The 111,473-nt window shown below is 51.5% G+C and carries 121 protein-coding genes, 7 tRNA genes and 5 pseudogenes (1 of these 133 running past the window's edge); 76 read left to right on the top strand and 57 right to left on the bottom strand.

The window, feature by feature from the left end; translation table 11 throughout:
- Nucleotides 1-1,337, top strand: the end of a protein-coding gene (locus tag AAIR21_RS01455) for a flavocytochrome c (RefSeq protein ID WP_183516177.1). 1,444 nt of this gene lie to the left of the window's left edge; only the last 1,337 of its 2,781 coding nucleotides appear in the window; the start codon falls outside the window, past its left edge; its stop codon occupies nt 1,335-1,337.
- Between the two features lie 65 nt (nt 1,338-1,402).
- On the top strand, nt 1,403-2,365 hold the full coding sequence (locus AAIR21_RS01450; RefSeq protein WP_063924789.1) for an FAD:protein FMN transferase: 963 nt from the start codon (nt 1,403-1,405) through the stop codon (nt 2,363-2,365).
- On the opposite strand, the gene dcuR is transcribed toward AAIR21_RS01450, so the two are convergent.
- A complete protein-coding gene (gene dcuR / locus AAIR21_RS01445) occupies nt 2,346-3,065 on the bottom strand; it encodes a two-component system response regulator DcuR (protein WP_059306562.1) in 720 nt (239 codons plus the stop codon). The two genes, AAIR21_RS01450 and dcuR, sit on opposite strands and share 20 nt — an antisense overlap.
- The gene (locus tag AAIR21_RS01440; protein ID WP_183516178.1) at nt 3,062-4,678 is read right to left on the bottom strand and encodes a sensor histidine kinase; all 1,617 of its coding nucleotides are present in this window, start codon (nt 4,676-4,678) and stop codon (nt 3,062-3,064) included. Before AAIR21_RS01440 ends, dcuR begins: the two co-directional genes overlap by 4 nt.
- 164 nt (nt 4,679-4,842) lie before the next feature.
- Here AAIR21_RS01440 and AAIR21_RS01435 point away from each other — a divergent pair, with 164 nt between their 5' ends.
- A complete protein-coding gene (locus AAIR21_RS01435; RefSeq protein WP_020883324.1) occupies nt 4,843-5,706 on the top strand; it encodes an N-acetylmuramic acid 6-phosphate etherase in 864 nt (287 codons plus the stop codon).
- Nucleotides 5,707-5,763: 57 nt separating this feature from the next.
- Here AAIR21_RS01435 and ompC read toward each other — a convergent pair whose 3' ends face one another.
- Nucleotides 5,764-6,930, bottom strand: a complete 1,167-nt coding sequence (gene ompC, locus AAIR21_RS01430) for a porin OmpC (RefSeq protein WP_183516179.1) — start codon at nt 6,928-6,930, stop codon at nt 5,764-5,766.
- A gap of 352 nt (nt 6,931-7,282) precedes the next feature.
- On the opposite strand from ompC, the gene AAIR21_RS01425 reads away from it, so the two are divergent.
- The 3 genes from AAIR21_RS01425 to AAIR21_RS01415 all read left to right on the top strand — a co-directional run bounded on the left by AAIR21_RS01425 (nt 7,283) and on the right by AAIR21_RS01415 (nt 9,933).
- On the top strand, nt 7,283-7,984 hold the full coding sequence (locus AAIR21_RS01425) for a phosphohydrolase (protein WP_183516641.1): 702 nt from the start codon (nt 7,283-7,285) through the stop codon (nt 7,982-7,984).
- A gap of 61 nt (nt 7,985-8,045) precedes the next feature.
- Entirely contained in the window at nt 8,046-9,461 is a 1,416-nt protein-coding gene (locus AAIR21_RS01420) for a DNA cytosine methyltransferase (RefSeq protein WP_050737016.1), read from the top strand.
- On the top strand, nt 9,442-9,933 hold the full coding sequence (locus tag AAIR21_RS01415) for a very short patch repair endonuclease (RefSeq protein WP_050737015.1): 492 nt from the start codon (nt 9,442-9,444) through the stop codon (nt 9,931-9,933). Before AAIR21_RS01420 ends, AAIR21_RS01415 begins: the two co-directional genes overlap by 20 nt.
- On the opposite strand, the gene yedA is transcribed toward AAIR21_RS01415, so the two are convergent.
- A complete protein-coding gene (yedA, locus tag AAIR21_RS01410; RefSeq protein ID WP_020883329.1) occupies nt 9,905-10,819 on the bottom strand; it encodes a drug/metabolite exporter YedA in 915 nt (304 codons plus the stop codon). The two genes, AAIR21_RS01415 and yedA, sit on opposite strands and share 29 nt — an antisense overlap.
- 178 nt (nt 10,820-10,997) lie before the next feature.
- On the opposite strand from yedA, the gene AAIR21_RS01405 reads away from it, so the two are divergent.
- From AAIR21_RS01405 to dgcQ, 3 genes are all read left to right on the top strand, one after another.
- Nucleotides 10,998-11,909 carry a DUF808 domain-containing protein gene (locus tag AAIR21_RS01405; protein WP_020883330.1) on the top strand — a complete coding sequence of 304 codons (912 nt, stop codon included), beginning with the start codon at nt 10,998-11,000 and terminating at the stop codon, nt 11,907-11,909.
- A gap of 78 nt (nt 11,910-11,987) precedes the next feature.
- Nucleotides 11,988-12,170, top strand: a complete 183-nt coding sequence (locus AAIR21_RS01400) for a YodC family protein (protein ID WP_014170745.1) — start codon at nt 11,988-11,990, stop codon at nt 12,168-12,170.
- Nucleotides 12,171-12,243: 73 nt separating this feature from the next.
- The gene (gene dgcQ, locus AAIR21_RS01395) at nt 12,244-13,944 is read left to right on the top strand and encodes a cellulose biosynthesis regulator diguanylate cyclase DgcQ (protein WP_025203799.1); all 1,701 of its coding nucleotides are present in this window, start codon (nt 12,244-12,246) and stop codon (nt 13,942-13,944) included.
- Here dgcQ and AAIR21_RS01390 read toward each other — a convergent pair.
- Both AAIR21_RS01390 and yodD read right to left on the bottom strand, forming a co-directional pair.
- Entirely contained in the window at nt 13,929-14,729 is an 801-nt protein-coding gene (locus AAIR21_RS01390) for a mannosyl-3-phosphoglycerate phosphatase-related protein (RefSeq protein WP_020883332.1), read from the bottom strand. The two genes, dgcQ and AAIR21_RS01390, sit on opposite strands and share 16 nt — an antisense overlap.
- Nucleotides 14,730-15,031: 302 nt before the next feature.
- Nucleotides 15,032-15,259: a YodD family peroxide/acid resistance protein gene (yodD, locus tag AAIR21_RS01385; protein WP_008500310.1), complete on the bottom strand. Its 228-nt coding sequence runs from the start codon at nt 15,257-15,259 to the stop codon at nt 15,032-15,034.
- 129 nt (nt 15,260-15,388) lie between these two features.
- Here yodD and dsrB point away from each other — a divergent pair, with 129 nt between their 5' ends.
- Nucleotides 15,389-15,577 carry a protein DsrB gene (dsrB, locus tag AAIR21_RS01380; protein WP_020883333.1) on the top strand — a complete coding sequence of 63 codons (189 nt, stop codon included), beginning with the start codon at nt 15,389-15,391 and terminating at the stop codon, nt 15,575-15,577.
- 104 nt (nt 15,578-15,681) lie between these two features.
- On the opposite strand, the gene rcsA is transcribed toward dsrB, so the two are convergent.
- From rcsA to fliF, 14 genes and pseudogenes are all read right to left on the bottom strand, one after another.
- Nucleotides 15,682-16,305, bottom strand: coding sequence for a transcriptional regulator RcsA (gene rcsA / locus AAIR21_RS01375; RefSeq protein WP_008500313.1), 624 nt, complete (start codon nt 16,303-16,305; stop codon nt 15,682-15,684).
- A 278-nt stretch (nt 16,306-16,583) separates the two neighbouring features.
- Nucleotides 16,584-17,385, bottom strand: a pseudogene (fliR, locus tag AAIR21_RS01370) (flagellar biosynthetic protein FliR).
- Nucleotides 17,386-17,392: 7 nt separating this feature from the next.
- Entirely contained in the window at nt 17,393-17,662 is a 270-nt protein-coding gene (gene fliQ / locus AAIR21_RS01365) for a flagellar biosynthesis protein FliQ (RefSeq protein ID WP_008500315.1), read from the bottom strand.
- A gap of 9 nt (nt 17,663-17,671) precedes the next feature.
- A complete protein-coding gene (fliP, locus tag AAIR21_RS01360) occupies nt 17,672-18,409 on the bottom strand; it encodes a flagellar type III secretion system pore protein FliP (protein ID WP_008500316.1) in 738 nt (245 codons plus the stop codon).
- A complete protein-coding gene (fliO, locus tag AAIR21_RS01355) occupies nt 18,409-18,783 on the bottom strand; it encodes a flagellar biosynthetic protein FliO (RefSeq protein WP_025203802.1) in 375 nt (124 codons plus the stop codon). The genes fliP and fliO overlap by 1 nt, the downstream gene beginning before the upstream one ends.
- 2 nt (nt 18,784-18,785) lie before the next feature.
- On the bottom strand, nt 18,786-19,199 hold the full coding sequence (gene fliN / locus AAIR21_RS01350) for a flagellar motor switch protein FliN (RefSeq protein ID WP_014170738.1): 414 nt from the start codon (nt 19,197-19,199) through the stop codon (nt 18,786-18,788).
- The gene (gene fliM, locus AAIR21_RS01345; protein WP_014170737.1) at nt 19,196-20,200 is read right to left on the bottom strand and encodes a flagellar motor switch protein FliM; all 1,005 of its coding nucleotides are present in this window, start codon (nt 20,198-20,200) and stop codon (nt 19,196-19,198) included. Before fliM ends, fliN begins: the two co-directional genes overlap by 4 nt.
- A 4-nt stretch (nt 20,201-20,204) precedes the next feature.
- Nucleotides 20,205-20,675: a flagellar basal body-associated protein FliL gene (gene fliL / locus AAIR21_RS01340; protein ID WP_020883336.1), complete on the bottom strand. Its 471-nt coding sequence runs from the start codon at nt 20,673-20,675 to the stop codon at nt 20,205-20,207.
- Nucleotides 20,676-20,781: 106 nt separating this feature from the next.
- Entirely contained in the window at nt 20,782-22,020 is a 1,239-nt protein-coding gene (fliK, locus tag AAIR21_RS01335; RefSeq protein WP_183516181.1) for a flagellar hook length control protein FliK, read from the bottom strand.
- Nucleotides 22,017-22,460: a flagellar export protein FliJ gene (gene fliJ / locus AAIR21_RS01330; protein WP_014170734.1), complete on the bottom strand. Its 444-nt coding sequence runs from the start codon at nt 22,458-22,460 to the stop codon at nt 22,017-22,019. The genes fliK and fliJ overlap by 4 nt, the downstream gene beginning before the upstream one ends.
- Nucleotides 22,461-22,481: 21 nt before the next feature.
- On the bottom strand, nt 22,482-23,852 hold the full coding sequence (fliI, locus tag AAIR21_RS01325; protein WP_032680683.1) for a flagellar protein export ATPase FliI: 1,371 nt from the start codon (nt 23,850-23,852) through the stop codon (nt 22,482-22,484).
- Nucleotides 23,852-24,559 (bottom strand): flagellar assembly protein FliH, encoded by a 708-nt coding sequence (gene fliH, locus AAIR21_RS01320; protein ID WP_032678466.1) that lies wholly within the window; start codon nt 24,557-24,559, stop codon nt 23,852-23,854. Before fliH ends, fliI begins: the two co-directional genes overlap by 1 nt.
- Nucleotides 24,552-25,550, bottom strand: a complete 999-nt coding sequence (gene fliG / locus AAIR21_RS01315) for a flagellar motor switch protein FliG (RefSeq protein WP_014170730.1) — start codon at nt 25,548-25,550, stop codon at nt 24,552-24,554. The genes fliH and fliG overlap by 8 nt, the downstream gene beginning before the upstream one ends.
- Nucleotides 25,543-27,222, bottom strand: a complete 1,680-nt coding sequence (fliF, locus tag AAIR21_RS01310) for a flagellar basal-body MS-ring/collar protein FliF (protein ID WP_014170729.1) — start codon at nt 27,220-27,222, stop codon at nt 25,543-25,545. The genes fliG and fliF overlap by 8 nt, the downstream gene beginning before the upstream one ends.
- A gap of 228 nt (nt 27,223-27,450) precedes the next feature.
- On the opposite strand from fliF, the gene fliE reads away from it, so the two are divergent.
- Together fliE and yedD are read left to right on the top strand one after the other, a co-directional pair.
- Nucleotides 27,451-27,762 carry a flagellar hook-basal body complex protein FliE gene (gene fliE / locus AAIR21_RS01305; protein ID WP_014170728.1) on the top strand — a complete coding sequence of 104 codons (312 nt, stop codon included), beginning with the start codon at nt 27,451-27,453 and terminating at the stop codon, nt 27,760-27,762.
- 74 nt (nt 27,763-27,836) lie between these two features.
- Nucleotides 27,837-28,250 (top strand): lipoprotein YedD, encoded by a 414-nt coding sequence (gene yedD / locus AAIR21_RS01300; RefSeq protein ID WP_020883340.1) that lies wholly within the window; start codon nt 27,837-27,839, stop codon nt 28,248-28,250.
- Nucleotides 28,251-28,314: 64 nt separating this feature from the next.
- Here the strand turns inward: yedD and amyA are convergent, their stop codons facing one another.
- The 4 genes from amyA to fliD form a co-directional block, all read right to left on the bottom strand.
- Nucleotides 28,315-29,802: an alpha-amylase gene (amyA, locus tag AAIR21_RS01295; RefSeq protein ID WP_113656023.1), complete on the bottom strand. Its 1,488-nt coding sequence runs from the start codon at nt 29,800-29,802 to the stop codon at nt 28,315-28,317.
- A 64-nt stretch (nt 29,803-29,866) separates the two neighbouring features.
- Nucleotides 29,867-30,229, bottom strand: a complete 363-nt coding sequence (gene fliT, locus AAIR21_RS01290) for a flagella biosynthesis regulatory protein FliT (RefSeq protein ID WP_014170725.1) — start codon at nt 30,227-30,229, stop codon at nt 29,867-29,869.
- 5 nt (nt 30,230-30,234) lie between these two features.
- Nucleotides 30,235-30,639, bottom strand: coding sequence for a flagellar export chaperone FliS (gene fliS / locus AAIR21_RS01285; protein WP_113656022.1), 405 nt, complete (start codon nt 30,637-30,639; stop codon nt 30,235-30,237).
- A 13-nt stretch (nt 30,640-30,652) separates the two neighbouring features.
- A complete protein-coding gene (fliD, locus tag AAIR21_RS01280) occupies nt 30,653-32,071 on the bottom strand; it encodes a flagellar filament capping protein FliD (protein WP_020883342.1) in 1,419 nt (472 codons plus the stop codon).
- 365 nt (nt 32,072-32,436) lie between these two features.
- Here fliD and AAIR21_RS01275 point away from each other — a divergent pair, with 365 nt between their 5' ends.
- From AAIR21_RS01275 to AAIR21_RS01265, 3 genes are all read left to right on the top strand, one after another.
- Nucleotides 32,437-33,273: a flagellin gene (locus AAIR21_RS01275; protein WP_063215596.1), complete on the top strand. Its 837-nt coding sequence runs from the start codon at nt 32,437-32,439 to the stop codon at nt 33,271-33,273.
- Between the two features lie 203 nt (nt 33,274-33,476).
- Nucleotides 33,477-34,871, top strand: a complete 1,395-nt coding sequence (locus tag AAIR21_RS01270; RefSeq protein WP_063215598.1) for a hypothetical protein — start codon at nt 33,477-33,479, stop codon at nt 34,869-34,871.
- A 42-nt stretch (nt 34,872-34,913) separates the two neighbouring features.
- A complete protein-coding gene (locus tag AAIR21_RS01265; RefSeq protein WP_238159445.1) occupies nt 34,914-38,270 on the top strand; it encodes a bifunctional class I SAM-dependent methyltransferase/glycosyltransferase in 3,357 nt (1,118 codons plus the stop codon).
- Between the two features lie 84 nt (nt 38,271-38,354).
- On the opposite strand, the gene AAIR21_RS01260 is transcribed toward AAIR21_RS01265, so the two are convergent.
- Nucleotides 38,355-39,179, bottom strand: a complete 825-nt coding sequence (locus AAIR21_RS01260; RefSeq protein WP_238159444.1) for a methyltransferase domain-containing protein — start codon at nt 39,177-39,179, stop codon at nt 38,355-38,357.
- A gap of 256 nt (nt 39,180-39,435) precedes the next feature.
- On the opposite strand from AAIR21_RS01260, the gene AAIR21_RS01255 reads away from it, so the two are divergent.
- Nucleotides 39,436-40,575 carry a DegT/DnrJ/EryC1/StrS family aminotransferase gene (locus AAIR21_RS01255; RefSeq protein WP_063215604.1) on the top strand — a complete coding sequence of 380 codons (1,140 nt, stop codon included), beginning with the start codon at nt 39,436-39,438 and terminating at the stop codon, nt 40,573-40,575.
- A 35-nt stretch (nt 40,576-40,610) separates the two neighbouring features.
- On the opposite strand, the gene AAIR21_RS01250 is transcribed toward AAIR21_RS01255, so the two are convergent.
- The 10 genes from AAIR21_RS01250 to AAIR21_RS01205 all read right to left on the bottom strand — a co-directional run bounded on the left by AAIR21_RS01250 (nt 40,611) and on the right by AAIR21_RS01205 (nt 49,678).
- On the bottom strand, nt 40,611-41,741 hold the full coding sequence (locus AAIR21_RS01250) for an FkbM family methyltransferase (protein WP_063934422.1): 1,131 nt from the start codon (nt 41,739-41,741) through the stop codon (nt 40,611-40,613).
- Nucleotides 41,722-42,969: an acyl-CoA reductase gene (locus AAIR21_RS01245; protein ID WP_113656020.1), complete on the bottom strand. Its 1,248-nt coding sequence runs from the start codon at nt 42,967-42,969 to the stop codon at nt 41,722-41,724. The genes AAIR21_RS01250 and AAIR21_RS01245 overlap by 20 nt, the downstream gene beginning before the upstream one ends.
- Complete coding sequence (locus tag AAIR21_RS01240; RefSeq protein ID WP_063215612.1) at nt 42,953-44,038, bottom strand: acyl-protein synthetase; 1,086 nt, start codon at nt 44,036-44,038, stop codon at nt 42,953-42,955. Before AAIR21_RS01240 ends, AAIR21_RS01245 begins: the two co-directional genes overlap by 17 nt.
- Complete coding sequence (locus AAIR21_RS01235; protein WP_063215613.1) at nt 44,022-45,401, bottom strand: AMP-binding protein; 1,380 nt, start codon at nt 45,399-45,401, stop codon at nt 44,022-44,024. Before AAIR21_RS01235 ends, AAIR21_RS01240 begins: the two co-directional genes overlap by 17 nt.
- A 3-nt stretch (nt 45,402-45,404) precedes the next feature.
- Nucleotides 45,405-46,367, bottom strand: coding sequence for a transketolase family protein (locus AAIR21_RS01230; protein ID WP_063934424.1), 963 nt, complete (start codon nt 46,365-46,367; stop codon nt 45,405-45,407).
- Nucleotides 46,360-47,187 (bottom strand): transketolase, encoded by an 828-nt coding sequence (locus tag AAIR21_RS01225; protein WP_113656019.1) that lies wholly within the window; start codon nt 47,185-47,187, stop codon nt 46,360-46,362. The genes AAIR21_RS01230 and AAIR21_RS01225 overlap by 8 nt, the downstream gene beginning before the upstream one ends.
- The gene (locus AAIR21_RS01220) at nt 47,184-47,927 is read right to left on the bottom strand and encodes an SDR family NAD(P)-dependent oxidoreductase (protein ID WP_063215616.1); all 744 of its coding nucleotides are present in this window, start codon (nt 47,925-47,927) and stop codon (nt 47,184-47,186) included. Before AAIR21_RS01220 ends, AAIR21_RS01225 begins: the two co-directional genes overlap by 4 nt.
- A gap of 11 nt (nt 47,928-47,938) precedes the next feature.
- Nucleotides 47,939-48,682 (bottom strand): SDR family NAD(P)-dependent oxidoreductase, encoded by a 744-nt coding sequence (locus tag AAIR21_RS01215; protein ID WP_181240724.1) that lies wholly within the window; start codon nt 48,680-48,682, stop codon nt 47,939-47,941.
- 3 nt (nt 48,683-48,685) lie between these two features.
- Entirely contained in the window at nt 48,686-48,928 is a 243-nt protein-coding gene (locus tag AAIR21_RS01210) for a hypothetical protein (RefSeq protein ID WP_063215618.1), read from the bottom strand.
- A 105-nt stretch (nt 48,929-49,033) separates the two neighbouring features.
- Nucleotides 49,034-49,678 (bottom strand): acetyltransferase, encoded by a 645-nt coding sequence (locus tag AAIR21_RS01205; RefSeq protein WP_063215619.1) that lies wholly within the window; start codon nt 49,676-49,678, stop codon nt 49,034-49,036.
- Nucleotides 49,679-50,135: 457 nt separating this feature from the next.
- On the opposite strand from AAIR21_RS01205, the gene AAIR21_RS01200 reads away from it, so the two are divergent.
- The 7 genes from AAIR21_RS01200 (at nt 50,136) to sdiA (ending at nt 55,824) form a co-directional block, all read left to right on the top strand.
- Nucleotides 50,136-50,855 (top strand): RNA polymerase sigma factor FliA, encoded by a 720-nt coding sequence (locus AAIR21_RS01200; RefSeq protein ID WP_014170714.1) that lies wholly within the window; start codon nt 50,136-50,138, stop codon nt 50,853-50,855.
- A gap of 54 nt (nt 50,856-50,909) precedes the next feature.
- Nucleotides 50,910-51,461, top strand: a complete 552-nt coding sequence (gene fliZ, locus AAIR21_RS01195; protein ID WP_008500339.1) for a flagella biosynthesis regulatory protein FliZ — start codon at nt 50,910-50,912, stop codon at nt 51,459-51,461.
- Between the two features lie 86 nt (nt 51,462-51,547).
- Nucleotides 51,548-52,348 (top strand): cystine ABC transporter substrate-binding protein, encoded by an 801-nt coding sequence (gene tcyJ, locus AAIR21_RS01190; protein ID WP_183516182.1) that lies wholly within the window; start codon nt 51,548-51,550, stop codon nt 52,346-52,348.
- Nucleotides 52,349-52,455: 107 nt separating this feature from the next.
- Nucleotides 52,456-53,442: a D-cysteine desulfhydrase gene (gene dcyD, locus AAIR21_RS01185; protein WP_020883351.1), complete on the top strand. Its 987-nt coding sequence runs from the start codon at nt 52,456-52,458 to the stop codon at nt 53,440-53,442.
- 20 nt (nt 53,443-53,462) lie between these two features.
- On the top strand, nt 53,463-54,131 hold the full coding sequence (tcyL, locus tag AAIR21_RS01180) for a cystine ABC transporter permease (protein WP_014170710.1): 669 nt from the start codon (nt 53,463-53,465) through the stop codon (nt 54,129-54,131).
- Nucleotides 54,128-54,880, top strand: coding sequence for an L-cystine ABC transporter ATP-binding protein TcyN (gene tcyN / locus AAIR21_RS01175; RefSeq protein ID WP_014170709.1), 753 nt, complete (start codon nt 54,128-54,130; stop codon nt 54,878-54,880). Before tcyL ends, tcyN begins: the two co-directional genes overlap by 4 nt.
- A 221-nt stretch (nt 54,881-55,101) precedes the next feature.
- Complete coding sequence (gene sdiA / locus AAIR21_RS01170) at nt 55,102-55,824, top strand: transcriptional regulator SdiA (protein ID WP_014170708.1); 723 nt, start codon at nt 55,102-55,104, stop codon at nt 55,822-55,824.
- Nucleotides 55,825-55,890: 66 nt separating this feature from the next.
- Here sdiA and AAIR21_RS01165 read toward each other — a convergent pair whose 3' ends face one another.
- Both AAIR21_RS01165 and AAIR21_RS01160 read right to left on the bottom strand, forming a co-directional pair.
- Nucleotides 55,891-56,115: a DUF2594 family protein gene (locus tag AAIR21_RS01165; protein WP_003859644.1), complete on the bottom strand. Its 225-nt coding sequence runs from the start codon at nt 56,113-56,115 to the stop codon at nt 55,891-55,893.
- Nucleotides 56,102-56,182, bottom strand: coding sequence for a hypothetical protein (locus AAIR21_RS01160; RefSeq protein WP_418251707.1), 81 nt, complete (start codon nt 56,180-56,182; stop codon nt 56,102-56,104). Before AAIR21_RS01160 ends, AAIR21_RS01165 begins: the two co-directional genes overlap by 14 nt.
- Before the next feature lie 399 nt (nt 56,183-56,581).
- On the opposite strand from AAIR21_RS01160, the gene uvrY reads away from it, so the two are divergent.
- The 6 genes from uvrY to AAIR21_RS01130 all read left to right on the top strand — a co-directional run bounded on the left by uvrY (nt 56,582) and on the right by AAIR21_RS01130 (nt 60,118).
- Nucleotides 56,582-57,238 carry a UvrY/SirA/GacA family response regulator transcription factor gene (gene uvrY, locus AAIR21_RS01155; protein WP_013096026.1) on the top strand — a complete coding sequence of 219 codons (657 nt, stop codon included), beginning with the start codon at nt 56,582-56,584 and terminating at the stop codon, nt 57,236-57,238.
- The gene (gene uvrC, locus AAIR21_RS01150) at nt 57,235-59,067 is read left to right on the top strand and encodes an excinuclease ABC subunit UvrC (protein WP_014170707.1); all 1,833 of its coding nucleotides are present in this window, start codon (nt 57,235-57,237) and stop codon (nt 59,065-59,067) included. Before uvrY ends, uvrC begins: the two co-directional genes overlap by 4 nt.
- Before the next feature lie 56 nt (nt 59,068-59,123).
- Entirely contained in the window at nt 59,124-59,672 is a 549-nt protein-coding gene (gene pgsA, locus AAIR21_RS01145) for a CDP-diacylglycerol--glycerol-3-phosphate 3-phosphatidyltransferase (RefSeq protein WP_014170706.1), read from the top strand.
- Nucleotides 59,673-59,824: 152 nt separating this feature from the next.
- A tRNA-Gly gene (locus tag AAIR21_RS01140) sits at nt 59,825-59,900 on the top strand.
- Between the two features lie 46 nt (nt 59,901-59,946).
- Nucleotides 59,947-60,020, top strand: a tRNA-Cys gene (locus tag AAIR21_RS01135).
- An 11-nt stretch (nt 60,021-60,031) separates the two neighbouring features.
- Nucleotides 60,032-60,118: transfer RNA gene (locus tag AAIR21_RS01130), tRNA-Leu, on the top strand.
- A gap of 151 nt (nt 60,119-60,269) precedes the next feature.
- Here AAIR21_RS01130 and AAIR21_RS01125 read toward each other — a convergent pair.
- Entirely contained in the window at nt 60,270-61,307 is a 1,038-nt protein-coding gene (locus tag AAIR21_RS01125) for a tyrosine-type recombinase/integrase (protein WP_434679650.1), read from the bottom strand.
- A 140-nt stretch (nt 61,308-61,447) separates the two neighbouring features.
- On the opposite strand from AAIR21_RS01125, the gene AAIR21_RS01120 reads away from it, so the two are divergent.
- From AAIR21_RS01120 to AAIR21_RS01020, 21 genes and pseudogenes are all read left to right on the top strand, one after another.
- A complete protein-coding gene (locus tag AAIR21_RS01120) occupies nt 61,448-62,182 on the top strand; it encodes a DNA-methyltransferase (RefSeq protein WP_434679648.1) in 735 nt (244 codons plus the stop codon).
- Nucleotides 62,179-62,577, top strand: coding sequence for a hypothetical protein (locus AAIR21_RS01115; RefSeq protein WP_434679645.1), 399 nt, complete (start codon nt 62,179-62,181; stop codon nt 62,575-62,577). The genes AAIR21_RS01120 and AAIR21_RS01115 overlap by 4 nt, the downstream gene beginning before the upstream one ends.
- Nucleotides 62,574-62,790 (top strand): annotated as a pseudogene (locus AAIR21_RS01110) (DUF551 domain-containing protein); the annotation flags it as partial. The gene AAIR21_RS01115 and the pseudogene AAIR21_RS01110, both read left to right, overlap by 4 nt.
- A 283-nt stretch (nt 62,791-63,073) precedes the next feature.
- A complete protein-coding gene (locus AAIR21_RS01105; RefSeq protein ID WP_434679643.1) occupies nt 63,074-63,493 on the top strand; it encodes a hypothetical protein in 420 nt (139 codons plus the stop codon).
- Nucleotides 63,490-63,831 carry a hypothetical protein gene (locus AAIR21_RS01100; RefSeq protein WP_434679640.1) on the top strand — a complete coding sequence of 114 codons (342 nt, stop codon included), beginning with the start codon at nt 63,490-63,492 and terminating at the stop codon, nt 63,829-63,831. The genes AAIR21_RS01105 and AAIR21_RS01100 overlap by 4 nt, the downstream gene beginning before the upstream one ends.
- Nucleotides 63,821-64,216, top strand: coding sequence for a hypothetical protein (locus AAIR21_RS01095; RefSeq protein ID WP_434679637.1), 396 nt, complete (start codon nt 63,821-63,823; stop codon nt 64,214-64,216). Before AAIR21_RS01100 ends, AAIR21_RS01095 begins: the two co-directional genes overlap by 11 nt.
- A gap of 163 nt (nt 64,217-64,379) precedes the next feature.
- The gene (locus tag AAIR21_RS01090) at nt 64,380-64,796 is read left to right on the top strand and encodes a type II toxin-antitoxin system RelE/ParE family toxin (RefSeq protein ID WP_052955244.1); all 417 of its coding nucleotides are present in this window, start codon (nt 64,380-64,382) and stop codon (nt 64,794-64,796) included.
- Between the two features lie 81 nt (nt 64,797-64,877).
- Nucleotides 64,878-65,198, top strand: coding sequence for a helix-turn-helix domain-containing protein (locus AAIR21_RS01085; RefSeq protein ID WP_052955243.1), 321 nt, complete (start codon nt 64,878-64,880; stop codon nt 65,196-65,198).
- Nucleotides 65,199-65,853: 655 nt separating this feature from the next.
- Nucleotides 65,854-66,027: a hypothetical protein gene (locus tag AAIR21_RS01080; protein ID WP_434679634.1), complete on the top strand. Its 174-nt coding sequence runs from the start codon at nt 65,854-65,856 to the stop codon at nt 66,025-66,027.
- 149 nt (nt 66,028-66,176) lie between these two features.
- Nucleotides 66,177-66,479, top strand: coding sequence for a Ref family recombination enhancement nuclease (locus AAIR21_RS01075; RefSeq protein ID WP_422701891.1), 303 nt, complete (start codon nt 66,177-66,179; stop codon nt 66,477-66,479).
- A complete protein-coding gene (locus AAIR21_RS01070) occupies nt 66,476-66,733 on the top strand; it encodes a hypothetical protein (RefSeq protein ID WP_422701890.1) in 258 nt (85 codons plus the stop codon). Before AAIR21_RS01075 ends, AAIR21_RS01070 begins: the two co-directional genes overlap by 4 nt.
- Nucleotides 66,730-67,332 (top strand): hypothetical protein, encoded by a 603-nt coding sequence (locus AAIR21_RS01065; RefSeq protein ID WP_422701889.1) that lies wholly within the window; start codon nt 66,730-66,732, stop codon nt 67,330-67,332. The genes AAIR21_RS01070 and AAIR21_RS01065 overlap by 4 nt, the downstream gene beginning before the upstream one ends.
- A 135-nt stretch (nt 67,333-67,467) precedes the next feature.
- Nucleotides 67,468-67,584, top strand: coding sequence for an ash family protein (locus tag AAIR21_RS01060; protein WP_422701888.1), 117 nt, complete (start codon nt 67,468-67,470; stop codon nt 67,582-67,584).
- 16 nt (nt 67,585-67,600) lie between these two features.
- Nucleotides 67,601-68,209, top strand: a complete 609-nt coding sequence (locus AAIR21_RS01055; protein ID WP_422701886.1) for a Rha family transcriptional regulator — start codon at nt 67,601-67,603, stop codon at nt 68,207-68,209.
- 61 nt (nt 68,210-68,270) lie between these two features.
- Nucleotides 68,271-68,543 (top strand): type II toxin-antitoxin system RelB/DinJ family antitoxin, encoded by a 273-nt coding sequence (locus AAIR21_RS01050; protein WP_422701884.1) that lies wholly within the window; start codon nt 68,271-68,273, stop codon nt 68,541-68,543.
- Complete coding sequence (locus AAIR21_RS01045) at nt 68,530-68,835, top strand: type II toxin-antitoxin system YafQ family toxin (RefSeq protein ID WP_422701883.1); 306 nt, start codon at nt 68,530-68,532, stop codon at nt 68,833-68,835. The genes AAIR21_RS01050 and AAIR21_RS01045 overlap by 14 nt, the downstream gene beginning before the upstream one ends.
- A gap of 566 nt (nt 68,836-69,401) precedes the next feature.
- Nucleotides 69,402-69,477 (top strand) — tRNA-Thr (locus AAIR21_RS01040).
- Between the two features lie 214 nt (nt 69,478-69,691).
- Nucleotides 69,692-69,768 (top strand) — tRNA-Ile (locus AAIR21_RS01035).
- Between the two features lie 2 nt (nt 69,769-69,770).
- Nucleotides 69,771-69,847, top strand: a tRNA-Arg gene (locus AAIR21_RS01030).
- Nucleotides 69,848-69,949: 102 nt separating this feature from the next.
- A tRNA-Gly gene (locus AAIR21_RS01025) sits at nt 69,950-70,024 on the top strand.
- A 262-nt stretch (nt 70,025-70,286) separates the two neighbouring features.
- Entirely contained in the window at nt 70,287-70,649 is a 363-nt protein-coding gene (locus AAIR21_RS01020) for a hypothetical protein (RefSeq protein ID WP_434679628.1), read from the top strand.
- A gap of 86 nt (nt 70,650-70,735) precedes the next feature.
- Here the strand turns inward: AAIR21_RS01020 and AAIR21_RS01015 are convergent, their stop codons facing one another.
- Nucleotides 70,736-70,978, bottom strand: a complete 243-nt coding sequence (locus tag AAIR21_RS01015; RefSeq protein WP_434679625.1) for a hypothetical protein — start codon at nt 70,976-70,978, stop codon at nt 70,736-70,738.
- A gap of 252 nt (nt 70,979-71,230) precedes the next feature.
- On the opposite strand from AAIR21_RS01015, the gene AAIR21_RS01010 reads away from it, so the two are divergent.
- The 12 genes and pseudogenes from AAIR21_RS01010 to AAIR21_RS00955 all read left to right on the top strand — a co-directional run bounded on the left by AAIR21_RS01010 (nt 71,231) and on the right by AAIR21_RS00955 (nt 81,587).
- On the top strand, nt 71,231-71,833 hold the full coding sequence (locus AAIR21_RS01010; protein WP_047356315.1) for a hypothetical protein: 603 nt from the start codon (nt 71,231-71,233) through the stop codon (nt 71,831-71,833).
- Nucleotides 71,830-72,036, top strand: a complete 207-nt coding sequence (locus AAIR21_RS01005) for a hypothetical protein (RefSeq protein WP_047356316.1) — start codon at nt 71,830-71,832, stop codon at nt 72,034-72,036. The genes AAIR21_RS01010 and AAIR21_RS01005 overlap by 4 nt, the downstream gene beginning before the upstream one ends.
- Before the next feature lie 43 nt (nt 72,037-72,079).
- The gene (locus AAIR21_RS01000; protein ID WP_047356317.1) at nt 72,080-72,301 is read left to right on the top strand and encodes a hypothetical protein; all 222 of its coding nucleotides are present in this window, start codon (nt 72,080-72,082) and stop codon (nt 72,299-72,301) included.
- Nucleotides 72,301-72,486 (top strand): hypothetical protein, encoded by a 186-nt coding sequence (locus tag AAIR21_RS00995; protein WP_025204810.1) that lies wholly within the window; start codon nt 72,301-72,303, stop codon nt 72,484-72,486. The genes AAIR21_RS01000 and AAIR21_RS00995 overlap by 1 nt, the downstream gene beginning before the upstream one ends.
- Nucleotides 72,483-72,728: a hypothetical protein gene (locus AAIR21_RS00990; RefSeq protein WP_434679620.1), complete on the top strand. Its 246-nt coding sequence runs from the start codon at nt 72,483-72,485 to the stop codon at nt 72,726-72,728. Before AAIR21_RS00995 ends, AAIR21_RS00990 begins: the two co-directional genes overlap by 4 nt.
- Nucleotides 72,729-72,979: 251 nt before the next feature.
- Nucleotides 72,980-73,525, top strand: coding sequence for a terminase small subunit (locus tag AAIR21_RS00985; RefSeq protein WP_434679819.1), 546 nt, complete (start codon nt 72,980-72,982; stop codon nt 73,523-73,525).
- Nucleotides 73,500-74,360 (top strand): annotated as a pseudogene (locus AAIR21_RS00980) (phage terminase large subunit family protein); the annotation flags it as partial. The gene AAIR21_RS00985 and the pseudogene AAIR21_RS00980, both read left to right, overlap by 26 nt.
- Nucleotides 74,341-74,502 (top strand): annotated as a pseudogene (locus AAIR21_RS00975) (NlpC/P60 family protein); the annotation flags it as partial. The pseudogenes AAIR21_RS00980 and AAIR21_RS00975, both read left to right, overlap by 20 nt.
- A complete protein-coding gene (locus tag AAIR21_RS00970) occupies nt 74,499-75,116 on the top strand; it encodes a tail assembly protein (RefSeq protein WP_434679816.1) in 618 nt (205 codons plus the stop codon). The pseudogene AAIR21_RS00975 and the gene AAIR21_RS00970, both read left to right, overlap by 4 nt.
- Before the next feature lie 59 nt (nt 75,117-75,175).
- Complete coding sequence (locus AAIR21_RS00965) at nt 75,176-78,730, top strand: host specificity protein J (protein WP_434679617.1); 3,555 nt, start codon at nt 75,176-75,178, stop codon at nt 78,728-78,730.
- Nucleotides 78,731-78,775: 45 nt separating this feature from the next.
- Entirely contained in the window at nt 78,776-81,175 is a 2,400-nt protein-coding gene (locus AAIR21_RS00960; RefSeq protein ID WP_434679614.1) for a pyocin knob domain-containing protein, read from the top strand.
- A 1-nt stretch (nt 81,176) separates the two neighbouring features.
- On the top strand, nt 81,177-81,587 hold the full coding sequence (locus AAIR21_RS00955; RefSeq protein WP_434679611.1) for a tail fiber assembly protein: 411 nt from the start codon (nt 81,177-81,179) through the stop codon (nt 81,585-81,587).
- Nucleotides 81,588-81,648: 61 nt separating this feature from the next.
- Here AAIR21_RS00955 and AAIR21_RS00950 read toward each other — a convergent pair whose 3' ends face one another.
- Both AAIR21_RS00950 and AAIR21_RS00945 read right to left on the bottom strand, forming a co-directional pair.
- A complete protein-coding gene (locus AAIR21_RS00950) occupies nt 81,649-82,743 on the bottom strand; it encodes a glycosyltransferase family 9 protein (protein WP_434679608.1) in 1,095 nt (364 codons plus the stop codon).
- A 630-nt stretch (nt 82,744-83,373) separates the two neighbouring features.
- Nucleotides 83,374-83,682, bottom strand: coding sequence for a hypothetical protein (locus AAIR21_RS00945; RefSeq protein WP_434679605.1), 309 nt, complete (start codon nt 83,680-83,682; stop codon nt 83,374-83,376).
- 470 nt (nt 83,683-84,152) lie between these two features.
- Here AAIR21_RS00945 and AAIR21_RS00940 point away from each other — a divergent pair.
- Nucleotides 84,153-84,290 (top strand): annotated as a pseudogene (locus AAIR21_RS00940) (hypothetical protein); the annotation flags it as partial.
- Nucleotides 84,291-84,969: 679 nt separating this feature from the next.
- On the opposite strand, the gene fucO reads toward AAIR21_RS00940, so the two are convergent.
- A complete protein-coding gene (gene fucO, locus AAIR21_RS00935; protein WP_183516183.1) occupies nt 84,970-86,118 on the bottom strand; it encodes a lactaldehyde reductase in 1,149 nt (382 codons plus the stop codon).
- A gap of 27 nt (nt 86,119-86,145) precedes the next feature.
- Entirely contained in the window at nt 86,146-86,793 is a 648-nt protein-coding gene (gene fucA / locus AAIR21_RS00930; RefSeq protein ID WP_020883353.1) for an L-fuculose-phosphate aldolase, read from the bottom strand.
- 542 nt (nt 86,794-87,335) lie between these two features.
- Between fucA and fucP the strand changes: the two genes are divergently transcribed.
- From fucP to fucR, 5 genes are all read left to right on the top strand, one after another.
- Nucleotides 87,336-88,646, top strand: coding sequence for an L-fucose:H+ symporter permease (gene fucP / locus AAIR21_RS00925; protein WP_044867021.1), 1,311 nt, complete (start codon nt 87,336-87,338; stop codon nt 88,644-88,646).
- A gap of 30 nt (nt 88,647-88,676) precedes the next feature.
- Nucleotides 88,677-90,452 carry an L-fucose isomerase gene (gene fucI / locus AAIR21_RS00920; RefSeq protein WP_410379949.1) on the top strand — a complete coding sequence of 592 codons (1,776 nt, stop codon included), beginning with the start codon at nt 88,677-88,679 and terminating at the stop codon, nt 90,450-90,452.
- Between the two features lie 102 nt (nt 90,453-90,554).
- Nucleotides 90,555-91,973 (top strand): L-fuculokinase, encoded by a 1,419-nt coding sequence (gene fucK, locus AAIR21_RS00915; protein WP_183516184.1) that lies wholly within the window; start codon nt 90,555-90,557, stop codon nt 91,971-91,973.
- Nucleotide 91,974: 1 nt separating this feature from the next.
- Nucleotides 91,975-92,397 (top strand): L-fucose mutarotase, encoded by a 423-nt coding sequence (fucU, locus tag AAIR21_RS00910; protein WP_020883358.1) that lies wholly within the window; start codon nt 91,975-91,977, stop codon nt 92,395-92,397.
- Nucleotides 92,398-92,453: 56 nt separating this feature from the next.
- Nucleotides 92,454-93,182: an L-fucose operon activator gene (fucR, locus tag AAIR21_RS00905; protein WP_183516185.1), complete on the top strand. Its 729-nt coding sequence runs from the start codon at nt 92,454-92,456 to the stop codon at nt 93,180-93,182.
- 191 nt (nt 93,183-93,373) lie between these two features.
- Here fucR and AAIR21_RS00900 read toward each other — a convergent pair whose 3' ends face one another.
- Nucleotides 93,374-93,601, bottom strand: coding sequence for a hypothetical protein (locus AAIR21_RS00900; RefSeq protein ID WP_014170703.1), 228 nt, complete (start codon nt 93,599-93,601; stop codon nt 93,374-93,376).
- A 57-nt stretch (nt 93,602-93,658) separates the two neighbouring features.
- Nucleotides 93,659-93,853, bottom strand: a complete 195-nt coding sequence (gene ymcF, locus AAIR21_RS00895) for a cold shock small protein YmcF (RefSeq protein ID WP_044868437.1) — start codon at nt 93,851-93,853, stop codon at nt 93,659-93,661.
- A 125-nt stretch (nt 93,854-93,978) separates the two neighbouring features.
- On the opposite strand from ymcF, the gene AAIR21_RS00890 reads away from it, so the two are divergent.
- A complete protein-coding gene (locus AAIR21_RS00890; RefSeq protein WP_305961753.1) occupies nt 93,979-94,149 on the top strand; it encodes a YnfU family zinc-binding protein in 171 nt (56 codons plus the stop codon).
- A gap of 297 nt (nt 94,150-94,446) precedes the next feature.
- Here the strand turns inward: AAIR21_RS00890 and AAIR21_RS00885 are convergent, their stop codons facing one another.
- Nucleotides 94,447-94,665, bottom strand: a complete 219-nt coding sequence (locus AAIR21_RS00885) for a cold shock domain-containing protein (protein WP_014170702.1) — start codon at nt 94,663-94,665, stop codon at nt 94,447-94,449.
- Nucleotides 94,666-94,950: 285 nt separating this feature from the next.
- On the opposite strand from AAIR21_RS00885, the gene cspF reads away from it, so the two are divergent.
- Nucleotides 94,951-95,163 (top strand): cold shock-like protein CspF, encoded by a 213-nt coding sequence (cspF, locus tag AAIR21_RS00880; protein ID WP_025203826.1) that lies wholly within the window; start codon nt 94,951-94,953, stop codon nt 95,161-95,163.
- Between the two features lie 103 nt (nt 95,164-95,266).
- On the opposite strand, the gene AAIR21_RS00875 is transcribed toward cspF, so the two are convergent.
- From AAIR21_RS00875 to AAIR21_RS00855, 5 genes are all read right to left on the bottom strand, one after another.
- Nucleotides 95,267-95,983, bottom strand: a complete 717-nt coding sequence (locus tag AAIR21_RS00875; RefSeq protein ID WP_014170701.1) for an ABC transporter ATP-binding protein — start codon at nt 95,981-95,983, stop codon at nt 95,267-95,269.
- Complete coding sequence (locus AAIR21_RS00870; protein ID WP_014170700.1) at nt 95,980-96,855, bottom strand: ABC transporter ATP-binding protein; 876 nt, start codon at nt 96,853-96,855, stop codon at nt 95,980-95,982. The genes AAIR21_RS00875 and AAIR21_RS00870 overlap by 4 nt, the downstream gene beginning before the upstream one ends.
- The gene (gene livM, locus AAIR21_RS00865; RefSeq protein WP_020883360.1) at nt 96,852-98,126 is read right to left on the bottom strand and encodes a high-affinity branched-chain amino acid ABC transporter permease LivM; all 1,275 of its coding nucleotides are present in this window, start codon (nt 98,124-98,126) and stop codon (nt 96,852-96,854) included. Before livM ends, AAIR21_RS00870 begins: the two co-directional genes overlap by 4 nt.
- Before the next feature lie 11 nt (nt 98,127-98,137).
- A complete protein-coding gene (locus AAIR21_RS00860) occupies nt 98,138-99,052 on the bottom strand; it encodes an ABC transporter permease subunit (RefSeq protein ID WP_025203827.1) in 915 nt (304 codons plus the stop codon).
- A gap of 100 nt (nt 99,053-99,152) precedes the next feature.
- Entirely contained in the window at nt 99,153-100,274 is a 1,122-nt protein-coding gene (locus AAIR21_RS00855) for a branched-chain amino acid ABC transporter substrate-binding protein (RefSeq protein WP_020883361.1), read from the bottom strand.
- Between the two features lie 425 nt (nt 100,275-100,699).
- On the opposite strand from AAIR21_RS00855, the gene AAIR21_RS00850 reads away from it, so the two are divergent.
- Nucleotides 100,700-101,368, top strand: coding sequence for a YecA family protein (locus tag AAIR21_RS00850; protein WP_020883362.1), 669 nt, complete (start codon nt 100,700-100,702; stop codon nt 101,366-101,368).
- A 31-nt stretch (nt 101,369-101,399) separates the two neighbouring features.
- Here AAIR21_RS00850 and tyrP read toward each other — a convergent pair whose 3' ends face one another.
- A complete protein-coding gene (tyrP, locus tag AAIR21_RS00845; protein WP_059306855.1) occupies nt 101,400-102,611 on the bottom strand; it encodes a tyrosine transporter TyrP in 1,212 nt (403 codons plus the stop codon).
- A gap of 247 nt (nt 102,612-102,858) precedes the next feature.
- Here tyrP and AAIR21_RS00840 point away from each other — a divergent pair, with 247 nt between their 5' ends.
- A complete protein-coding gene (locus tag AAIR21_RS00840; protein ID WP_059306854.1) occupies nt 102,859-103,200 on the top strand; it encodes a hypothetical protein in 342 nt (113 codons plus the stop codon).
- 52 nt (nt 103,201-103,252) lie between these two features.
- On the opposite strand, the gene ftnA is transcribed toward AAIR21_RS00840, so the two are convergent.
- The 3 genes from ftnA to AAIR21_RS00825 form a co-directional block, all read right to left on the bottom strand.
- A complete protein-coding gene (gene ftnA / locus AAIR21_RS00835) occupies nt 103,253-103,750 on the bottom strand; it encodes a non-heme ferritin (RefSeq protein WP_014170693.1) in 498 nt (165 codons plus the stop codon).
- Nucleotides 103,751-103,951: 201 nt separating this feature from the next.
- Nucleotides 103,952-104,290: a YecR family lipoprotein gene (gene yecR / locus AAIR21_RS00830; protein ID WP_068794752.1), complete on the bottom strand. Its 339-nt coding sequence runs from the start codon at nt 104,288-104,290 to the stop codon at nt 103,952-103,954.
- A 103-nt stretch (nt 104,291-104,393) separates the two neighbouring features.
- A complete protein-coding gene (locus AAIR21_RS00825) occupies nt 104,394-106,547 on the bottom strand; it encodes an HD domain-containing phosphohydrolase (protein ID WP_350223473.1) in 2,154 nt (717 codons plus the stop codon).
- 247 nt (nt 106,548-106,794) lie between these two features.
- Here AAIR21_RS00825 and AAIR21_RS00820 point away from each other — a divergent pair, with 247 nt between their 5' ends.
- From AAIR21_RS00820 to AAIR21_RS00810, 3 genes are all read left to right on the top strand, one after another.
- Nucleotides 106,795-107,433 carry an RpiB/LacA/LacB family sugar-phosphate isomerase gene (locus AAIR21_RS00820; RefSeq protein WP_020883367.1) on the top strand — a complete coding sequence of 213 codons (639 nt, stop codon included), beginning with the start codon at nt 106,795-106,797 and terminating at the stop codon, nt 107,431-107,433.
- A gap of 150 nt (nt 107,434-107,583) precedes the next feature.
- Nucleotides 107,584-107,667, top strand: a complete 84-nt coding sequence (azuC, locus tag AAIR21_RS00815) for a stress response protein AzuC (RefSeq protein WP_014832437.1) — start codon at nt 107,584-107,586, stop codon at nt 107,665-107,667.
- A 109-nt stretch (nt 107,668-107,776) separates the two neighbouring features.
- Nucleotides 107,777-108,028 carry a DUF2766 family protein gene (locus AAIR21_RS00810; RefSeq protein ID WP_014170688.1) on the top strand — a complete coding sequence of 84 codons (252 nt, stop codon included), beginning with the start codon at nt 107,777-107,779 and terminating at the stop codon, nt 108,026-108,028.
- Between the two features lie 49 nt (nt 108,029-108,077).
- Here AAIR21_RS00810 and AAIR21_RS00805 read toward each other — a convergent pair whose 3' ends face one another.
- Nucleotides 108,078-109,421, bottom strand: coding sequence for an anaerobic C4-dicarboxylate transporter (locus tag AAIR21_RS00805; protein ID WP_183516186.1), 1,344 nt, complete (start codon nt 109,419-109,421; stop codon nt 108,078-108,080).
- 176 nt (nt 109,422-109,597) lie between these two features.
- Nucleotides 109,598-110,101 carry a non-heme ferritin-like protein gene (locus tag AAIR21_RS00800; RefSeq protein ID WP_020883369.1) on the bottom strand — a complete coding sequence of 168 codons (504 nt, stop codon included), beginning with the start codon at nt 110,099-110,101 and terminating at the stop codon, nt 109,598-109,600.
- A gap of 506 nt (nt 110,102-110,607) precedes the next feature.
- Here AAIR21_RS00800 and AAIR21_RS00795 point away from each other — a divergent pair.
- Complete coding sequence (locus tag AAIR21_RS00795) at nt 110,608-111,165, top strand: DJ-1 family glyoxalase III (RefSeq protein ID WP_032679709.1); 558 nt, start codon at nt 110,608-110,610, stop codon at nt 111,163-111,165.
- The last annotated feature ends 308 nt before the right edge of the window (nt 111,166-111,473 follow it).

The raw sequence follows: 111,473 nt of genomic DNA, 5'->3' as shown, positions 1-111,473 counted from the left end.
TTGACGTTGTGGTGGTCGGTAGCGGTGGCGCGGGTCTGGCCGCAGCAATCCAGGCGCATGACGAAGGCGCAAGCGTGCTGATTGTCGAGAAAATGCCCTCCATCGGCGGTAACACCATTAAAGCGTCTGCGGGGATGAACGCCGCGGAAACACGCTTCCAGCGGGTGAAAGGAATTCAGGACAGCAAAGCGCTGTTTTATCAGGAAAGCCTGAAAGGCGGTAAAAACAAGAACAACCCGGAACTGTTGCGCCGCTTTGTGGAAAATGCCCCGCAGGCGATCGAGTGGCTGGCGACCCGCGGCATTATGCTCAACGACATCACCACCACCGGCGGGATGAGCATCGACCGTACTCACCGTCCAAAAGACGGTTCTGCGGTGGGCGGCTATCTGATTAGCGGCCTGGTGCGTAACGTCAACAAACGCAACATCGAGGTCATGCTCGATACGTCGGTCAGCGACATTCTCTTCGAGAACGGCGAAGTCACCGGCGTACGTCTGACCACGGAAGAAAACGAAACCCTTACCGTAGCAACCAAAAGCGTCATTGTGGCTACCGGTGGTTTCAGCGCCAATAGCCAGATGGTGGTTAAGTACCGTCCTGACCTGGAAGGTTTCGTGACCACCAACCACAAAGGGGCGACAGGGGGCGGTATCGCGCTGCTGGAGCGTATTGGCGCCGGTACGGTCGATATGGGGGAAATCCAGATCCACCCAACCGTTGAGCAGAAAACTTCGTACCTGATTTCCGAATCCATCCGCGGTGGCGGGGCGATTCTGGTGAACCAGCAGGGGAACCGTTTCTTCAACGAGATGGAAACCCGCGATAAAGTCTCTGCACAAATTATCGCCCTGCCGGAGAAATACGCTTACATCGTCTTTGATGAGCATGTCCGCGCCAAAAACAAAGCGGCAGATGAGTACATCGCCAAAGGATTTGTCACCAGCGCCAGCTCACCTAAAGCGCTGGCTGAAGCCCTGGGTATGGATTATCACGCTTTCCTGGCGACCCTGGAGCGTTACAACGGGTTTGTTGAAAAACAGCACGATGACGATTTTGGCCGTACGACCGCGCTGCGTGCACCAATCAACGAAGGGCCATTTTATGCCATTCAGATTGCGCCGGGCGTGCACCACACCATGGGCGGTGTGACCATTAACACCGAAACCTGCGTACTGGACAGCAACCACAACGTGCTGCCAGGGGCATTTGCGGCCGGTGAAGTGGTCGGCGGTATCCACGGTGGTAACCGCATCGGGGGTAACGCGGTGGCAGATATCATTATTTTTGGTACGCTTGCCGGACATCAGGCGGCGATGCGCGCGAAAAGGGCGTAAGTCAGCCATAAGGGTATGCCGGATACGCGCCGTGTATCCGGCATTTCAACCAGGGAGCTTGCACCATGTCTTCTGACCACCGCGTCTACAGTTACTCCGCCGTTCTGATGGGATCGCCCATTCTCCTGAAGCTTTTCTCTCATGATGAAGCCCTCGCTTCTCGCGTTTTTAGACTGATTAAACAGTATGAAGACCTGCTGACCGTCAACCGTGCCAGCTCGCAGGTGATGGATATCAACCATGCTGCCGGTCAGCATCCTGTCACCGTCAGTCGCCCGGTTTTTGAGCTTATCCGCTGTGCGAAAGCGGCAAGCCAGCTCAAGGACAGCGCATTTAACCTGGCCATCGGCCCGCTGGTGAAACGCTGGAAAATCGGTTTTCGGGGAGATAGCGTTCCGCCTGCCGATGAAATCGCGTCGTTGCTCGCCATTACCCATCCTGAGGATGTGCTCCTTGATGAGGCCAGCAGCAGCGTGTTCCTGACCCGGGCGGGCATGGAGATTGATCTGGGGGCCATCGCCAAAGGCTATATCGCAGACAGAGTGCGCGATTACCTGCGTAAAGAGGGTGCTCAACTGGGGCTTATTAATCTTGGCGGTAATATCCAGACGCTGGGTTCACCAGAAGGGGGCTGGAGCGTGGGGCTCAAAAAACCGTTCGCCGGGGAGGCGCTGATCGGTACGATGACCGTAGAGAACATGTCGGTGGTGACATCGGGTACCTACGAACGCTTTTTTGAGCAAAATGGCAGGCGTTATCACCACATACTTGACCCGCGTACCGGCTATCCGCTGGATAACGAACTGGACAGCGTCACCATCATTTCGAAAAACTCCATTGACGGTGATATCTGGACCACGCTGATGTACGGCATGGGCGTCAGTAAAGGCTGTTCAGCGCTGCGTGCACGACCCGACATTGAAGCAATCTTCGTGACCAAAACAAAAGAAGTGGTGCTCTCTTCAGCGCACCACTTCCGCTTTACCTTGCTGGATAACAGCTACCGCGTTACTGACAGTACTGCTTGAGCAGTGCCGTCTGCTCGGGCTGCAGGCGATAGCGATACACTGGCCGCCCGGTGGCACCGTAGTGAATGCTGGTGAACAGAATGTTGATTTGCGCCAGCCAGATCAGGTATTTGCGACAGGACACGCGTGAGATATTAACCGCGTTTGCCAGATCATCGGTGGAAAACTCCGTCTCCGGGTGCGCATCAATCCACTGACAAATCGTACGCAGCGTTTGCGGCGTTAACCCTTTCGGCAGTTTTTTACTGTCCGCCAGTTCCGGCGCACCGCCGTGGATCAATCTGTCGACGTCGGCCTGCTCATAGTACTGATGCGATCCCATCAGGTTGTGCTTTGCCTTCCAGCCGTTCAGCGCCTCTTCAAAACGCGGGAACTGGAACGGTTTAATCAGATAATCCACCACACCGTAATGGATGGAGGTCTGGATGGTGGCGGCATCGGCGGCGGAGGAGATCATAATGACATCAATCGGCCGGCCTGAGGCACGGATGACGGGAAGGAGATCCAGCCCGTTATCCTGCTGCATATAGACATCCAGCAGCACCAGATCGACAGGCTGGCTGGGGTCGTTAATGATGGCCCTGGCCTGGTTGAGCGTGGAGGCGACGCCGCAGCAGCTAAAGCCTTCAACACGGTTGACATACAGACGGTTGAGGTCGGCCACCATGGCGTCATCATCGACAATTAACACATTTATCACGCGATATTCCTCTCGCTATCCCAGGGGATGTGAACAAAAAATTGGGTAAATACGCCAGGCTCAGACTCGACGGTAATGTCTCCGCCCAGGTTCTGGATCTGCTGACGAGCAAGGAACAGCCCAACGCCGCGATTTTCGCCTTTGGTTGAGAAGCCCTTTGTAAAAACAGCCTCGAGCTGAGCCGGATCAATACCGGGGCCATCGTCGCTGACTTCGCAACTGAGCCAGCCATTCTGATAATGTAGCAGCAGGCCAATTTCGCCTTCCTGCTGTCCTTCCATCGCGTCGAGCGCGTTTTCAATGAGGTTACCCAGCACGGTAATCAGCACCGCAACCTGCTCTTCGTTGGCGGTATCCGGTATCTGGCACTCATCGGCCAGCGTCAGGGCGATCCCTGCTTCCTTAGCCCGGTTAATTTTACCCAGCAGGAACCCGGCTATCACCGGAGATTTAACTTTGCTCTGAATGGTACCAATATCGGTCTGATAATTATGCGCCGTCTGGATGATGTACTCTTCAAGTTTGTCGTAGCGCTTCATATGCAGCAGACCGAGGATCACGTGCAGTTTGTTCATAAACTCGTGCGTATGGGAGCGCAGGGCATCGACATAATTGACCATGCCATCGATACGCTGCATCAGCTGGCTGATTTCCGTTTTATCGCGAAAAGTGGTGATGGCACCAATAACCCGCTCCTGGCTTTTAACAGGCACCATGTTGCACAGCAAGAGTCGCCCGTTGCAGCTGATCTCCTGATCCTTGCGCGCAATGCCGCTCTTCGAGACTTCCCGCAGGCTTGCCAGCAGGGGAGCACTGGCATTTTCGGTCTGTTTGCCGGAAGGCAGAAGCAATATTTCTCTGGCGGTGTGGTTAATCATCGTCACCCGACCCTGAATATCCACGGCCAGTACCCCTTCGCGAAGCGACTGCAGCATGGCCTGCCGCTGTTCGAACAGCGCAGAGATCTCATACGGCTCAAGGCCGAACAGGATACGTTTGAGCACGCGAACCAGGCCCCAGATGGCCAGCGAGCTCATCAATATACTGAATAATATGGTCCAGACGGCGTTAAGCCGCCCACGGGCAATCTGATCTTCCACTTTTTTAAGGGAGATACCGACCACCACCACGCCGATCTGCTCGTGCTGGCTATCAAAGACGGGAGTGAAGACGCGAAGCGCTTCCGCGAGGGCACCCCGGTTAACGGCGACATGCTCCTTTCCTTCCAGCGCGGGCGTCAGGTCATCGCCGATAAAGTGCAGACCTAGCAGGGCTTCGTTCGGGTGCGAGTAACGAATACCGCGCATGTCGGTGACCACGGTGAAGAGCAGGTCGTTGCGCCTGGTGACCGCCTGGGCGATAGGCTGAATAATATCCGCCTGGGGAGCCTGCATCAGACCGCGTTGAATTTCGGGACTGTCGGCCAGCGTTCGCGCGATCCCAAGGGCCGTATCCTTAACATCATCGCGGGTGGCACGGGTGATTTGGACGGAATAGAGCGCAAATACCACCAGCAGCACAGAACCGATAATCGCGCACACCATTAACGTGACCAGGGTGTTCAGTTTCATGGGGCGCTTGCGCGTCAGGAGGAAGGGCTGCAAATCGCTCATCAAAACTCCGCGATGATTAAGAAAGGGGTAATTATCGCCGATGACGCGCGTTTCTTAAAGCCATGTAAAGGCATGGATTCGGTCCTCTTTTCGTGACCCTCCTCGCAGGTCACCTGTCTAAAACACTTTATAGTGTAGGGGTACTCATAATAAGGAGGTTGTTTATGAGCATTACGCTTACCGGTTCGGTCAAGGAAAGACGGCACGCCAGCACGATGAATATCGATAGATTGTCCACGCTGGACATGCTGAAAGTCATTCACCAGGATGATGCCCTCATCTCCGCTGCAATAACCCCATGTTTAACAACGATCGCCCGCGTGGTGGATAACGCCGCTGCGACCCTGAGTCACGGTGGTCGTCTGGTCATTGTTGGCGCCGGCCCGTCAGGCCGTGTCGCGCAGCAGGCTGCCGATGAGTATGCCCCGGGAAAAACGCCTGTGATCGCCATAACGGCGGGAGAGGAGGCGGGCAGCTACGAGCGCGGTGTCGCCGACCTGCAGGCCATCAAATTTGGTGAACAAGATATGATGCTGGCGGTCACCGTCAGCGGAAAAACACCGTGGGTCTGGGGCGCGATGCGCCATGCGTGGTCGTTGGGTTCCCCGGTCGCGGCTATTACGGATGACGCGCAAAGTGAAGCCGCGCAGCTGGCGAGCATGGTGATTGCCCCGGAGCTTGGCGCGGACGCGATCGCGGGTTATATCAATACCAAAGCCGGGATCGCACAAAAAATGATCCTGACCATGATAACCACCGGCCTGGCGGTTCGAACCGGACGCGTGTTCAGCAACCTGCGCGTGGATCTGGACGCCAGCAACACCAAATGGTCTGAACGGCAAATTGCCATCGTCATGGAAGCGGGGGGATGCACCCGGTCAGCGGCGAAAGCCGCGCTGGAGAGCTGCAACCATAACTGTAAAACAGCGGTGCTGATGGTGCTGACAGGGCTGGATGCCTGGAAGGCGCATGAACTGCTGGCGCAGAATAACGGTTTTATTCGTCTGGCACTGCAGGAAGCTCCATAACATTTCTCTGTTGAATAAAAAAAAGCCCGCGATGCGGGCTTTTATCATAGTGGGAAGTTAGAACTGGTACGTCATACCTACGCCAACGATGTCATCTGTAGAGATGCCGTTTGCTTCGTAGAAGCTTTCGTCGTTGTCCAGCATGTTGATTTTGTAATCAACATAGGTGGAGAAGTTTTTGTTAAAGCTGTAGGTCATACCGACGTCGATATAGTTAACCAGATCCATGTCGCCATGCTGGCCCTGTGGGTTACCCGCATTGCCAGGATAAGTCATGTCCTTGCCTTTGGAGTAAACCCATGCCAGGGACGGACGCAGGCCGAAGTCGAACTGGTATTGCGCTACGGCTTCAAAGTTCTGCGTCTCATCCGCAATCCCGGTATCGCCATATGGCGTCATATTACGGGTTTGCGCATACATCATCGCCAGATAAACGCTGTTGGCATCATATTTCGCGCCAACGGTCCACGCTTCCGCAGTCTTACCGCCGGCGAAACGTGCGCTGTCTTGTATACCCTTCGCTTCCTGCTCATTGGTACGGTCAGAAGAGGAGTAGGCCGCGCCTAAGGTCAGGCCAGACAGATCGCCGGAGAAATCATAGGTCGTGGACATACCGAAGCCGTCACCGTTCTGGAAACGCACGTCGTTATGACCGTTCTTGGTCCCTTCCTGATCTTCTGTTGCGTCCTGACCTTCGTTTGCCCCCTGATACTGCAGCGCAAAGTTCAGACCCTCAACCAGGCCGAAGAAATCGGCATTACGGTAGGTCGCCACACCGTTTGCACGGCCGACCATGAAGTTGTCGGTCCAGGTATAAGAATCGCCTCCAAATACGGGCAGCATATCGGTCCAGGCTTCAACATCATACACGACGCCGTAATTACGACCGTAATCGAATGAACCGTATTCGCCATATTTCAGGCCAGCGTACGCCAGACGGTTAAATGAAGTATCACCGGCGTCTTCGGTATTATTGGCGTAGGTTTTATATTCCCACTGGCCATAACCAATAACATCGTTAGTGATTTGTGTTTCGCCTTTGAAACCAATTTGCACATAGGTTTCATCGCCATCATCCCCAGGGTGGTCAGAGAAGGTATGACGCGCATCGATCTTACCGTACAGATCAACTTTATTGCCGTTTTTGTTATACATTTCAGCTGCATGTGCTGCGCCAGCCATTAATAGCGCGGGTACGAGAATTGCCAGAACTTTTCTTTTCATTATATATTCCCTTTAAAGATAATTAATATGAATATATGTAATCACTCTCTGTCATTACAGAATTGATACTATTCTACGCAATGTCATTTTGGTTCAAAAATAAATGTAATTAAAATCGTAGAAATATTGCAAAACATTTCTATCTGTCGCTTTATTTTTCTGGTGAATTAGAGTTTGGGATATATAGAAATAAATTATCATTAAGTATTTAGCGGCAATATTATTTAATATCTCCAATTGATATTAAATATATTTCCTCGGGAATGCAGGGTACACGCGTCCCTGTCAGGACAAGCCGTGATAGCGGCGGGGAAAGTTGCTATTGTAGCCGTTTTAACAACAGGACGTGATGATGGAACTTACGCAGTGGCAGTCTCGCTTTGAGCGTTGGCTCGATAAAAACCACGCGACCCACGACGCTGCGCATGATATTTCGCACTTTCGTCGTGTCTGGATGACGGCGCAAAAAATCATGGCGAACCAGGCGGTCGATTCACTGGTGGTACTGACCGCCTGTTATTTCCATGACATTGTCAGCCTGCCGAAAAACCATCCCCAACGCAGCCAGTCATCACGTCTGGCGGCCAGCAAGACGCTCGACATTCTGCGTCGCGATTTTCCGGATTTCTCCTCTGAACGCTATGCAGCCGTGGGGCATGCCATTGAAGCGCACAGTTTTAGCGCCGGTATCGCGCCGCACAGTCTTGAAGCCAAAATTGTTCAGGATGCTGACCGGCTGGAAGCGCTTGGTGCTATTGGTCTTGCGCGCGTCTTTGCGGTATCGGGGGCGCTGGGCGTGGCGCTCTTTAACGCAGAAGACCCGTTTGCCGACGCGCGTACCCTTAATGATCGCGCCTTTGCCCTCGACCATTTTCAGACCAAGCTGCTGCGCTTGCCTGATACAATGCACACAGACGTGGGGCGCGAACTTGCGCAACACAACGCCGATTTTCTCATCCAGTTTATGGCGAAATTAAGTGCCGAATTACAGGGCGACTGCCTGGGGCTGGATAGCCAGGTGCTGAGCCGCTTCCGTCGCAGTTTGAGCGAGTGAACTGTGGTAATCTGTTTCCAGTCTTTATTCTCCGGTTAAAAGAATGCAGGAAAATCGATCAGTGAGTGAGCCCGCGCCAGAGCAGGCTGAGAAATCAACGGCAACGGTGCAGGCTTTATTGCGCCAGCTGCTGGATATCTATGATGCTAAAACGCTGGCGAATCAGCTGGTGGCGCACGGTGAGAGCCACTGGAGCCCGGCAATCCTGAAGAGACTGCTGACCAGCGAGCGGGCAGGGCAGCGTCTGAGTGAGGGCGAGTTTCGTTATCTGCAAAACCTGCTTCCGCGTCCTTCAGCCGCGCACCCGAACTATGCCTTCCGTTTTATCGATCTGTTTGCCGGCATTGGCGGCATTCGACACGGGTTTGAGGCCATTGGCGGGCAGTGTGTGTTTACCAGCGAGTGGAACAAACATGCGGTCCGTACCTACAAAGCCAACTGGTACTGCGATCCCCATGAACACCGTTTCAACGCCGATATCCGTGATGTTACGCTGAGCCACAAAAGCGGCGTGAGTGATGAAGAGGCGGCTGAGCACATTCGCCAGTCAATTCCGGCCCATGATGTCCTGCTGGCGGGTTTCCCGTGCCAGCCTTTCTCGCTGGCCGGCGTGTCGAAAAAGAATGCCCTCGGACGCGCCCACGGTTTTGCCTGCGATACGCAAGGCACGCTGTTCTTTGATGTTGTCCGCATTATCGACGCCCGTCGTCCGGCGATTTTCGTGCTGGAGAACGTCAAAAATCTCAAGAGCCATGACGGCGGAAAGACCTTCCGCATTATCATGCAAACGCTCGATGAGCTGGGGTATGACGTAGCGGATGCTCAGCATATGGGCGCGGATGACCCGAAAATCATCGACGGTAAACATTTCCTGCCACAGCACCGCGAACGCATTGTGCTGGTTGGTTTTCGCCGCGACCTCAACCTGAAGGGGGATTTTACCCTGCGGGATATTCCCTCTTTATACCCTGCGCGTCGCCCAACCGTGGCCGACCTGCTGGAACCTGTCGTCGACGCGAAATTTATCCTCACCCCGGTGCTGTGGAAATACCTCTACCGCTATGCGAAAAAACACCAGGCCAAAGGCAACGGTTTTGGCTTCGGGATGGTTAATCCGAACGATCCGCACTGTGTGACGCGCACGTTGTCCGCTCGCTACTATAAAGATGGCGCAGAGATCCTGATCGACCGGGGCTGGGATAAAGCGCTGGGGGAGAAAGATTTTGACGATCCCGATAACCAGCGTCACCGTCCGCGCCGCTTAACGCCGCGTGAATGCGCTCGGCTGATGGGGTTTGAGACCCCGCAGGGGTACACCTTCCGCATTCCGGTGTCGGACACCCAGGCTTATCGGCAGTTTGGTAACTCGGTGGTCGTTCCCGCGTTTGCGGCGGTGGCAAAACTGCTGGCCTCCCGCATCAGACAGGCCGTGGCGTTACGTGAGAGTGAGGCCGTCAATGACGGATGTTCACGATAAGGCGACGCGCAGTAAAAACATGCGTGCCATCGGCACGCGTGATACCGCCATTGAAAAGCGGCTAGCCGGGCTGCTGACCGAGGCGGGGTTTGATTTCCGCGTGCAGGATGCCGCGCTTGCGGGCCGTCCGGATTTCGTTATCGATGCGTATCAATGCATCATCTTTACCCACGGCTGTTTCTGGCATCACCACGACTGCTACCTGTTTAAGGTTCCCGCGACGCGTACGGATTTCTGGCTGGAGAAGATTGGCAAGAACGTCGCGCGGGACAACCGTGACCTTAGCACGCTTCTCGCGCAGGGCTGGCGGGTGTTGATTGTCTGGGAGTGCGCGCTGCGCGGCAGATTAAGACGTACCGATGCCGACCTGACAGAACGGCTGGAAGAGTGGATCTGCGGCGGCGGGCAGGCCGCGCAGATCGACACCCAGGGTATTCACCCGCTTACGGTTTCTCCACCTCACACGGCGTAACAACCGGCTTCGCAGGAAGCAGATATTTCCCCAGCGTTACCAGCACAACGGCAAAGACAATCACGCCCAGCGCCAGCCATTCCACCGGAGATAACGTTTCGCCCGCAAAGCTGGTGCCCAGCAGTACGGCAACCACCGGGTTCACGTAAGCGTAGCTGGTCGCGATCGCCGGCGAGACATTGCGGATCAAGAACATATAGGCGTTAATGGCGATGACAGAGCCAAATAATGCCAGGTAACCCACGGCCAGGAAGCCCGAAAGGTCCGGCATGGCTGTCAGTTTTTCGCCCGTCAGCGTTGAGGCAATCAGCAGCACAATTCCCGCCGCGAGCATCTCAATCGCGCCCGCCATCATGCCGGTCGGCAGCTCAATTCGTGAACCGTATACCGACCCAAATGCCCAGCTCATGGAGCCGATCAGGATAATCACTGCGCCCCACGGATTTCCGCTCAGGTTACCGCCGCTGTTGAGCAGGATGATCCCGGCAAGCCCGATCCCAATCCCTACCCATTCGAGCTTGCGGGTGCGGATGCCGAAAAGACGGCTAAAGCACAGGGTAAACAGCGGGACGGTCGCGACCACGACGGCGGCAATTCCGGACGGCACGTTCTGGTGCTCGGCGACCGTCACAAACCCATTCCCTATGGCCAGCAGCAGCAGGCCAATCAGGGCGGCATTGAGCATCGGGCGAAGCGGAGGCAGCTTATGGCCCCGTAACAGCAGGAAGGCCATCAGTAACACGCCCGCCGAGAGAAAGCGTACGCCCGCCATCATGAGCGGCGGCCAGCTCTCCACGCCGATACGAATGACAAAGTAGGTGGAACCCCAGATGATATACAGCGAAAAAAGTGCCCCAATGAGCGGTAGCAGTTGCCGGAAACGCATAATCCCTCGCGACAAAATGAAAAGGTCGCTGACAGTAAACGCCAAAACTATCGGGCTGGCGAGCGCTTTAATTGTGTAGATGATGTGAATTTTTTGTTGACGCGAGGTGCCTGTTTCCGGGTTTACACTTTTGCTCCATACTATTCACTTAATTACCAAAAAAAGAAGGAATGAGATTTTGGCAGGAAGTAGCTTATTAACATTACTGGATGATATTGCCACCTTACTGGATGACATTTCGGTGATGGGGAAACTGGCGGCGAAGAAAACCGCCGGGGTTCTGGGAGACGATTTATCGCTCAACGCCCAGCAGGTGAGCGGCGTTCGGGCCAACCGTGAATTACCGGTGGTATGGGGCGTAGCGAAAGGCTCATTCCTGAATAAGGTGATCCTGGTGCCGCTTGCGCTGCTGATCAGCGCGTTTATCCCATGGGCGATCACGCCGTTGCTGATGATTGGCGGCGCATTTTTATGCTTCGAAGGCGCTGAAAAGATCCTGCACTCGTTCGCCGCACGTAAGAACAGCGACACGCCGGAAATGCGCCAGCAGCGTCTTGAGGCGCTGGCCGCGCAGGATCCTAAAACCTTCGAGCGTGATAAGGTGAAAGGTGCCATTCGTACCGACTTTATTCTGTCGGCGGAGATCGTGGCCATTACGTTAGGTATTGTCTCTGAAGCACCGCTTCTGAACCAGGTCCTGATCCTCTCCGGGATCGCCATTCTGGTCACGGTGGGGGTGTACGGGCTGGTGGGGCTTATCGTTAAGCTGGATGATATTGGCTACTGGCTGGAAGAAAAATCGAGCGCTATCGCCAAAGGTATCGGCAAAAGCCTGCTGGTGACCGCGCCCTGGCTGATGAAGAGCCTGTCAGTGGTGGGTACGCTGGCGATGTTCCTTGTCGGAGGCGGTATTGTGGTTCACGGTATCGCGCCGCTGCACCATGCTATTGAACATTTCGCCTCGGCGCAGGGCAGCATAGTGGCGGCAATTCTGCCCACGCTGCTTAATCTTGTGCTGGGCTTTATCATTGGCATTATCGTGGTTGGGGCCGTAAAACTGGTCGAAAAAATCCGCGGAACGTCGCACTAATTGTTACCTGTTGCGGGGTGCAAAAAGATCATTCCTCGTCTAAATTGAAAACGTTTCACCCTGATACAGGAGGCAGGTATGGTCTTTTTGGTCAGTGATGAAGTTAAGCCTAAGAAGGGCGGCCCACGTATGATTGTCACCGGGTATTCCAGCGGTATGGTGGAATGCCGGTGGCACGACGGTTATAGCATCAAGCGGGAAGCGTTCCGTGAAGATGAGCTTCAGCCGGGAGACGGGCAGCGCAAGCGAGACAAGGCTTAATGACATAACGCCCGGCTTTGCCGGGCGTTTTTACCTTCCGTATCCGGCGTCGGGCAGTAATCAGGGAGTGTGTGTGCAGCGCGAGACCTTTGTTGTAAGACGATCTTTTCTGCAATGGCTGCATATGCGTAGCAATCCGGGGTTGATTGTTAATCTCTGTTTTCTCATCGTACTGATATTTTCCACGCTCCTGACCTGGCGAGAGGTGGTGGTACTGGAAGATGCGTATATCTCCAGCCAGCGTAATCATCTGGAAACGGTAGCCACTTCGCTGGACCGGCAGTTACAGTACAGCGTGGATAAGATGCTGTTTTTCCGCAAAAGCATGCGTGATGCCATCCAGACGCCGCTGGCCTTTGATGTCCTGTATGAAGCGATTTCACGCTTTAACGCCTTTCGCACGCGCCCCAGCTGGCAGCTCGCCGTTGATAAAAAACGCACTCTCCCCATTAACGGCGTGTCGGATGCGTTCGTCGAAAAAACCACGCTGTTGAATCGTGATCCTGAGCGTATCAGCAATGAAATTTCTGCCGCCCTCGAAGTGGGGTATTTACTCCGACTGGCGTCCTCGGTGGGGCAAAGTGAAGAGCGGGTTATCTATGCGTCACGCGCCGGGTTTTACCTTGCGACGGACACGCCTGAACAGACGAGTGATATTAGCCAGCGCTATTACTATCTGGTTACCCAGCCGTGGTTTACCCAGCAGTCTGAACGTAACAATCGCGCTCGCGCGGTGCGCTGGTTTATCTCCAGCCCGTCGCCCTGGACCGGTGGTGAAAGGATGATCACGGCCAGCGTGCCGATCTATTTTGACCATTACTGGTATGGCGTTGTGGCGATGGATTTCTCATTGAAGACCATGAAACATCTTCTGGAAGAGGCAACGCAAGAGCGTACAGAGGGGGAATATCAGCTGTACGACACCCGGCTGAATATGATTGCCACGTCAGAAGAGGCCGGTAGCCTGGTGAACCGGTTTGACGAACGCGAAACGGCGCAGATAGCGCACGCAATCGAGAACGATACCGGCGGGGGGATCCGCCTCGGAAGCCGCTTTATCAGCTGGGAGCGGCTCGATCACTTCGATGGTGTGATTTTACGCGTTCATACCCTGCATGAAGGCGTGAAGGGGGACTTCGGCAGTATCAGTATCGTGCTGGCGCTGCTCTGGGCACTCTTCACCGCCATGCTTCTAATCTCGTGGCTGGTTATCCGTCGGATGGTCAGCAATATGTACACGCTTCAGCACTCTTTGCAGTGGCAGGCCTGGCACGATCCGCTCACCCGCCTGAATAACCGTGGTGCCCTGTTTGAGCGTGCCAAAATGCTGTCGGAAAAATGTCGGCAGCAGTCGCTGCCGTTTTCGGTGATTCAAATCGATCTCGACCATTTTAAAAGCATTAACGATCGCTTTGGCCATCAGGCCGGGGACAAAGTGCTTTCCCATGCCGCGGGCCTGATTGGCAGCGCACTGCGCAAGAATGATGTTGCCGGACGCGTGGGTGGGGAAGAGTTCTGCGTGGTACTGCCCGGCAGCGGGCTTGAAGAGGCGAGGGGGATTGCGGAACGCATTCGCTCACGCATCAACAGTAAAGAGATCCTGGTGAAAAAGAGTACCACCGTGCGTATCAGTGCCTCACTGGGGGTAAGTAGCGCCCAGGAAAAGGACAATTACGATTTCGAACAGCTGCAGTCAGTGGCGGATGCCCGGTTGTATCAGGCCAAGCAGTGCGGGCGCAACCGGGTGTTCTGGCACGATCAGGATAAGAAGTGATCCAGCCCCTCCTGCCAGCCCGCGGGGCCGGGCTGTTGCGTGTGGTACACCCGGGCGGGGTTATCGTCACGTAACGTGATGCCCTGCCGGTTAATGCCCTTGATCACCACGGCGTAGTCCACGCTGTCCAGCAGCGGGGCATCATTTGGACCATCGCCAAGCCCCAGGGTGACCGGCACAATGCCTTCCCGCTCACGGTACTGCTCAATCAGCCAGTCAACCGCAACGTCTTTACCGCAGCGAGCATCCAGAACATGCCAGAAGCGGGCTCCCTGCAGGCATTTCAGGCCGCACTGCGCCAGCGCCTCGTCAAATTGCGCCATTTTTTCATCGCTGTCGCGCCAGATGAGCGTGACGGAGGCTTCGTGTCGGCGCGCGAGGGTCGAACGATAGCGCGTCAGCCCCGTCCACTCGCTGATTACCCGTTCGTCGACGTCATCAAAGGTGGTGAATTTAAAGCCCCGCTGCTGGCGAATCTGGTCGATCAGCGGGCGAATATCACGGTGCGTCATCCCCCTGATGTGGCGTTGACCTGTCTCCCAGCGCACGTCGGGCTGAATCACCGCGCCATTCTCAGCTATGAAGGGTAACCCCTCCAGACCCAGATCCTGCTGGATATCCAGCATTTCTGCGGCGGTCTTGCTGCTGCAGAGAATAACCGGCACCTGGTTATCCTGGAGGGTGTCCAGCCAGGGCATGGCCGGTTGCCACTCGTACGTATGAATATCGAGCAACGAGCCGTCGAGATCGGAAAAGATCAGCAGGCTATCCTGCAGTGAAGGCATAACGACTCCTGATAACTGACAAACTGCCAACTAAGAATATTCCTAAAAAAATTCCTAATGCTTAAGTCAGGCAAAAGGGTATCTCTCCTTCCAAACCCGCATGCGGCGCATGTTGTCCCTCATAACTAAATTTATTATGTACCAAATATTATATTCGCCATGAGAATATATGCTTGTCATACAAAATGGTTGAGGATAGTGTTTTGTGTACATCAGATTTCCTGGTGTAACGAATTTTCAAGTGCTTCTTGCATAAGCAAGTTTTGATCCCGGCCATCCCCATGACCGGGATTTTTTTCGTCCTAACGATTTGCTTCAGACACGCTAAAATCGTGTATATCAAGCTCGAAGGCCTCCGCCAGTTCACGGTAGGTGTGATAATCCCTTCCGTTCACAATGACCCTGTCTGAATTGTCGTCCGAACGACGGACTTCTGACTCACTGATCTCATTGATGGCGGCCAGCAGGGCATCGACATCCACCTCAACCTCGCGTTTGATGGTGTCGCTGTACTCTTTGTCGGTCTTCATTACGGGGTACCTCATTTTGCCGTCTCCAACCCTAAGTATAGACTGCGCACAAAAACGCCATTCACACCGGGCAGCGATGCCAGTTAAGGCGTTTTGTTCTACACTGGCTCAAAACCAGAGGAGGAACGTATGAAGGTCAACGATCGGGTAACCGTTAAAACGGACGGTGGGCCGCGCCGCCCGGGTGTGGTCCTGGCAATTGAAGAGTTTAGTGAAGGCACGATGTACCTGGTATCACTTGAAGACTACCCGCTCGGCATCTGGTTTTTTAACGAACTGGGACACCCGGATGGCATCTTTGTAGAGAAAGCGCAATAGCATGGCGTCGGGTGGCGACTGGCGCGCCCGACACTGTCCACAGAAGCAAAAATCTCTGGCCAGGCCAGAGATCAAAGGTAGGGTGCAAAGGGTTTTTTTAGCGACTAACGCATGTTGACGAAAATCCCGTTCGTCACATTATCGGTGAGGCGTACCACGTGATAGATCACTTGCTTATTATGCGTTTTAATTTTCCTTTTAATATTTCCTTTATGTGACGAAACGGTTTTGGCTTTAATATTCATCTGGTCTGAGATCTGAATAGTCCCTTGCCCTGCCATCCACATTCGCAGCATGCTTGATTCAGTCCTGCTTAATGATAGGGTGGGTAAGTTAACCGCTCCTACATTTTTAACTTCTTTATTCAAATAATCACCCAGAATGTCATCCAGCGACTCTGGTTTAATCGATTTAGAACTGATCAATAAATTTTTACGAACCAACAAATACTCATCGAAATGGATATTCGCGATCGCCATAAAAACAATAAACAGGGTTTTTGGATGCTGATTAATGATTTGCTTAATGTGCTGACTGTTGGCTGGATCGTGAATGAAACAGTCCTCATTAATAAACACCACGCCTGGTTTAAGTTCGTCACAAGCGGCTGCGAGTTCGTCAACGGTGTGTGCATCGTTGATGTCTCTCTTTCTTACCCCTCTGCTTGCCAGGTACCCGGTTAACCCTAGCCGGGTGTAGCTGCATAAATCCATAATGATCGTTGACATGGCATACCCTCACTCAATGCGTAACGATAATTCACCATCTGCCTGAGAGCTCATAACAGCCATACGGGATGGAAAAAATTAATAAACCTGTGAGCATGACAAAGACTTTCAGGCGGACTCACTATCCCGTAAAGTTACGTATAATTTGCCAGGAATCTTCTTAAAGTAAAGTAAATATTAAGTATTGTGAGGTGGTTAGAAACAATTAAACCGCGTCAGATATATCCTGGAAGATGTTTTTCATGTTTTATTTTAGGAATATCCTCAGAAAGACAATATCAACTGTGAGGGCTATTATTTACGCGGTAGCTCACTGACAATATCTGCTAACAGATTGAATATCTCGCCGAATAAGTGCTCACAGAAGGGGGCGATAAGGGGCATCAGTAATGACATTAATAAAATACCGACCGTCAGCGTCAGCGGAAAACCAATGACGAACACCGAGAGCTGCGGTGCCATTCGGTTGAGTAAGCCTAAGGCGAGGTTCACGGTCAGCAGCAGGGTGATGATCGGCAGCGCCAGCATCAGGCCGTTCAGGAAAACAAGCCCGGCCGCACGCGTAAGCGCCAGAAACGCGTTGCTGTTCACCGGGTTTTCCCCAATCGGCAGCGTATGGAAAGTATCCACCAGCATGGAGATGAGCCACAGATGGCCGTTGAACGACAGGAACAGCAGCATGGCGAGCAGATCGATAATGCGCGCCAGCACCGGCATGTTGAGGTGGCTACCGGGATCCACAAACGTGGCGAATGATAAACCCATTTGCAGGCCAATCAGTTCGCCGGCGGTCCGCACGGCCGCGAAGGCAAGCTGCATGGTAAAGCCTACGGCCACGCCAATCATCACCTGTTGCAGTGCAACCCACACCGCTTTCGCCGAGAAGATCGGAATATCCACGGGCGGGAGAGAAGGGGCGACGATAATGGTGATGATGATGCCCAGCCCCACTTTGACGCGCTTGGGTATCGTTTTCTCACTGAGAATGGGGGCCGTTGTAATCAGCGCCAGGATACGCAGCATCGGCCAGAAATAGACGCCAAGCCATTGAACCCACTGGTCACTGGTTAAGTGCAGCATCGTCGGGTCAGCCGATGATGTACGGCAGATTGGTAAACAGGTTGCGCATATAGTCCAGCAACAGGTTCAGCATCCACGGCCCGGCAACGATAATCGCCACGAACACGGCGATGATTTTTGGGATAAATGACAGCGTCATTTCGTTAATCTGCGTGGCGGCCTGCAGGATACTGATAATCAGACCGGTCACCAGCGCGACAAGCAGTAACGGCGCGGCAACGGCTATCGCGATTTTCATCGCTTCCGTGCCCATCATCATGACCGATTCTGGCGTCATTACGGCTCCTTAACTGTAGAAACTCTGCGCCAGCGAACTGACCAGCAGTTGCCAGCCATCGACCAGGACAAAGAGCATGATCTTAAAGGGCAGGGCAATGGTGGCCGGGGGCACCATCATCATCCCGAGCGCCATCAGAACGCTGGCGATCACCAGATCGATAATCAGGAACGGAATAAAGATGGTAAAGCCAATCTGAAAGGCCGTTTTCAGCTCACTGGTGACATACGCAGGCAGCAGAATACGCATCGGAACGGCTTCCGGTCCCTGAAGCTCGCCGGTATTGGACAGGCGGGCGAAGAGTGCCAGGTCCGCTTCCCGGGTCTGGCGGAGCATAAACTCCCGCAGCGGCTGAGCCCCTTTATCGAGCGCTTCCTGCATGGAGATTTTATCTTCGCTAAACGGCTGGTATGCGTCGGTATAAATCTTGTCGATAACCGGCGACATAATGAAAAAGGTTAAAAACAGCGCCAGACCCAGCAGTACTTGGTTAGGCGGCGCGGACGGGGTGCCCAGCGCATTGCGCAGCAGACCAAAGACGATGATGATTCGGGTGAAGCTGGTCATCATCAGCAGGATCGCCGGAATAAACGTCAGCGAGGTGATAAAAACCAGCGTCTGCACCGGCAGCGACCAGCTTTGCCCGCCGCCTGCAAGAGGGGTTGAGACCAGACCGGGCAGTTGTGCATAAACCGCAGGGGCAAACAGGCCGACGCCCGCAAGCGTAAGGGATAACAAACGGCGCATCAGGATCTCCCGGAACGCTTAAGCAAACTCTTCATGACGGACTGAAAATCCGCAGGGACTTCTGCGCGCTCGTCACCCGTTGCCGGGGCTGGCGGCAGTTTATGCAAGACGTTGATGCTGGAGGCAGTCACGCCCAGCACCAGCCGTGCATCTTCCACATCGACAACGACCACGCGCTCGCGTGGCCCCAGTGTCGTGCTGGCGCTGACCTTCAGACCGCGGGTGCCGGCGGTTTTACCCGCCAGGCCGAAGCGCTTCGCCAGCCATGCGGCGATAAGAATAAAGGCAATAATACCGAGCAACGCGCCACTCACCTGGAGCAGCGGAGAGCCGGGAACGGCAGAGGGCTGTGATATTGTTGCCTGGGTTTTCATGCTTAACGGCTCAGACGACGCATACGTTCAGATGGCGTAATAATGTCGGTGATGCGCACGCCGTATTTATCGGCAACCACCACGACTTCACCCTGGGCAATGAGATAACCGTTGATCAGAATATCCAGCGGTTCGCCGGCGAGACCGTCAAGGGCCACCACGGAACCCTGCGTCAGACGCAGCAGCTCTTTAATGGTCATGCGGGTGCGGCCCAGTTCCACGGTCAGCTTAACCGGGATATCCATAATCAGATCAATATCCTGCAGCGTACCGCTGACATCGCCGCCGCCGAGCTGCTGGAACACAGCATCCGCTGCACTTTTGGCCGGAGTCGTTTTTTGCTCGTTTAACGCGTCAGCCCACAGATCGTCCAGTGCTCCGCTGTTTTCATCGGACGGATTGTTCATGTCACTCATTTGGGCTGTTCCTCATTCAGCGAATTCAATATCGGGTTGATCAAGTGCTCAACGCGTAACGCATACTGACCGTTAATTGTGCCGTACTGACTTGTCAGCACGGGGACACCATCCACATGGGCAATAATGCGGTCGGGTTTTTCTATCGGCAAAACATCGCCGGGTTGTAATTTCAGGATCTGGGATAAGCGCAGCGGGATATCCGCGAAGCTCGCCACCAGCTCAAGCTGAGAATGCTGAACCTGACGCACCAGGTTTTCACGCCAGTTCTGATCTTCGTTGCGTGAGTTCTCCAGCGGCGGGTTGACCAGCAGTTCACGCAGCGGTTCGATCATGCTGAACGGCAGGCAGATGTTGAACTCACCGGTCAGGTTACCGATCTCCACATGGAACGGGGTATTCACGACGATATCGTTCGGGGAGGTGGTGATATTGGTAAATTTCACCTGCATCTCAGAACGTACGTACTCCACTTCCAGCGGGTTAATCGCTTTCCACGCGTCGCTGTAAGATTCCAGCGCCAGCTTCAGCATGCGGTTGATGACGCGCTGCTCGGTGTGGGTAAATTCACGCCCTTCCACTTTGGTTGGGAAACGCCCGTCGCCACCAAACAGGTTATCCACCGCAATGAACACCAGGCTTGGCGAAAACACCACCAGACCTGTGCCGCGCAGCGGTTTCAGGTGGATCAGGTTAAGGTTCGTTGGCACCGGCAGGTTGCGGGCAAACTCATGATACGGCTGGATGCGGATCGCACCGACCGTGATATCCGGGCTACGACGCAGCAGGTTAAACAGCCCCATACGGAACTGACGTGCAAAACGTTCGTTAATGATCTCCAGCGCCTGCAGACGTTCACGTACTACGCGGCGCTGGGTATTGGGATCATAGGGACGAATATCGCTATCGCCGCCAATACCCGGTTGCGGATCATCGTTCTTATCGCTGTCGCCGTTAAGAAGCGCGTCGATTTCTGCCTGAGAAAGAATACTGTCGCCCATGTCGTTACCGCAGTATGAAGGCTGTATACAGAACGTCAGTGACTTCCTGCTTGGGTTGACCGTTTACCAGCGGGGTCGCCAGCGTCTGTTTAATGGCGTCGACCAGCTTTTGCTTACCGTCATCGGTAGCAAGCGTTGAGGCGTCCTGACGAGAGAACAGCAGCAGCAGACGGCTACGCACTTCAGGAAGATAATCATTCAGGCGCGCACGCGTGGCTTCATCTTTCAGGCGTAACGTAATACCCACATACAGCACACGATCCGCATCACCCAGATTCACGGTGAAGGTATCCAGTGGGAAGAATACCGGTGCCGGAGGAGGAGGCGGTTCGGCTTTGGCCGCAGCGGTAGAAGGTTCCTGCTGCATACGCCAGTAACTATAGCCCGCGGTAGCGCAGGCGGCGAGCGTGATTAACACCAGCAGCGGGATCCAGATGGAACGCTTGCTTTTTTTGGTGATCGCGGAGTCAGTCATCTGATACGAGCTTCCTGTTTCGGTACAGCTTAATAAGGTGATTATCCCGTGTCCTGCTGTCGTCAAAGCGTGGAAAAGACGGGGATAATCACGCTACCTCTGGCGTTTAGGCAAAGATGTCTACGGCACTGTTGCCACGCGCCGCGGATTGCAGGGTGGCAGGGGCAGGCAGTAACTCATCGCTCTCCTCATTAAAACCGCCGGTATTACCGGAACGTGAAGCCTGTTGCTGCTGTTGAGAGGAGGACTGCTGCTGTCCGGCAAAGCTCTCGCTGCTGACACTGCTTTGCGCGAGCTGAATGCCACTCTCAGCAAGCGACGTGCGCAGGACAGGCAGTGCAGCTTCCAGGGCCGCACGCACGTGGCTGTGCGCCGACACCATTTGCAGTTGTGCCTGGTTATCATCCAGTTTCAGGGTAATCTGGACCTGGCCCAGATCTTCCGGGTGCAGACGCAACTCTGCGGTCTGCTGGCCCTGTTTCGTGAACAACGTAATGTGCTGACTCAGGGATTGCTGCCACTCCTGGGTTCCCAGCGGCTGGCTCAATACCGGTGCCGTGGCAACGGTTGCGGCAGCGTGGCTGGTTACGTTGCTGGAAATGACGGGCGCAAGCGTTGCGGTCGGGGCTGTTGAAGAGGGTGAACTGGCGAGATCCTGCTTCTCAGCGGCGGCGGCCACGATCGGGGTCGCCGGTGCGTTGACCGGTTGAGACGGATCGGCGTTTTGCGCCTGCGCCTGATAAGTCGACGCTTGTTGCGCTTTTTCATGGCCCGACAGCAGGGTGCTCATGGACTGTTGACCTACACCATTTTGCGAAAGCGCGGCAGCGTTCAGCGTTGATTTCGCCGTCACGCCAATACCTGTCGCGCCAGAGGCCACCGGCGTTGCCGTCTGCTGGTGGGGCAGCATCGCCATCAGCGCGCTCAACCCTGCCAGCTCTTCTTCGCTCAGCTCGCTTTTGCTGTCATCCTGCGTTTTCACCGCGCTCAGGGTCTTCAGGGCATCACCTTTTGAAACCGGCACCAGCCCGGAAACGAGGGTTTCCAGCGGGGTGGCTGCTGTCGGTTCATCGCCTGTCAGGGCTGGCTGACGCGAGAGCAGGTTGGCTATTTTGTCCTGCAGGGTGTTCTCTCCCCCGGCTTCCTGAGCAACTTTTGACAGCTTACTGCCGGCTGCTTTCAGGTCAGCCAGCGTCAGCGGCGCATCGTTGCCCTGGCCTGTTGCGTCCGTCAGGGCGCCTGCCAGCAGAGAAAGAAAGTCTTGTGCACCGTCGGTGCCTTTCCCCGTTTGCATGCCGCCCGACAGGTCGCTGTCGGTCATCAGCAGTTGTTGCAATGTGATCATTCCGGTTTCCTCATTGATGCGCGCTGGGCAAACTCATCCATTTTCTTCTGATCCAGACGGTTTTCCGCCAGGGTCGTTGCCGCGATCTGTCGGTCCTGTAAGGTCTGCCAGGCCTGCAGTCGCTGCTTTTTCTCGCGCCAGAAATTCAGCGCGGTGTCGACTTTCTGGGTCCACTGGTTAAGCTGCTGGCGATGCTGTTCAATCGCCTTTTCCAGCGTCTGAATAAACTGCTGATAGTTAATCCAGCGCTGGCTTCCAATGCCCTGTGTCATATCGGTATTGAGGTTGGTGCGATATTCATGCTGATAGTCGATTAACATCTTCAACTGCTCTTCAGCCTGCTGGCACCCGCGTCGCATTGCGCCAAGCTGCAATGCGGCATCATCAACTTCTTTCTCAGCCAGATCTTTCAGCGTTGATAACGCGCTGTTTTGCGCCATGACCTTCGCCCTCCACCTGTGTTACACCTGCGGGAAAATCAGCTCCAGTGCCTGGAGTGAGTCTTCCCAGTCGGCGCGTTCAAAAATACCTTGTTGCAAAAACGCCTCCAGCTGCGGCCACAGGCTAATCGCTTTGTCGAGCATCGGGTCGCTGCCTTTGGCATACGCCCCCACGCTCACCAGATCGCGGTTGCGCTGGAAGCTGGAGAGGAGTTGTTTGAAGTTACGCACGCGGGCGTAGTGCTTCTCTGTGATCAATGCCGTCATTGCACGGCTGATTGATGCTTCGATATCAATTGCCGGGTAGTGGCCGGCTTCGGCCAGACGGCGCGATAACACAATATGACCGTCGAGGATCGCACGCGCGGAGTCGGCAATCGGGTCCTGCTGGTCATCGCCTTCGGTCAGAACCGTATAAAAAGCGGTGATTGAGCCGCCGCCGCTGATGCCGTTTCCTGCACGTTCGACCAGCGCCGGGAGCTTGGCAAAGACCGAAGGCGGATAACCTTTGGTCGCCGGAGGTTCTCCGATGGCGAGAGCGATTTCACGCTGCGCCATCGCATAGCGGGTCAGTGAGTCCATAATGAGCAGCACGTGCTGGCCGCGGTCACGGAAATCTTCCGCGATACGGGTGGCATACGCAGCACCCTGCATACGCAGTAACGGTGAGACATCCGCCGGTGCGGCGATGACCACCGAGCGGGCACGGCCTTCTGCACCGAGAATGTTTTCAATAAAGTCTTTTACTTCGCGACCACGTTCACCGATCAGACCCACGACGATGACATCGGCCTGGGTGTAACGTGCCATCATGCCAAGCAGGACGGATTTACCCACCCCTGAGCCGGCAAACAGGCCCATACGCTGCCCGCGGCCTACGGTCAGCAGGGCGTTAATCGGGCGCACGCCGGTGTCGAGGACATGTTCGATGGCGGTACGCTGAAGGGGGTTAAACGGCTGGGTGATCAGCGCGCCGGTTTCGGTGGTGTCCGGCGAGGGCAGACCGTCCAGCGGTTTACCGCTTCCGTCCAGTACGCGGCCAAGCAGGGCAGGGCCAAGTGGGAGCTGTTTCCCGCTTTGCAGTCCATCGCCGCTGATGTTTTTCGCATACACGCGCGCACCGGGCAGAATGCCTTCAACTTCTTCAAGGGGCATCAGGAACAGGCGTTGGCCATTAAAGCCGACGACTTCGCTCTCAACTTCACGCGTCTCTAGTCCATCCTGACGCTCAATCACGCAGGTGGCTCCCAGCGGAAGCTGCAGGCCAGTGGCTTCCAGCACCAGGCCGGTGGCCCGCGTGAGTCGTCCGTAACGGCGAACGGACGGCAGCTGCGTCATCTTCGCTTCAAAATTATCGAGCGTGTTGAGCCAGCGGGTGAGGCGTGCAGTCATCAGACGACTCCCGGTGCTGCCAGGCGGCACAGTTCCTGCCAGCGGGTCGCAACGCTGGCATCCAGGTCACCTTCATCGGCAGAGACCTTGCAGCCTCCGTGATGCAACGACGGGTCGCCGCGCAGACGCCAGCCGTGCAGGCTCAGCGTCGCGCCCAGACTCTCTTCCACGCGCTGGAGGTCGTCCGGATGAACGCGCAGCTGCGGTTTCCCACTGAACAGCGGCTCCTGCTGAAGCAGACCCTGAATTTGTTTAATCAGCGCGGTGTTGTCCACCGCCGGCGCGTGGCCGATCACCTGACGGGCGGCTTCCAGCGCCATCTGCATCAGCCTTGAGGCAATGACGCTGTCCAGCGCATCCAGCGTGTGCTGAAACTCGCTGACCAGCTGCTGCATACGGGCGTGAAGTGGAGCCTGTTGCTGGCGCGCCTGTTCAATGCCGTGTTCTAACCCTTTGGCCAGACCTTCCTGATACCCCTGATCGTGGCCTTTCTGGCGTCCTTCGTTCAGGCCAGCCGTGTAGCCCTGCTCATGGGCCTGCATCTGCAGCTGGGCCAGCATCTGCGCGCGCTGCTCTTCTTCGCTCAGCTCAGGCTGCTCGACATCCGGGTCGCCCTCTTCGGGCGACAGCACGGCGGGTGTGAACTCTGACAGGGGAGGCGCCAGATCGTCGGGCGTCCAGCGCTTCCACGGCAGTTCATTAGACATAGGTGTCGTCTCCGCTGCCAATCACCATCTCGCCGGTTTCCGCCAGACGACGAACGATAAGCAGGATGGCTTTCTGTTCGTTTTCCACCTGAGACAGACGGACCGGGCCACGGTTGGCAAGGTCGTCGCGCAGGATATCTGCCGCACGCTGAGACATGTTGCGCAGGAACTTCTCGCGCAGCGGCTGCTCGGCACCTTTGAGGGCGATAAGCAGCGACTCGGAGTCCACTTCCTGGAGGAGGCGCTGGATGCTGCGATCGTCCACTTCGACCAGGTTTTCGAACAGGAACATCTCGTCGATAATTTTCTGTGCCAGCTCGCCGTCGAATTCGCGGACGGCGGTAATGACCGCCTCTTCCTGCTGCGTTTTCATCAGGTTGATGATCTCTGCCGCCGTTCTCACGCCGCCCATTTTGCTGCGCTTGAGGTTCTGGCCATCGAGCAGGTTGTTCAGCACTTCGGTCAGCTCCGCCAGCGCGGCTGGCTGGACACCACCGAAGGTCGCGATACGCAGCATCACATCGTGACGCAGGCGCTCTTCGAACAACGCCAGAATATCGGCCGCCTGGCCACGTTTGAGGTGGACAAGAATGGTGGCGATAATCTGCGGGTGCTCGTCGCGGATAAGGTCGGCGGCACTCTGCGGCTCCATAAAGTTGAGCGTCTCAATACCGCTGGCGGTATCGCGCGTTTCCAGAATGTCTTCCAGCAGGCTGGCAGCACGCTCTTCGCCCAGCGCCTTGACCAGCACGGAGCGCAGATAGTCGTTGGCGTTGACGTTGAGCGCAGCAAACTGTTCGGCTTCCTGCTCAAATTCAGACAGCACTTCCGTCAGTTGTTTGTTAGAGATCTGGCGTACGTTTGCCATAGCCGCACTGAGAATCTGTACTTCGCGCTGGGAGAGGTGTTTGAACACCTCGGCCGCACGGTCTTCGCCAATGGTCATCAGCAGGATGACGCTTTTATCGGTGCCTGAAAGCGTGTTACTCATGTTCGTTACCCATCCACTGGCGGATGACCAGCGCCACGACGCGCGGATCGTTATCTGACATTTCGCGAATGCGCTGGCTCATGACCTCGGCGCCCATACGCTGGTTAGCACGGCGTTGCTGCATCTGTTCGTCTTTGCTGAGGCGAACTTCAACCGCATCTTCCACTTCCTGACGGGTACTGACCTGTTCGCGCGCCGCTTTTTCAGCTTCAGCACGACGCTGGAGCTGAGGACGAATGCCCTTACGCCACAGCAGCCACGCGACAATCAGAACCAGCAGCCAGCGACCTGCGGACAGCAGCTGATCGATAAACGCCTGCTGTTGCCAGAACGGCAGTTCGCCACCTGACTCTTCAACCGAGTTGAACGGTGAGTTCACCACGTTGAGCGTGTCGCCGCGCTTCTCGGAGTAACCCATCGCTTCACGGGTCAGGTCTTCAATCTGTTTCATCTGCTCGGCGGTCAACGGCAACGGCTTGCCATCCGCCAGTGTCTTGTAGTTCACCACCACCGCAACCGACAGACGCTGTACATCGCCCACGTTCAGTTTGGTGTGGCGGATAGTACGGTCCACTTCGTAGTTGGTGGTTTCGTTACGACTGCTGGTACGCGGACCGGCGGTGCTGGCTGTTGATGTGGTCTGCTGATTCGTTTGCTGACCGTTCTGCTGATTAGCCGGTGGCGTTGAGATTGGTGCCGCGTTAGCCGGTGCTGGCTGGTTAGACAATGCGCCTGGCACACCGCCTGGGTATGCGCCGCCAACCTGTTCGTTTTCATTGACCTGACGAGAGCGCATTACCGCCTGAGCCGGGTTGCCATTCGGGCTGTATTGCTCTTCGGTCTGTTCTTTATTAGAGAAGTCAATCTGCGCGGTAACCTGCGCATGCACGTTGCTGTTACCGACGACCGGGCCAAGGATGGCTTCGATGCGACGCTGCACGCGACCTTCCACATCCGCGGCATATTTCAGCTGCGCGTCATTCAGATCGCGGCCTGCGGTATTGGACTGGGTCAGCAGATGACCACTTTGATCAACCAGCGTCACGTTACCCGGCGGGAGACCGGCAACGGCGCTGGAGACCAGATGGGTCACCGCGCTGATTTGTCCTTCATCCATTGCACGGCCAGGCTGGAGGTTAACGGTGACGGAGGCCGACGGGGATTTCTGCTCGCGGACAAACAGGGAGGGTTTAGGCATGGCCAGGTGCACACGGGCACTCTTCACCGGACCCAATGTTTCAATCGTACGGGCCAGCTCACCTTCCAGCGCACGCTGGTAGTTCACCTGCTCGCTGAACTGGCTGATACCGAATTTTTCCTGATCCAGCAGTTCAAAACCAACCGCACCGCCCTTTGGCAGTCCCTGTTGCGCCAGGCGCAGACGAAGTTCGTGCACCTTATCAGCCGGTACCTCCAGCGCACCGCCGTTATCCGCAAAGCGATAAGGGATGTTCATCTGGGTAAGCTGGGTGACGATGGCACCGCCATCCTGATCGGAAAGGTTACTGTAAAGCGTGCGGTAATCAGGGCTTTTCGCCCACAAGACCATCGCTACAAGGATCGCAATTGCGGCAGCGCCTGCCACGATCAACGGGATTTTAGGATTCGCGCGAAGGCGGTTCATCCACTCGAGTGATTTATTTTGTGGCGCTGTCGATGCTGTTGCACTCATTGCGCACCTCTTAAATCCTGGTGGTTTACGTTATTCGTGTAGAGAAACAAAACTGACTCCCGGGTCGGCAAACACGACAAAAGTTCCATATTGATGGCCCTGCCATTATTTGATGATTCAGGATTTTCTATGCGTCAAATAACCTGGTTTTTTCACGCTATTTACCGCCATTATCTTATTGACAAGCTGTTAGTCTTGACCCCGTAAAAAACCATTCAGGGGAGAGTCATGGCTATACAGGGTATTGAAGGGGTGATCAGTCAGTTGCAGGCAACGGCGATGACGGCCCGTAATCAGAATGTGGCAGAACAACCGAGCATCAGTTTTGCAGGACAACTGCACGCCGCGCTTGACCGTATCAGCGATACCCAGACCGCCGCACGTACTCAGGCGGAGAAGTTCACCCTCGGCGAGCCGGGCGTGGCACTGAATGATGTGATGACCGATTTGCAAAAAGCCTCGGTTTCCCTGCAGATGGGGATTCAGGTGCGTAACAAGCTTGTGTCTGCTTATCAGGAAGTGATGGGGATGCAGGTTTAAGCCCCGTCGATCTTCGCTGGCAGCCCAAGCGCTTTAATGCCACAATATTTTTTTCTTCGAATGCAGGAAAGATGATGAAAAAAATAGCAATTGCTGGCGCGCTGCTGGCACTGACCGGGTGCGTTCAGGTGGATAACTATCAGGAAGTGATCAAACACCCCGTCCCGGCGCATCTGGCAGGGTACTGGCAGTCAAAAGGGCCGCAGAGCAAAATGGTGAGTCCAGAGGCGATTGCCACGCTGGTGGTGACGGAGGAGGGCGATACGCTGGACTGCCGTCAATGGCAGCGCGTGATCGCTGTACCGGGTAAAATCATGCTGCGTTCAGACAGTTATTATAACGTCACCCGCAAGCTGGATATTTATCCGCTGGAGCGCGATGGCTCTGTTCTTGAGTATGATGGTATGGAGCTACAGAAGGTCGATCGCCCGACGGTAGAGTGCGCAGATTATCTGAGCAAAAATCCGCTTGAGAGTAAACTTCCGTAGTGCATGTTGCCGGGTGGCAGCTTCGCCTGACCCGGCATTCAATTCACGTCAGATGCTTTTACAACTACAACGCATCCTCAATCACCCACACGCTGACGCTTCCACCTTTGCAGGTAAAGGTACCTTCGCCATCCGCTGCGGTAGTGACCGTTTCTTCGCGATTGCCGAGAAAATCACGCCACGTTTTGTTGCCGTAGTTTTCACCCAGACAAATCACTTTCTCGCCGTCATCGCCATTCGACATCACCACCACACAGCCAGGATCGTCTTCGGTGCCGCTGCGGCTGAAGGCGATACAGTTTGGGTGATCGAAGAACAGCGTCTGCACGCCGTGGGCAAAACGCTGGCGGGCGAGGATCAGCTCGTGAAGCTGCTCGATGACCGGCATATCAATATGGTAGGTTTCGCCGTCACCGCCCGTATCGTCATAGCTGGCACCGAATAAATCCGGATAAAAGACGCTGGGCACTCCGTTTTCACGCAGCAGGATCAGGGCATAGGCCAGCGGTTTAAACCACGCTTCGACCGGCGCTTCCAGCGCCTGCAAAGGCTGAGTGTCATGGTTGGCAACCAGAGTTACTGCATGGAACGGATCGGCTTCGACCAGGGTGCCGGTAAAGATTTGGCTCATGTCGTATTCCCGACCCTGGCGCGATGCTTCGTGGAATTTCATCTGCAGGGGGGCATCGAACAGCATCGTCTTGCCATCGACCTGGTCAATATAGGCCTGCAGTTTATCCACTTCGTGGGACCAGTATTCCGCCACGATAAACAACGGTTGCGTTGCGACTTCCTGAACGTGCTCAATCCACTCCTTATAAAACCAGGCGGGAATGTGTTTGACGGCGTCCAGACGAAAACCGGCACAGCCAGTTTGTTCCATGACCCAGCGGGCCCAGTATTTGATCTCCTCGGTGACGGCATGGTTGCGAAAATCAATGTTTTCGCCCATCAGGTAATCAAAATTACCCATCTCATCATCAACCTGGTCGTTCCAGCCTTCACCGGTGTAGTCGTTGACGATTTTAAAAATGCCGTCTTCATCGGGGTTTTCAATATGGTCGACGCCGCTGAAGCATTTGTAATCCCAGATAAACTGCGAATATTGCCCGGCACGGGCAGGGAAGGTGTAGCGTGTCCAGGCTTCACACTCAATGATCTCATCGTCGATCTGCGTGCGATCCTGTTCGTTGACGCGCTGAACGCGGACGGGTTCTTTCTCGTCTGCGCCCATTTTGTGGTTAACCACCACGTCCAGGAGGACGGCGATCTCATTACTTTTGAGTGCGTCGATGGCCTCCAGCAGCTGAGCTTTGTCACCGTACTTGGTGGCGACGCTGCCTTTCTGGTCAAACTCACCGAGGTCGAAGAGATCGTAAGTGTCGTATCCAACCGAGTACCCGCCGGATGCGCCTTTACAGGCTGGCGGCAACCAGATCATATTGATGCCGATTTCGTTAAGATTGGGGGCTAACGCCGTGACCTCTCGCCACAATTCACCGCCCGCAGGGTAATACCAGTGAAAACATTGTAACAGGGTGGGGTTTTTCATCGTCCGTGCTCCAGAAGCCGTTTGGCAGACTTCTGGAGTATGGATCAAGAATCGCTAATGTGAATTAATGATTCATCTCTCCGGGAAATAATATGTTACCTGACAACTTCCCGTAGGTAACGTTAACGTTTTTTTGCTTGTTGGTTTGGGCAATAAGACCGCTCAACTCACTCATTCTTTCCTGCAACAAATCCTTGAGGAGGAGCTCATTCTGCAGCACCTGATTCAGTATCACCATCGCCTGATCCTGGATGTGTTTGCTGTCGGGCGGAAAAGGAGTCGTGCTGATCTCTTCAACCAGCGAAACGTATGCAACCTCCTGTTCGATGAGCTCATCCCATTTCCCGGATTGAGCAAGGCTCAGCATTGTATTGCTAAGCGCATAAAGAGCATGCCACTTTTTAAGGGATAAGCTGGAGTCGTTCATTAAAGTTAATCCTGCTTGGGAGTATAACCCGGGCCGATTTGCTTCCAGGCGTCGGAAATATTGAGCAGCAGAGCCTCGACTTCGGTAATCGCCTCGATGTCATTGCGCAGATTGGCATGTAACAAACGGCGTACCATATAGTCATAAAGCGCAGAAAGGTTGCGGGGGAGTTCTCCTCCCACCTCCATATTTAACCCAGCCTTAAGGCCATTTTCGATAATATTAATGGCCTTAGACAGGGCCTCTCCTTTTGCCGGGATGTCCCCCTGCTCAAGGAAAAGGCGCGCCCGGATAAGCGCGCTATGGATACCGTCGAACAACATGACAACCAACTGGTGCGGGCTGGCACTCAAGACAGCAGATTCAAGACCTACCTGCTGATAGGCTTGTACACCAGATTTGCTATACATATCGTTTCCTTTCTTACTTACTGCTGAACTGTTGGGTCAAATAAGTGGCCGTGCCGTTGAATTTTGTGACCAGCTTATCTAAATCGTTAAATTGCTTTTTATAGCGCGCCATCGTGGCTTCAATCGTCAATTCCATCGCGTCGTAACGTTTGCCGATGGATTTGAGCGTGGCGTTAATACCGTCCTTCGCATTCTGAATAACGCCTTCTTTGCCGACAGACGTGCTCAGCATATCGGTTAGCTTGTTATTCATCTGGGTAGCGAAACCGGTCGTTTTCCCGTCACCCACAAAATAGGCCTGTACACCAGCCGGATCGTCCGTGAGGATCTTGGTTAATTTCTTATCATCAATTTTCAGGTTGCCAACCGCGCCGTCCGCGCCTTTGACCGGGTCCTGGGTGATGCCAAGTTGGGCCATAATGGCATAGGAACCGCTCTGCACATTGGTCAATAAAGCACGCAGATCGGATTGTACTCCGCGGATAGTACTGTCACCCATCAGTACGCCGTTATTCGAAGACTGGGCGGTTGCACCCACCGCAGGTGGCTCATATTTCGTCAATGAGGCAATGGTGGACTGCAGAGAGTTATAGGCAGTTACCCATTCTGTAATGGCTTTTTTGTTATCGTCAGTAGAGCGGGTTACGGTCAGGGTTTCATCGGCCGTGCTCTGTGCTTTCAGGGTTAATGTTACCCCTGGAATGGCGTCAGTGATGGTATTGGTCTGGCGGACAATCTGGATACCGTTGACGTTAACGACGGCATTTTGTGATTTTACCTGTTCGGTAAGTGCGCCACTGCCAATGATGCCTTTCAGCGTATCGTCGCCGGTCACTGTTACCGTCATATCAGAATCGGTACCGGTGGTTTTGGAGGTCAGCATCAGACGATAGTCGCCATCATCCGCTTTCACCACACTTGCCGAGACACCGCCGTTGGCAGCGTTAATGGCTTTAGCGATCCCGTTCAGGGAGGTATCGCCATCGGCCAGGGTTACCGTCAGTGGTTTACTGTCAGCGCCTGCCTGGGTAATGGTAATGGTTCGGCTGTTGGTGCCCGTGGTGCCACCTAACTGCTTAGTATTGCTGTCGATAGTGCCTGGCGTGGTTGTCAGCACCTGGCCTTTAGCAATCTTGCTGACGTTGACTGTCACATCACCAACGTTAGCGCCGGAGGTACTGATAGCCGAAAATGCAGTATTGGTGCTGCTAATGGAGGTTGAGTTCCACGTATCTGTTTTTGCGAGCTTAGCAGCTGCGGTTTGCAGATTCGTCAGGGCGCTTTGTAATTTGCCGTAACCGGTAATCTGCGCGTCGTAGGTGGTTTTTTGCTTGGCAATAGCCGTCAATTTTGTTTCTTCTGCTGCCTGCAGCTTATCGTACAGATCTGACAGGCCGGGCATGCCCACCCCGAGATTACTGATAGTCGCCATGTAGTGTTCCTTCTTAATGGATGTTTCAGTCGTTTATCGGCCCGTTCGACGAAAAGTTTACGGCAAGCTTAAAAAATATATCGCTGAATAAGCGACCTAAATGACGCGTTTTAAATCAACAGGGTGCATGACGAAGAAATATACCGAAGAGAATAAGACGGTGATTTTTTGCGTTAATCTTTTATTTATCATGCACTCTGCAGCCGCTTTAGTGTAAAATAAACCTTTATAAAACAAATAATTAAATATTTTCTTCGATATTTTCTAAAGTCTGCTGTTCGAGCGTCGATAACCTTGTTGACGGTGAGAGACGCCGTGAGTGTTAGGCACCGACCCTAGAAACCATTTTTGAAGGAATTAAAATTATGTCAGTTATCAATACTAACCTGTTGTCCCTGACCACTCAGAACAACCTGAACAAATCTCAGTCTTCTCTGGGCACCGCTATTGAGCGTCTGTCTTCTGGTCTGCGTATCAACAGCTCTAAAGATGATGCTGCGGGTCAGGCGATTGCAAACCGTATGAACTCTCAGATTAAAGGGATGACTCAGGCTGCTCGTAACGCCAACGACGGTATCTCTCTGGTTCAGACCGCTGAAGGTAACCTGAACGAGATCAACTCCAACTTACAGCGTATCCGTGAGCTGGCTGTTCAGGCTGCGAACGATACTAACGGTACCACTGACTACACCTCAATCAGCACTGAAATTACTCAGCGTCTGGGTGAAATCGACCGTATCGCTGGCGCTGCTAACTTCAACGGCAAAAAACTGCTGGACGGTAGCCAGACTGCTTCTCTGAACATCCAGGTTGGCGCAGGTACTGGTGCAACTGATAGCATCGCTATCACCACTGGCGCACTGATCAACGCTAAAGCAACCAGCCTCGACGCTGGCCTGACCGGTACCATCACCGATAACAGCACTGCTAAAGCGTTCATCACTGCAGCTGACAACGCTATCTCTAAAATTGATACCGCTCGTTCTAACATGGGTGCGATTCAGAACCGTTTCGAATCTACCATTAACAACCTGAACAACTCTATCACTAACCTGTCTGCTGCTCAGTCTCGTATCCAGGATGCTGACTACGCAACTGAAGTATCTAACATGTCCCGCGCGCAGATCCTGCAGCAGGCTGGTACTTCCGTGCTGTCTCAGGCAAACCAGGTTCCACAGGCGATGCTGTCCCTGCTGCGTTAATAGACGCACTATCTTTAAAAAAGGTTGCTGGAAACAGCAGCCTTTTTTTTCACTATTTTTCCGTAAAATCACCGGATCGTAATCTGTAAAATAAGGCTGCATTTAGCAGCGTTTTCCCGCCATCACCCCCCGAAACACAGTGTTACTCTGCCTAAAATCTCCTTTTCCGGTCGTCTGACGACAGTTTACCGAAGAGTTATAAGATGAGTGAATTCGCACGTAGCCGGGCTATGCGTCAGTTTTATCGGAATGTGTTTACCCGATTCATTGATCTGCCAGAAGCCGATGTTATGCCCGCCAACATCACGGCCGAAATTTTCAGTTTTAAAAGCACTAATTTCACTGCGCTCGAGCCCATGATTCGTGTGGCCGAAACGGGGCTGGATGCTGAAAAGGATACGGCTTTAAAAGACATGCTATGTGCCATCGTGCTGGCAAACACCGCACTGGATGAGTCCGTCATTGGCGAAAAACAAACTCTTTCTGCCGAGATGAGTACCCAACTGACAGAATATATTGTGTCGGCGTTAAAAGCCGATGACAACATTCACTATCTTGTCGCCGCCATTCAGCTTCTGTTCCGCGTCAATGAAATCAGCTCAGCGTTATTTTTAATTAACAACAACCTTTCGCTGGTTAGCAATTCGGCACCTGTGCTGAAAATCCTGCTGTTGATCTGTTTAATGGAAAATGATTTCAACCAGGCGATGGTTGTTATCCAGGCTCTGACGGCAGACGCTGCATTAATCGGCGAAGATCCTATGGCCCTGTTGATGATTACCTGCGGCATCTACAGGCTGGGGGGCATACCCGATTCGTACATCGATTTTCGATCGCTTCACATGAGCGAGCACGCGGTGGAAAATCAATCCTACGATTACTGGATCGCAAAAAGCACAGCTGCCAAAACAACGGTGCTAGTCACGTGCGACAGCGAGGATTATTTCGAGCACGCTGTGCCGATGCTCTATTCACTCTATGAGACCAATCGCGACGTCCTTGATGTGCACGTGCATCTAATTAACGGCAATGATGATGTTAAACATAGCCTGATGACCCTTCGCGAACAGCTACCTGAGCTCAACCTCTCTGCAAGCCATGAGCAAATAACCCGTAATGAGGACATGTCGGTAGTCCGTGCTGCACGTCGCATCGTTTTCCTGCACCACGCACTGCAGGCGTTTAACACTCCCATTATTGCCATTAACCCTAATGTGCTGGTGCGTAAGCCGTGGTGTGAGCCAGAAACGGCGCTGTTGCTCCTGCAAACCGAATCCTCACCTTTCTGGGAAGAGGTTTTTGCCGGTTTTATTTACGCAAAACCCGGCGGCGTAGCGCAACGATATTTCGACCGCGTTGTGCCGTTCATCCATACCAACCTCGCCAGCGGCAATCATGCGCCTGGTCTGGAGCAAGTCGCACTCTTTTCCTGTCTGGACATGCTTTCGCCAGAAGACCGTCTGGCGATCGCGCGTGCCGAGCGTAGCGGAATACTTGATAGCCAGTCGGGTGAGGAGGCGTTCTGTTGGGTGGCAAGGAACACAGCAGGCCCATACCAGGAATATAAATCGTCGCTTATTCGCACGTATCAACGCTGAAGCATTTGCCCTGTGACCGTAAGAACAGAATCTGGAAAAAACGTGACGACACAGTACCCCTATTATCGGGTCAGCCCCGAGACCATTCATGCCGCTGCGGTGCTTAATCATCTGACCACGCCACTGCCTGCGTTTGCCCGTGTCATGGAGATTGGCTGTGGTTCAGCAACGCGTCTGATTATGCACGCATGGGCGCATCCTGAGAGTATCGCTCTGGGTATCGATATTGACGAAGAGGCGATCGTGAAGGGGCAGAAGTTTGCTGCCGAACTGGGATGTCACAATGTTGAACTGTTTGCTGCAGGATTAGGGGATTTGCTCGCCGCGGATCCGGGCGAGTTAGATTACATCATTATTCATCAGACCTTTGCTTTTCTTGGAAAAAGCGAACGGGAAGCGTTGCTGACATGGTGCCAGGCGCATTTATCTGCCAACGGCGTTATTGCCATTAAGTGGTCAGTACTGCCTGGCAGCATAGCGCGCATAACGTTGGGTGAAGCGTTACGGTTCCATCTTGATCGCGCAGAAGAGGGCAGCGACCTGCTGGCGTCAGCCCGCGCCATGCTGAGCTTTATGTTGCTCACGCTGGAAGAGGGTTCGCTGAAAAATGAAGTCCTTCTCGCTGAAGAAATGGATGATAACGCGCTAATTCTGGCCTATTTAAGCCCGAGTGACGGGGCATGCACCCTTGGGGATTTTAACGCACAGGCTGAACTAGCCGGTCTGCAGTTCCTGGGCGATTTGCTGCCACAGTCGGAACTGGGAAGCTTCTACAGTCCGAGAATCGAACAGTTACTGGGTGCCGTCAGCGACGGGGCAAGCAGAACCTTGTCACAGCAGTATCTTGATTACGCCGTTCAACGCGAAGAACGCTTTTCCTTGCTGTGCCACCTAAATCGCCTCTCGCCGCCGGTTCACCCGGATCTGAACCTCCTGAGAAACCTGCACTGGGCAGGAAGCTTTATGCCGATCGAACTGGATTCTGCAAAAGCGCCCCGCGTGTTCAGAAATAATAATGGACGGATCATGCGTACCGACAATGCCATTATTATCAGGATCATGGAGTTGTTGGGCAATGCCTGGCCTATGTCCTTAAGTTTCGAGCAGCTTGTGCTCAATTGCCGGGCTCCTGAAACGCATGAGGATTATCAGGAGACGGTGTGGGAAGCATTAAAAACGCTGTTTATGACCTGTGCTGACGGATTTTTCTGGAGTGCCAGCCCTGGGGCATACAACGCTGCGCAAAATGATGACCTGGCACCGGTAGGGTTGCTACCACCAGCGTGTCCTGCGAACGATGTAAGCATCATGAACCTGTGGGGAGAGTGGGTTTCATTGACACCTGCTGAGTGGAATTATTTGCGCTTCGAAATGGGGCATGCCGGGCAGACGAACTGGGAACTCTACTCTTCATTGAAAATTAAAGGGTTGCTAACCGGCTCGCCTGAGGCCTGGAAAAAGCAACTGCAGTGTTTTCTGCGTGCAGGCATGCTCGACGTACTAAAATCGCAACTTTCTCTGTTGTTGTTGCTTAGTGTCGATCAACAGCAGGGCGGAATGCTTATCAAGAGCAATGCCGAACCCGTATTAGCCGACCCGGACGTGGACGCTATCTACGAGCGCGCAAACAGCCTGATCCAAAAAGGCCGTTCTGAAGAAGCCCGCGAGTATGCTCGTGGGTTAATGGAAAAAAATCCAGACAATATTCACGTCCTTCGCTGCTATTCAAAAACATGCGTGCTGACTTCCGCCTGGGATGACGCGCTGGCGTCGCTTTGTAAACTGATGGGCTATTATTTCTCGAGCCTTGATATCTATTATGATCTTGCCACGGTGTTGCAGCGTAAGCGTGAATTCTACGGTTCACGGCAAATTGTCCGTACATTGCTTCGTCTGAATAATAAAAATATTGATTACTGGCTAAGTCTGGCATCGCTGCATCATGCCTATGGCGATATGACATTAGCGGAAAAATGCTGCAGGGAGATTATGCGCTTCCAGCACCCGGGGCCCAGTTCACTTGGGCTCACCGGGATTGTATTGAGTGACAACCATAAAATGGCAGAAGCGCGCTATTTTATGGAAAAGGCCGTAGAGCTTAGCAATTATAATTTCGGATACTTCAGTAACTTACTGTTTGTAATGAGCCATGATGCCACGGTATCCCCTGAAGAATTGCTGGGAAAACATCTTGATTTTGGTTATCGGGTTGATGAATGGGCGAAAGGGTGCGAGTTTAAACCCGTATTAAAAAATACTAAAGAACCAGACAGAAAGCTCAAAATAGGGTTCGTTTCAGGAGATTTACGCCAACATCCCGTAGCTAATTTTTTGCTGCCGACCTGGAACGCACTGGATCGTGAAAAATTTGATCTAGTGGCATATAGTACGCTTTTCATGAATGAAGACAGTGTTTATCGGCATTTTCGTGATACCGCGACGTTATGGCGTCAGGTTGATGCCCTTAGTGATATAGAACTGGCCAATGTCATTGCCGAAGATGAAATTGATATACTCTTCGATTTATCCGGGCATACGGCGTATAACCGTCTACCGGCATTTGCGCTGCGTCCAGCTCCAATCCAATTAACTTGGATAGGTTATCCAGGAACGACTGGCATCAGTCAAATGGATTATATTTTATTGCCGACGACCCTGATTAAGTCACAGGCTCTCAGAGATCAGCTATCTGAAAAGATCATGTTTGTCGAGACGCGTAAGCACTTTGAGCCCCATCCTCAAAGCCCGGAAATAAATGAACTACCTGCGCTACGTAATGGGTATATCACCTTTGGTAGTTTCAACCGGGCTAAAAAGCTTAATGACCATGTGCTTGGCGTATGGGCGAAAATCATGCTTGCCTATCCTGAGTCAAAACTGCTTATGGGGTTTATGACTGATGCGGATATGATTGCTGCGATGACAAAGCGCATGCAGAAACTGGGAATTGCCGAGGATAAACTGATTTTCAGAGGCTTAGTTGAACTGGAGGACTATCTCGCTTATCACCATGAAATCGATATTTTACTGGATACTTTCCCTTATACCGGTGGGACAACGACTCATCATGGTGCATGGATGGGAGTCCCGACCCTTACTCTGAGTGGGCCAACGATCCCTTGTCTACAGGGTGTGGATATTATGGGCGGGTATCAACTTGAACAGTTTATTGCCGTTGATGAACAGGAATACATCAGTAAAGCCGTTGCCTGGCGTGACAATATTGCTGAACTTGCAATCATTCGCCGGGGAATGCGTGCCAGAATCCCGAGAGAGAATGATTCAGGTAATAAAATTGCTGTCAATTTAGAAAAAGCGCTTAGGGAAGCATGGCATATGTATTGTCGTGGAGAACAACCCCACGAGCTGATTATTACAAGTCAGACATTGAACGGATGATAATGAAACTGTTGACTACATAATACGTCTGTAGTGAAAAGACAGGTGGCAAATGTATGCTACCTGCCTTTTAGAACGCCAAAACTATTTCCAGTAATCGAGAAATCCATCTTTACCGAAAAGCCAGGCCGTTTGGAGCTCTTGGTTGATGCGTTCAATTATGGGCTTCACTTCTTTGTAAGGCTGTCGCAGGAAAATCCACGATTTGCTCTTAGGACTATAGACGGAAGAGCGATATCCCCACTGTTCCATCAAAATGCTCATACTTTTATTGGTATGCACACAGGTATGTACCGGGACGTCGATATAAAACCAGTTTGGATCTTCGGGTACTTTCTCAACAACGACGGTATGAATAAACAAACTGCCAGCATCAGAGACCAAATGGTTGACGTTATCCAGATCGTTACGTGTTAACACGTGCTCAAACATGGCGGAGTTGACGACTAACGACCAGCTTTTGTCATCGGGATCATCTATGTAGGTAAAGTCCGGGTTCTGGACATATTTATCGTAGCAAAAGGTGTTGCGATTGAAATACTTCTGGATGAGATGGCTAAGCGTACCGTAGCCTGCCGCGTAATCAAGAATTCGGCTGTCGTCGATAATATTATTGCGCGCCAGTAACTCTATCATCAGCGCCTGTTCAGCATAGGGAGGCTGATTGAAGCCCAGCGTTTCACGCCCGCCATTCTCATTGTAATGGTGAAAATCAGTATTGAATTTTTCCCATTCCTCCAGGGAAAGTTCCTGATGGGTTTTTGAACTGAAAAATCCGCATTCAGGACATTGGTAATATTGCACTGGCATCAGTTTTTGCGTGAATTTTTCCGCTGAAGGTGCAAGATACTTGGCTTTTTCGAAATAGAACTTCATTTCGCTGTTACAGATGAGGCATGAGATCGTCATGATGCTCCACGTTATAGAATTTGCTGCCAGTCAGCGCAGTTGTGAATGAGATTGAAAGAACGTCTTGATAAATGTCGCATATCTTTGAGAGGTTCAGGCGCAAAACAGATGCCTTTTTCTGCCCTTGTTTCCACGATGGCAGGGGATCTGCATATAGTCAGTTCAAATAGGCTGTAAAATGTCGGTTATTTTACCGATAAGCTGGTGACGATGCTCGCTATGATGAATCACGTCTTCATTACATGCAGGTTTGCACATGGGCGATAAAATTTTCGTCACCAGTCCTTTAATGCCTCCTTTAGAGGAGTTCATGCCATATCTTCAAAAAATCTGGCAGAACCGAATTCTTACTAACGGTGGTGAATTTCATCAAGAACTGGAAGAAGCCCTGGCACGTTATCTGGGTGTCAAATACGTATGCCTTTTTGCAAATGGTACGCTGGCATTGCTGACCGCGCTTCAGGCGCTGCGCGTAACGGGGGAAGTGATTACTACGCCGTATTCATTTGTGGCGACATCGCACACGCTCTTATGGAATGGTTTAACCCCTGTATTTGTCGATATCGACCCGCACACATTTAATATCGATCCTGAACGCATTGAAGAATTAATCACGCCTCAAACCACAGCAATTATGCCAGTTCATTGCTATGGTATTCCTTGCAATGTTGATAAGATTCAGCAGATTGCTGATATTTATGGTTTAAAAGTTATCTACGATGCGGCCCATGCTTTTGGCGTTCGCCAGAGCGGGAACAGTATACTTAACCATGGCGATCTGTCGGTATTAAGCTTCCATGCGACTAAAGTGTTTAATACTTTTGAGGGCGGTGCGATAATTTGTCATGACAACCGTACCAAGCAACGTATTGATTATCTTAAAAACTTTGGTTTCGCCGGTGAAACGCGTGTTGTCGCTCCGGGTATTAATGCCAAAATGAACGAGATGGAAGCGGCATTTGGTCTGCTTCAGTTGCAATATATTGATAATGCGCTTCTTGAAAGGGCTTCTATTTCAAAGCGTTACAGTGAGGCGCTGAAGGATATTCCCGGCGTAACGTTCTTTGATGCTGCAGACCGATTTGAATGGAATCACGCCTATTATCCGGTCCTTATTGACAGCAGTTTTCCGCTGAGTCGGGATGCGCTCTACGAGGCGTTGAAAACAGAGAATGTCTACTGCCGACGTTATTTCTATCCCCTCATTAGCTCGTTTGCGATGTACAATCACCTGCCTTCTGCGGCGTCCGATAAATTGCCTGTCGCCAGTCGACTTGCCGAGCAGATACTTTGCCTGCCCATTTATCCTGACCTGCAAATCGAGGATCAAATGCGAGTCATCGATATCCTGCGACGCCACGCCACGATTCCTTCAATAAATTATCAGGTTGCATAATATAAAAAGGCTTTGGATATCAAAGCCTTTTACTATTAATGGGGGGGTAATCTGTGCGGAGGAATAGCGTAAAGCACTAATTCACATGCCAGTCTGGGATGATGAGCACGCAGATAAAAATGATAGCCAGGCTGTATCTGGTGAATAAATTGTGGAATGGTGATGAGATCGGCTGGCTTATGGTAAAGACTAATTGCCAATATCGGATAGTGTTTTTCTATCGTCGCCTGCGCACCTTTTAATGCTTCAAGTTCTGAGCCTTCAATATCCATCTTTATAAAAGTAACTTTCTCGCCAGCAACGACGTTATCAATACTGTTAAGCGCAATTTCTTCGGCGTCAGGTGAATCAGTTATGGCAGAAGAAAGGGCATGGCCGGCATTAAAACGCAGCGTGGCGTTTGTATTCCATATTCCCGCATTAATGCACACGCACTGGGGCAAATTAGCCGTATTTTGTTCCAGTAATGCGAACGTGTTTTTGTCCGGTTCAAAGGCGAAAATTTTAGCCGCAGGGGCAACATTTTGCTGCTCAAGGGCATTTACAAAAGCGGCAATGCTATCGCCATTATACGCCCCGCCATCGACTAAGATCTCTTCAGCACCGAAGCGTATCAACTCACGTGGGAAGTAATGTTCCGGGTGAAAGACACTGTGGCAGTAGATTTCGCGCGCGCTTATCCGCTGGTTCAGATAAGCAATTAACGTGGTTTTCGACGCCTCGTCGGTAAGGTTGTCATAAAATTCATTAAGCTTGTCCTGGTGTGTTTCACACCACGCAGTAGTAAAGTGCTCACCCGCATTAATGCCCACAAAGGTGGGATCATAAAAGAGGATCACGCCGGCATTACGTTCAAGCTCTACACGTAATGGCTCATCGATAAACTGCATAGCGATAATGTAGTTATATTGTGATTCCTGAGCCGTGAGGGACTCTAAACTGACAATGCGTTTGCCATTGAATTCATCCCCAGGTTTAAGCCACGCATCACTTATCGCAACATAATCAACGGACATTCCCTGACGCTGCATAAAATCCCAGGTGATTTGCGAGACATAACCTGCACCACAAAGCACGATGGGGTGACCGTTTGTCTGCATCCGTGCCAGCATATCGATGAAGTGATTGCGGGTTTCACTGAGCATATCAAGTATGGCTTTCAACATTTTCTCCAGCATTATGCGCAAGGTGAGTGAAAGAGGAGGGACGAGCAATAACACGGGTCAACATGGCGACCAAATCATAGCCGTCCCACTGCAGAGAAAAATCAAGCGTCTGGCCAAGGGAGACAATACGGTCTACCCCTCTGAGACCCGAAGCAAGCCAATTATTCAGCTCATCAGACGAGACGCCAAAGGTGGCCATTGTCTGGCAACGTGAGTGACAAATCGGATTGATTTCATCAAGCGACCGCGCCACGTACTCCATGAAAAAACCACCATTGCCGCGCCAGTCGAGCGTCTCTTTTTCGAGGGCAGAGAGTTCAACGCGCACGATGATATTTTGTGCCCCGGACACTTTTCTCACGCCAGCAAAACGAGCACTGAGCAAGTACAATTGCGTCAGTTTATTCACCGCAGAGACGGGCTCAGGCGTATAACGAGCAGCGGCAAGCGCCTCAAAATTTTGCCAGAACAGGGCTCGCCCCTGCTGTAGATTTTCACCCAGCCAGACGATAAGAGACGGAGAAGTACACGCGTTCTGATCGTTTAAGAGCGTGTCATTGTAAAATGCCCGCGCAAGTTGTTCCTTTTCAGGATGCGCCAGATAAGCATCTGCGTTAATCACCGCGATGGAGTAACGGTCGGCGAATGCAATGTCCAGAGCCCGGGGGGGAAGTGAAGATTGACGCAAATCTGCTATGGTTTTGTCGCCACCCCAGATAATGCGTGTGTCGCATATTGCCGACAGCGCATCATTGATGTGTCGTTGTCGATCATAACGCACAAGAATAATTCTTGGCCGCATCATTGGGTGGCTTTGGAGCGCACTATTAAATAACCGTACCACTATCGCCGTCTGGGGGTGAACGCGTCCGGGTAAACGGACAATATTGGCGTTACCGGTTAGTAGCCCAACAATAAGCGAATAGGCAAAATTCACGGCTACATTGCCCGGAGCGATATGAAATGCCACTCCACGTCCATAGCGGTGAGCAACTGAACAGTTTTCATACTGCATACGAGCGATAGATGAGGGACGACACCAGAAACCCAGACCGATCACATCTGGCCAGTTTTTCGCTTCGTTATCGGCTAACGTGAGGCGGGAAAAGGTGTCCAGAAACTCGATAATGTCCGGGGCAAAAAGTGGTAACGCTTTTTGCTCAGGCATACTGTGCAGGAGCGTTTCATCCCCCAGAATAAAGTCCAGACCGCTAAGATTGTGCTGCATATGTATCGCTACACCCCCGTAATTCGGCTTTCTTCAACCGTCCTAAAATACGCAAGTATTTGCCTTTTCGCCCGCAATCACAGTCATCTTCACCCAGAATGACGCCTTCATCTTCGGTTAGCAAAGCGTGTCCGGGATAGGATTCGGGTAACAGGGATATTACCTGGATAATGCCTGACTGGCCGTGGGGGAGAACGGAAAAATCGTGCGGGTCGCGGATAATGACGTCCGAGAAAATCGACGTGTGCAGATGTCCATGCTCGCATTGCATGTAAATACAGCCGGTCTGTTCGACCATGCCATAATAATCGTGTACCGCCGACAGGGCGCAAAGTTCATTCAAACTTTCAGCAAAGACCTCGGGGGTCACCGCTTCACTTTGCAGCTTTTTCCAGCCGCCGCCGTGAATTAACAGGGCATTACTGAGATCAATCTGATGAGCGCTTGTTTTTAATTCCTGATAGAAGTGCTGCCAGACCATAAAGGTGAAACCGAACAGCAGAATCCGCTTACCTTGATGCTTCTCTAAAAAGGCTTCAATTACGGGTAAATTCAGCGTCATGCTCTCGTCTAATGCCCAGGCACGATCGCTACCAAATAATGAGAAGCCTAAAATTCCGGCGCCGCGGGCAGAGAATTGCTGCCGATCTTTTAACACTTCAGGAGAGTCAATAATCAGCATAGGCAAACGCCCAGAGCCAGTAAATTGACTGACAATTTTTACCAGCGTTTTTTGCTGATGGGATGCTGTTGCCTTGTCCAGATAAATTCGGGAGAACTGCTGTCCGGTTGTGCCGGATGAGGTCATTGTTTTTACAATATCACTATCCGGTACGCTTTGTAATTTCAGTGTTTTAAACAGAGAAACTGGAAGAAAAGGCAATGAGGTTACATCGCTAAGCGTAGCGGGGTTAAAGGATTGTGCATCCAGCATACGACGATAAGGTTCGCAATGCGCATAATGGTGCGCGGTAAGCTCGCGCAGCCTGGCCAGTTGCAGCGCGTGCTTTTCTTCCCGTGCGAGCGAGTAGGGCGCCTGCGCTAATATTGCTTCAAACGGAAGGGACATAATTTTTCAGCTTAGGATAAATCGTCTTACCCGCGGCGTTTTTGGGTATCTCATCCAGTGTGATAACGCGAAACGCGGAATGATGAAGCTGGCTTTTAGCAGCTGCATAGTGTTTTACTGCGCTTTCAAAAGCGGCATCTGTAATGAAAATACAGACTAAATCATCGCGCCCATCGCATGCGCAGTTAAGATCCGGGAATGCTGTTTTCAGTAGTGTTTCCATCTCATCCATACCGAGGCGGTTGCCAAAAATTTTAAGGAAACGCTTTTTACGGCCAACAATAGAGTAAAACCCGTCGGTATCTACGCGAGCAATATCGCCGGTGTGCAGAATGCCCTGGAATGTATCTCCTAATGCCAGATCGCAACCACGCTCTGCGTAGCCAAGCGCCACATTCTCACCCTTATAGACCAACTCTCCGTCAACATCGGGGGCAGTGATAATGTCACCGTTTTCGTCAAGCAATATAAATTCGCCGCCGGGGATGGGAGTACCAATGGTGCTACTTTTGCGTTGCGCAAATTCTGGGGCAAGCCAGGCCATGCGAGATGTTGCTTCAGCTGCGCCATACATCACCACAAAACGTTTTCCGTGTTGATCGGCATAATCGGTGAACTCTTTGACCAGCGCAGGAGCCAATTTTCCGCCAGCCTGGGTTAGCGTTCGCATATCAGGAAGATCCATGCGCATAAAACGCAATTTTTTGAGCATTTCCCAAGTGTAGGGCACTCCAGCAAGCGAGGTGGCACGTTCATCACGCACAAATGTCCAGAACTCACGCTGCATGACACTTGCGCTTGTCAGAAGCAGCGTCGCGCCAGCTTTCAGATGGCTATTGACGATTGATAACCCATACACGTAATTCAGCGGCAGGCTGACCAGCCCGCGCTCTTGAGAGTCGATAGCAAGATAATTCGCAATGCTTGTAGCATTACTTTCCAGGTTGCGTTGACTTAATCGCACCAGTTTGCTACTTCCAGTGGATCCCGAGGTTGTCATCAATAGGGCAAGATCATCATGCAATTGGAATGGTGTAAGACCGGTAGCTTGCAGGCGGAAAGTACCGTGCTCTTCGCGCCATAAATACGAGGGGTGGTAGGTGTCGATGAGTGACTTAACCATTGCGTCGTTAAGCTCGCTATCAAGCAACAGTGCAACTGCATTTTGCTTAAGGCAAGCCAGATAACCAATTATGGTGTCACACTGATTTTTGCAAAAAATAAAGACCAATGTACGAGGCGGAATAGTTTCAGCCAGCTTCTGAACGCGGTCTGTGAGTTCACCCCAGCGAAGCGCCTGTCCTCGATCGTCCACTAGAGCGAGATGGTCAGGTGAAACCTTATCAGTATGCCAGAACGCCATAATTTATAATGCACCTAATATCTGGGCTGTCAGTTGTGCTGCAGTGAGCCCACTTTGCTCAAGCATCCAGGCATAGTCTCCTGCGTGTGGATAACCCTGAGGAATACCGGCAATCATCAGTTTCGGCCGACACTCTTCCCCGGCAAGAAATTCTGCAACTGCACTTCCCAGACCACCCGTCACGCTGTGCTCTTCTACCGTTACGAGCAGTTTTTTATCCAGATGCTGTTGAAGTGTCGCCACGTCCAGAGGTTTGATTGTGTGCATGTCAATCACCGTTGCCTGCACGCCCTGGTCCGCGAGATGCCCGGCTACGGTGAGCGAAGTGTGGACCATGCTGCCGGTGGCGATGATGGCAATATCCTCACCCTCAAGCAACGTATTGGCTTTGCCTGGCACCAGTTCGAAGTCCTCTTTATAGACGATTGGCGCACGCATTCCACCCGTTAACCTCAGGTAGACCGGTCCTTTATGTTCAAAGGCGGCATGGGTCATTTTCACCGTGGCCGTACAGTCCGCTGGGGAGAAAATAGTGATGTTCGAAACGGATCGCAGCATCGCCAGTTCTTCAATACCATGATGGGTTGCGCCAAACATGCCTGTTGCTAATCCTGAAGCCAGGCCGACCAGCTTAACGTTTTCCTGCATATAGCCCAGGTTTAAACGCACCTGTTCGGCTGCACGCAGGGTCAGAAAATTGGGGAACGAAGTGACAAAGGGGACAAAGCCGCTGGCCGCAAGGCCCGCAGCCACACCGACCATATTCTGCTCGGCAATTCCGGCGTTAAAAAAGCGTTCAGGCCAGGTGGTACTAAAGCGGTCAAGGCCGGAGGAATTACACAGATCGCCGGAAAGCGCCACGATATTTTCGTGTTCGCGTGCCAGTTCCAGCAGCGCCATGCCAAAGGTGCCCCGTGAGCCGAGCATTGACCATGAACGGATGGTGGCGGGTTTAAACTCAAGCATGATGTGCCCCATTAAGTTCGACTAGCGCATCGTTGAGCTGTTGTGCAGAAATGCGATTGCGATGAAACTCTTTATTATTTTCCATGAAGGACACGCCCTTACCCTTAATGGTATTGGCGATAATAACTTTGGGTTTGCCGTTGTGCGGCTGAGCAAAAGCATTAACCAGCGCCCCCAGATCGTGTCCGTCACAGACAATGGTTTCCCAGTGGCAAGCACGCCAGAGGGCTTCGAGATCCATGCGCATGACATCTTCAGTGTGTCCATCAGACTGTAAACCATTACGATCGACAATCAGCGTCAGGTTATCCACTTTATGATGTGCGGCCATGAACGCACATTCCCAAATGGCACCTTCATTGCATTCTCCATCCCCTACTAACGCATAAGTATGCCACGTGTCACCCTTAAGACGGCGTCCCAATGCCAGCCCGGTAGCAAAGGAAAGTCCCTGAGCCAGACTACCTCCAGAAAAATCGATGCCGTATTCAGGATGCTTAGTGGGATGCACTTGCAGGACAGAACCATTCAACTCGAAAGTGTTAAGTTGCTCAGGGGTCATGATGCCAAACTCACACAGAGTGGCATAAAGCCCCAACGCTGCATGACCTTTACTCAGAATAAAAACATCGCGATGTGAGCTGGTAATGTCGTTTGCCTCATACCGCATTACATTCCCGTAAAGAACGCTGAGGATATCCACCATCGAAAGGGCAGGTGAGATATGAACACCATCGCTTGGGGCGTGATGAGCCACGCGCACAATTTGCTGTCTAATACGACGAGAGGCGTTTTCTGTTTCTGAGTGCGTGTGTATCATTTCAAACCGCCATCAACTCGGATCGTTTGGCCGGTAATGTAGGAAGAGAGATCGCTTGCGAGGAACAGTGCCGCCTCTGCAATTTCTGCAGGGATACCTGCGCGTCGCAGATCGGCACTATTTTTTGCCTCTTCTATGACGTGAGCGGGCATCGTCAGCAGCATATCCGTATCCGTAATGCCGGGTGCGATACAGTTGGCGCGAATACCTTTTTCACCCAATTCCGCCGCGATGGATTTTGTCATCGCAATGAGCGCTGCTTTTGATGCGCCGTAGGCAGATTTTCCCGGGTTCCCATCTTCTCCTGCAGTCGAGGCAATATTAACAATACTGCCGCGCTGATTGCGAACCATCATTCTGACGATGTACTGGTTGAAAAGATAAACGGAAAAGAAATTCACCTCGAACTGTTCACGAAGCTGCGCTTCACTGGTCATCTGAAACAGACCATTCAACGTGATGCCGGCGTTATTGATCACCGCATCCAGCGGACGCTTGTCGGACATGATGTTTTTTATGGCCAGTTTCATTGCGCCATAATCTGTCATATCGAAACTGACAGGCCAGATCGCAACCTGATGGTGGTCGGCTATGGCAGCCATTTTCTCTATGAACACATCATCGGCTTCCCGCGCATGGGCGTAAATGTTTGCGCCATTGGCAGCAAATACCTCGACCATAGAAAGACCCATGCCACGGCGGCAGCCAGTAATTAAAACGGTTTTACCTTGCATCAACATTTCTGCTTCCCTCAACCCATTCCGCCATCGATGCGGATAACCTGCCCGGTGGTATAACTGGAGGCATCGGACGCCAACCACATCAACGTATTCGCCACTTCTTCAGGCAAACCCGGGCGTTTTAATTCGCAACGCGCCATTTGTCGTGCCATAACTTCTTCTGAGAGTGCGGCTGTCATTGCTGTACGAATAACGCCTGGCGCGATAGCGTTAACACGCACGCCCTGTGGGCCGAGTTCAGCAGAAAGTGTTTTGGTGGCTGCAATCCACGCTGCTTTTGCGCTGGCATAGGCCAGTTGACCCGAGTTTCCGTCAAGGGCAGAAATACTGGAAATATTGATAATGCTGCCCTTTTTCTGGCGAAGCATGATACGGGCAATATATTGCGTGAAAGCGATTTGCGAGAAGAAATTGATAGTAAATGTTTTTTGCAACTGTTCGAGCGTTACCATCTGAAAATTGGCATCAAAATTTGCGCCAGCAACATTGACCAAAATATCAACCTTTTTTTTAGTCTTCTGAATCGTCATTGCGGCTTGTTTTATTGCATCGTTATCCTGCAGGTCGAAATACAGTGGAATAATTTCCGCCTGATATTTCTCGCTAATTTCTATGATGAAATCAGTAAAGGCAGGTTCGGGAGCCTGGCAGCAAGCAAATACTGTCGCACCCGAACGGGCGAACGTTTCCAGCGTAGCCTTACCGATACCCTGTAAGCATCCTGTGATCACGGCCGTTTTTGCGTGAAGCATCATCACTTAGCCCTGAATTTCTACATCGTATTTTTTAAGGATCTCTTTGCCTTTTTCCCAGGATGCGAATTCAATAATGTCATCCGTGTCCATCATGATGTCAAATGCATCTTCAAGTGATGCAATCATGGTCATATGACCAACTGAATCCCAGGATGGTGTATCCTGATATTTATAGCCAGACAAAATATCTTCTGAAACTTCAAAGGTTTCAGTGAAGATGCGGTTGTAAGTTTCCAAGTTTGACATCATTTTTCTCCAGTATAGCGAGGAAATTTCTTAACACCTAAAATGTGTTAGGTGAACTGGTTATGGCCAAAAGTTCATGCTTTTGTGAGCGCCCAAAAACAGGGTCTACTTAAATACTTTATTATCTATATTCGGACGAATCGCCCGCGCTGGATTACCCATCACAATCATTGTGGGTGCGATATCGTTAAAAACGGCGGCCCCCATACTGACAACAGTGTCATCACCAATGGCTGTGGTTTCACGGATGACGGCGTTCATACCAATAAAGACGCGTTCGCCGATCCTGCATTTACCAGCAAGATTGGCATAAGAAGAGATAATTGAGTCCTGCCCTATATAGCAATCATGTCCCAAACTGGCATTAGGCTGAAGATGCACATTGCGACTAATGACGGTGTCGCAAGAGATGAATGCACCATAGCTGATTACGCATCCTTCTCCGAGGGTACAGGATGGGCTCAGGCGGGCACTGGGATGGACAAGCGTGGCCAGCCGGAATCCGCCCTCAAAGGCCCTCTGTCCCAGGGCGCGGCGCAGTGAAGGTTCGCCAACAGCAATAACGATTTCACATTCGTCGGGTATGAGAGCGTGCAGGGTGACAACGGGATAACTGTTTAATTGATCGAATTGGGGATTATCATCGATCAAACACAAAGCATCCCAGCGCGATTCCGTAGCGTTTATCTCTTGTGCGAGTTCGAGCACTTCTCTACCAAGGCCACCTGCGCCATAAATTGCCAGTTTCATCTTATCCCCAACGTTCTAAAGGCTGACTGAGTCTCGCCGCAACCTTGCTTTCTTAACTGCCAGGATGCCTGAATTAATACTTTGGGCCTAAGATAAACCATGAGCGAGACCTCTCAGGGAAGGAATAGCCGTCATTTTTTCTCGTTAATTAGCGGATTGGAAAAAGCGGGTTTTTCTTCATTAAAACGTGTGTTGGCATTAGGGTTGTAATAGATATATTAAAGCAAAACGTAACGAAAGACCTTTTTTATTGGGGGCAGAATCCCGCGTTAGCTACAAATTGCTGCCAGGAATGATATTGAAAAATAATAATTTCAACATAAAACAAAAGGTTACTATCTTACGGTGTCTTTATTACCCCAAATAACCCCCCATTTTACCCACTATTCATCCAATTGAACGCCCTGCAGAATCGGATAATCATGCCGATAACTCAACTAACGCAGGGCTGTTTATCGTGAATTCACTCTATACCGCTGAAGGTGTAATGGATAAACACTCGCTGTGGCAGCGTTATGTCCCACTGGTGCGTCACGAAGCATTGCGCCTCCAGGTGCGTTTGCCGGCGAGCGTGGAACTTGACGATCTGCTACAGGCGGGCGGTATCGGGTTATTGAATGCAGTTGACCGATACGACGCTCTGCAAGGAACGGCATTTACGACTTACGCAGTTCAGCGTATTCGTGGTGCGATGCTGGATGAGCTGCGCAGCCGCGACTGGGTGCCGCGCAGTGTTCGCCGCAACGCGCGCGAAGTGGCGCATGCGATGGGGCAGCTGGAACAGGAACTGGGACGTAACGCTACGGAAACAGAAGTGGCGGAACGTCTTGGCATTGCTGTTGAAGAGTATCGTCAGATGTTGCTCGATACCAATAATAGCCAACTCTTCTCTTATGACGAGTGGCGAGAAGAGCATGGCGATAGCATCGAGCTGGTGACGGATGAGCATCAGCAAGAAAACCCGTTACACCATTTAATGGAAGGTAATTTACGCCAGCGCGTAATGGAAGCGATTGAGGCTTTACCTGAGCGCGAACAGCTGGTGTTGACCCTCTATTATCAGGAAGAGCTTAATCTCAAAGAGATTGGCGCTGTTCTGGAAGTGGGGGAGTCTCGGGTAAGCCAGTTGCACAGCCAGGCCATTAAACGTTTACGCACAAAGCTGGGTAAGTTATAGGTGATTGATTCACCTGAAAAATGCCGCACAACGTATTGACAACCAGGAGTTATCATGACGGTGCAGCAATCTAAAAGACGGCCTTTAAGCCGCTACCTGAAAGACTTTAAACACAGCCAGACGCATTGCGCCCACTGTAACAAGTTACTCGATCGTATCACGCTGGTTCGTCGAGGCGAAATCGTTAATAAGATCGCGATTTCACGTCTCGACACGTTGATGGATGAAGCAGCATGGCTCGAAGAACAAAAAGAGTGGGTGGCGCTTTGCCGTTTCTGCGGTGATCTCCACTGCAAAGAGCAAAGCGACTTCTTCGACATTATCGGCTTCAAACAATTCCTGTTTGAACAAACGGAGATGAGCCACGGAACCGTACGCGAATATGTCGTCCGCCTGCGCCGTCTCGGACAACATCTCACCGTGAACAACATCTCCCGCGATCTGCTGAAGACCGGCTATCTGGATGAGAATCTTGAGCCGTGGTTGCCTGCGACCAGCACCAACAACTACCGCATTGCGCTGCGCAAGTATGCACAATATAAGGTACAAATGCCGGGTGCCATAAAGCAGAAAGCCCACGCTGGAACAACTTCTGATATATATTAAAAAAGAATAAGATGTAGCGCAGTCGCCTTTGACCTTGCAGGTGATTTCTCTACACTACTCAAAAATTCCACTATATCGGGGTATTTATGAAATTAGCACTTCTGGGTCGTCAGGCGCTGATGGGTGTAATGGCAGTCGCGCTGGTCGCGGGTATGAGCGTGAAAACGTTCGCCGCAGAAAATCTGCTGAATAAAGTGAAAGAGCGCGGTACGCTGCTGGTCGGTCTGGAAGGAACCTATCCTCCGTTCAGCTTCCAGGGCGATGACGGTAAACTCACCGGTTTTGAAGTGGAATTTGCACAGGAACTGGCGAAACACCTTGGCGTGAAAGCCTCCATCAAACCGACCAAATGGGACGGTATGCTGGCGTCGCTGGATTCCAAACGTATTGATGTGGTGATTAACCAGGTGACCATTTCTGACGAGCGTAAGAAGAAGTATGACTTCTCCACACCGTACACCGTGTCTGGTATCCAGGCGCTGGTGAAGAAAGGTAACGAAGGCACCATTAAAACGGCCGCTGACCTGAAAGGCAAAAAAGTCGGTGTCGGTCTGGGGACCAACTATGAAGAGTGGCTGCGCCAGAACGTTCAGGGTGTGGATATCCGCACTTACGATGATGACCCGACAAAATACCAGGATCTCCGCGTAGGTCGTATTGATGCGATTCTGGTTGACCGTCTGGCCGCGCTGGATCTGGTGAAGAAAACCAACAATACCCTGGCGGTAGCCGGTGATGCGTTCTCTCGTCAGGAATCCGGTGTAGCCGTTCGTAAAGGCAACGACGACCTGGTTAAAGCGATTGACTCCGCGATTACTGACATGCAAAAAGACGGCAGCCTGAAAGCCCTTTCTGAGAAGTGGTTCGGGGCAGACGTCACGAAATAAGTCTTTGACGTTAAAAAAAGGCGCTTTTAAAAGCGCCTTTTTTATTTCTTACGCGTCTGCGTGCATAATGAAAAATATCACATTGAGTCAGTGTTACCGGAGAACCCATGTCACTACAGAATTTAACGCGCTTTCCCCGCCTGGAGTTTATCGGCGCGCCGACTCCGCTGGAGTATCTGCCGCGATTTTCTGACTATTTAGGACGCGATATTTTTATTAAGCGCGATGACGTAACGCCGATGGCGATGGGGGGCAATAAGCTGCGTAAGCTGGAGTTTCTGGCCGCTGACGCCCTGCGTGAAGGCGCGGATACGCTCATTACCGCAGGTGCCATTCAGTCTAACCATGTCCGCCAGACCGCCGCGGTGGCTGCAAAGCTGGGTCTCCACTGTGTGGCATTGCTGGAAAACCCAATTGGAACGCACGCAGAAAACTATCTGACTAACGGCAACCGTCTGCTGCTGGATCTGTTTAACGTACAAGTCGAAATGGTCGAGGCATTAACCGACCCGACCGCACAACTTGATGAACTGGCGACGCGTCTGGAAGCGCAGGGTTTTCGTCCCTACGTTATTCCTGTCGGCGGCTCGAATGCGCTGGGCGCGCTGGGGTATGTGGAAAGTGCGCTGGAGATTGCCCAGCAATGCGAGGGAGCGGTCAGCCTCTCTTCTGTCGTTGTTGCTTCCGGCAGTGCAGGTACCCACGCAGGGCTGGCCGTAGGCCTGGAGCAATTATTACCCGATGTCGAGCTTATTGGCGTGACGGTATCGCGTAGCGTCGCGGACCAGAAGCCGAAAGTGGTCACCTTACAGCAGGCGGTGGCAGAGCAACTGGCGTTGAAGGCAACGGCTGATATCCAGCTCTGGGACGACTATTTTGCACCAGGCTACGGCACGCCTAATGAAGAGGGGATGGACGCGGTGAAATTGCTGGCGCGCCTCGAGGGTATACTGCTTGATCCTGTGTATACGGGCAAAGCGATGGCCGGTCTTATCGATGGCATTGAACAGAAGCGCTTTAAGGATGAAGGGCCGATTTTGTTTGTTCACACCGGCGGGGCACCTGCGCTGTTTGCCTACCATCCTCATGTCTAAAATCAGGTCGAAAAATAATAATGCAAGAAAGTATTCAACTGGTTATTGATTCCCTGCCGTACCTGCTTAAAGGTGCGGTATTTACGTTACAGCTCAGTATTGGCGGGATGTTCTTCGGTCTGGTACTCGGGTTTGTGCTGGCCTTAATGCGTATGTCACCCGTCTTACCAGTACGCTGGGTGGCGCGTTTTTATATCTCCGTGTTTCGCGGCACGCCGCTTATCGCGCAGCTCTTTATGATCTACTACGGTTTACCGCAGTTTGGTATTGAGCTGGATCCGATCCCGGCGGCGATGATTGGTTTGTCGCTCAATACGGCGGCATACACCTCTGAAACGCTGCGTGCGGCAATCTCGTCCATTGATAAAGGGCAGTGGGAAGCGGCGGCCAGTATCGGTATGACGCCCTGGCAAACGCTGCGCAGAGCCATTCTGCCTCAGGCGGCGCGTGTGGCGCTTCCGCCGCTCAGCAACAGCTTTATCAGCCTGGTGAAAGACACGTCGCTGGCGGCCACCATTCAGGTACCGGAACTGTTCCGTCAGGCGCAGCTTATTACCTCGCGCACCCTGGAAGTGTTCACCATGTATCTGGCGGCCTCGCTGATTTACTGGGTAATGGCGACGGTGTTATCCGCCTTGCAAAACTATTTCGAAAACCAGCTTAACCGCCAGGAGCGTGATCCAAAATGAGTGCTATCGACGTTAAAAACCTGGTGAAAAAATTCCACGGTCAAACGGTGCTCCACGGGATTGATCTGGAGGTTGAGCAGGGTGAAGTGGTCGCCATTATCGGCCCGAGTGGTTCCGGGAAAACAACGCTGCTGCGCAGCATCAACCTGCTTGAACAGCCTGAAGAAGGCACGATTCGGGTGGGGAACATTACGATTGATACCGGCAAATCCATCAGCCAGCAAAAAGGTCTGATTCGCCAGTTGCGCCAGCATGTGGGCTTTGTTTTCCAGAACTTCAATCTCTTCCCACACCGGACGGTGCTGGAGAACATCATTGAAGGCCCGGTTATTGTAAAAGGGGAAGCCAAAGAGGACGCGACGGTTCGCGCGCGCGAGTTGCTCGCAAAAGTCGGGCTGGCCGGTAAAGAAACCAGCTACCCGCGCCGCCTGTCAGGTGGTCAGCAGCAGCGTGTGGCGATTGCCCGCGCGCTGGCGATGCGCCCGGATGTGATCCTCTTTGATGAACCGACCTCTGCGCTCGACCCTGAGCTGGTGGGCGAGGTGCTGAACACCATCCGCCAGCTGGCACAGGAGAAACGCACAATGGTTATCGTTACCCACGAGATGAGCTTCGCTCGTGATGTGGCGGACCGCGCCATTTTCATGGATCAGGGAAGGATCGTGGAGCAGGGGCCGGCAAAACACTTATTTGCCAACCCACAGCAGCCGCGAACCCGTCAGTTCCTTGAAAAATTCCTTATGCAGTAGAATTTTTGCACTAATTTGCTCCAGAAAATTCATCTGGGGCAAATTATTCTCCCCCTGCGCCCGACACCGTGTTTTTTTATTCCGCTCAGACCCATTAAACCTTATCAAACGTAAAGTTAATTGTGCTGTTGCCGATATTTTGTAGTTAGAAATAAGTTTTATGTGTTAGGTTATATTCACCATAATAATGAATATCATTTCAGAGGCTTCATTTAGTAAGTATGAAGGATTCAGACTTTTTTACCTGGCGACGGGAATGCTCCCTCCGGTTTCAGAAATTGACCTGTGCCGACGAGGTATATCAGGAACTTCAGCGACAAACTCAGGCGCTAGAATTCGATTATTACGCACTCTGCGTACGCCATCCCGTGCCTTTTACGCGGCCTAAGATTTCTGTGCATACCACTTATCCGCCACAGTGGCAGGCGCAATATCAGTCGAAGAATTATTTCGCCATTGACCCGGTGTTAAAACCGGAGAATTTCATCCAGGGGCATTTGCCCTGGACTGACGAATTATTCGCGGATGCTGAGGAATTATGGCATAGCGCACGGGAGCACGGCTTACGTACAGGAATAACGCAGTGTCTGATGCTGCCGAATCATGCTCTCGGTTTTCTGTCGGTTTCTCGTACTAGCATGCTGGAGAGCCCGCTAGACCACGAGGAAATAGAGCTGCGGTTACAACTGCTGGTGCAAGTGGCCTTAACATCGTTGATTCGATTTGAAGATGAGATGGTGATGCCGCCTGAGATGAAATTCAGCAAACGTGAACGGGAAATTCTTAAATGGACCGCGGAAGGGAAGACGTCGGCGGAAATTGCGATCATTCTCTCCATCTCAGAGAATACGGTTAACTTTCATCAGAAGAATATGCAGAAGAAATTCAATGCGCCTAACAAGACGCAGATCGCGTGTTACGCGGCGGCGACCGGGCTTATTTGAGTTGAGAGTACGTTCTGCGTGTCAGACGAGGCAACGGCTGAATGCACCGCATCCAGCCGTTTTTTATTACTGGCGGTAGGCCTGTTTAATTTGCTTAACGGTGTTGGCAAATACCGCGGATTCAGCCTGGTCTTCCATCTGCGCGATTTGTTTTTCCATTTTAATGATCACACGACCGGCGTCAGCCTGGCCCATCGCCTGTAGCATCAGCGTTAGCAGCGATTTCAGGCAGTTTACTTCCTGTGCCAGTTCCTGGTTATTCTCCGCAGTGGCAAATTCAGGTGTGCTCATTTATTTTCCTCATTATAAAACGGCGCTCGTGCGCGACGATGAAAGTCAAGGCGGCGGAGTATACCACAAGGCGCAGCAAAAAATGCAGCGGTTGTTTTTCGTACTTTTACACTGGATGTTTATTTGCGTAAACAACGCGTGCCGCTAAACTGTACGGCGTTAATAGCGACGAATTGTTTATACCCGGTTCGCTTGCCGTTAATTATTGTTACAAAAATTTAAGAACTGTTTTTTTACGGACTCAGGCGACAGGTTTTTTGTAACTTTTTGAATACAGATGCTTAAAAAAAGCTGCACAAGCCCTGGTGGCGCGGGCTCTCTTTCCACGTTCTGTACAGCCTAATTTCCAAAAACGAGAGCGAAATCGAATAGCCGATTTTTTAACGTTTTAATCTTGTGAGGAAAACCGTTAATATAAACCAAATTATCACTCAGTAGCGTTATCCCTATTCTGGAGACATTTCCTTTGATCAACGTCCTTCTTGTTGATGACCACGAACTGGTGCGCGCAGGGATACGACGCATTCTTGAAGATATAAAAGGTATTAAAGTTGCTGGTGAGGCTTGTTGCGGCGAAGATGCCGTAAAATGGTGCCGCACTAATTCGGCCGATGTGGTGTTGATGGATATGAACATGCCCGGTATCGGTGGTCTTGAAGCAACCCGCAAAATCGCGCGTACCTTTGTTGATACAAAAGTCATCATGCTGACCGTGCATACTGAAAACCCGCTGCCCGCGAAAGTGATGCAGGCGGGCGCTGCCGGTTACCTGAGTAAAGGTGCCGCGCCGCAGGAAGTTGTCAATGCTATCCGTTCCGTGTTTGCCGGACAGCGTTACATTGCTTCCGACATTGCTCAGCAGATGGCCCTGAGTCAGATCGAACCCGAGAAAACGGAATCGCCGTTTGCCAGTTTGTCCGAGCGTGAATTGCAGATTATGCTGATGATCACCAAAGGTCAGAAGGTAAATGAGATCTCGGAACAGCTGAATCTTAGCCCGAAAACGGTGAACAGCTATCGTTATCGCATGTTCAGCAAACTGAACATTCATGGTGATGTTGAACTGACTCATCTGGCCATCCGGCATGGTTTATGTAATGCGGAGACGTTGTTAAGTCAGTGAGTGATGTGTTCGATTCAAAAGCATTTCTGAAAACCGTAACCAGCCAGCCTGGCGTCTATCGTATGTATGACGCTGGCGGTACGGTTATCTACGTGGGGAAAGCGAAAGATCTCAAAAAGCGCCTCTCCAGCTATTTTCGCAGTAACCTTGCCTCCCGCAAGACCGAAGCACTGGTCGCACTCATACAGAATATTGATGTTACCGTCACGCATACCGAGACCGAAGCGCTGCTGCTTGAGCATAACTATATTAAGCTCTATCAGCCGCGCTACAACGTGCTGTTACGCGATGATAAATCCTATCCGTTCATCTTCCTGAGTGGTGATACGCACCCCCGGCTTGCTATGCACCGCGGTGCAAAACATGCCAAGGGTGAATATTTCGGCCCGTTTCCCAACGGCTATGCCGTACGTGAGACGCTGGCGCTGCTGCAAAAAATCTTCCCTGTTCGCCAGTGTGAAAACAGTGTCTATCGCAATCGCTCGCGCCCGTGTCTGCAGTACCAGATTGGCCGCTGTCTGGGGCCATGCGTTGCCGGGCTGGTGAGTGAAGACGAGTATGCGCAGCAGGTCGAGTATGTGCGCCTGTTTTTAGCCGGGAAAGACGATCAGGTATTAACGCAGCTGATCGCCCGGATGGAGAAAGCCAGTGCAGCGCTGGAGTTCGAAGAGGCCGCGCGGATCCGCGACCAAATCCAGGCGGTGCGCAGAGTCACTGAGAAACAGTTCGTCTCGAACACCGGTGACGATCTCGATGTGATCGGCGTTGCCTTTGACGCCGGCATGGCCTGCGTGCATGTGCTGTTTATTCGTCAGGGTAAAGTGCTCGGGAGCCGCAGCTATTTCCCGAAAGTGCCGGGGGGGACGGAGCTGGGTGAGGTGGTTGAAACCTTCGTCGGCCAGTTCTATCTGCAGGGGAGTCAGATGCGCACGCTGCCATCGGAGATCCTGCTTGATTTCAATCTCGATGATAAAACGCTGCTGGCGGATTCGCTGTCAGAACTGGCTGGTCGTCGGGTTAACGTGCAGACCAAACCGCGCGGTGACCGCGCGCGTTACCTGAAGCTTGCCCGGACCAACGCGGCGACGGCGCTTACCACAAAACTGTCCCAGCAATCGACGGTCCACCAGCGTTTAACGGCACTGGCTACGCTCCTGAAGCTGCCGGAGGTTAAACGGATGGAGTGCTTCGACATCAGCCACACGATGGGCGAGCAGACCGTGGCCTCCTGCGTGGTGTTTGATGCTAACGGCCCGCTGCGCGCGGAATATCGTCGCTATAACATCACCGGGATCACGCCGGGTGATGACTATGCCGCCATGAACCAGGTGCTGCGCCGTCGCTACGGTAAAGCCATCGAAGAGAGCAAAATCCCGGATGTGATACTGATTGACGGCGGGAAAGGGCAGCTCGGGCAGGCGAAAGCGGTCTTTGACTCACTTGATGTGAGCTGGGATAAAAACCATCCGTTGCTGCTGGGCGTGGCAAAAGGGGCCGATCGTAAAGCCGGTCTGGAGACGCTCTTCTTCGAACCGGAAGGGGAGGGCTTCAGTCTGCCGCCGGATTCTCCGGCACTGCATGTTATCCAGCATATCCGCGATGAGTCACACGATCACGCCATCAGCGGGCACCGGAAAAAACGGGCGAAGGTAAAAAACACCAGTACGCTTGAGACCATCGAAGGCGTCGGGCCAAAACGCAGGCAGATGTTGCTTAAATATATGGGCGGATTGCAAGGATTACTCAATGCCAGCATGGAGGAAATTGCAAAAGTGCCGGGTATTTCGCAAGCGCTGGCAGAAAAGATCTACTACTCGTTGAAACATTGAGGGCTCTGTAGCAACATAGAGCTAAATTTTACTGACAACAAACAGTTACCGTCATTATGCAATTTAATATCCCTACGTTGCTCACTCTTTTTCGCGTTGTGCTTATCCCATTCTTTGTACTGGCGTTTTACCTGCCAGTCGTCTGGGCCCCTTTTGCCTGTGCACTGATTTTCCTGGTGGCTGCGGTTACGGACTGGTTTGATGGTTATCTGGCACGCCGCTGGAACCAAAGCACCCGCTTCGGTGCCTTCCTCGACCCGGTCGCCGATAAGGTCATGGTCGCTATCGCGATGGTGCTGGTGGCTGAGCACTACCACACGTGGTGGGTAACGCTGCCTGCAGCAACCATGATTGGCCGTGAGATCATCATCTCTGCGCTGCGTGAGTGGATGGCGGAGCTGGGTAAGCGCAGCAGCGTCGCGGTATCGTGGATTGGTAAAGTGAAAACCACCGCGCAAATGGCCTCGCTGGTCTGGATGCTCTGGCGTCCAAACGCCTGGGTTGAGTGGGCGGGGATTGGGCTGCTGTGGGTTGCTGCGGTACTGACGCTGTGGTCTATGCTGCAATATTTAAACGCTGCCCGCGGCGATTTGCTTGATCAGTGATCGTTTCGACGTAATTTTCAGCAAACGATCCGGGGATGCAAAAAATAACGTTGACTCATACCGTCATATCAGTAGAATGCAACGCATCGAACGGCGGTACAGCTAGCCGGACGATAATGAAATCAAGTGGTTAGAAGTTAACTTGATGACATGCGGGAATAGCTCAGTTGGTAGAGCACGACCTTGCCAAGGTCGGGGTCGCGAGTTCGAGTCTCGTTTCCCGCTCCAGATTAAAGACATGCGCAATCGCGGGTGTCGCGTAAAAAAGTTTTACGGCGCGTTAGCAAAGCGGTTATGTAGCGGATTGCAAATCCGTCTAGTCCGGTTCGACTCCGGAACGCGCCTCCACTTTCTTCCCTGGCCGGATGGTGGAATCGGTAGACACAAGGGATTTAAAATCCCTCGGCGTTCGCGCTGTGTGGGTTCAAGTCCCACTCCGGCTACCATGGGAAAAAGATAATAAAATCAATGATAAGCAGTGTCGTGAAACCGCCCTCATAGGCGGTTTTTTTATGTGAAAAACGCGATTACCTAACATTCTACCTAACATCATTTTGTTACATCTACTGAAACTGTCGATATTTTTCGCAATTTTTTTTATTTTTGCCCGCCGACTACCGGCACAATTTTAACTTTTCGGTCATAGCGCGCCGTCTGCGTAATTGTCTTGTGACCGGAGATCAACTGCTTCTCCTGCAGGCTTCCTTCCAGATCGGAAACGCCTTTGGCCTTCAGGTCATGGAACGTGAAATCAAACAGCAGGTGAGGGTTCCGCTTCTGCGCTTCCTCTCTGGCCTGCTGCCAGCGGCTGTTAAATCCGTCGCGGGTGTAACGCCCACCGCTCTGCTGGTGGAGTACGTAAACGCTCGATAACCCATCTTTCAGCGGTAGTGATTTCGCCAGCTCGATGACCGTCGAGAGGCGATCGGACCAGGCCTTAATTTGCTTCGCCGATGTCTTACCTTGCCTAATGTAAATACCCTCTGGAAGCAGCTGCGATTTCTGTAGCGCCAGCACGTCACCCTGACGAGCCAGGCAAAGATAAGCGATTTCCATAGCCACCCGTACCACCACCGGCGCGACGTTGAACAGCGCGTAGTATTCCTCGTCGGTGATGTACCGCTCCCGTTCCTCCTCTTTGAACTGCCGCACGCCTTTACAAGGGTTTCCTGTCACCATCCCTCGCTCATAAGCCCAGCTGTAAACCCTGCTCATAAAAGCCTTTTCTCTGTTTGCCTGCACCGGAGCGGCCACGCCCCGCTTATCCATATATTTTCTGATATGCTGTGGCTTCACAGAGTCAGGATCCATCTTGCCAAACACAGGCAGAATTTTTTTCGAATATTTTTTGTAGTCCTTTCGGGTTTCGTTACCCAGGCGTGCGTAATCAGCACTCTCGAAAAACTGCTCGATGAGCCCTGCCAGGTTGGTTTTATCCTGAATGTTTTTCAGGGCCGCTTCATATTTCGCCCAGACCAGAGAGACGGGAGAATCCAGCGCGCATAACTGCACAGAGCCACCCGTTGCCGGGTGGAACTCATACTTTGACTTAAAGACGTTGAGGTAACAATGATTGCCGCCACTGACCGCGCCGAAGCCGCAGAGAAGCGGATTGCTGAGCTGGAGGCGAGTCACAACAATCTACGCGAGGCAATGGCCGGCATTCACAACACAATCACAGGCGGAGGTGCTTACACGCCGCTGGCTGCAATTCTGAATGCCTCCAAACGCGCATACGAAGAATCGGCCGCCGCAGCCGGTAAAGGAGAGTGAGCATGGCTGATGTCATTCTCCACAACGCTGATTGCTTTGATATCTTTCCGACAATTGCCGGTGGGACAGTGGATTTGGTACTGGCTGATATTCCTTACGGCACCACACAGTGCAAATGGGACTCGGTGCTAGACCTGCAGAGGATGTGGGGGCAGCTTTACCGGATCGCCAATCCATCAGCGGCCATTGTGCTGTTCTCTGCGCAGCCGTTCACCAGTGTGTTGGTTGCCAGCAATCTACGCGACTGGCGAACCGAGTGGATTTGGGAGAAGGGTAACGCCACTGGGTTCCTGAACGCCAAAAAACAGCCCCTGCGCGCGCATGAAAATATCGAAGTGTTTTACCGCCGCCAGCCAACGTATAACCCGCAGATGACTGAGGGCCACATCCGCAAGACTAGCAGGCGGAAGACTGTTAATTCAGAGTGCTACGGTAAGGCGTTGACGCTGACTGAATACGACTCAACCAAACGTTACCCGCGTGATGTTCAGTTCTTCTCGAGTGACAAACAGACCGGAAACTATCATCCGACGCAGAAACCACTGGCGTTGGTGAAATACATCATCGAGACCTACACCAACCCCGGTGACTGTGTGCTGGATTTCACTATGGGAAGCGGAACCACTGGCGTTGGCTGTCAGGAAACAGGGAGGTCGTTTATCGGAATTGAAAAAGAGAAACCAATCTTCCTGACAGCATGTCAGCGAATGGGGATAAAACAGGAGTGTGCGGCATGAGCACTATTACCAGCGACATACTCACGCTCCGCCATTTCATTGACCGCCCAACCTGGGCAGCTGCAGCCGGTTATGAGTTCAACTATCTGGACTGCATGGCATATACAGCAGATTTTTACGGGCTGATGTTTTCAGCTCTCCGCAATGCTAGCTCGGACTTTCTTGATACATCCGTTCGTGATTTGCCGATTGTTTTGGTTGCCGTGATTGCAGCTCTCGGGGGGGTCTTTGTCTGGCCGTTAATTTTCTGGCTTGTCGCCATTCCTGTCTGGATGAAGTGCAAATCAATGCGCAGGCATTATCAGTTCGGCGGCGAGATGACAGAAGTGGCCATAGTCAACCTGGAGCATTGGCAACATGAATGCGAGAGAAAATGGAAGAGAACGAACCCATGAGCACTATTACCAGAGTACAGGCACAAAAAATTATTGAGGCTGCTGATGCTGTTATTACCGCGCTGGCCGGAACTAACGAGGATGTTCACCCTGAGAGCGATAACATGCTCCGCCTGTGGGATGACTTGAATGACCGTTACGCGCCGCCGGAAGTTGTGCGTGAGCTGGCACGTATCGCGCTGGCGTCGCTCGAAGCGGAGCCTGTGGCGTGGCGATATCGCACCACTAACATTAATGGCGTTCCCACTCCGGGCTGGAGTTTTTCCGAAGACGCGGGCTGGATGGGATTGTATCAACCACTCTATGCAGCGACGCCAGCGCCGATAGACATCAACTCGAAGCCTGTGGCGTGGGACTACGAATGGGCATCCTGCACCACCTGCGAGGGACCGCAGAATTTTAAGCGCGTAATTGAGCGCGAAGCGCCTCCAGAATGGGCTGTCCACGAAGGTCAGGCCCGGAACATTATCCCGCTTTACCGCCTGCCGGAGATTAAATGATGCAATTCACCAGGGAGCAGTTGATAGCGCGCATAGATACGCAGAAAGAAACCGCACGGCAACATCCTGAATGCAGTATCGCGCTAATGGATTTACGCCTGGCTGAGATCGCGCTGGCCTCGATGGAAGCTGAGCCTGTGCTCAATGTGCAATTTAAGAATGGGTGGCCTGTCGATGGTACCGCCGGGATTATTAGTGGTTCACCTGGTATCGCGGATGGGTATCACGACTTTTACACCGCCCCGCCAGCGCCGGTAGTGCCAAAAGAGTCGGATGTTGAGTTGTTGGCAACTGACCTGATGAAGAGGATCGACAAGATAACTGGCGAGCGTCACAGCGTCGCCACACTAAGTTCTTTACGGGTTAGCATTGTGGAGGCCTGCCGCGCCGCAATGCTTAACGGAGAAAAATCATGAGCACAATTAAAATCGAGCGACTGGAAAAAATCCTCTCTGAAACCCAGGCGGTGATTAGCGAATGTAACTTGCGTGGTGTTCATGGTTCCGTGGAAGTGAACGCCAGGCTGTTTGAAAATGTGTTGATGGAGTTATTGTGGCACCGCGCCGCCATGCTTCATGGTGCCGATGGCAACTCTCCGGTGATTCCGGATGGTTGGGTACTGGTGCCGGTTGAACTAACATGCGAGATGGATGAAGCGGCATGGAATGTTTGTCACGGCACGCGGACCATGAGCGATATCTGGTCGGCATTACTCGCAGCAGCACCGCAGCAGGAGGGGGCTGGTGGACGATAACAGCGATAACATCATCCAGCTGCTTCAGCCGAAGCGGGAAGAAGAAAGGCTCCTCGATATAGTGGTTACCGACAACAAGACGGCAACGCAGAAGCACTGCCCTCATCATCTGTGCCAGGTATCAGAAGTCAACAGAACGCTGCTATGCCAGCAGTGCGGTGCGTATCTTGACCCCTTCGAACTTATCCTTTCGCGCTCCCGAAATGGTGAAAACATCGTGAGGGATATTAAGAAACTTTATATGCGCCGTGATGAACTGCGCGAGTCAGTTGCCAGCCTTGAGCGTGAAGAGAAAAACGCAAAGGCCCGGCTTCGTTCAGCAAGGACGGCAATTCTTTTTGCAGAGAACGACCTGAAAAACACGGAGCAGGGGGTTAAACAATAAAACGCAAATACGCTATTTGTTATCAACAAATCTCAGGTTTGTATTTGTGAAATGAAAACTATCCTCGATCATATGGCTATGTGTTGCTTAAGTTACTGATAGCTTAACTATCATCACAAGAACTGTTGTATGATTCTCCGGTTACGTAGGCAGGATTACTTAGATGAAAGATATTACGTACTGGAATGAAGAAATCCAGGATCAGATTGATAATTATCCAGAGGCGGTCAGGGAGAGGATAAATTTTGAACTTGTCGCTTTACAGAGCGATTGTCCGCACTCATTCGACGATTTTGATTTTCCTGTAGATGACAGTGATGTGCAGCAGGGGGATGCGCCTGAGTTCCCACCTGCCAGAAAAAAGTCCATGAAGGAAACTATAGGCCGCTATGCGATGCAACTGACTATCAAAAGTACTGATTCGTATCGCGTGATTTACGTGGCAAAGTTCAAAGAATCTATTTATATCCTGCACACATTCAAGAAGAAGACTGAAGGTGTGGCTAAAAAAGAATACGGTACCGCCTCTTCTCGCTATAAACAGCTGGAAAGGTACAGGCGTGACAAAAAACTGAAGTAATGGGTCAGTGTTGGTTGCAAGTATCTCAAATTTGATATAGTCTGAGGGTGTCAGCAATGTTGCTGGCTAAGGTGGAGTAATATGGAATTTGTCGTAGTCAAGAACCCCTATGTTTCATCGAGTACTTCCGTCAGGGAAGCAAATGATAAGCATATTCGCGCTCAGTTAATGGTAATCATCAGGAAGATGATACAAGAGCGTGGGCTTAGCCAGAAAAAAGCCGCTGAGCTACTTGGTACTACGCAGTCGAGAATTAGTGAAATCGTAAATGGGAAGCTCGACAATCACACCATCGACAAGCTCTTCAGTATGCTAAACATTTTGGGCTGGGATTTTAAGTTTGGTTATAGTTGCGGTGTGCTAACTGCATCCGCTGAGCATAGCAGCAACACTGCGGCTTAACAAAAAAAAGCCCTGCGCTAACAGGGCTTTCAGGGGCGGAAAGTGCGCTAACACGTTCCGTTGAGTATGGAGGCAATCCAGCCACGACACTCTTCTTAGACAGCCGAAGTGTAGTGGTTCTCCTGACAAAGTGCAACCTGTGTGGATTTACAGGTAAGCAGGGAAACCGAAGCTATGGCTATGGGCACCTGTCGCAAGTGTGGTTGTTCGTGTGAGATCATTTTCCGCTACTCTGTTTGTGTAGATGGTGTGATGCGTCATGCGAAAAAAGGGAGACCTTTCCCGATTCCACTTTGCAGCTGCAGCGGAAAGCATGCAGCTTGAAATTAAGTACAAACAAACCCGCTTCGGCGGGTTTTTTCATATGATAGTTTTCAATCTCCATCATCAAAGAACCTCATCGATAACCACACCCTGAAGCATAAACTACATATTTTTCATCAAGATAGTGAAGTGAAACGCTTCATGATTTCTAATGGTTAATATCGGTAACAATTGGTTATGCATTGATCGTTAAAACAGATCGATTTTGTCAACTTCGATCTGTGTAGCCTATTAGACATATTGTTAAATTTCGGTTAAATGGTTGTGCGCATAAGGAGATAGCCAGGACGGCGGGACCCGAAAGGGATGTGAGATAGATGGAGTCTACTTAATGAAATTGGAAGAGTTGATAGCAATGTTCCCGCAGAACGGAAAGATATTACTTCGTATTTGCGAGGGAGAGATTCTGTTTTATGCCATCGTACCTGAAGATCACGTGACCTTGTCATTGGATGCATTTGTTGAGTATGCCAAAAGAGCAGGGTGGGAAATAAAAAGAAAATGACTTATAATCAAATGGCTAGTCTGAACAGCTAGCAACCTGCAGCGTCATTACAGAGAATCTGTGATGACAACATTATATGTAGCATGTATTACACACCGTACCTTCTGGCACGGTGTCTCCGTTTGTCTTTCGCACCCAGGCGGTGCGGCATGAGCAAATCAAAGACCAAAGCCGAAAAACTTCACCTGTCCCGTGTTGCCGGGCTAGGTTGTATCGTTTGTAAAAACCTCGGCTACGAGGACACCCCTGCTGAAATCCACCACTGCAGTAAAGGCACTGGATTATCAGTCCGCGCTGACAACTTCCATGTTATTCCGCTTTGCCCTTTTCATCACCGAGATGGCGGGCACGGTAAAGCCGTGCATGCTGGCCGCCAGACATGGGAAAACAATTTTGGGACTGAAACAGAGTTGCTGGTGCAGGTTGTGTACGAGCTGGGGGAAGCTCCATGAAATCAAGAACATTATCACCGACCCCAGAACAACTCCGCCAGCAGGCACAGGAAATGCTCCGTCATGCTGAACAACTGGAAAAGACCGGGGCCACCAAAGACGCACTAAAAAAATCTCTGGTGCCGGCACTCCGTGAACTTATGCAGGCTAAACACCGAACCCAAAAGGCGGTAGATGAGCTGGTGGACTGCGTAGCGGAGCTGGAAAGCCAGGTATCGCAAATTGAACGCATTATCCAGGAGGTGCTGCTGTGACACCACGTCAGCGCCGACAACATACCGCTGCGCTTGAGAAAGCCGCGTCAGCACCGCGTAAAAGCTGGCTGGGAAAATTTACTCCGCTTAATGGGATTCAGTCTGCCTGGATAAAATCGCTACTTACAGTCTGGGGTGAGGGAGTGAGGGGAGGTACTGCGCCAGCAAAACCCTGTGGGCATTCGTGCTGGAATGTCATCCGAGGAAGAAACTGGTCAGATAAAGCGCTTGAGCGATTTACTGCCGCGCTTACACAGGCTCGGGATGAGGGTTTCCGTGGTCAGCAGGCATTAAACCGCGCGCATGCAATTTTATGGCCTCAACCCGCCAGTAGCGTAATAGACAATGCCATTCATGATGATGATGTTGATTTCGTTGAACAGTGCGTACTGGCGGCATTTGATGCGGATGATCCGGTGTATGCAGTCGGGGTGAGCTATTACACCACCCGAAAAAAAATTTCTGACATTACACGTGAATTACAGTTGGTGGCCCCCTGGCTTACCCCGGAAAAAGCCAGAGAGCGTGTTAAATGGTGCCTGCAGATCTTCAGGGCGAAAACGTTTCTGGAGGTTCGTCACCAGATGAGTGCTGATTGACATGAATTGATATCCGGGGCTATATTTGCCGCACGCCAGCAAAATCTGGCGTCGGGATTGGCGTCCCGGATTTCACTATGGCGCATACCGCGTTAAGCGGTTTTTTTATGCGTTAAGCACAGCCACATTCGCATTATGGTGGGGCGTGCAGGGGCGGAGCAATCCGCGCCGGGTTCCATAGTGACCGGTTACGCCAACCCTGTGCGTCTCACCACCTCACTGATTGGCGTCAGCGGTGGTGATCATCCTTAATATGAGGAGCATCACTATGGTTAACTCTATTTCTTGCGTCATTCCCGAAATCACAATCCACAACAATCGTGCAGTTACCACCTCGATCGCCGTTGCAAACTATTTCCAGAAAGAACATAAACACGTTTTGCATAAGATAAGATCGCTGGAATGCTCACCTGCTTTCACGACGGCCAACTTTTCGACCGTCGTAGTAAACGTCCAGGCTGGCTTTAATGAACGAGAAACTGAAGCCTACGAAATGACCCGCAATGGCTTTATTTTCCTCGTGATGGGATTCACGGGAAAACGCGCTGCCGCCTTCAAAGAGGCATACATTGCTGAATTCGACCGCATGGAGTCTGAGCTTATAGCACAGCACTCATCTTCATTGCCCAATATGCCGATCTTCCCCACTGATACTGATTTTTCCTACCTCACCATTGTTAAGGCGGGTCGCGTTACTGGCATTAACATTGCCAGACCGGGGCAAATATTAATGGACTACGATGACTTCGTTCGCCTGGCAAAGCGCAATGGCTGCATTGTCATCCCTCAGGTACACCTGCGCAGATTATCCAGTGACGAGATTATTGAGATATGCGAAGCGGCAAGGATAGTTGAGGCTAAGTATAACGCTGCGTAGTTGTTGTGATAATGCCACATTGTAGCTACAATGTGGCTATGTGTTGAATGGAGGTGTCACGATGAATACTGAATTGAGAGCGCGCATTGATAGCGATCTGAAAGACAAAATGAATGAAGTTCTGGCCGGGTGCGGGTTAACCTGGAGCACTGCGGCCCGTATGTTTGCTGAGCAAATTGTTAAGCATGATGGGCTTCCTTTTGAAGTCAGCCGTAAACCATCTGCACAGATGCGTCAGGCCATGAATGAAACGGAAGAGCTCCTGCGAAATTCACGAGCCGGATACATGGATGTTAACGAGCAGGTGGACAGTCTTAACAATGGCAAACGCTAAAAGAGCAAAGATACCTTTCAGTACCGATCACACTAAAACATTTGAAAAGGCCTGGGAGCGATATAACACCGCAGGCCGTCATGATATGAATGCTGTGCGTGAAGTAATGTGGCTGGTGGCTTGTCGCGATCCTTTACCGGCTAAGTACAACGATCATGAACTTAAAGGTGATATGCAAGGCTATCGCGAGCTTCACATTACTGGCGATTTCTTATTGGTCTATCGTGTTGATACCAGTAAAAAGCTGGTGATTTTCACGAACCTTGGGACACATGCGGAACTTTTCGAATAATCTGATATTTAGCGGATTGTGCTTTTTTGACTGTTCATCATTGATTTCCACCCAGAAAAGTTAATAATGCATTCATGCTTGGCAGAGCTGCGCCACCATGGCAGCGATGAGAAGCGAACAATTTGATCATGACGAGAACCCCGCCAGCGCGGGGTTTTTGCTTTCCGGCGATACGACAGGGGTATTCGCGAGATGCATTGCATCAGTACCCCTGTCATAGCGCCGTATGGCAAAACACTGGCAAATCTTTTACCGTCGTTTTTACCGCCCTAATAAAATCATTTGCTACAGATAACCTCCCGTTGCGGCGAATGGCATGTTGAACATGCCTTGCTCCGGGAGGTCAGGTGAAAAGAAAATGGTCATTTCTGATTCTGCTTACCTGCTTTAGTAGCGGGCTGGGAATTTACTGCCACGTGATCCTGGAGTTCGTTTCGGGCTTCCATTTTACCACTATCGATGAAAGGATTCTTGAGGCGCTGAATTGGTATTTTTAGCGTGATATGCAACAAAAAGTTAATAAGGTCTTGTCAGCAGGAATTTCCCTTTTTCATCATTCCACCCGCGCCGACTTAGCTCAGCAGGCAGAGCAACTGACTTGTAATCAGTAGGTCACCAGTTCGATTCCGGTAGTCGGCACCATTTCATTCAACAAGAAAACGTACTGCAGGGATGAATCCCAGACGTTGGGCACGTTGGGACAGTGCGTTTCCTTGTTGTGATGAATCCCCCTGTGCGGAGGGGCGTAAACAGCGAGTGGTTGTTCCTGTTTGGCGTGAAGTCTGTCGTATGCGCGCGAGTCATGGTTGCTGACCAAAGGCTCACCGGGAGGCACCCGGCACCACAACAACCTTTAGGCCCTTTAGCTCTGTTGGTTAGAGCAGTCGGCTCATAACTGACTGGTCGCTGGTTCAAGTCCAGCAGGGGCCACCAAAGCGCTGTTAGCTCAGATGGATAGAGTATTGCTTTCCGAAGGCAGTGGTCACTGGTTCGACTCCAGTACAGCGCACCATGCAAGTGTAGGCCTGGACGTAGGTCTACCGACGCGATAGTCCTTGACGAGATGGACTCTAAATAAGCCAGCGTTGACGGCGGGGAAAGAGACCCGCACTTTGCGGTCATCATATAATGGCTATTATCTCAGCCTTCCAAGCTGAAGATGCGGGTTCGATTCCCGCTGACCGCTCCATTTTTGCCTTCCTGTCTGCGATGAAGGGGTAACCCGGAGTGACGGGAGGGCGAACAGTAAAGCACGCTGGCAAACCCGTTTCTTCAGGGACGATACGTTGGGTAGTGTGCTTTACTGTTGCGGTGAATCCCACTATGCGTAGGGGCATAAACAGTAAGTACGTCCCAAGATTGATTGATATGCGAGCCACGGTGGCTGACCAAAGGCTCATGGAGAGGCACTCCACACCGCAACACCCAATTTTAATCCTGGAGCGTTAGCTATGAATATGTCGATAAGGGAGTGGGGAAAAATAGGGCTATTATTGGCTTTCTCGCTATTTACCGTGACCGGGTCTTGTAAAATCAAAACGGAACAGCAATACAAAAATGCAACCCGGCAATATAATGAAGACGTGGCGAACCACACTGAAGCATTAAACAGAAATAGTGAGAGTGTAGCCGCTGGAATAGAGGACAACGCCAATCAAACGCTATGTGCATCCCGGTATCGCATAAGTCTTCAGATGCAGATTGACTCTCTGAGAACTCAGATGCTGGGTACTGCAGATCGCAACCAACAGCAATCCTTGCAGAGTCAGATAAATAGCCTGGAAAAAGATAAGCATTTTCCAAAACATTGTTAATTTTACTAAGTAATGCTCAATGCTCTCGTTTCTTTCGAGCCCACGTTAACGCGTGGGCTTTCTCTATTTGTCGCCTCGGGAATTAGTCAAAAGAGGCTAAGGGTTGTCAGTCCATACCCAGTGATCTCAATCATATCAATACTGATTTGAAACGAATTGTCGGCCCCGTATCTTACACCACTGATGACAAGACCTTTCTTTTCCATATTGTAGAGAGTGCTGGCTAATGTGCTCTCGTCAGCAAGTGCCAGGAATGCATCTTTATCTTTTGATGACTGGATGGGGGGAGTTTTTGCCGCCAGAAATTTAAGAATTGATTTTTCGAGCATAAATAATTCCTTTTTGAAGATTGTTGCTTTTGGTTATCCAACCATATCAACGGTGGATAACCTTTGCCAGACAGAATCTGACACCAGTCTCAAGCTGCGCAACTGCGCGGCTTTTTTTGTATCAATGCGCATCGCAGCGCACATCAACTCAGAACCTTTCAGGATGACCCTTGAGGAACCGGCTGGCTGTCGGAGCCTTCTGAGGGCCGTATTCCTGTGCGAACAAGGTTCATCACTAAAAGGTGTTTTCCGATGAAAGATATTTCTACAGTCAATGCCACCCCGGTGGTTAATGTACCGACGATGACCAGTCTTGAGATGGTCGACTACATCAATGCTGATCGAAAGGCTAAAGCCGAAGCGGAAGGAATGGTGTTTCCGTGCAAGAATTACCGCCGCCTTCAGCATCGTAGCTTTATGGCTAAAGTGCCAAAAGTACTCGGTGGATTAGCTGCAAAATATATTGCAGCTAATACCTACATAAATGGTAAAGGTGGGGAGCAGGTTCAGGATATTTACAACTTCCCCAAGCGCGAAGCCTGCCTGATGGCAATGAGCTACAGCTACGATCTGCAGGCACAGGTGTTCGATCGCATGACGGTTCTGGAAGGTAGCAGTGATATTAACCTGATGAACTTCTCAGGATTAACTGAGTTGACCATTCGCCAGATGCAGGATCGCGTCGCGCAGGCTGAAAAGTTTTCATTCGAAGAGCACGGCCAACGCGGTTCTGGTCTGATGACCCTTCGCAAGAAAGAGAAGAAAGTTATCAAAAAGGCGGAACAACTGGTTAAAGACCTTGTGCAGTTCCGGATTTGCGATCTGGGTGATTTCCCTGAAGGATTGCCGACATGAGTCCACAAGACTTTATCCTTCAGAACGTCAAAAAAGAGCTTCTGAAGCTGGGGTATGAAGAGAACGTCGCGCTGTCTGGTGCTGATATGGCACTTGATCACTACCGGCGATGCTCACAGGCCAGCAGGAAGGGGAGAATATTTGACGACTGTCTGTTTATAGCAAAAGCCTGGGCGCAAAAACTCCAGGCAAAGAAAACCTAGCCTCGCTTAACCGCGGGGCTTTTTTATTTCTGGTAAGGATCCCATGAAGAAAAAACTACTGCTCGCCGGGCTGCTGGCGGGCGCAGCTCTGCTGGCTGCCTGTTCTGCCGTTTCCTTCACTCGCGCTACTGGCAAAAGCGGACAGAGCCTCACCAACGCAGAGGTTCAGCCAAATAACACTGTTGTGCTGACGTATCCCAGCGGCTCTGCCTGCATCGATACCAACCCCGGCGAAAGCCAGACCTGTAAACCAGGAGGCCCATAATGCCGGACCTGAAAACAACGATATTCCTGCTGGTGTCGTCTCTGTTGCTCGCCGGCTGCGTGTCACAGCGTTACGTCGGCGTGCAGATCACTTCAACCGAACCGATGAGTTTTACCCGCGTACTGGTGGATGGGAATGCGGTGGTTATTTGCAAGATAGACAACAAGGATAAGGGCGCTTTATGAAAAGGTTGGTCGTCACGGTTTCTCAGCTGGAACTACCACAAGATGAATTAACTTCAGGTTTCACCGTTTCGTTCCGGGTGTTACAGAGAGGGAAGTTATTACTGGCTGATAGCATCAGCGGAAAAATAAGCGTGCCATACCGCAGAGTGTACGAGGTTAATGCGACTGATGATGAAATTGTTATTGAGCATGATTGCGGTTATGTGGAATGCCTGATTATCAGCGCAGACTTTGAGCCGTAACCCCACCACCATAACTGATAAACACTCTCATTTGCACGGGTCCTTTCCGGCAACTCTGGCAATTACGGGGCGGCAGCGGCGCAGGCTAGCGCGATTTATGAAAATTTTATGGGAAAATGCAGATCCGTTCTTCTTCGTTTTAACTGATTGTTTTTGCATAGATTCATAAAAAAAAGAAAGGATCTAAGAAGCTGTCGTTGCGTAAGATAATGGCTTTCTCAGATCCTTTCTTGTTTTTTGGTGCCGAGCACATGAATGTGAATAAAAAAAGGCTGGCTGAAATTTTTGGATGCGATGTCAGAACCATTACAACCTGGCAAAGTCAGGGGCTCCCCCTGGTTTCCGGAGGGGGAAAGGGGAATGAAGCTGTTTTTGCCACTGCGAAGGCTATTGAGTGGTTTGCAGAGCGTGACGCCTCAATAGAAAACGAAAAGCTCAGAAAAGAAGTTCAGGAATTGCGGGCTGCTGCTGAAGGAGAGTTGGAGCCTGGAACAATTGACTATGAGCGCTATCGCCTAACCAGGGCTCAGGCTGATGCGCAGGAGCTTAAAAATGCGAAAGAATCTGCCGAAGTGGTGGAAACCACCTTCTGTACATTCGTGCTGTCGCGGATAGCAGGGGAGATCTCCGGTATCCTCGACGGCATCCCTCTGTCTGTTCAGCGGCGTTTCCCGGAGCTGGAAAACCGACATATTGATTTCCTGAAGAGGGATATCATTAAAGCCATGAATAAAGCGGCAGCGCTGGATGAAATAATACCGGGGTTGCTGAGTGAATATATCGAAAAGTCAGGTTGACAGGTTAAAGAGTGCCATCCGAACAGGTGTTCTCTCTCTATTTCGCCCGGAGCCGCAGACAGCTGTTGAATGGGCGGATAATCATTATTATCTGCCAAAAGAGTCTTCCTATCAGGAGGGGCGCTGGCAAACCCTGCCTTTCCAGAGAGCGATTATGAATGCTATGGGTAACGACTATATCCGTGAGGTAAACGTCGTTAAATCAGCCCGCGTTGGTTATTCTAAAATGTTGCTCGGCGTTTATGCTTATTTCATCGTGCATAAACAACGAAATTCCATTATCTGGCTTCCGACCGATACCAGTGCTGAGAATTTCATGAAATCCCATGTCGAACCAACAATTCGTGATATTCCTTCTCTGAAGTCTCTGGCACCGTGGTATGGAAAAAAACACCGCGATAATACTCTCAGCCTGAAGCGCTTTTCTAATGGACGTGGCTTCTGGTGTCTTGGGGGGAAATCTGCGGATAATTATCGTGAAAAATCAGTTGACGTTGTTGGTTACGACGAGCTTGCTGCGTTTGATGAAGATATTGAGAAAGAGGGTTCTCCAACATTCCTGGGGGATAAGCGAATTGAAGGCTCAGTCTGGCCAAAATCAATTCGCGGCTCCACACCCAAAATTCGGGGCACTTGCCAGATTGAGCGGGCAGCCAGAGAGTCTGAGCATTTCATGCGTTTTCATGTTGCCTGCCCGCACTGCGGTGAAGAGCAATACCTGAAGTTTGGTGATAAAGAAACGTCATTTGGCCTCAAATGGACGCCGGGTGATCCTTCCAGCGTATTTTATCTCTGTGAACATCATGCCTGCGTGATTAAACAGCAGGAAGTGGAACCACGCCGGGATCATGCTGGAAGGCAACATGCTGCTGCATCACCTGTACGGGCATCTCAGCCAGCGGGTGCCTTATGGCGGCTACTGGCGGGAAAGGACAATGAAAGTAGTGAGATTCAAAGACCTGCTGGGGGAAGCATGAATGACGTCATGACTCAGATTGAGCTGTCCGGCGTTCTGGGTAAGCACTTTGGCCGCACTCATCACCGTCAGATTAGCAGCACGGGGGAAGCGGCAAGAGCGCTGGCTAAAACTATCCCCGGCTTTGAAAAGTTCATGATCACCAGTAAACAGCGCGGGCTTACCTACGCTGTTTTTAAGGGCAAAAAGAACATAGGTCAGGATGAACTCGGCTTTCCGGCGACAGGTGACGTTATACGTATTGTGCCGGTGGTGATTGGCAGCAAGCGTGGCGGACTGTTCCAGACCATCCTTGGCGCGACGTTAATTGCGACGGCAGCTTTCTTTACTGGCGGCGCTGCGCTGGGATTTGCCGGTGGTACGGCATTCGCTGGCGGCTGGGGCCTGACTGCTGCAGTCGGTGCCTCGATGCTCGCCGGTGGTATTGTCCAGATGCTTTCCCCGCAACCACCAGGGCTCGCCAGCAAGCAGGACTCTGACAATAAGGCGTCCTATGCCTTTGGCGGGGTGACCAATACCGCCTCTCAGGGCTATCCGGTTCCGCTGCTGTACGGCAAACGCCAGATTGGCGGTGCCATTATCTCGGCGGGAATATACGTCGAAGACAAGCAGTAATCCTCTTCCGGCCACTCCTTCTCCAGGTCACCTTCGGGTGGCTTTTTTACGGACGTAATATGGCAAAAGCAATCAAGGGGCGTAAGGGCGGAAGCCCCAGCGCCCGCACACCTGTTGAACAGCCTGACGATCTCCAGTCGGTCGCAAAAGCCAAAATTCTGATAGCGCTGGGCGAGGGCGAATTCGCCGGCAACCTGACCGCAAGGGATATCTACCTTGACGGCACTCCACTGGAAAATGAAGACGGCTCCAGTAATTTCAGCGGCGTGGAATGGGAGTTTCGTTCCGGCACACAGGCGCAGACGTACATTCAGGGGATTCCCGGTACCGAAAACGAAATCAATATCGGTACGGAAATCTCCAGCACAACAGCATGGACGCACACACTCACGAATACCCAGCTGTCCGCAGCCCGCGTGCGCCTTCAGTGGCCCGGACTGTATCAGCAAAAAGACAACGGCGACATGGTGGGGAATTCCATTAACTATGCCATCGATCTCCAGACCGACGGTGGTGCATGGAACACCGTAATCAATACCTCAGTAACCGGGAAAACGACGTCCGGCTACGAGCGCAGCCACCGTATTAACCTGCCACAGGCCGGGACAACGTGGACCCTCCGGGTGCGTAAAATCACCGCCGACGCCCACAGCGCTAAAATCGGCGACAAGATGGTGATGGAAAGCTACACCGAAGTGATTGACGCCAAGCTGCGCTACCCCAATACCGCACTGCTCTATATTGAATTCGACTCCAGTCAGTTCAGCGGCTCAATACCGCAGATTTCCTGCGAGCCACGTGGACGCGTTATCCGCGTGCCTGATACCTATGACCCGGAAACACGTACCTACTCCGGCACCTGGTCCGGCGTATTTAAGTGGGCCTGGACGGATAACCCGGCATGGATTTTTTACGATCTGGTTCTGAGCGAACGCTTCGGGCTGGGTGACAGGCTGACGGCAGCGAACATCGATAAATGGACGCTGTATGAAGTGGCGCAGTACTGTGACCAGCTGGTACCGGATGGCAGGGGCGGTGACGGAACGGAGCCGCGTTATATCTGCAACGTGTACGTGCAGGATCGCAATGATGCCTATACCGTTCTGAGCGACTTTGCTGCCATTTTCCGGGGGATGACCTACTGGGGTAATAACCAGATTGTCTGTTATGCAGATATGCCGCGTGATGTGGATTTCTGCTACACCGCTGCAAATGTGGTGAACGGGGAGTTTAAATACTCCGGCAGTACCACAAAAGCCCGCAATACGTCCGCACTGGTTTCCTGGTCAGATCCGGAGAATGCGTACGCCGATGCCATGGAGCCGGTGGTTGAGGCAGACCTCGTGGCCCGTTACAGGGTTTTCAATCAGCTGGAAATGACGGCTATCGGCTGTACCCGCCAGTCAGAGGCAAACCGGAAGGGGCGCTGGAGCATTCTGACCAATAACAAGGACCGGGTGGTGTCGTTTTCGGTTGGCCTTGACGGTAACATTCCGCAGCCCGGATACATTATCGCCGTTGCTGACCGGAATGTATCCGGGAAAGATTTGGGCGGCAGGATAAGCAGCGTGAATGGCCGCGTACTGACGCTCGATCGCGAGCCGGATGCTCACGCAGGCGACAGGATGATGGTGAACCTGCCGTCAGGTGCCAGCCAGAGCAGGACGATTCAGGCCGTGAACGGCAATATTGTTACCGTCAGCACGGCATACAGCGAAACACCCGAAGCGGAGAGCATCTGGATTATTGAATCCGATGCGCTTTATGCCCAGCAGTTCCGCGTGACGTCTGTTGCAGATAACGGTGACGGGACGTTTGATATTACTGCAGCTGCGCATGACCCGGACAAATATGCCCGTATTGATACCGGTGCCATCATCGACCAGCGTCCGATAAGCGTTATCCCGTCAGGCAGCCAGGCTGCGCCGCAGAATATCATCATCGACAGCTATTCAGTCGTGAATCAGGGTATCAGCCAGGAGACCATGCAGGTCAACTGGGACAAGGCAAAGGATGCCATTTCCTATGAGGCGCAGTGGCGGCGCAATGACGGAAACTGGGTGAACGTCCCGCGCAGCTCGACAACCTCCTTTGAGGTGCCGGGTATTTATTCCGGTCGCTATCTGGCCCGCGTGCGGGCGATTAACGCAGGCGAAGTCTCCAGCGACTGGGGGTATTCTGAAGAGAAGACGCTGACGGGCAAGGTGGGGAATCCGCCAGTGCCGGTGGGCCTTACCGCGACAGGTATCAACTGGGGTATCCGGATTGACTGGGGTTTCCCGGAAAATACCAGCGACACGCTGAAAACCGAGCTGCAGTACACCGCGAATGTCGACCAGTCCGATCCGCTGCTGTTGTCAGATGTGCCCTATCCGCAGTCTGAATACACCCAGCAGGGGCTGAAGGCGGGGCAGGTATTCTGGTACCGGGCGCAGCTGGTCGACAAAACAGGGAATGAATCAGGCTGGACGGGGTGGGTGAAGGGGATGGCCAACGCTGATTCGGATGATTACTTTAACGACATCACCAATAACTTCCTGACCGATGACGACGGTAAGCAGCTGACCAGCGATATTGATACCAACATTGATGGGATCCTGCAGAACGCGCTGGCCAATAACGCGACGGTTGAGCACCAGTGGGCGCAGTATGGTCAGACCCGGGCAGATATCCTGACCGTCGGGACAACCACCGCTGACAACACGAAAGCGCTGGCTGACCTGACCACTCAGGTTCAGGCTCAAAAGGATGATATGACCGCCGCTCTTGAGGAGAAGCTGACGGCAGTCGTTGACGGTGATGGTGCCACCGCCATCTACACCCTGAAGGCCGGCGTAATTGTCGATGGTGTGATGTACAACGCCGGGATGTCGCTGGCGGTTCTTGCCGATACGGGGCAGCCGGTTGTCACCCGCGTCGGGTTTAATGCCGACCAGTTCGTTCTGCTCAGCGGCAGCGGTGATACGCAGTTCTGCCCCTTTGCCGTGATTAACGGACAGGTATTTATCACCGAGGAATTTGTTCACGACGGGACTATCACCAATGCCAAAATAGGCAGTGAGATTTATTCGCTTAACTATGTAAAAGGCGTCAGCGGCTGGTATATCGGGAAAAACGGTGATGCTGAATTCAGTAACGCGATATTCAGGGGAACCATTTATGCCACGAACGGTTCTTTTACCGGCGAAATTAACGCGACGAGCGGGAAATTTAAAGGGACCGTCGAAGCCGAGCATTTTGTGGGTGATATTGCCAACATGGGGGTTGCGCCTGACTTTGATATGTTCAATTTTGATGAGAAATCGTGGGGGATTCTGACAAAAAAATACACCTTTACCGATTCCGGAGACAGTGCCTTACCCAAAAATGTTGTTTTTGAGCTGACGGTAGATTCAGCCGGCACGGGCGGGGCGGTGACTATCAATATTGCAGGAAATTCGAGGAAATTTAATTACAGCGGTAGCGGATATCACACCATCCGGCATGCGGTTGCAGGTATTAAAACCAGAGATATCACCATCACCGTTGAGTCCCGGCCGGCGAATCAGAAAGACAAGGCGCTTGCGCCGACAATTATGGTCAGTCGCGGGACTGGCTCATTCACATACGGTTAAATTTTAAACTATCTGATTATCATTAATGATTAATGAGGGGCTATTATGTCTGCAGGTTTTATCAGCCTTAAAAACAATTCAACGGCAGTGACGGGAAGCGGAACAGATTTTAAAACCGACCTTGCAGAAGGTGATTTTATTATTGCCACTGTTGGTGGTGTGACCTATACGCTGCCCGTCAAAACGATTACGGATGCCACTAACCTCATCATGGCGCGTGAATACAACGGGCCGGCCCAGGGGAATATTGCCTGGACCGCCATGCCGCGCGATACGTTAAACAGTATCAGCGCACAGATAGCCGCTGATACGGCGTATGCTATCCGTTCCCGCATTCTGGAAATCAACAACTGGTATCAGTTGCTGGAGACGAACGGTGATGTGACCATTAAGATGGCAGACGGCTCCACCTACACGGGGCCGTCATGGCTGAAAATTTGTGACCTGGCAAACGCCTCTGACCTGTCAAAAATCCAGCCGCTTGCCGACCAGATCCACAGAGATGCGACACAGGTTGCCGGCGATAAAACAGCGGCAGATAACAGCGCAAAAGCGGCATCAGCCAGTGCGTCAGGTGCTGCATCCTCTGCGACAGCTGCGAAAGGCAGCGCTGATACAGCAGGTACCAGCGCCACAGCAGCAGCGAAAAGTGCCGGCGATGCGGCAGGCTCTGCGACGGCGGCAAAAGGCAGTGCTGATACGGCAGGCAGCAGCGCCACAGCAGCAGCGAAAAGTGCCGGCGATGCGGCAGGCTCTGCGACGGCGGCAAAAGGCAGTGCTGATACGGCAGGCAGCAGCGCCACAGCAGCAGCGAAAAGTGCCGGCGATGCAGCCGGCTCTGCCACAGCAGCAAAAAACAGCGCTGATACAGCAGGTGGCAGCGCCACAGCAGCAGCGAAAAGTGCCAGTGATGCAGCAGGCTCTGCCACAGCAGCAAAACACAGTGCTGATACTGCAGGCAGCAGCGCCACGGCAGCAGCCGGCAGCGCATCATCGGCAGGCACCAGTGAAACACACGCCGCATCCAGCGCAACATCTGCCAGTCAGTCAGCCGACAGGGCAGAGGCTGCCGCCAGAAACGCGTCTGCCGGCACCGTCAAAACCGTTAACGGAAAAGCGCCTGATGACGAGGGACGAATAACGCTTGGCAGTGCGGCGGATGCGGATATCGTCACCTCCATGACCGATACGACAGCAGGGCGGGTGCCAGTTGTCGGGTGGATGGGGATAGGAGTGGGTAATTCGGGGTCAGGATGTCCAGTATCAGGCGGGATTGATTATGTTTCTGAACCAACCGGGATCTGGCAAACAACGAACGAAAATACCACCGGGACATTTCCACCCAATACTTCGCATTACGGAACACTGTTCCGAATGAGAGGTAATGCAAACGATGTGTCGCAACTCTATTTCCCTGGTGCCAGTGTTGCAAATGGCGGAAATATTTACTTCAGGCAATATAATGGCGTATCACTGAAATGGGGTAATTGGTACAAGATTTACAGTGAATTTTCTAAACCTACTGCTGCTGAAACCGGCGCACTGCCCAACCCCGGCACTCTGCTGACCTCCATATATGACATCGCAGGGAGCGGGATTTATGCTGCGCTTGGCAAGGGGAATGAAAAACCAACGGAAGGCATGCCGGATGATTCAGGCAACACGCGTTACACGGTGCTGGCAACGGAGGTTTATACCGGGCAGTACTGGGTAACACTGATAAGCAAAAATGAGTTTTATGTTGGACAGGTAGTCATTTCGGGTAAGACCGCGAACTGGTGCCGGTATTATAACACCGGCTGGAAACCCACAGCCAATGATGTCGGGGCGCTACCGCTGGCTGGTGGAACAATGGCACCAGCAGGGCAAATTAGCGTATCACAAGTCGGAAAAGGCATGTGGACCAGTCAGAACACTGTGGGTGCGCCAGTTTTTCAGAACATTGATACTACTGCCACATCTGAATACTGGCCTATTTTCAAGCAACATTATCAACAAGGAAATTCTACATGGTCGGCGGGAATGCTGATTAATGAAGGTGATTTTCATCTGCATTTTCTGAATTCAGCAGGTGATACTGCAAATTTTAGGTGGGTTAAAGACGGTCAATTTATACCCGGCAACTACACCAACTTTGACGCGCGCTATGGGCAGAAGAATACCGCCAGCAAATCCGCTAATTCCATGTATACAAAAGACGAAACCACGGGAGTTATGGAAGTTGTAATGAGCAACATAAACGTCCCTAACAATACAAGCATCAATGTGACGTTTCCTGTTGCGTTCCCAACGGTCTGCGTGGGGGTGGTTATTACCTACAATGGTGCGGGAATGGGAAAAGATAGCGACTCAGCTATTTTCGTTCCGTCATACAGTCGCACCGGTTGTGTGCTGCATGCGTCCAATGCCAATGGTAACTTCACACTTATAGCTAAAGGTTATTGATATGACAGTTTATTTTAGCGCTACGGAGACTGGTTTTTATAATGACCTCTACAAGGCCGATTATATGGATGCAGGCACCTGGCCCGATGATGCCGTTGAAATCAGCGACATTGAATACCAGTCCCTGCTCAGCGGTCAGGAAAACGGCTACGAAATCACCCCGGATGCCAGTGGAAAGCCAGTACTGACCGACCCGGTTGTTGACCCGGTGGTTGTGGCTGAAGGGACGAAGCGGCAGTTGCTGGCGGAGGCTGACAAAATCATCACCCCTCTGGAACGTGCCGTGAAGCACAGCATGGTAACCGAAGAAGAAAAACTCCGCCTTGCAGCTTGGGAGAAATATAGCGTACTGGTGAGCAGGGTTAACCCGGAGGATGCACCAGATATCGACTGGCCTTTAAAGCCTTTGTAAGCTATGTTCAGGGTCTTGGTCGTCGCCAGGACTCTGCAATGTTACAATTATTTTTTTGCATCTAATATCCAAGGATTTGTACTAGCTCACTCTCAATCGAGTTTATTATGACGTCAATGTTAGCGTCACTAATTCTTTTTTCTTTCAAGTTTATTTGCGTGGCTGTGTTATAGTTAGCACCCCAAATAACAGCGTTATTTGAATATTTGTCTAGCATTTTAAATGGGTATATGCATATGATTCTTTTGTTAAATACGCGAGAAAGATGAACTATAGAAGTATCTGGCGAAACAATAAGGTCACTATTTTTTATAATTTCAGCTGATGTGAAAAATGAAGGGTACGTATTTATTGAGGTGTTTTCATTTTGTGGTATCCATTGTATTTTATCCTGCTCTCCAATTATGATAACATGGATGTTATTCTTAAATTTGGTTAGATAATAAAGGATTTGATTTATTTGTACTTCGGAAAAACAGCGTTCTTTAACACTCCCGTACGGGGAAAATGCCACCAATTTTTTGTGATTAAGAGGGTGTATTAAATGGGAACATTCTTTTGTATTTGTTTCAGGGATGATTAAAGTATAGTCATATTGAAGTGTGTGTATTTGAAAGTATGCCAGTAGGTCAATATACCTTGTGCTAATGTGAGAGTGAGGGTTGCTTATTTTTATAATATGATCATATATACTGTATCCCTGAACGAACCCTAAGGTTTTTTCAGGCTGGCAGAGTCGCATTAAATTAAATGTTTGGATGCTGGAATGTGTTATTTCATTTGAATCAATAAAGCAAAATGGAGCTATGTCTTTAAGTTTCTCTATTAACTCGCTCTGGTTTTCTTTGGTGTACAAATAAAGTGACTTAATGCCTGCCCATTGCTGAAAGAGAAAATAAGTTCTTCTGTCAGCTATTATTGAGATATGATAGCCATTCTTAATTAGAAGCTCAATCGCTCCACTGGCAACAATAGCATCACCGATACCTTTCCCTATAAAAGGCATAATCAAGTGGTTGAGGGGTGTTGGCGGATTTTTTTTAAATGATATTTTTCTAGCTGCCAGGGAACTTAGCAATTTTAATTTAAATTGTAATTTCTTTTTTTTGAAAATGTGGTTTTTAGACCTGTTTATTTTTTTTAACCATCCAATCACAATGTTTTCCTTATATAAGATGTTAGGCGTAATGTTTTAATCGTAAGGGCAATCCTGATGCTCTTCCTGGTTTTCATCTTTAATAAAGAAAGAAATTGAAATTTTCCCAATTATATACCAGGTCGATAAAAATAGGAGTATATATAATAAAATCAATTGATTTCTCCTGTAAATTAAAAAGTATCATTGCTCTAGTCGTTATCGGCATCGTCAGGACGGGATTCCACTTTGATAATTTCTTAACCAAAGAGTAAGTAAGGATTCCAGCCAACTCGCCAACGCTTACTGACGATGATGTTTTAGTAACGCAAGAGCTACGTGGTTAACCAGTTCTGTATGTACCGGTAAATCAGCAAAGGAAACTGATCATAGCGATTCTCATAACGGGAGATTTATATGGCAAGTAAAAAATGGTGCTGGCGCTAACCAGAACGACTATAACGATGGAAAATACGGATCCGGGAAACGCCACGAATGAGGGTGACGGTGTAGTTTTTGGGTAACCAGTTCATCGCAGGACCGAGGTTTGAACTGCAGCGCCACGGCAAGGAGGCCAATGAGAATCCGACCGGAACATTCTGTGAACGGGTTCAGATCAGCGCTGATAATGTTCTCTCCGCTGAGTTTACATCATTTGATCATGTAAAGAGCTATATCTTTTCCCGTTCCGCTTGGCTCACTCCAAAAGTAAGACATCGCCTGACATTTACTGGCGGCAATCTCATCAGCATCAGTATAAGCAACCGGATTTTTCGTAACTTGACGATACTCAATTAATTCACGCGCCATAGCTTGAATTTCTTCCAGTGAAGGAAGCTTTACTTGTGTAGTTAAGCAGAAACAAAAATGTTGTAATTGATCATCGGATATGGTTGATTTAATTGATTTTTCAATGTCTGACATAGGGGCGATTGAGAGTTCAGATAGATGGTTATTCATATAATTTTTGTGAATTTCTCAGAGTAAAAGGTTATGGAGTTAACTAAATAGTACTGTTGGAGAAATAACTTTGGAAAAAAGTTGCCTTAGAGGGTGGCGGTGCAGTTTTAGATTAAACCGATCAGCGCAAGATGAAAGGTAAAACCACACCGCCATTGATAACGAGTTAGCACAGCACCGCTTCCATGCGGAATCCTGTGAGCTGTGCTATGTCTGGAAACCGATGAAAGAACCAGACGCGCTAAATTTGTTAACGGGTTGGTATGATTGTCAAGATTTTGTGCCATGCATAGCAGCCGTATCAGGCTAAGCGAGATTAGCTATTTTTCTCGTATTTACTTTTTTGAAGAGTATTTCTTTTCTTACGTGCAAATTGTAATCATTTACATTGTGAACCATTTTGCGTGTTGTCATGCAGCGTTACCTTGAGTACGTTTTATAACCTCACTTATGATTAAGGCGTTCGCTACATGAAACTTAATAATGGCCCAATCAAATGTCCTTACTGTGGCTGTCTGAGTGCTTACTATGAAATTGATCGCATCGCAGAACTAAGGGAAAAGGCTTCAAGAGGAATGAGCGAGCCCGAGTGGGAAGAGCTTTTGCAATAACATAAAAAGAGAGCGTTTTGCCTCATGTGCCATAAGACAATAGAGTTGCCCAAGAATCATAAATAGGAAGGTGGCGCAGCACCCCTGAGTGATTACCAGCGCTGCGCCAGTGTCTGGATAGCTGGTAGAACCCAGACCGTGTGGATAATCGAAACGGTAATTTACTTTGTCAACGAGGGAATGTTTTTCATATTCTGCATACTCTAATTCGATGAACGGTAGTCGTATTGTCGCTCGCGGTTTTTTTACCTAACATAAATTATGGTGAAACTCGCAGAAACAGGGGTGAAATAAGCTGAAATGTTAGGAGAAATAAAGTTAACTTATTGATTTTTAAGGTTTACGAGCGGGGTTTAAAATCCCTCGGCGTTCGCGCTGTGTGGGTTCAAGTCCCACTCCGGCTACCATGGGAAAAAGCAGAATAATCAAAGCAATAAGCAGTGTCGTGAAACCACCGAAAGGTGGTTTTTTTGTGCCTGTTTTTCGCCGTATACCCTAGTTTCACCCTTCAACTTCGCCACAATAAGAGGGCAATCATGCCCAACAATGGCCATTACCGATAGGATCTGTCGGCGTCGGTCGTCAGCTGCGAAATCACGGTTTTAAATACTGATGGCACTGTCTCTCTGCGTCACCCGGCCCAGAAGGGGCCTCTAAACCGGGTAACGCAGTTGCACTACCAGGCGGTATGGTACAGCTCGCTAATATCTGCCAGGCTCGCTTCCCGTGGGTTGCCGGCAGTACAGACATCATCATATGCCGCCTGGGCCAGCATCGGGATATCTTCTTTTTGTATTCCAGCCTCACGCAGATGGAGCGGGATCCCCACATCGTGATTAAGCCTGAAGACGGCATCCACGGCAGCATTGCGCGCGTCTGCAAGGCTCAGCCCTTCAACCTTCACGCCCATCGCCCGTGCAATATCGCGGAATTTATCGCCTGTAAAGTCAGCGTTGTAACGCATGATATGAGGCAGCAAAATGGCATTTGCCACGCCGTGCGGTGTGTCATAAAAAGCACCCAGCGGGTGCGCCATACCGTGAACCAGCCCCAGGCCAACGTTGGAAAAGCCCATGCCGGCAACATACTGGCCCAGCGCCATTGCCTCGACGGCATCTCGATCGCCCTTGACTGAATCGCGCAGCGCGCCGGCAATAATCTCAATCGCCTTGATGTGTAGCGCATCGGTCAAGGCCCATGCGCCCCGGGTAATATACCCTTCAATCGCATGGGTCAGCGCATCAACGCCGGTTGCTGCTTTCAGCACTGGCGGCATACCGTCCATCATATCTGCATCGATAAAAGCCACCTGCGGAATGTCGTGCGGATCGACGCAAACAAATTTACGCCGCTTCTCTTCATCAGTGATCACGTAGTTAATGGTCACTTCAGCCGCTGTTCCGGCTGTAGTGGGAATGGCCAGAACGGGTACGCTGGGGTTACGGGTTGGGGAGAGGCCTTCAAGGCTACGAACATCCTTAAACGCCGGGTTATTGCTGATAATACCGATTGCCTTACAGGTATCCTGAGGCGAGCCGCCCCCGATAGCGATAAGGTAATCTGCGCCGCTGTTCTGAAAAACACCCAGCCCTTCCTGTACTATTCCGATTGTCGGGTTAGGAAGCACGCCAGAGTATATTTCCCAGGCCAACCCCGCTTCGTCCAGCTTATCCGTGACCTTCGCCACCACGCCACACTGTATCAGCGTCCTGTCGGTGACAATCAGCGCTTTTTGATAGCCGCGACGCTTTACCTCATCGCAAAGCATCCCTGTCGCGCCCCGGCCAAACCAGGCCGTTTCGTTCAAAATCATTCTTTTCGCCATGGCATTTCTCCTGTTTGCTATGCGATGTCATTCTTCAATGCGCAGTCCGTAGGTTTTGAATTTTTCCAGCACAATGGCGATAGCATCGTCATCCAGTACCGGGACCGGATCCGTTATTGCCAGCGTGCAAAGGTACAGTTGTGCCAGTACTTCAACTTCATGCGCCAGCCACAGGGCTTTTTCCAGATTTGCTTCACAGGCAATTAAGCCGTGGTGCTGTAACAGCGTTGCTTTGCGGTTCCTGAGGGCAAAGGCGACATAGTCGGACAACTCGCGTGTCCCAAATGTGGCATATGGCGCGCAGGGTATGGAATTACCGCCTGCGGCGGCAATCATGTAATGAATGGCCGGGATAGGGCGGTTAAGAATAGACACGGCGGTACAGTGCACCGCATGGTTATGCACCACCGCCTGCGCATCCGGGCGCGTCTGGTACGCGGCCATATGGAAACGCCACTCGCTGGAAGGCAGTTTGCCCTGTTCATGCTGACCGTCGGCATCAATATAAACGATGTGTGACTCCGTCAGTTTTTCATAGGGGATCCCCGTTGGCGTTATCAATATCCCGTCCTGATAGCGCACGCTGACGTTGCCAGCCGTGCCCTGATTTAGCCCCAGGCGGGTCATTTCCAGGCAGGTATCAATAATCTGCCGCGCCAGTCTATTTCGTTCCATTTGTTACCTCTCTTGATGATCTAAAGCACCAGCAGAACAAGCCTGTTGTCCTGATGAGTTAACCGTATATTTGCGCACCATCTTTATAGGGAATAACGCTAAAAGAATTACGGTGGTTGCACTTTGTGATCGCCATCAATTAATAGTCGGGAATTGATCCTTATTCGATTAATTCATTTCGGTAAAAATGACCGATTCAGAAGATTTTTATTCAAACAGTCGTTTTGATGATTTTTACCGTGAAATGCCCGTTTTCGGAGTAATACATTAAATCGGTCACTGGGGTTGTGGTTTTTCATGTTTATTTTCCCCGATGGGGGTTGTTTTTATTAAATTTAAAGTGATAACGATCACATAAAGATATCGCGTTGCCGTTAAATGTGATTGTCATCATATTCGCCCCCCTTTTTTACATGAAAATGCATTCACGAGATCATTCCGATCGCCAGATTCGCGCCAGTAAAAGTAAAGCACCTTTTTATTTTTACCGTCTGGCAAGAAAGGAAAGTCACATTCTGACGCTTCTGACTAACGAGGGTGTTATGGGAAATACAACAATACCAACGCAGAGTTTTCGTGCGGTCAATGCCGGGCAAGCCCAGCGTTACATTATTCCTTTCGCGTTACTCTGTTCACTGTTTTTTCTTTGGGCAGTCGCTAATAACCTGAATGACATTTTACTCCCCCAATTTCAGCAAGCCTTTACCCTGACAAACTTCCAGGCTGGCCTGATACAATCTGCGTTCTATTTCGGCTACTTTGTCATTCCAGTTCCTGCCGGAATACTGATGAAAAAACTCAGCTATAAGGCAGGTATTATTACCGGATTGTTTTTATATGCCATTGGTGCTGCATTATTCTGGCCTGCGGCTGAGTTAATGAATTATACATTGTTTCTTGTCGGTCTTTTTATTATAGCGGCGGGGTTAGGTTGCCTTGAAACTGCTGCTAACCCCTTTGTGACAGTGCTGGGGCCAGAGAGTGGTGGTCATTTCCGTCTTAATCTGGCGCAAACTTTTAATTCTTTTGGTGCTATTATTGCCGTTGTGTTTGGACAAAGCCTAATTTTGTCTAACGTACCGCATCACTCTCAGTCGGTACTCGATAAAATGACGCCAGAACAGCTAAGCATTTATAAGCACAGCCTGGTGTTATCCGTACAAACGCCTTATATGATTATCGTGGCAATTGTATTGTTGGTCGCCCTGCTGATTATGTTGACCAAATTTCCGGTCCTTCAGAGCGATAATCACGTCGACGGCACACAAAGCACATTTTCTGCCTCTCTTTCCCGTCTGGTCCGTATTCGCCACTGGCGCTGGGCGGTGCTGGCGCAATTCTGTTATGTCGGCGCGCAAACTGCCTGCTGGAGCTACCTGATCCGGTACGCTATTGAAGAGATCCCCGGTATGACACCAGGTTTCGCCGCCAACTACCTGACCGGCACCATGGTGTGCTTCTTCATCGGTCGTTTTACCGGTACATGGCTAATCAGCCGCTTCGCACCGCATAAAGTACTGGCCGCTTATGCCCTGCTTGCCATGGTGCTATGCCTGGTCTCCGCCGTATTCGGCGGCCATTTCGGTCTACTGGCGCTAACGCTGTGCAGTGCATTTATGTCTATTCAGTACCCAACCATTTTCTCCCTTGGGATTAAGAACCTGGGTCAGGACACCAAATACGGCTCGTCATTCATCGTCATGACCATTATCGGCGGCGGGATTGTGACGCCGGTCATGGGCTTTGTCAGCGATGCTGCAGGCAATATCCCAACAGCAGAACTGGTTCCGGCAGTGTGTTTTGCCGTCATCTTCATCTTTGCCCGTTTCCGTTCGCAAGCGGCAACGAATTAAACCTGTATCCGAAAACGTGAGGGATCTGTCATGAAAAAAATCAGCTTACCGAAAATAGGTATCCGTCCGGTGATTGATGGTCGTCGTATGGGGGTTCGTGAGTCTCTGGAGGAGCAAACCCTGAATATGGCCAACGCCACCGCCGCGCTGCTCACTGAAAAGCTTCGTCACCCCAACGGCGAGCAAATTGAATGCGTCATTGCTGACGGTTGCATTGCAGGGATGGCCGAATCTGCCGCCTGTGAAGAAAAATTCAGCAGCCAGAACGTCGGCGTGACCATCACCGTGACGCCGTGCTGGTGCTACGGGAGCGAAACGATCGATATGGACCCCATGCGTCCGAAAGCCATCTGGGGTTTTAACGGGACTGAACGTCCGGGTGCCGTTTATCTGGCCGCCGCGCTGGCTGCACACAGCCAGAAAGGGATTCCGGCATTCTCTATTTATGGTCATGATGTCCAGGACGCCGACGACACCTCGATTCCCGAAGATGTTGAGGAAAAACTGCTGCGCTTTGCGCGTGCCGGTTTAGCCGTCGCCAGTATGAAGGGGAAAAGCTATCTCTCCATTGGGGGTGTGTCGATGGGGATTGCCGGTTCCATCGTCGACCCTAACTTCTTCGAATCCTGGCTGGGGATGAAGGTACAGGCAGTTGATATGACTGAACTGCGCCGCCGCATTGATCAGAAAATCTTCGATGAAACCGAACTGGAAATGGCGCTGGCCTGGGCGGACAAAAACTTCCGCTACGGCGAAGACCAGAACGCGCAGCAGTATAAGCGTAACGAAGCGCAAAACCGTGAGGTGCTGAAAGAGAGCCTGCTGATGGCGATGTGTATCCGCGACATGATGCAGGGCAACCCAGCACTGGCGGAAAAAGGGCGGGTGGAAGAATCGCTGGGCTACAACGCCATTGCGGCAGGCTTCCAGGGCCAGCGTCACTGGACCGATCAATACCCGAACGGCGATACCGCCGAAGCGTTGCTTAACAGTTCCTTTGACTGGAATGGCGTGCGTGAACCCTTTGTCGTCGCGACCGAAAATGACAGCCTCAACGGCGTCGCGATGCTAATGGGCCACCAGTTGACCGGCACAGCACAGGTGTTCGCCGACGTGCGCACCTACTGGTCTCCAGAAGCGGTAGCGCGCGTGACCGGTCAACCGCTCAGCGGTCTGGCTGAGAAGGGTATTATCCACCTGATCAACTCCGGCTCTGCGGCTCTCGATGGCTCATGCAAACAGCGCGACAGCGATGGCAAGCCAACGATGAAACCATTCTGGAACATTAGCCAGCAGGAGGTTGATGCCTGCCTGGCGGCCACCGAATGGTGTCCGGCGATACATGAATATTTCCGCGGCGGCGGTTTCTCTTCTCGCTTCCTGACGGAAGGCGGCGTGCCGTTCACCATGACTCGCGTGAATATCATAAAAGGTCTTGGCCCGGTTCTGCAGATTGCAGAAGGCTGGAGCGTGGAACTGCCGAAAGAGATGCACGATCAGCTTGACGCCCGTACCAACTCAACCTGGCCGACCACCTGGTTTGCACCACGTCTGACGGGTAAAGGTCCCTTTACCGACGTTTATTCCGTGATGGCGAACTGGGGGGCAAACCATGGCGTGTTGACCATCGGCCACGTCGGCGCAGACTTCATCACCCTGGCATCAATGCTGCGAATTCCGGTCTGCATGCATAACGTGGAAGAGTCGAAGGTCTATCGTCCTTCCGCCTGGGCTGCGCACGGCATGGATAGCGAAGGCCAGGATTATCGTGCCTGTCAAAACTATGGCCCGCTGTACAAACGTTGAGTAAACGTCTTTGCCCGGTAGCGTATGTTTACCGGGCCTGTAAAACACCGAATTGCAGGCCGGATAAGCGACACGTTAGCCGGCGACGTTTCAGGAGTTGCTATGAAACAAGAGGTTATTCTGGTTCTCGACTGCGGAGCGACCAATATCCGGGCCATTGCCGTTGACCGGCAGGGCAAAATTATCGCCCGTGCCGCTACGGCAAATGCCAGCGACATCGCCATAGAAAATAGCGCCTGGCACCAGTGGTCTCTCGAGGCCATTATGCAACGCTTCGCGGACTGTTGCCGCTCGCTGAAGACGAGTCTGGCAAACTGCCACGTTCGCGGCGTCACGGTGACCACCTTCGGCGTTGATGGCGCGCTGGTCGATGAGCACGGCAGGCTGCTCTACCCAATCATCAGCTGGAAATGCCCACGCACCGCCGAAGTGATGAAAAATATTGGCCGCTTGCTGTCACCTCAGCGGCTTCAGGACATTTCCGGCGTGGGGGCATTTGGCTTCAATACGCTGTATAAGCTGGTGTGGCTAAAAGAAAATCACCCGCAGCTGTTGGAACAGGCACACGCCTGGCTGTTTATCTCGTCGCTGATTAACCACCGTCTGACCGGCGAATTCACCACCGACGTTACTATGGCAGGGACCAGCCAGATGCTGGATATTCAACAGCGCGATTTCAGCCATGAAATTTTGCAGGCGGCGGGTTTGCCGCGTCGGCTCTTCCCACGTCTGGTGGAAGCCGGTGAGCTCGTCGGTAATTTACAGTCTGATGCTGCCCAATGGCTTGACCTACCCGCCGGTATCCCGGTGATTTCCGCCGGACACGATACCCAGTTTGCGTTGTTTGGTGCAGGTGCCGCGGCGGATGAACCCGTCCTCTCCTCGGGAACATGGGAGATCCTGATGGTGCGCAGTGCGCAGGTCAACACGCCGCTGCTCAGTCGCTACGTCGGTTCTACCTGCGAACTGGACAGCCAGCCAGGGCTGTATAACCCTGGCATGCAGTGGCTGGCATCGGGCGTACTTGAATGGGTACGTAAACTGCTTTGGACCGAAGAGACGCCCTGGCAAACGCTGATTGAGACAGCCCGCCGCATACCCATGGGGTCCGAAGGGGTGAAAATGCACTGTGATCTCCTCGGCTGTCAGCATGCAGGCTGGGAGGGCGTCACACTCAACACCACACGCGGTCATTTTTATCGCGCTGCGCTGGAGGGCCTCACCGGGCAGCTGGCGCAGAATCTGCGCACGCTGGAAAAGATTGGTCACTTCAATGCGACTGAACTGCTGCTGGTCGGCGGTGGCAGCCGTAACATGCTGTGGAACCAGATCAAAGCCAATATGCTCGGCATCCCCATCAAGGTACTTGATGATGCTGAAACCACTGTCGCGGGGGCAGCCCTGTTTGGCTGGTACGGGGTCGGAGAATTTACGAGCCCGGAACATGCCAGAGCGCAGGTGCATTATCAGTACCGCTACTTCTTTCCGGAAACCGAATCTGCACCGATCGAGGGAGTTTGAGATGTTAAAAACGATTTCACCGTTAATATCACCTGAACTACTGAAAGTCCTGGCCGAAATGGGCCACGGCGATGAGATTATTTTTTCTGATGCCCATTTCCCCGCCCACAGTATGGGGCCGCAGGTTATACGCGCCGATGGGCTAAAGGTCAGCGAATTGCTGCATGCGATTATCCCGCTGTTTGAGCTCGACAGCTACGCGCCGCCACTGGTGATGATGGCTGCAGTTGAGGGTGACTCCCTCGATCCCCGTGTTGAGGCTCGCTATCGCGATGCGCTTTCACGTCAGGCACCCTGTCCGGCAATTACCCGCATTGACCGCTATGCGTTTTACGCACGTGCCAAAAAATCCTTTGCGATCGTTGTCACAGGGGAGTGTGCTAAATACGGGAATATTCTTTTAAAAAAGGGGGTAACGCCGTAATCTCATGTCGGTGCGCCCGCCAGCGCGGGCGTGTATCGAATGATGGGTGAGAAAAAATGAAAGAGGCACGTCAGCAAACGATAATCGACCTGTTGATTCAGTATCATAGTCTGACGACGGACGTTTTATCCACCCAGCTTAACGTCAGTAAAGAGACCATTCGCCGGGATCTCAGCGAACTGCAGGCGCAGGGAAAAGTGCTGCGCAACCACGGTCGGGCGAAATATATTCACCGGGAAAACCAGGACAGCGGTGATCCTTTTCATATTCGCCTTAAGAGCCACTTCACGCATAAAGCGGATATCGCCAGAGAGGCGCTGGAGTGGATTGAAGCCGGGATGGTCATTGCCCTGGATGCCAGCTCAACCTGCTGGTACCTTGCGCGTCAACTGCCTGACATCGATATTCAGGTCTTTACTAACAGTCACCCCATCTGTCTGGAACTGGGCAAACGTGAACAGATTCAACTTATTAGCTCCGGCGGTAAACTCGAGCGTAAGTATGGCTGCTACGTTAACCCCTCGTTGATTTCACAACTCAAAGTGCTGGACATCGACCTGTTTATCTTCTCCTGCGAAGGGATAGACAGTCATGGAGGGTTGTGGGATTCCAACAGGGTCAACGCCGGCTTCAAATCGCTGCTACTCAAGCGCGCTTCTCAGTCTTTATTGTTGATAGATAAGAGTAAGTTTAATCGTTCAGGGGAGGCCAGAATTGGGCACCTGGATGAGGTAACGCATATTGTGTCTGACACACAACTGAATGAATCAGGGCTGAGACAATAAGCCACCTGACATATTATGACGCAATTAAGTCTATTAGGGATGTGTTTGTTCGCGATAGCGTTAACGTATTATTCATTCCGTATAAGATTTTTAACGCGGGGAGGGTAAACAAAAGATGTTAGCAGCACAAATAAGAAGGGGATTACCCTTAAACAAGGGCATCTACAAGAACAGCAATACATTCAGAGTAATTATAAATATTTCTTAGCCGCATCCAGAATTTCCTGAGAAGTCAGTTCCCTGTCCGACGCCACATAAACCACTTCATGATCGCCGGTCAGAGAAGGAAAACCTGCGGACATTATCTGCAGGTTTATCGCTTCACCATTCGGATATTCCTGCCGTATGGATGTAATACCCTTAAGCACGGTGACAACATTGCTCGGTTTACCATTGAAAAAGACGATGACTTTCTTCATATCTCACCTTGTTGGTCGTTATCTGCTTAAGCACCTTCTCTGTGAAGGCGAGGGGGATCAGGACGGCGCGAAAATTTTTGTCTGGCCGTCAGGTCTGTCTGCGAATGTCATCGTCGATTTGCAGAAAATGCATTTAGCGCCATACGGATTTTTTTCAGACACATCAAAAATCGACGTTCTGTATTGGGAGCCATGACAACATGGGCATCTGAAGTGAATATTTAAGTTGATATCATTTACCTTTTTTAACATTAGCGGTATTTAATTTTCGAAAAAACGTTGCATTTGTACTTTCTTTGGTTTTTGCAATCATTCGGAAATAAAAGCAAGCAATCATCTTCGTGAACGTGTATGGTGACAGTCGTTTAAATCAGGAGATGCCTATGTCAGGACGTAAAAATACACAATTCCGTCGCAATTACTTAGTAAAATGTCCATGTCCAAACTGTTCAAAAGACTCTGAGCATAGTTTCAGCCGTGTACAAAAAGGGGCTCAACTTGTCTGCCCACACTGCAGCACTCTTTTCAAAACCGCTCAAAAATTCTAAAAATGCATTTGCCAGATGATGAATTTGCGTCTTTACAGACGATCTCATTTGGCAAAGCAACATTGAAGAAGTGATGCTTTTGGAGGTTGCCTGACCTCTTACGCACTTTGATATTTTACAAGCAGCTCGCTTCTGCTTTAAGACTCTTCGTGCAGCAGACCTGCACTTCATCACATCGGTCAGCACACTCTTTCTACGAGAAAAATATGCTGACCTGTTGCTCAGAAAAAGCCTTCTAATCCAGGACCCGTCTACTCAGGAAAAATCCATCATCGTGATCGCGGGTCCGTGATAACTTTATCTATCGCAAAGTATTACGCTTGCAGCAGCAGGGCCTTTTTCGCCACTCTGGATAGCAAATTCGACCTTCTGGCCTTCAAAGAGAGTTTTAAAATCATCACCCTGCAGAGCAGAAAAGTGCACAAACACATCTTTGCTACCATCGACAGGAGAGATAAAACCGAAACCTTTATCTTCGTTAAACCACTTAACCAAACCTATAATTCTTGAAGACATGCAGACTCCTTGTGAGTATTTGAAATGCTAAGAAACGTATAATATTAAACGTATGGACTCAAAAGGAGGGGATATCAGCGATAGCGCCTGGTTATGAGGACTGCCGGGTAAAATTTTTTACGCTCGTGTGTGGATTAAACCAACGACTTCATTAATGCATGAGGCGGGAGAATTAGCAATTTTTATTTTAGCCTTCCGGAAGGCTCACATAAAAAGTGTCACGCTGCATTAGCTTAAAATTAATTTGTGTGTATAGTTAATGCATGTTTTCTAAGAGGATCTTATTTGTCTCGTAAAATGACAGGAATTGTCAAAAGTTTTGATATGCACAGCGGCAAAGGCCTAATCATCCCTTCAGATGGTCGAAAGGACGTTTTTCTCCACATTTCAGCCTTTAATAACAACGAAAAAGAAACGCTCCTTCCCGGGATTCGCGTTGAGTTCTGTCGTATCAACGGACTCAGCGGACCGATGGCCGCAAATGTCTATCTTTCATAAATAATCAGCGAAGATGTTAATAGCGGTAAATTGAATCAACCGCGTCGCATCGCCTGACATATATTTACAGTTATGCGCGACATGCGTATGACACGCGTATGAATTACACTCCGCCTAAATAGGCTTTTCTTACCTCCTGGTTTCCCAGCAACTCCTCGCCGCTGCCGCTGAGGCGAATTTGCCCGTTGACCATGACGTAGCCACGGTCAGAAAGCTTCAGAGCATGATGCGCATTTTGCTCTACCAGAAAAATGGTCATGCCGTTGCGAGCCAGCTCGCGCAGCGTCTGGAAGATCTGCTTAACCACTATGGGCGCCAGACCCAGGCTGGGTTCATCCAGCAGTAGCAGTTTAGGGCGGCTCATTAGCGCGCGGGCGATGGCAAGCATTTGCTGTTCTCCGCCGGACATGGTCATGGCTCGCTGTTTACGGCGTTCTTTGAGGCGCGGGAACAGCTCAAACATGCTCTGCATATCGTCGGCGGCAAATTGATTGCCGACAGGAATGGTCCCCATCAGCAGGTTCTCTTCAACCGTCATATCCGGAAAAATACGCCGCCCCTCGGGTGCCTGCGCTATGCCGCCGGAGGCCACATAGTGGGTAGATTTATGGCTGATGTCTTCGCCGCAAAACAGGATTTGCCCGTTACGAATACGCGGCTGGCCAAAAATAGACATCAGCAATGTCGATTTACCCGCGCCATTCGCGCCGATAAGCGCCACCGTTTCCCCTTTATGCACTTCGAGGGATACCTGCTTCAGCGCCTGAATCACGCCATAGAACACATCCACCTCGCGAAATGCCAGCAGCGGCTCATTCATAGAGTGACCTCGCTTTCATCGGTGCCCAGATAGGCGGCAATCACCTTTTCGTCATGCTGGATCTGCTCAGGTTTCCCCCGGGCAATCACATCGCCATGGTCGAGCACAATAATGTCGTCCGATATTTCCATCACCATCCCCATGTCGTGCTCAATCAGTAATACCGTTATGCCGTGGTTGTCGCGCAGAAAACGAATAATGTTACTCAGCTTATGTGTCTCTACCGGGTTCAGCCCGGCGGCGGGTTCATCCAGACAGATCATTTCCGGGCCGGTGCACATGGCCCGCGCGATCTCCAGGCGCCGTTGTTGACCGTACGACATCTCGCCCGCCAGGCGGTTGGCACACTCCACAAGATCGACCACCTCCAGCCAGTAAAAGGCCCTGTCCAGCGCGTCGTTTTCCGCCCGTCGGTACGCTGGCGTATTGAATACGCCAGCCAGCAGGTTGCGATTGACGCGCATGTGCTGGGCCACGAGCAGGTTTTCCACGACCGACATCTCGCGAAAAAGACGAATATTTTGAAAGGTGCGCGCAAGTCCGGCGCGGTTCACCAGGTGAGTGCCGCCGAACATTTTGTAGAACAGGCGTTGCCCAAACTGCGCAGGGTGGATCCAGTCTCCTGGCTGGAATTTTTGCCCGAGGATCTGAATGACGTTGGTCGTCTTATTGCGCGTATTGAAGAAAATATTGCCGCCGGAAGCCTTATAGAAACCGGTCAGGCAGTTGAAGACGGTGGTTTTTCCCGCGCCGTTTGGGCCAATAAGCGCAGTAATTGAACCGCGCTGCACGTCCAGGTTGACGTCGTTTAACGCCTTGATCCCGCCGAAATGCATCATCAGATGTTCAACGCTTAATATCGTTCCGTTCATGGCGCTACGCCCTTACGCACGGCAAACCCGCTGCGGTTAATGCGGATCAACCCGCGTGGACGCCAGATCATCATCACCACCATCAGCATGCCAAACAGTAAAACCCGGTACTCGGCAAAACTGCGCAGCAGCTCCGGCGTCACCGTGAGCACAAACGCCGCCAGCACCACGCCAAGCGTTGAGCCCATACCGCCGAGCACCACAATCGCCAGGATCAGCGCCGATTCAAAAAAGGTAAACGATGTCGGGTTGACAAAGCCCTGATAAGTGGCAAAAAACACCCCGGCGATGCCGGCAGTCGACGCACCCAGCGTAAAGGCCGAGAGCTTGACCAGCACATGATTTAATCCCATTGAGCGACAGGCGATTTCATCCTCCCGCAGGGCTTCCCATGCCCGACCAATAGGCATCCGCGTCAGACGATGCTTGATATACAGCACCAGCATCACCACCAGGAACAGGACCGTGTAGATAAAGATAAACTTCATGTTCGGGTTGTAGGTCAGATGGAAAAATTCGTGAAAGGGCACGCCTCCTTCTTTGGCACGGCGGCCAAACTCCAGTCCGAAAAAGGTGGGAGGCGGGGCAGAAACGCCGTTCGGGCCGCCGGTGAAGGTCAGCCAGTTGTTGAGGATCAGGCGAATAATCTCCCCAAAGCCAAGCGTGACGATCGCCAGGTAATCCCCGTGCATGCGCAGCACCGGAAAGCCGAGCAGGGCGCCGGCCGCGGCAGCCATAATTGCCGCCAGCGGCAGCATGCTCCAGAATCCTAATCCCAGATACTGATACCCCAGCGCCAGCCCGTAAGCGCCGATGGCATAAAAAGCGACATAACCGAGATCCAGAAGCCCGGCCAGCCCGACCACAATATTTAGCCCGAGACCGAGAAGCACGTAGATAAGCCCAAGAATGGCGACGGTGAGAACGTACTTGGTGGCAACAAAGGGAAAGCAGATCGCAAGGGCGATAATCAGCGGGATTATCCAGCGCATGCGGCTTTTGTATTCCGGCGGTCGGACATAAACCCCCGCGCTGTCGGCTTCAAAACGTGCCTGGAAACGTGCACCCGGAGCGGTACCTAAAAAAGCGCTCAGCAGAAAACGGCCCAGCATCACGATGCCGACTATCCATGCGAGCCGCTGTCCGGCGAAATTAAAGCTGTATCCATCCAACACCACGCCAGCAATCGGGCCAAAAATTATTAACGCAATCAGCCCGGAAAAAATGGCGTCCAGAATGCAGCGCTTAAGCGAAAAGCCGTGAGAGGTCATCGTATTCTCCTTCACACTTTGGCGACAATCGGGCGGCCAAGCAGACCCTGAGGACGAAAAATCAGGATCAAGACCAGCAAGCCAAACGAGAACACATCTTTATAATCTGAGTTCACCATGCCGGAAAATTGCGCCTCGGCGACGCCCAGAATCAACCCGCCGAGCATCGCACCGGGCAGGGAGCCAATCCCGCCGAGCACCGCTGCGGTAAACGCCTTGATGCCAATGACAAATCCGACGTAGAAATCGAAGGTGCCGTAATTCATGGTGATGAGCACACCCGCCAGGCCGGCCATCGCCGCGCCAATCACAAAGACCAGCGAAATGATTCTGTCGGTGTTAATGCCCAGAATGGAGGCCATTTTGCGGTCCTGCTGCACCGCACGGCACATCCGTCCAAGCCGGGTATTGTTGATTATCCATGTCAGCAACAGCATGCCGGCGAACGAGGCAACCAGAATAAACACTTTGGTGTAGGTTATCTGAACGAACCCCTCACCGATATGCAGGCGAAGTACGCCATCCAGCATCGTGGGCACCCCTTGCTGACGCGGCCCCTGGCTCAGCTGCGCGTAGTTTTGCAAAATCAGTGACATCCCGATGGCGGAGATAAGCGGTGCCAGACGGGTGGAGTTGCGTAGCGGCTTATAGGCAATGCGCTCGATAGTCCAGCCGTAAACACCGGTCACCACAATCGTGAAGATCAGCGTACCGAGGATAAGCAACGGGAACGACTGCAGGCCGAAGAAAGAGAGCAGCGCCAGGCCAATGGCGCAGAGGTAGGCGGAGATCATATACACTTCGCCGTGGGCGAAATTAATCATACCAATGATGCCATACACCATGGTGTAGCCGATGGCGATTAATCCATACACGGAGCCCAGCGTTAAGCCATTTATTAACTGTTGCAGGAAGAATGTACTCATCATAGCGCGCTCGTTATTTTAAGCTGCGCGGCACGCGCAGCCTGATGTTTATTACGCGCCGACAGGCGAACCTGCCGGCGTTGAGCGTGACTCCGTCCCGTTACTGAACTTCCTTATATTTTCCGTTATCGTCCCACTGATACACCACGTAGTCAGACACTTTCAGATCGCCTTTGCTGTCCCAGGCTTTTTTGCCCATAACCGTGTCGACGGCATTGGCTTTCAGCCATTCGCTGGCTTTGGCCGAGTCTTTACCGCCCGTGGCCTTGAAGGCCGCGGCAATGGCCTGAACGGAGGCATAAGAGTAGAGGGTGTAACCTTCAGGCTCGAATTTACCGGCGCGGAATTTCTCAATGACCGCTTTCCCATCCGGGATCAGACGCGGGTCCTTACCAAAGGTCATATAAATACCCTTGGTATATTGTGGTCCACCCGCCGCGGTCACCATCTCTTCGTTGACGATACAGTCGCCGGAGAAGAATTTCGCCTGCACGCCCTGTTCACGCATCTGGCGAACCAGCGGGCCGGCTTCAGGGTGACAACCGCCGAAGAACACCACATCCGGCTTTTGCGCGCCGATTTTTGTCACCAGCGCGTTAAAGTCTTTCTCACCACGGGATAAGCCCTCATACATCACATCCTGAACCCCGCGCTTCGCCAGCGCAGCTTTGGTGGCGTCTGCCAGCCCCTGACCGTAGGTGTCTTTGTCATGGATGATGACCACACGTTTGGCTTTCAGCTTATCGATAATGAAATCGCTGGCGACCTGGCCCTGCTGGTCATCGCGACCACACATGCGGAACATATCGGTCATGCCTCGTTCGGTAATGAGGGGGTTGGTCGAGCCGGGGGTAATGGCAAGGATCCCCGCGTCGCTGTACACCTCGGAGGCGGGCATTGTGGAAGAGGAGCAGAAATGGCCGACCACCGCGTTGACTTTATCCTGGTCGACCAGACGGTTGGCGACGGCCACGGCTTGTTTCGGCTCGCAGGCATCATCCCCCTGAACCAGCTTAATCTTCTCGCCGTTAATGCCGCCTGCGGCGTTAATGTCTTCAGCGGCCTGCGTTGCACCGTGCCAGTACTGATCGCCATAGGTGGCGTTTGGGCCGGTAAACGGCCCGGCCACACCAATGACAATATCTGCATGCGCAGAAAATGCCGTCACCAGACAACCGGCCAGCACGAGAGAAAGGGGAGTTCTGATAAATTTCAGCGACATTATTATGTTCCTTAGCAAAGAGGTTTTTGCACCACGGCGTAAACCCGGACGCCGACGGCGCAGCCAATCCAAAAACACGAGCAAGAACAAAATGCACTAAACGAACAAGATCCAGACAACGCCTGCGTAATACGGCGAGGTTTCCCTGCGCAGGTTCGCGCGAAGAACATTAAGCAAAATCGTTGCCAGAATGGTTAACCCATTGAGCGGGTTGTGACATGTTTGAGTATAGAGTGCGGTGATATGGCACCTTGTGGGACGCGATGAAATTACAGCGGAGATCACATATCGTTAACAACAAAGCCCATAAGTTGTGCAATGGTCACGATTTGCACGTTTTTGCAGCAATAAAGACCTAAACTTCAGATAGGAAAGCCGTGAGATATGTGTCAGGATCTTTTCCTTTTTTATCAGGAGTGTCAGCGATGACTGAAGGCCCATTGAATGAAAGCGAAATGGCGTGGCTGGAAGAGACATTAATGTCTTACGGTCATGACGATGCGTCCGTGATTGACGTGTCTGAACTGGACGGCATGCTTACCGCAGTCCTTTCCGGCCCTGTTGTCGTTGAGCCAGATACCTGGCTGGTGGCGGTGTGGGGTGGCGAGAAATACATTCCGCGCTGGAAAAACGATCGTGAAATGCACCGTTTTATCGATCTCTGCTTTAAGCATATGAACGACATTGCTGAGCGCCTGAGCGAATACCCGGATCAGTTTGAGCCGATGTTTGGTTACAACGATGTCGACGGCGAGAGCTATACCGTTGTTGAAGAGTGGTGTTATGGCTATATGCGCGGTGTGGCGCTGACGGACTGGTCAGCCTTACCGGAAGCGCTGAAGGCCGATCTTGATGCGATTGCGCTGCACGGTACAGACGAGAACAGCGAGAAGCTGGATGAGCTGAGCGAAGACGAATATAAAGCCAGCATTGAGAGCATTCAGCCTGCGGCTCTGCGTTTGTACAATTACTGGGTGGACAACCCACAGCAGCCGGAAGCAAAAAAACCGATTGTTAACGGCACAAAGGTCGGGCGTAACGATCCGTGTCCGTGCGGCAGCGGTAAGAAGTTTAAGAGCTGCTGTTTGCACTAATAAAAAGGGGCTGATTTCAGCCCCTTTTTTGTTAACCCACTTCCGGTAGCATCCCTGCGGCTATCAAGCACTGCACCAGAATAATCATCACTCCGCAGGCAAACACCATGCACAGCAGCGGTTTGCCGCCCATTACGCGGTACCCTTGCTGAGGATGCTGCTGGCGGCTCTTCCAGGCCAGCAGGGAAGGGAGCAGCAGGGCCAGCACGGATAACGCCACACCTGCATACCCCAGCGCCATCACGAACCCACGCGGGTAAAACAGCGCGAACGCGAGAGGAGGCAGGAAGGTGACTGCCCCTGTCTGTAAGCGTCCTGCGGCAGTATTACGACGCTGGAACAGATCGGCCAGGTAATCAAACAGGCCGAGCGCCACGCCCAGAAATGAGGTGGCCAGCGCCAGGTCGGCAAACAGATGGACCGCCAGCTCAACGTGCGGGGAGGTGACAACCTCGCGCAGTGCCAGCAGAAAACCGTTCAGGCCAGCGTGTTCCGCCATCAGCCCGGTAAAGGTCGACGCGTCAATGCTCCCCAGCGTCACCAGTTGCCAGAAAATATAGGCAATCAGCGGGATGGCGCTCCCCACCATAAAGACGCGGCGTAGCTTACGGATATCGCCGTTCATATAGCTCACGATGCTGGGCACGCTGCCATGGAAGCCAAACGAGGTGAAAATAACCGGGATCGCGGACAGCGCCAGCCCTTTTTCCAGCGGCAGCGTCAGGAGATTGACCTTGTGAACATGCGGTACCAGCAGAACCAGCATCACAATCAGGAACAGTATTTTGGCGCTGAACAGAAAACGGTTAAACAGATCGACCAGCGAAGTCCCCACACAGACCACACCCCCGCCAATAAGCGCAAAGAAGATAACGCCCGTTGAAGGCGTGATGTCAGCGTCGAACCAGTCGTTAACGCTGGAGGCGATTAACTCTCCGGCGCCGCTGATATAGGCCGCGGTCAGGGCGTACATCAGGAACATCATGCTAAAGCCGGTTATCCACTGGCCATAGCGTCCCAGGTAGCGTGCCGCAAGAGAACCCAGGCCGGTATCCGCGGGCACATGCTGATAAACCTCAAGCAAGAGCAGGGCGGTGTAGCACATCAACGCCCAGAGTGTGCCAAGGAGCAGCAGTGTCATTCCAAATCCAACGCCTGCGGCAGCCAGAGGCATCGCCAGCATTCCTGCGCCAATCGTCGTTCCGGCGACGATAAAAATACTTCCCAGGGTTCTGTTTTTCACGCATTCCTCTACAACGATTCGTAATCGCGACAAATTCTGCGGCGCAGAGTAAGGGAAAAGCCCCGCTTCGTCAAATGACCGTTACAGTAGGTGTAATGAATTATTTACGATATTTTTCGACTTTAAGTAATCTCCCCGCACCTGCCCCTTTGGGAGGGGATATCTACTTCGTAAGGGCACTATTTTTGCCGAAAAATCAGGCGTAATTTAAACAATAACTATAAGTTTTCAAATAAAGTGAGGGCAGATGGCGGGAAATAATCCCTTTACCGCGGCGTGGAGCCGGGGCGGTAATTTACTGTGCCATGGTCACTGGATAATCAGCTGGCAGAACCAGGCCCTGCAGCTTCCTGAATCGCGTCTTGAAAAGGATATGGGCACCTGGGCCATTTATTCGATCATCGATCCTGAGGACGACACCTTTGCGCAGGGGCTAAAAGAAGATGAGTGGATCATCGAAAACGTAGACTGGCTGACAGATGTTTTTTTTGACGCCGGTATTCCGCTGGAGACGGCTAACTACCGGTATTTTTACCAGGCGGTCAATACGCAGGACTGGCGGTGTACAAGCTGTGCGGGGTGTATGTAAATCTGTGCGCGGAGAATAAAAGTGCGGCGCTGAAAACAGCACCGCAGCAATATTATTTCTGTGTATCGAGGGTAGAAAGTTCTTTATCGATAAAGTAAAGACCTTCGCCTGTTTTCCCCACCAGAGACAATTTATCCAGCACGGATTTAAACAGTTTCTCTTCTTCGTGTTGCTCTGCCACGTACCACTGCAGGAAATTAAAGGTCGGATAATCCTGGCCGATCATTGCCGCATGAACCAGTTCGTTAATTTTTTGCGTAATCAGCTGCTCGTGCTCATAGGTCGCACGGAACAGCTCATCAAGCGAATTATACTCGGCAAACGGGGACGCAACGTTATCGATGCGCGGCAGGCTGCCCGTGTCAGTCAGATAATCAAACAGACGCTGCATGTGGGTCATCTCTTCCTGCGCGTGGCGGCGCAGGAAGGCGGCAGCGCCTTCAAAACTGTGGTAGCTGCACCAGGCGCTCATCTGCTGGTAGAGAAGGGATGAAAAAAGCTCAAGGTTCATTTGCGCATTGAGCTTGTCGATCATTTCAGTTTTCAGCATGGTGACGCTCCGGGTTATTAATTCTGGTTCACAATGAGCGACACTATAATTTGTTATTTAATTATTTGCAAAACGTAAAATAATTATTTCTTTATTTAAAATACGAATGGGAATAAAACGCATTGCCGATTTATATTTTATTAATGAGAATTGTTTTTGTTCGTAGTGAAATACACTGCCAGCCAATACTGGCAGCACAGATTAATACCACGGGTTAGTTGCTTTAGGGTTTACGGCAAAGCCCATGCATTTATACTGGATCGTCACGCTCTCATTGAGACACAGAGAGCCGCTGGTCAGGGTGCAGGTTTTAATGGGCTGGCCATAGGCAGAGGCGGTGGCATACCCCATGCTCTGACACGCTTTAGCTGCGGTGCCGTTATTAACATACTCATCGGAATAGGCGTTTTGCAGCATTGCTTGCCCGTAGTCGAGGCGGACGATGCCGTTTGGCGCGTCCAGGGTGCTGACCTCAGCCTGGCGATTAATGTTACAGCCCGCCAGCAGCAGGATCGTACCGGCGACGAAGACTCTTTTCATGGTTCGCTCTGAGTGAGTGGAAATACGTTATCGTACCTGCTGATGTGAGTCGCAATGCGAGGAATAGCCGGGCAATCTGCGCTTTCTCTTTGCGACGGGCCGTTTAGTCGGCCAGGCTGTCAAAAATGGTTTTAAACTTAAGATGATGCAGGCGAAACAGCGCAATAAGCTGCGGGTCAAAATGGCGGCCGTCACCCTCCAGAATGATTTTGCAGGCTTGCTCGTGTGTGAATCCCGGCTTATAGACCCGCTTTTGCCTCAGGGCATCATACACATCGGCCAGCGCCAGAATGCGGGCTTCCAGCGGGATCTGTTCTCCCCGTAGCCCCTGCGGATATCCGCTGCCATCCCATTTTTCATGATGGAAATGGATAATATTCTCCGCAACTGCGCCCAGCTCTAAGCCCTGAATAATCCGCCACCCTTTCACGGTATGAAGTTTCATCTCGGCAAACTCGTCCTGGGTCAGCGGGCCTTGCTTACGCAGAATACGCTCCGGCACGGCAATTTTTCCGACATCGTGAAGTGAGGCAAAATGTTCTATCTCACGGGTCATTTTGCGCGAAAGCCCAAGCTCACGCGCCATTAAGCCGCAATATCGGGCGACGCGCTGAATATGGCTGCCGGTCTCGTCATCGTGCGCGCGGTTTACCTTCTCCAGCGCCTGCACCATATTGCGGTTAACCATCCGGTTCTGGCGTAAATGGCGACGCATCATGATCAGCATACCGATGCTGAACAGGGCCACGATCAGCAAAATCACGCTGATAATCTTCAGCGTGTTTTTAGAAAAATCGGGTAAGTAACTCTGCTCATCCTGACGTTCTATTTGCGTGCGGTATTCTGACAGGCGATGAACCTGAGTCAGCAGATGAAAGAGCGGATGCTGCGGATCCACCCAGGGGCCAATAATAAATTCAGAGCGGGTGACCCCCGCGACTTTCAGCACCCCGCGAAACAGTTCGTTGCCGCGAAGCGTGGACTCCAGCGAACTGAGGTCGCCCAGAATATAGTCAATCTCATCGTTCTCAATCGCGTCGATAAGACCGTCAATGGTTGGCCGGGTCACGATGATCACATCGCTACCAAAACGCTGGCGTAAATAGGCTGCGGCAAACGAACCGTCGATTACGCCGACGCGCTGGCTGCGAATACTCTCTTCGTTCCACAAGAAGGGCTGACTGCTGCGATTGTAATAGGCGTTGTGCCAGGCGATGTCGGGGCCGATACGACCCTGTGCATGCGCACTGTCGCTTCGATCAACGATATCAATCAATCGAACCGCCCACTGCTGTCGCGGAAGACTCGAATAGTGATCGATAAAATTGACCTCAACCTTCATGCCCAGTAAATCGCGCATGTCGTTAATCATATCAATGGCTGTGCCGTGGTAGCCCTTGCTGTCCCGCCAGATAAGCGGGGCAAAATTCTCGTTTTTGGGCAGGTTGATCTGCAGGCGGTTATGCGCGATCCAGGTTCGCTCCTCCTCTGACAGGGTGATACGGCTTAGCAGGTAATTGCGCTTGCTCTCCTCCAGCATCGTGTTGATTTCGCCGTTGCGATACCAGGTGCCAATCAGCGCATTGATTTTATCCCGCAAGGGAAGCAGGTCAGGGCTGAAGGCGAGGACGACAGGAATGCGTAGCTCAGGAAAGGGCCGGGAGACCAGATAATAGCGCTGGGTATTCTCCATCTCCGGAGCGTCATTAATATAGAAATCAGCCTGGTTGTCGCTCAGTAAGCGAAAAGCCTCGTCGCTGGTGGCGACGAGGCGCAGAGAACGAAATTTAAGGTCGGGATAACGTTGTTGCACGCTGTCGAGCGTCGCGTCGTCTTTACGGAACAGCACCCGGGCATGGCTGAGCTGTTCGGCTGTTGTCACCGTCATCGATGGACTGGCGGCCACCACGTCGTTATCAAACAAACGTGCTGAGAGAATTTTGGTTCTGGCTCGCTTCTCCGTGCGCAATACCCCGGCATACACGCCATACTCATTTTGTGCAAAACGCTGGCTAATATCGGCTCCGGAGAGCGGCCGCAGCTGCAGCTGCGTACCCGCCTGTTTATTGATGGCCTTAATCAGTTCAGGATAAAAACCCTGCCACTCTCCTTGCGGTGTGCGCCAGAATTCGAAGTTGTTAGCATCAAAGATCCAGACCGGTACAGGCTCTTCTGCCCGGGCAGGGGGGCAAACAAGCAACAGACCCGTCAACGCGAGTAGAAAGAGGGAGCGAAGCATCCGGCAGCGCTGATTCACAGGTCAACCCCATACGGTTTTAGCGTGTACTTTTGCAGTCTAGCTAACGGGCTGAAGCGGCAACAGGTTTGCTTTAACTTTTTAATGCACGTTTGGCGTACGGTCTCATTCTCGCTAAATTGTGAACCCGTCTTTGTTTTTTAAAACAACCTTTCATTTAATTTGAAAGGTTGTTTGTTTGATAGTAGGGTGAACAGGTAAAGGTATCCATAGCGGGATCTCCCGCCACGCATTCAGGAGAGATGAAATGAAAATTGCACTGATGATGGAAAACAGCCAGGCCGCGAAAAACCCAGTGATACTGAAAGAGTTGAAAACGGTAGCCGATGAAAAAGGGTTCCCGGTTTATAACGTGGGCATGAGCGACGAGAATGACCATCACCTGACCTATATCCATCTGGGGATTATGGCGAGCATTTTACTGAATGCGAAAGCCGTTGATTTTGTTGTGACCGGCTGCGGTACGGGGCAGGGAGCATTGATGTCGCTGAACATCCACCCGGGCGTTATCTGCGGCTATTGCATTGATCCTGCGGATGCGTTCCTGTTTGCTCAGATTAACAACGGTAACGCGCTCTCCCTGCCGTTTGCCAAAGGCTTCGGTTGGGGGGCAGAACTGAACGTTCGGTTTATCTTTGAAAAAGCGTTCACTGGTCGAAATGGTGAAGGTTATCCGCCCGAGCGCAAGGAGCCGCAGGTGCGTAACGCCGGTATTCTGAACCAGGTTAAAGCGGCGGTCGTGAAAGAGAACTATCTGGATACGCTGCGCGCAATCGATCCCGAGCTGGTGAAGACGGCCGTTTCGGGTCAGCGTTTCCAGCAGTGCTTCTTTGAGAATTGCCAGGACAAAGAGATTGAAGCTTTTGTTCGCGGGATCGTAGGCTGACGCTTTCAGGTGCCGTGAGCCCCACTTTTCAGGTTTGGCACGAAGAATAAAATTGTGATGTGCGTCGCAAAAATATTGATTTTTGTGACGATGGTCATATTATAAGCACATTGACGATAAAGTTGTATAACAAGTTAATGGAGCTACCTGATGAAACTTCGCAAAATCCTGAAAAGTATGTGGGCTAACTACTGCAACACTTTTAAAGACGTGCCACCGGGCGCAATGTTCTGATGAAAAAAACCTGCTTCGGCGGGTTTTTTTGTGCCCGTAAGCGACGAGAGGGAGATGAATGGGCCTGCGTTTTGTTACTATGGCGGCCTTTAAATAAGGAGAAAGCCCCATGTCACAAAACCTGAGCGCCGATCAGGAGCTGGTGTCTGACGTTGTCGCCTGTCAGTTAGTTATCAAACAAATCCTTGATGTCCTGGACGTTATTGCGCCGGTTGAAGTGCGCGAGAAGATGTCCACGCAGCTGAAAAATATCGATTTCAACAGCCATCCAGCAGCGGCTGACCCGGTCACGCTTCGCGCTATTCAGAAAGCCATCGCGCTGATTGAACTGCGATTCACGCCGCAGGGCGAGTCTCACTAAAGCCCGCCTGACGCTAAAAAGGGCGACCGTTTGTCGCCCTTCGCTCACCTTAAAAGAACGTCTGTACCAGCAGATAGCTCGCCGCACACGCGCAGCTAACGCCAATTAATCCCGGCAGAATAAAGCTGTGGTTAATGATAAATTTGCCGATGCGGGTTGTGCCCGAACGGTCAAAGCCGATGCAGGCTAAATCGCTTGGGTAGGTCGGCAGGACAAAATAGCCGTAAGAGGCCGGGAAAAAGGCGATCAGCATTTTCGGGTCGATTCCCAGCATCAGCCCCATAGGCGCAACGGCCGTCAGGGCTGCCGCCTGGCTGTTCACCAGCTTTGATACCAGGAACAGCACAATCGCGTAGGTCCACGGATGACTTTTCACCACGCCTTCCAGCGCCAGCTTTAACTCATCAAGATGCGCCTGGAAAAAGGTATCGCTCATCCACGCCACCCCGAACACCGAGAAGATCGCGACCATACCTGCCTTAAACACCGCGCCGTTAGAAATGGCAGACGCATTGACCTTGCAGGCCATCAGCATTACGGCACCGGCAATTAACATCATCATCTGGATGACAAGGTTCATCGACAGCGCCGTCATTTTTCCTTTTATCTCAAATGCAGGGCGCAGGTCAGGGAATGCCCCCAGCAGGACAACCACGGCAATGCCCGCGAAGAAAATCCACGTGGACCAGTAGGCCTGTTTTGGAAAACGTTGATTCATTAACGTTTCCGTCCCGCCGTAGATGAATTCACGCTGCTTCGGATCTTTGAGCTTTTCCTGAAACTCCTTATCGTCCGCTAACGCTTTCCCGCGACGCAAACTCCACAGCGCAGCAATCGCCACACCGAACAGTGAGGCAGGAACCGAGACGGCGAGAATTTCCAGTATTCCCCACGCGTGGCCGAGCCCATGCTGCGCGCCCAGAATGGAGACCAGTGACACAACGGCCACGGAGACCGGCGAGGCCGTAATTGCCATCTGCGATGCCACTGATGCCACGGCCATTGGGCGTTCCGGGCGGATCCCTTTTTTCAGGGCGATATCCGCAATGATGGGAAACATGGTGTACACCACGTGTCCGGTCCCGCAGAGAAAGGTCAGCATCCAGGTGGTAAAAGGGGCGAGAAGCGTGATGTGTTGAGGATGTTTGCGCAGCAGGCGCTCAGCAAATTGCATCATGACGTTCAGGCCGCCTGCGGTCTGAAGCGTTGCGGCACATCCAATGACGGCGAGAATGGTCAGCATCACGTCAATCGGCGGTTTGCCGGGTTGCAGACCAAAGACAAAACATAAAATAAAAAGGCCAATACCGCTTATCAACCCAAGCCCCATGCCGCCGAAACGCGTACCTGTCAGCAGGCAGAGGAGGATGACAATAAACTCAATGGTGATCATGATGCTCCCTCGTCAATGATAATGTAATTAAATAAATCATTACATGTTGTGTGGTTAATCATTGAGAGCGAGATCTGATTTGTTAAATCTGAGCAAAAGCAGAAGGTTGGCGACGAGAAGGGGAACCTGCTCCCGGTAGGCCGAAAAGCGCGCCTGGCAGGGAGCAGGAAAAATGATCAGTGGTGCTGTACCGTCACAAGGTCAAGCAGATGACGGTCGGTTTGTTCCGGACATAAACCCGCCTGCTGCGCGTTATGGATTTCGTCCGCCAGCGTTTTGAGCAGCATGCCGTCCTGCTGTTGCGCTTTATCCATATCGCGTAAGAATTTAAGGGTTTTGGTGTCGTGTTGTGCTCTGGCTTCATCGGCCAGTTTGTTAAGCGTGCTGCAACGCTGTTCGTACTGTTCCAGTGTTTTCTCAAACAATTCTTCCAGAGAAGAGTAGTTATCGTCGATCGTATCAAGCGCTTTTACGGTTGGGTTCGCACCTGCGGCTTTCATGAAGTTAAAAACACGCATCATATGGGTGACGTTGCTTTGCGCCTGGCTGCGAAAAAAAGTGGCGGAGCCATTGAGACTGTTTTCGGAACACCACGAGCTGATATGCAGGTGCAGATTCGAGGCATAGAACTCGAGGTTCAACTGGGCATTGAGTTTTTGCATCATCGTTTGGGTAGTCATACTCATATCCTTATTGACTGTGGGACGTGATGTCCGCGGCTAACCTGACCCGGCAGGCACATATAATGGAATGCAGAAATGGCATTTCTGCTGCGACAAAAGTCGATCGAATATTCACTTCCTGTGTTCGATATAAATAAGCATACCCTTGTATTCTGTCTAAGAAAACTCTTAATTAGGCTGTGTTTACCATACATTACAAAATTTAATATAGTACAGAAATGAAAACAGATAGAGATAAATTAACACATTAATAACTAATTGATTTTTGTGTGTTTGTGTATTGTTTGTATTGTTTTTTCAAGAGCGAAAATATTAAGGCAACAGAATCTTCTGTGACGATGTGAAAAACAGATCAATCAATCAGGATATATTTTGAGGAATAAAATTGCGCTAAATCAATTTATCGCAAAAAGGTGAGTGTGTGATCGCCGTGCAAGATTGTTATTAATGATTATGTAAAAATGAAACACTGTTTTATCTTGTTTCAATCATTGAGGTTTATGATGGCAAAGGTTGCGGTGCTGTTGGCACCCGGTTTTGAGGAAGCAGAGGCGATTATCACCATTGATATTTTGCGCCGGCTGAACATCGACGTGGAAACTCTGGCCTGCGCGCAGTCGCGTGCAGTGGTCAGTTACCATAACATTCCCATGGTGGCAGACAGCACCTTATCAGAACGCAGCGATTCGCTTTACGATGCGATTGTTCTACCCGGGGGACCCCAGGGCAGCGCAAATCTGGCCGCGGATCCGCAGGTTATCCGTTTTATTTCTGCACATGACGCGCGCGGAAAGCTGATTTGCCCTATTTGTTCAGCAGCGGCGCGCGTGCTGGGGGGAAATGGGCTGCTTCGGGGGCGTCGCTACGTCTGCTCCGGGGATTTATGGGAGACGGTAAAAGACGGTGAATATGTGGATGCACCGGTCGTCCAGGATAAAAACCTGCTCAGCGGCAAAGGTCTTGGTCATGCTTTTGACTTTGCGCTGGCCCTTGCTGCTCGACTGTTGGGTGACGAAACGCCCGTTCGCGATCACGCTGACCACATCTATTACGCCTGGTAAATTTCCCGCCGGATGCTAGAGCGTCCGGCGCTCAGGGACTTCTTAGCTGATCTTATGGATAATTCTGCTTAACCCCGTTTCATTTGTCCGACAATTCCTGCCATTTTTATGTCATTTTCCGCTGAATTTATGTACGCAATTACTGTAATTCTGCGGTGTGATGGCGCTCTCTTATGGATGATTAATTTCCCGCTAAAACTATCACCAGCAATAACGCTTATGACGAGGTAAGCGCTAATGCCTTGTTTTAAGTCCGATTAAATAAGAAGCACGCAAATATTCCCTACAGAAAAGAATGCTAAAGCTGG

It is taken from the genome of Enterobacter sp. PTB (assembly GCF_051130085.1).
GTDB classification, from domain to species: Bacteria; Pseudomonadota; Gammaproteobacteria; order Enterobacterales; family Enterobacteriaceae; genus Enterobacter; species Enterobacter ludwigii.
Note: the sequence above shows the minus strand (reverse complement) of the source record. Positions and strands in the feature narration are given on the sequence as shown.

Excerpts from the sequence above, each read along its gene's own strand:
- AAIR21_RS01270 (WP_063215598.1), top strand. The coding sequence starts at position 33,477 with ATGAGTGAATTCGCACGTAGCCGGGCTATGCGTCAGTTTTATCGGAAT.
- fliD (WP_020883342.1), bottom strand. The coding sequence starts at position 32,071 with ATGGCGACTATCAGTAATCTCGGGGTGGGCATGCCCGGCCTGTCAGAT.
- fliQ (WP_008500315.1), bottom strand. The coding sequence starts at position 17,662 with ATGACGCCAGAATCGGTCATGATGATGGGCACGGAAGCGATGAAAATC.
- amyA (WP_113656023.1), bottom strand. The coding sequence starts at position 29,802 with ATGAAAAACCCCACCCTGTTACAATGTTTTCACTGGTATTACCCTGCG.
- AAIR21_RS00795 (WP_032679709.1), top strand. The coding sequence starts at position 110,608 with ATGGCAAAGGTTGCGGTGCTGTTGGCACCCGGTTTTGAGGAAGCAGAG.
- AAIR21_RS01205 (WP_063215619.1), bottom strand. The coding sequence starts at position 49,678 with ATGAAACTGGCAATTTATGGCGCAGGTGGCCTTGGTAGAGAAGTGCTC.
- sdiA (WP_014170708.1), top strand. The coding sequence starts at position 55,102 with ATGAAGGATTCAGACTTTTTTACCTGGCGACGGGAATGCTCCCTCCGG.
- AAIR21_RS01275 (WP_063215596.1), top strand. The coding sequence starts at position 32,437 with ATGTCAGTTATCAATACTAACCTGTTGTCCCTGACCACTCAGAACAAC.
- AAIR21_RS01010 (WP_047356315.1), top strand. The coding sequence starts at position 71,231 with ATGAAAGATATTTCTACAGTCAATGCCACCCCGGTGGTTAATGTACCG.
- pgsA (WP_014170706.1), top strand. The coding sequence starts at position 59,124 with ATGCAATTTAATATCCCTACGTTGCTCACTCTTTTTCGCGTTGTGCTT.
- fliM (WP_014170737.1), bottom strand. The coding sequence starts at position 20,200 with ATGGGCGACAGTATTCTTTCTCAGGCAGAAATCGACGCGCTTCTTAAC.
- tcyL (WP_014170710.1), top strand. The coding sequence starts at position 53,463 with ATGCAAGAAAGTATTCAACTGGTTATTGATTCCCTGCCGTACCTGCTT.
- AAIR21_RS01120 (WP_434679648.1), top strand. The coding sequence starts at position 61,448 with ATGGCTGATGTCATTCTCCACAACGCTGATTGCTTTGATATCTTTCCG.
- AAIR21_RS01070 (WP_422701890.1), top strand. The coding sequence starts at position 66,476 with ATGAAATCAAGAACATTATCACCGACCCCAGAACAACTCCGCCAGCAG.
- livM (WP_020883360.1), bottom strand. The coding sequence starts at position 98,126 with ATGACCTCTCACGGCTTTTCGCTTAAGCGCTGCATTCTGGACGCCATT.
- AAIR21_RS00875 (WP_014170701.1), bottom strand. The coding sequence starts at position 95,983 with ATGAATGAGCCGCTGCTGGCATTTCGCGAGGTGGATGTGTTCTATGGC.
- AAIR21_RS01255 (WP_063215604.1), top strand. The coding sequence starts at position 39,436 with ATGGGCGATAAAATTTTCGTCACCAGTCCTTTAATGCCTCCTTTAGAG.
- AAIR21_RS01415 (WP_050737015.1), top strand. The coding sequence starts at position 9,442 with ATGACGGATGTTCACGATAAGGCGACGCGCAGTAAAAACATGCGTGCC.
- AAIR21_RS01060 (WP_422701888.1), top strand. The coding sequence starts at position 67,468 with ATGGTGGGGCGTGCAGGGGCGGAGCAATCCGCGCCGGGTTCCATAGTG.
- AAIR21_RS01210 (WP_063215618.1), bottom strand. The coding sequence starts at position 48,928 with ATGTCAAACTTGGAAACTTACAACCGCATCTTCACTGAAACCTTTGAA.
- tcyJ (WP_183516182.1), top strand. The coding sequence starts at position 51,548 with ATGAAATTAGCACTTCTGGGTCGTCAGGCGCTGATGGGTGTAATGGCA.
- fliP (WP_008500316.1), bottom strand. The coding sequence starts at position 18,409 with ATGCGCCGTTTGTTATCCCTTACGCTTGCGGGCGTCGGCCTGTTTGCC.
- AAIR21_RS01400 (WP_014170745.1), top strand. The coding sequence starts at position 11,988 with ATGGTCTTTTTGGTCAGTGATGAAGTTAAGCCTAAGAAGGGCGGCCCA.
- yodD (WP_008500310.1), bottom strand. The coding sequence starts at position 15,259 with ATGAAGACCGACAAAGAGTACAGCGACACCATCAAACGCGAGGTTGAG.
- fliE (WP_014170728.1), top strand. The coding sequence starts at position 27,451 with ATGGCTATACAGGGTATTGAAGGGGTGATCAGTCAGTTGCAGGCAACG.
- fucA (WP_020883353.1), bottom strand. The coding sequence starts at position 86,793 with ATGGAACGAAATAGACTGGCGCGGCAGATTATTGATACCTGCCTGGAA.
- yecR (WP_068794752.1), bottom strand. The coding sequence starts at position 104,290 with ATGAAAAGAGTCTTCGTCGCCGGTACGATCCTGCTGCTGGCGGGCTGT.
- AAIR21_RS01015 (WP_434679625.1), bottom strand. The coding sequence starts at position 70,978 with ATGCTCGAAAAATCAATTCTTAAATTTCTGGCGGCAAAAACTCCCCCC.
- fliN (WP_014170738.1), bottom strand. The coding sequence starts at position 19,199 with ATGAGTGACATGAACAATCCGTCCGATGAAAACAGCGGAGCACTGGAC.
- AAIR21_RS01080 (WP_434679634.1), top strand. The coding sequence starts at position 65,854 with ATGAAATTGGAAGAGTTGATAGCAATGTTCCCGCAGAACGGAAAGATA.
- AAIR21_RS01055 (WP_422701886.1), top strand. The coding sequence starts at position 67,601 with ATGGTTAACTCTATTTCTTGCGTCATTCCCGAAATCACAATCCACAAC.
- AAIR21_RS01260 (WP_238159444.1), bottom strand. The coding sequence starts at position 39,179 with ATGACGATCTCATGCCTCATCTGTAACAGCGAAATGAAGTTCTATTTC.
- AAIR21_RS01115 (WP_434679645.1), top strand. The coding sequence starts at position 62,179 with ATGAGCACTATTACCAGCGACATACTCACGCTCCGCCATTTCATTGAC.
- AAIR21_RS00955 (WP_434679611.1), top strand. The coding sequence starts at position 81,177 with ATGACAGTTTATTTTAGCGCTACGGAGACTGGTTTTTATAATGACCTC.
- AAIR21_RS00890 (WP_305961753.1), top strand. The coding sequence starts at position 93,979 with ATGCCTATGTCAGGACGTAAAAATACACAATTCCGTCGCAATTACTTA.
- AAIR21_RS00995 (WP_025204810.1), top strand. The coding sequence starts at position 72,301 with ATGCCGGACCTGAAAACAACGATATTCCTGCTGGTGTCGTCTCTGTTG.
- fliK (WP_183516181.1), bottom strand. The coding sequence starts at position 22,020 with ATGATCACATTGCAACAACTGCTGATGACCGACAGCGACCTGTCGGGC.
- tcyN (WP_014170709.1), top strand. The coding sequence starts at position 54,128 with ATGAGTGCTATCGACGTTAAAAACCTGGTGAAAAAATTCCACGGTCAA.
- AAIR21_RS01235 (WP_063215613.1), bottom strand. The coding sequence starts at position 45,401 with ATGGCGTTCTGGCATACTGATAAGGTTTCACCTGACCATCTCGCTCTA.
- AAIR21_RS00960 (WP_434679614.1), top strand. The coding sequence starts at position 78,776 with ATGTCTGCAGGTTTTATCAGCCTTAAAAACAATTCAACGGCAGTGACG.
- fliH (WP_032678466.1), bottom strand. The coding sequence starts at position 24,559 with ATGTCTAATGAACTGCCGTGGAAGCGCTGGACGCCCGACGATCTGGCG.
- ymcF (WP_044868437.1), bottom strand. The coding sequence starts at position 93,853 with ATGTTAAAAAAGGTAAATGATATCAACTTAAATATTCACTTCAGATGC.
- AAIR21_RS01020 (WP_434679628.1), top strand. The coding sequence starts at position 70,287 with ATGAATATGTCGATAAGGGAGTGGGGAAAAATAGGGCTATTATTGGCT.
- AAIR21_RS00985 (WP_434679819.1), top strand. The coding sequence starts at position 72,980 with ATGAATGTGAATAAAAAAAGGCTGGCTGAAATTTTTGGATGCGATGTC.
- AAIR21_RS00820 (WP_020883367.1), top strand. The coding sequence starts at position 106,795 with ATGAAAATTGCACTGATGATGGAAAACAGCCAGGCCGCGAAAAACCCA.
- fliL (WP_020883336.1), bottom strand. The coding sequence starts at position 20,675 with ATGACTGACTCCGCGATCACCAAAAAAAGCAAGCGTTCCATCTGGATC.
- AAIR21_RS01450 (WP_063924789.1), top strand. The coding sequence starts at position 1,403 with ATGTCTTCTGACCACCGCGTCTACAGTTACTCCGCCGTTCTGATGGGA.
- AAIR21_RS00840 (WP_059306854.1), top strand. The coding sequence starts at position 102,859 with ATGGCGGGAAATAATCCCTTTACCGCGGCGTGGAGCCGGGGCGGTAAT.
- AAIR21_RS01390 (WP_020883332.1), bottom strand. The coding sequence starts at position 14,729 with ATGCCTTCACTGCAGGATAGCCTGCTGATCTTTTCCGATCTCGACGGC.
- AAIR21_RS01050 (WP_422701884.1), top strand. The coding sequence starts at position 68,271 with ATGAATACTGAATTGAGAGCGCGCATTGATAGCGATCTGAAAGACAAA.
- AAIR21_RS00970 (WP_434679816.1), top strand. The coding sequence starts at position 74,499 with ATGAATGACGTCATGACTCAGATTGAGCTGTCCGGCGTTCTGGGTAAG.
- fucP (WP_044867021.1), top strand. The coding sequence starts at position 87,336 with ATGGGAAATACAACAATACCAACGCAGAGTTTTCGTGCGGTCAATGCC.
- AAIR21_RS00990 (WP_434679620.1), top strand. The coding sequence starts at position 72,483 with ATGAAAAGGTTGGTCGTCACGGTTTCTCAGCTGGAACTACCACAAGAT.
- dcyD (WP_020883351.1), top strand. The coding sequence starts at position 52,456 with ATGTCACTACAGAATTTAACGCGCTTTCCCCGCCTGGAGTTTATCGGC.
- fliG (WP_014170730.1), bottom strand. The coding sequence starts at position 25,550 with ATGAGTAACACGCTTTCAGGCACCGATAAAAGCGTCATCCTGCTGATG.
- fliZ (WP_008500339.1), top strand. The coding sequence starts at position 50,910 with ATGACGGTGCAGCAATCTAAAAGACGGCCTTTAAGCCGCTACCTGAAA.
- AAIR21_RS01435 (WP_020883324.1), top strand. The coding sequence starts at position 4,843 with ATGAGCATTACGCTTACCGGTTCGGTCAAGGAAAGACGGCACGCCAGC.
- fliI (WP_032680683.1), bottom strand. The coding sequence starts at position 23,852 with ATGACTGCACGCCTCACCCGCTGGCTCAACACGCTCGATAATTTTGAA.
- AAIR21_RS00870 (WP_014170700.1), bottom strand. The coding sequence starts at position 96,855 with ATGAACGGAACGATATTAAGCGTTGAACATCTGATGATGCATTTCGGC.
- fliT (WP_014170725.1), bottom strand. The coding sequence starts at position 30,229 with ATGAACGACTCCAGCTTATCCCTTAAAAAGTGGCATGCTCTTTATGCG.
- AAIR21_RS01225 (WP_113656019.1), bottom strand. The coding sequence starts at position 47,187 with ATGATACACACGCACTCAGAAACAGAAAACGCCTCTCGTCGTATTAGA.
- AAIR21_RS00945 (WP_434679605.1), bottom strand. The coding sequence starts at position 83,682 with ATGAATAACCATCTATCTGAACTCTCAATCGCCCCTATGTCAGACATT.
- dsrB (WP_020883333.1), top strand. The coding sequence starts at position 15,389 with ATGAAGGTCAACGATCGGGTAACCGTTAAAACGGACGGTGGGCCGCGC.
- yedA (WP_020883329.1), bottom strand. The coding sequence starts at position 10,819 with ATGCGTTTCCGGCAACTGCTACCGCTCATTGGGGCACTTTTTTCGCTG.
- ftnA (WP_014170693.1), bottom strand. The coding sequence starts at position 103,750 with ATGCTGAAAACTGAAATGATCGACAAGCTCAATGCGCAAATGAACCTT.
- yedD (WP_020883340.1), top strand. The coding sequence starts at position 27,837 with ATGAAAAAAATAGCAATTGCTGGCGCGCTGCTGGCACTGACCGGGTGC.
- fucO (WP_183516183.1), bottom strand. The coding sequence starts at position 86,118 with ATGGCGAAAAGAATGATTTTGAACGAAACGGCCTGGTTTGGCCGGGGC.
- AAIR21_RS01100 (WP_434679640.1), top strand. The coding sequence starts at position 63,490 with ATGAGCACAATTAAAATCGAGCGACTGGAAAAAATCCTCTCTGAAACC.
- AAIR21_RS01230 (WP_063934424.1), bottom strand. The coding sequence starts at position 46,367 with ATGCTTGAGTTTAAACCCGCCACCATCCGTTCATGGTCAATGCTCGGC.
- ompC (WP_183516179.1), bottom strand. The coding sequence starts at position 6,930 with ATGAAAAGAAAAGTTCTGGCAATTCTCGTACCCGCGCTATTAATGGCT.
- AAIR21_RS01045 (WP_422701883.1), top strand. The coding sequence starts at position 68,530 with ATGGCAAACGCTAAAAGAGCAAAGATACCTTTCAGTACCGATCACACT.
- AAIR21_RS01250 (WP_063934422.1), bottom strand. The coding sequence starts at position 41,741 with ATGTTGAAAGCCATACTTGATATGCTCAGTGAAACCCGCAATCACTTC.
- rcsA (WP_008500313.1), bottom strand. The coding sequence starts at position 16,305 with ATGTCAACGATCATTATGGATTTATGCAGCTACACCCGGCTAGGGTTA.
- AAIR21_RS01440 (WP_183516178.1), bottom strand. The coding sequence starts at position 4,678 with ATGAGCGATTTGCAGCCCTTCCTCCTGACGCGCAAGCGCCCCATGAAA.
- AAIR21_RS01425 (WP_183516641.1), top strand. The coding sequence starts at position 7,283 with ATGGAACTTACGCAGTGGCAGTCTCGCTTTGAGCGTTGGCTCGATAAA.
- AAIR21_RS00885 (WP_014170702.1), bottom strand. The coding sequence starts at position 94,665 with ATGTCTTCAAGAATTATAGGTTTGGTTAAGTGGTTTAACGAAGATAAA.
- fliF (WP_014170729.1), bottom strand. The coding sequence starts at position 27,222 with ATGAGTGCAACAGCATCGACAGCGCCACAAAATAAATCACTCGAGTGG.
- AAIR21_RS01215 (WP_181240724.1), bottom strand. The coding sequence starts at position 48,682 with ATGATGCTTCACGCAAAAACGGCCGTGATCACAGGATGCTTACAGGGT.
- fucI (WP_410379949.1), top strand. The coding sequence starts at position 88,677 with ATGAAAAAAATCAGCTTACCGAAAATAGGTATCCGTCCGGTGATTGAT.
- AAIR21_RS00805 (WP_183516186.1), bottom strand. The coding sequence starts at position 109,421 with ATGATCACCATTGAGTTTATTGTCATCCTCCTCTGCCTGCTGACAGGT.
- AAIR21_RS01000 (WP_047356317.1), top strand. The coding sequence starts at position 72,080 with ATGAAGAAAAAACTACTGCTCGCCGGGCTGCTGGCGGGCGCAGCTCTG.
- AAIR21_RS00965 (WP_434679617.1), top strand. The coding sequence starts at position 75,176 with ATGGCAAAAGCAATCAAGGGGCGTAAGGGCGGAAGCCCCAGCGCCCGC.
- AAIR21_RS01165 (WP_003859644.1), bottom strand. The coding sequence starts at position 56,115 with ATGAGCACACCTGAATTTGCCACTGCGGAGAATAACCAGGAACTGGCA.
- AAIR21_RS01090 (WP_052955244.1), top strand. The coding sequence starts at position 64,380 with ATGAAAGATATTACGTACTGGAATGAAGAAATCCAGGATCAGATTGAT.
- fliO (WP_025203802.1), bottom strand. The coding sequence starts at position 18,783 with ATGAAAACCCAGGCAACAATATCACAGCCCTCTGCCGTTCCCGGCTCT.
- AAIR21_RS01085 (WP_052955243.1), top strand. The coding sequence starts at position 64,878 with ATGGAATTTGTCGTAGTCAAGAACCCCTATGTTTCATCGAGTACTTCC.
- AAIR21_RS00850 (WP_020883362.1), top strand. The coding sequence starts at position 100,700 with ATGACTGAAGGCCCATTGAATGAAAGCGAAATGGCGTGGCTGGAAGAG.
- fliS (WP_113656022.1), bottom strand. The coding sequence starts at position 30,639 with ATGTATAGCAAATCTGGTGTACAAGCCTATCAGCAGGTAGGTCTTGAA.
- AAIR21_RS00810 (WP_014170688.1), top strand. The coding sequence starts at position 107,777 with ATGTCACAAAACCTGAGCGCCGATCAGGAGCTGGTGTCTGACGTTGTC.
- AAIR21_RS01105 (WP_434679643.1), top strand. The coding sequence starts at position 63,074 with ATGATGCAATTCACCAGGGAGCAGTTGATAGCGCGCATAGATACGCAG.
- AAIR21_RS01245 (WP_113656020.1), bottom strand. The coding sequence starts at position 42,969 with ATGCAGCACAATCTTAGCGGTCTGGACTTTATTCTGGGGGATGAAACG.
- AAIR21_RS00900 (WP_014170703.1), bottom strand. The coding sequence starts at position 93,601 with ATGAAGAAAGTCATCGTCTTTTTCAATGGTAAACCGAGCAATGTTGTC.
- fucR (WP_183516185.1), top strand. The coding sequence starts at position 92,454 with ATGAAAGAGGCACGTCAGCAAACGATAATCGACCTGTTGATTCAGTAT.
- AAIR21_RS00855 (WP_020883361.1), bottom strand. The coding sequence starts at position 100,274 with ATGTCGCTGAAATTTATCAGAACTCCCCTTTCTCTCGTGCTGGCCGGT.
- AAIR21_RS01075 (WP_422701891.1), top strand. The coding sequence starts at position 66,177 with ATGAGCAAATCAAAGACCAAAGCCGAAAAACTTCACCTGTCCCGTGTT.
- AAIR21_RS01240 (WP_063215612.1), bottom strand. The coding sequence starts at position 44,038 with ATGTCCCTTCCGTTTGAAGCAATATTAGCGCAGGCGCCCTACTCGCTC.
- fucK (WP_183516184.1), top strand. The coding sequence starts at position 90,555 with ATGAAACAAGAGGTTATTCTGGTTCTCGACTGCGGAGCGACCAATATC.
- AAIR21_RS01005 (WP_047356316.1), top strand. The coding sequence starts at position 71,830 with ATGAGTCCACAAGACTTTATCCTTCAGAACGTCAAAAAAGAGCTTCTG.
- AAIR21_RS00800 (WP_020883369.1), bottom strand. The coding sequence starts at position 110,101 with ATGACTACCCAAACGATGATGCAAAAACTCAATGCCCAGTTGAACCTC.
- AAIR21_RS00860 (WP_025203827.1), bottom strand. The coding sequence starts at position 99,052 with ATGAGTACATTCTTCCTGCAACAGTTAATAAATGGCTTAACGCTGGGC.
- azuC (WP_014832437.1), top strand. The coding sequence starts at position 107,584 with ATGAAACTTCGCAAAATCCTGAAAAGTATGTGGGCTAACTACTGCAAC.
- fliJ (WP_014170734.1), bottom strand. The coding sequence starts at position 22,460 with ATGGCGCAAAACAGCGCGTTATCAACGCTGAAAGATCTGGCTGAGAAA.
- fucU (WP_020883358.1), top strand. The coding sequence starts at position 91,975 with ATGTTAAAAACGATTTCACCGTTAATATCACCTGAACTACTGAAAGTC.
- AAIR21_RS01220 (WP_063215616.1), bottom strand. The coding sequence starts at position 47,927 with ATGTTGATGCAAGGTAAAACCGTTTTAATTACTGGCTGCCGCCGTGGC.